At 60.2% G+C, this 110,695-nt stretch carries 113 protein-coding genes, 1 tRNA gene and 1 pseudogene (2 of these 115 only partly in view); 58 read left to right on the top strand and 57 right to left on the bottom strand.

From position 1 onward, the window contains the following. From murG to QMK33_RS07035, 10 genes are all read right to left on the bottom strand, one after another. Window positions 1-951, bottom strand: partial view of an undecaprenyldiphospho-muramoylpentapeptide beta-N-acetylglucosaminyltransferase gene (gene murG, locus QMK33_RS07080; protein ID WP_283563866.1) — the 5' portion only. Its footprint begins 138 nt before the window's first position; only the first 951 of its 1,089 coding nucleotides appear in the window; the start codon lies at window positions 949-951; the stop codon falls past the left edge of the window. Window positions 952-1,051: 100 nt separating this feature from the next. Continuing rightward, window positions 1,052-2,251, bottom strand: coding sequence for an FtsW/RodA/SpoVE family cell cycle protein (locus QMK33_RS07075; protein WP_283563865.1), 1,200 nt, complete (start codon window positions 2,249-2,251; stop codon window positions 1,052-1,054). 11 nt (window positions 2,252-2,262) lie between these two features. Further along, entirely contained in the window at window positions 2,263-3,651 is a 1,389-nt protein-coding gene (murD, locus tag QMK33_RS07070; protein ID WP_283563864.1) for a UDP-N-acetylmuramoyl-L-alanine--D-glutamate ligase, read from the bottom strand. A gap of 86 nt (window positions 3,652-3,737) precedes the next feature. Next, on the bottom strand, window positions 3,738-4,958 hold the full coding sequence (gene mraY / locus QMK33_RS07065) for a phospho-N-acetylmuramoyl-pentapeptide-transferase (protein ID WP_283563863.1): 1,221 nt from the start codon (window positions 4,956-4,958) through the stop codon (window positions 3,738-3,740). A 196-nt stretch (window positions 4,959-5,154) separates the two neighbouring features. Then, complete coding sequence (locus QMK33_RS07060; protein WP_283563862.1) at window positions 5,155-6,627, bottom strand: UDP-N-acetylmuramoyl-L-alanyl-D-glutamate--2,6-diaminopimelate ligase; 1,473 nt, start codon at window positions 6,625-6,627, stop codon at window positions 5,155-5,157. Next, complete coding sequence (locus QMK33_RS07055; RefSeq protein WP_349361698.1) at window positions 6,624-9,146, bottom strand: penicillin-binding transpeptidase domain-containing protein; 2,523 nt, start codon at window positions 9,144-9,146, stop codon at window positions 6,624-6,626. The genes QMK33_RS07060 and QMK33_RS07055 overlap by 4 nt, the downstream gene beginning before the upstream one ends. Further along, window positions 9,130-10,116 carry an FtsL-like putative cell division protein gene (locus tag QMK33_RS07050; RefSeq protein ID WP_283563861.1) on the bottom strand — a complete coding sequence of 329 codons (987 nt, stop codon included), beginning with the start codon at window positions 10,114-10,116 and terminating at the stop codon, window positions 9,130-9,132. The genes QMK33_RS07055 and QMK33_RS07050 overlap by 17 nt, the downstream gene beginning before the upstream one ends. A 4-nt stretch (window positions 10,117-10,120) precedes the next feature. Next, window positions 10,121-11,062 carry a 16S rRNA (cytosine(1402)-N(4))-methyltransferase RsmH gene (rsmH, locus tag QMK33_RS07045; protein ID WP_283563860.1) on the bottom strand — a complete coding sequence of 314 codons (942 nt, stop codon included), beginning with the start codon at window positions 11,060-11,062 and terminating at the stop codon, window positions 10,121-10,123. After that, entirely contained in the window at window positions 11,059-11,541 is a 483-nt protein-coding gene (gene mraZ / locus QMK33_RS07040; RefSeq protein WP_283563859.1) for a division/cell wall cluster transcriptional repressor MraZ, read from the bottom strand. Before mraZ ends, rsmH begins: the two co-directional genes overlap by 4 nt. 392 nt (window positions 11,542-11,933) lie before the next feature. Further along, window positions 11,934-12,947, bottom strand: a complete 1,014-nt coding sequence (locus QMK33_RS07035; protein ID WP_283563858.1) for a glycoside hydrolase family 43 protein — start codon at window positions 12,945-12,947, stop codon at window positions 11,934-11,936. 305 nt (window positions 12,948-13,252) lie between these two features. Here QMK33_RS07035 and QMK33_RS07030 point away from each other — a divergent pair, with 305 nt between their 5' ends. The 13 genes and pseudogenes from QMK33_RS07030 to QMK33_RS06980 all read left to right on the top strand — a co-directional run bounded on the left by QMK33_RS07030 (window position 13,253) and on the right by QMK33_RS06980 (window position 27,438). Beyond that, the gene (locus QMK33_RS07030; protein WP_283563857.1) at window positions 13,253-14,359 is read left to right on the top strand and encodes a glycoside hydrolase 5 family protein; all 1,107 of its coding nucleotides are present in this window, start codon (window positions 13,253-13,255) and stop codon (window positions 14,357-14,359) included. Window positions 14,360-14,523: 164 nt separating this feature from the next. Next, complete coding sequence (locus QMK33_RS23580; RefSeq protein ID WP_502867052.1) at window positions 14,524-14,739, top strand: glycoside hydrolase family 30 beta sandwich domain-containing protein; 216 nt, start codon at window positions 14,524-14,526, stop codon at window positions 14,737-14,739. A gap of 161 nt (window positions 14,740-14,900) precedes the next feature. Continuing rightward, window positions 14,901-16,196, top strand: a complete 1,296-nt coding sequence (locus QMK33_RS07025) for a glycoside hydrolase family 5 protein (protein WP_283563856.1) — start codon at window positions 14,901-14,903, stop codon at window positions 16,194-16,196. A gap of 127 nt (window positions 16,197-16,323) precedes the next feature. Further along, window positions 16,324-17,271 carry an SGNH/GDSL hydrolase family protein gene (locus QMK33_RS07020; RefSeq protein WP_283563855.1) on the top strand — a complete coding sequence of 316 codons (948 nt, stop codon included), beginning with the start codon at window positions 16,324-16,326 and terminating at the stop codon, window positions 17,269-17,271. A 165-nt stretch (window positions 17,272-17,436) separates the two neighbouring features. Next, window positions 17,437-18,687, top strand: coding sequence for an efflux RND transporter periplasmic adaptor subunit (locus QMK33_RS07015; RefSeq protein ID WP_283563854.1), 1,251 nt, complete (start codon window positions 17,437-17,439; stop codon window positions 18,685-18,687). A 105-nt stretch (window positions 18,688-18,792) separates the two neighbouring features. Further along, the gene (locus QMK33_RS07010) at window positions 18,793-20,325 is read left to right on the top strand and encodes a TolC family protein (RefSeq protein ID WP_283563853.1); all 1,533 of its coding nucleotides are present in this window, start codon (window positions 18,793-18,795) and stop codon (window positions 20,323-20,325) included. Window positions 20,326-20,460: 135 nt separating this feature from the next. Beyond that, window positions 20,461-21,147, top strand: coding sequence for an ABC transporter ATP-binding protein (locus tag QMK33_RS07005; protein ID WP_283563852.1), 687 nt, complete (start codon window positions 20,461-20,463; stop codon window positions 21,145-21,147). A 150-nt stretch (window positions 21,148-21,297) separates the two neighbouring features. Beyond that, complete coding sequence (locus tag QMK33_RS07000; RefSeq protein WP_283563851.1) at window positions 21,298-22,551, top strand: ABC transporter permease; 1,254 nt, start codon at window positions 21,298-21,300, stop codon at window positions 22,549-22,551. Further along, on the top strand, window positions 22,548-23,741 hold the full coding sequence (locus QMK33_RS06995) for an ABC transporter permease (protein WP_283563850.1): 1,194 nt from the start codon (window positions 22,548-22,550) through the stop codon (window positions 23,739-23,741). The genes QMK33_RS07000 and QMK33_RS06995 overlap by 4 nt, the downstream gene beginning before the upstream one ends. Window positions 23,742-23,896: 155 nt before the next feature. After that, window positions 23,897-24,598 (top strand): head GIN domain-containing protein, encoded by a 702-nt coding sequence (locus tag QMK33_RS06990; protein WP_283563849.1) that lies wholly within the window; start codon window positions 23,897-23,899, stop codon window positions 24,596-24,598. A gap of 157 nt (window positions 24,599-24,755) precedes the next feature. Then, window positions 24,756-26,126 (top strand): sigma-54-dependent transcriptional regulator, encoded by a 1,371-nt coding sequence (locus tag QMK33_RS06985; RefSeq protein ID WP_283563951.1) that lies wholly within the window; start codon window positions 24,756-24,758, stop codon window positions 26,124-26,126. 39 nt (window positions 26,127-26,165) lie between these two features. Further along, window positions 26,166-26,567: pseudogene (locus QMK33_RS23575) on the top strand (sensor histidine kinase); the annotation flags it as partial. Between the two features lies 1 nt (window position 26,568). After that, window positions 26,569-27,438, top strand: a complete 870-nt coding sequence (locus QMK33_RS06980; RefSeq protein WP_283563848.1) for a sensor histidine kinase — start codon at window positions 26,569-26,571, stop codon at window positions 27,436-27,438. A 206-nt stretch (window positions 27,439-27,644) separates the two neighbouring features. Here the strand turns inward: QMK33_RS06980 and QMK33_RS06975 are convergent, their stop codons facing one another. The 12 genes from QMK33_RS06975 to QMK33_RS06920 form a co-directional block, all read right to left on the bottom strand. Further along, on the bottom strand, window positions 27,645-28,298 hold the full coding sequence (locus QMK33_RS06975; RefSeq protein WP_283563950.1) for a fatty acid desaturase: 654 nt from the start codon (window positions 28,296-28,298) through the stop codon (window positions 27,645-27,647). Window positions 28,299-28,505: 207 nt separating this feature from the next. Then, a complete protein-coding gene (locus QMK33_RS06970; protein ID WP_283563847.1) occupies window positions 28,506-29,360 on the bottom strand; it encodes a 4-hydroxy-3-methylbut-2-enyl diphosphate reductase in 855 nt (284 codons plus the stop codon). 88 nt (window positions 29,361-29,448) lie between these two features. Further along, window positions 29,449-29,916, bottom strand: a complete 468-nt coding sequence (locus QMK33_RS06965; RefSeq protein WP_283563846.1) for a hypothetical protein — start codon at window positions 29,914-29,916, stop codon at window positions 29,449-29,451. Window positions 29,917-30,093: 177 nt separating this feature from the next. Beyond that, window positions 30,094-30,936 (bottom strand): phytoene/squalene synthase family protein, encoded by an 843-nt coding sequence (locus QMK33_RS06960; protein ID WP_283563845.1) that lies wholly within the window; start codon window positions 30,934-30,936, stop codon window positions 30,094-30,096. A gap of 82 nt (window positions 30,937-31,018) precedes the next feature. After that, window positions 31,019-32,491 carry a bifunctional phytoene desaturase/3,4-desaturase gene (gene crtID, locus QMK33_RS06955; protein WP_283563844.1) on the bottom strand — a complete coding sequence of 491 codons (1,473 nt, stop codon included), beginning with the start codon at window positions 32,489-32,491 and terminating at the stop codon, window positions 31,019-31,021. Window positions 32,492-32,556: 65 nt separating this feature from the next. After that, window positions 32,557-33,912 carry a DUF6138 family protein gene (locus QMK33_RS06950; protein ID WP_283563843.1) on the bottom strand — a complete coding sequence of 452 codons (1,356 nt, stop codon included), beginning with the start codon at window positions 33,910-33,912 and terminating at the stop codon, window positions 32,557-32,559. Between the two features lie 88 nt (window positions 33,913-34,000). Continuing rightward, the gene (locus tag QMK33_RS06945) at window positions 34,001-34,555 is read right to left on the bottom strand and encodes an RNA polymerase sigma factor (protein WP_283563842.1); all 555 of its coding nucleotides are present in this window, start codon (window positions 34,553-34,555) and stop codon (window positions 34,001-34,003) included. A 165-nt stretch (window positions 34,556-34,720) separates the two neighbouring features. Beyond that, on the bottom strand, window positions 34,721-35,641 hold the full coding sequence (locus QMK33_RS06940; protein WP_283563841.1) for a MerR family transcriptional regulator: 921 nt from the start codon (window positions 35,639-35,641) through the stop codon (window positions 34,721-34,723). A 171-nt stretch (window positions 35,642-35,812) separates the two neighbouring features. Continuing rightward, on the bottom strand, window positions 35,813-36,289 hold the full coding sequence (locus QMK33_RS06935; RefSeq protein ID WP_283563840.1) for a sterol desaturase family protein: 477 nt from the start codon (window positions 36,287-36,289) through the stop codon (window positions 35,813-35,815). Between the two features lie 158 nt (window positions 36,290-36,447). Then, window positions 36,448-37,254 carry an enoyl-CoA hydratase/isomerase family protein gene (locus QMK33_RS06930; RefSeq protein WP_283563839.1) on the bottom strand — a complete coding sequence of 269 codons (807 nt, stop codon included), beginning with the start codon at window positions 37,252-37,254 and terminating at the stop codon, window positions 36,448-36,450. A 131-nt stretch (window positions 37,255-37,385) separates the two neighbouring features. Beyond that, a complete protein-coding gene (locus QMK33_RS06925) occupies window positions 37,386-39,698 on the bottom strand; it encodes a ComEC/Rec2 family competence protein (RefSeq protein WP_283563838.1) in 2,313 nt (770 codons plus the stop codon). 152 nt (window positions 39,699-39,850) lie between these two features. Further along, window positions 39,851-40,285 (bottom strand): GNAT family N-acetyltransferase, encoded by a 435-nt coding sequence (locus tag QMK33_RS06920; RefSeq protein WP_283563837.1) that lies wholly within the window; start codon window positions 40,283-40,285, stop codon window positions 39,851-39,853. Window positions 40,286-40,426: 141 nt separating this feature from the next. Here QMK33_RS06920 and QMK33_RS06915 point away from each other — a divergent pair, with 141 nt between their 5' ends. Then, window positions 40,427-40,741 carry a DUF3817 domain-containing protein gene (locus tag QMK33_RS06915; RefSeq protein WP_283563836.1) on the top strand — a complete coding sequence of 105 codons (315 nt, stop codon included), beginning with the start codon at window positions 40,427-40,429 and terminating at the stop codon, window positions 40,739-40,741. A gap of 277 nt (window positions 40,742-41,018) precedes the next feature. On the opposite strand, the gene QMK33_RS06910 is transcribed toward QMK33_RS06915, so the two are convergent. Next, complete coding sequence (locus QMK33_RS06910) at window positions 41,019-42,104, bottom strand: PhoH family protein (protein WP_283563835.1); 1,086 nt, start codon at window positions 42,102-42,104, stop codon at window positions 41,019-41,021. 139 nt (window positions 42,105-42,243) lie between these two features. On the opposite strand from QMK33_RS06910, the gene QMK33_RS06905 reads away from it, so the two are divergent. Continuing rightward, entirely contained in the window at window positions 42,244-43,149 is a 906-nt protein-coding gene (locus QMK33_RS06905) for an SAM hydrolase/SAM-dependent halogenase family protein (RefSeq protein WP_283563834.1), read from the top strand. Window positions 43,150-43,223: 74 nt separating this feature from the next. Here the strand turns inward: QMK33_RS06905 and QMK33_RS06900 are convergent, their stop codons facing one another. Beyond that, window positions 43,224-43,412 carry a hypothetical protein gene (locus tag QMK33_RS06900; protein ID WP_283563833.1) on the bottom strand — a complete coding sequence of 63 codons (189 nt, stop codon included), beginning with the start codon at window positions 43,410-43,412 and terminating at the stop codon, window positions 43,224-43,226. Between the two features lie 129 nt (window positions 43,413-43,541). Between QMK33_RS06900 and QMK33_RS06895 the strand changes: the two genes are divergently transcribed. From QMK33_RS06895 to QMK33_RS06880, 4 genes are all read left to right on the top strand, one after another. Then, window positions 43,542-43,838: a putative quinol monooxygenase gene (locus QMK33_RS06895; protein WP_283563832.1), complete on the top strand. Its 297-nt coding sequence runs from the start codon at window positions 43,542-43,544 to the stop codon at window positions 43,836-43,838. A gap of 84 nt (window positions 43,839-43,922) precedes the next feature. After that, the gene (locus QMK33_RS06890) at window positions 43,923-44,471 is read left to right on the top strand and encodes an iron-sulfur cluster co-chaperone HscB C-terminal domain-containing protein (RefSeq protein WP_283563831.1); all 549 of its coding nucleotides are present in this window, start codon (window positions 43,923-43,925) and stop codon (window positions 44,469-44,471) included. 25 nt (window positions 44,472-44,496) lie between these two features. Further along, window positions 44,497-44,578: transfer RNA gene (locus QMK33_RS06885), tRNA-Leu, on the top strand. A 138-nt stretch (window positions 44,579-44,716) separates the two neighbouring features. Beyond that, entirely contained in the window at window positions 44,717-46,030 is a 1,314-nt protein-coding gene (locus tag QMK33_RS06880; protein ID WP_283563830.1) for a site-specific integrase, read from the top strand. 67 nt (window positions 46,031-46,097) lie between these two features. Here QMK33_RS06880 and QMK33_RS06875 read toward each other — a convergent pair whose 3' ends face one another. Together QMK33_RS06875 and QMK33_RS06870 are read right to left on the bottom strand one after the other, a co-directional pair. After that, window positions 46,098-46,409, bottom strand: coding sequence for an STAS-like domain-containing protein (locus tag QMK33_RS06875; protein WP_283563829.1), 312 nt, complete (start codon window positions 46,407-46,409; stop codon window positions 46,098-46,100). A gap of 128 nt (window positions 46,410-46,537) precedes the next feature. Further along, complete coding sequence (locus tag QMK33_RS06870) at window positions 46,538-46,744, bottom strand: hypothetical protein (RefSeq protein WP_283563828.1); 207 nt, start codon at window positions 46,742-46,744, stop codon at window positions 46,538-46,540. Between the two features lie 74 nt (window positions 46,745-46,818). Here QMK33_RS06870 and QMK33_RS06865 point away from each other — a divergent pair, with 74 nt between their 5' ends. The 4 genes from QMK33_RS06865 to QMK33_RS06850 all read left to right on the top strand — a co-directional run bounded on the left by QMK33_RS06865 (window position 46,819) and on the right by QMK33_RS06850 (window position 49,425). Beyond that, on the top strand, window positions 46,819-47,364 hold the full coding sequence (locus tag QMK33_RS06865; RefSeq protein WP_283563827.1) for a thermonuclease family protein: 546 nt from the start codon (window positions 46,819-46,821) through the stop codon (window positions 47,362-47,364). 58 nt (window positions 47,365-47,422) lie between these two features. Beyond that, window positions 47,423-48,460: a hypothetical protein gene (locus tag QMK33_RS06860; protein WP_283563826.1), complete on the top strand. Its 1,038-nt coding sequence runs from the start codon at window positions 47,423-47,425 to the stop codon at window positions 48,458-48,460. 96 nt (window positions 48,461-48,556) lie between these two features. After that, complete coding sequence (locus QMK33_RS06855) at window positions 48,557-48,847, top strand: hypothetical protein (RefSeq protein ID WP_283563825.1); 291 nt, start codon at window positions 48,557-48,559, stop codon at window positions 48,845-48,847. 32 nt (window positions 48,848-48,879) lie between these two features. Continuing rightward, window positions 48,880-49,425 carry a hypothetical protein gene (locus QMK33_RS06850; RefSeq protein WP_283563824.1) on the top strand — a complete coding sequence of 182 codons (546 nt, stop codon included), beginning with the start codon at window positions 48,880-48,882 and terminating at the stop codon, window positions 49,423-49,425. Between the two features lie 182 nt (window positions 49,426-49,607). Here QMK33_RS06850 and QMK33_RS06845 read toward each other — a convergent pair whose 3' ends face one another. The 11 genes from QMK33_RS06845 to QMK33_RS06795 all read right to left on the bottom strand — a co-directional run bounded on the left by QMK33_RS06845 (window position 49,608) and on the right by QMK33_RS06795 (window position 55,456). Beyond that, window positions 49,608-50,507: a nucleotidyl transferase AbiEii/AbiGii toxin family protein gene (locus QMK33_RS06845; protein ID WP_283563823.1), complete on the bottom strand. Its 900-nt coding sequence runs from the start codon at window positions 50,505-50,507 to the stop codon at window positions 49,608-49,610. Continuing rightward, window positions 50,479-51,114: a type IV toxin-antitoxin system AbiEi family antitoxin gene (locus tag QMK33_RS06840; protein ID WP_283563822.1), complete on the bottom strand. Its 636-nt coding sequence runs from the start codon at window positions 51,112-51,114 to the stop codon at window positions 50,479-50,481. The genes QMK33_RS06845 and QMK33_RS06840 overlap by 29 nt, the downstream gene beginning before the upstream one ends. Before the next feature lie 674 nt (window positions 51,115-51,788). After that, on the bottom strand, window positions 51,789-52,478 hold the full coding sequence (locus QMK33_RS06835; protein ID WP_283563821.1) for a PD-(D/E)XK nuclease-like domain-containing protein: 690 nt from the start codon (window positions 52,476-52,478) through the stop codon (window positions 51,789-51,791). A gap of 19 nt (window positions 52,479-52,497) precedes the next feature. After that, window positions 52,498-52,731, bottom strand: coding sequence for a hypothetical protein (locus QMK33_RS06830; RefSeq protein ID WP_283563820.1), 234 nt, complete (start codon window positions 52,729-52,731; stop codon window positions 52,498-52,500). 49 nt (window positions 52,732-52,780) lie between these two features. Further along, window positions 52,781-53,503, bottom strand: a complete 723-nt coding sequence (locus tag QMK33_RS06825; protein ID WP_283563819.1) for a hypothetical protein — start codon at window positions 53,501-53,503, stop codon at window positions 52,781-52,783. Window positions 53,504-53,571: 68 nt separating this feature from the next. Further along, entirely contained in the window at window positions 53,572-53,781 is a 210-nt protein-coding gene (locus QMK33_RS06820; protein ID WP_283563818.1) for a hypothetical protein, read from the bottom strand. Window positions 53,782-53,788: 7 nt separating this feature from the next. Beyond that, window positions 53,789-54,103, bottom strand: coding sequence for a DUF3846 domain-containing protein (locus QMK33_RS06815; protein WP_283563817.1), 315 nt, complete (start codon window positions 54,101-54,103; stop codon window positions 53,789-53,791). A 49-nt stretch (window positions 54,104-54,152) separates the two neighbouring features. Next, window positions 54,153-54,407 carry a hypothetical protein gene (locus QMK33_RS06810; protein WP_283563816.1) on the bottom strand — a complete coding sequence of 85 codons (255 nt, stop codon included), beginning with the start codon at window positions 54,405-54,407 and terminating at the stop codon, window positions 54,153-54,155. 48 nt (window positions 54,408-54,455) lie between these two features. Further along, complete coding sequence (locus QMK33_RS06805; RefSeq protein WP_283563815.1) at window positions 54,456-54,776, bottom strand: DUF7447 family protein; 321 nt, start codon at window positions 54,774-54,776, stop codon at window positions 54,456-54,458. Between the two features lie 55 nt (window positions 54,777-54,831). After that, window positions 54,832-55,077, bottom strand: a complete 246-nt coding sequence (locus QMK33_RS06800) for a hypothetical protein (RefSeq protein ID WP_283563814.1) — start codon at window positions 55,075-55,077, stop codon at window positions 54,832-54,834. Next, on the bottom strand, window positions 55,070-55,456 hold the full coding sequence (locus QMK33_RS06795) for a hypothetical protein (protein WP_283563813.1): 387 nt from the start codon (window positions 55,454-55,456) through the stop codon (window positions 55,070-55,072). The genes QMK33_RS06800 and QMK33_RS06795 overlap by 8 nt, the downstream gene beginning before the upstream one ends. A gap of 167 nt (window positions 55,457-55,623) precedes the next feature. Here QMK33_RS06795 and QMK33_RS06790 point away from each other — a divergent pair, with 167 nt between their 5' ends. From QMK33_RS06790 to QMK33_RS06780, 3 genes are all read left to right on the top strand, one after another. Then, a complete protein-coding gene (locus QMK33_RS06790) occupies window positions 55,624-55,980 on the top strand; it encodes an SLOG family protein (RefSeq protein WP_283563812.1) in 357 nt (118 codons plus the stop codon). 787 nt (window positions 55,981-56,767) lie between these two features. After that, window positions 56,768-57,034, top strand: a complete 267-nt coding sequence (locus tag QMK33_RS06785) for a hypothetical protein (protein WP_283563811.1) — start codon at window positions 56,768-56,770, stop codon at window positions 57,032-57,034. Continuing rightward, window positions 57,018-57,440 (top strand): M15 family metallopeptidase, encoded by a 423-nt coding sequence (locus tag QMK33_RS06780; RefSeq protein ID WP_283563810.1) that lies wholly within the window; start codon window positions 57,018-57,020, stop codon window positions 57,438-57,440. The genes QMK33_RS06785 and QMK33_RS06780 overlap by 17 nt, the downstream gene beginning before the upstream one ends. A 59-nt stretch (window positions 57,441-57,499) precedes the next feature. Here the strand turns inward: QMK33_RS06780 and QMK33_RS06775 are convergent, their stop codons facing one another. After that, complete coding sequence (locus tag QMK33_RS06775) at window positions 57,500-58,294, bottom strand: MBL fold metallo-hydrolase (protein ID WP_283563809.1); 795 nt, start codon at window positions 58,292-58,294, stop codon at window positions 57,500-57,502. A gap of 127 nt (window positions 58,295-58,421) precedes the next feature. After that, on the bottom strand, window positions 58,422-58,820 hold the full coding sequence (locus QMK33_RS06770) for an NUDIX hydrolase (RefSeq protein WP_283563808.1): 399 nt from the start codon (window positions 58,818-58,820) through the stop codon (window positions 58,422-58,424). A 593-nt stretch (window positions 58,821-59,413) separates the two neighbouring features. On the opposite strand from QMK33_RS06770, the gene QMK33_RS06765 reads away from it, so the two are divergent. The 4 genes from QMK33_RS06765 to QMK33_RS06750 all read left to right on the top strand — a co-directional run bounded on the left by QMK33_RS06765 (window position 59,414) and on the right by QMK33_RS06750 (window position 62,251). Next, entirely contained in the window at window positions 59,414-59,887 is a 474-nt protein-coding gene (locus tag QMK33_RS06765) for a LexA family protein (RefSeq protein ID WP_283563807.1), read from the top strand. Window positions 59,888-59,990: 103 nt separating this feature from the next. Further along, window positions 59,991-61,286 carry a Y-family DNA polymerase gene (locus QMK33_RS06760; protein WP_283563806.1) on the top strand — a complete coding sequence of 432 codons (1,296 nt, stop codon included), beginning with the start codon at window positions 59,991-59,993 and terminating at the stop codon, window positions 61,284-61,286. Window positions 61,287-61,332: 46 nt separating this feature from the next. After that, the gene (locus tag QMK33_RS06755; protein ID WP_283563805.1) at window positions 61,333-61,632 is read left to right on the top strand and encodes a hypothetical protein; all 300 of its coding nucleotides are present in this window, start codon (window positions 61,333-61,335) and stop codon (window positions 61,630-61,632) included. Next, on the top strand, window positions 61,586-62,251 hold the full coding sequence (locus QMK33_RS06750) for an HNH endonuclease (protein WP_349361694.1): 666 nt from the start codon (window positions 61,586-61,588) through the stop codon (window positions 62,249-62,251). Before QMK33_RS06755 ends, QMK33_RS06750 begins: the two co-directional genes overlap by 47 nt. Window positions 62,252-62,406: 155 nt before the next feature. Here QMK33_RS06750 and QMK33_RS06745 read toward each other — a convergent pair whose 3' ends face one another. Beyond that, a complete protein-coding gene (locus QMK33_RS06745; RefSeq protein ID WP_283563804.1) occupies window positions 62,407-66,384 on the bottom strand; it encodes a protein NO VEIN domain-containing protein in 3,978 nt (1,325 codons plus the stop codon). 259 nt (window positions 66,385-66,643) lie between these two features. After that, a complete protein-coding gene (locus QMK33_RS06740) occupies window positions 66,644-67,408 on the bottom strand; it encodes a DUF6577 family protein (protein ID WP_283563803.1) in 765 nt (254 codons plus the stop codon). 294 nt (window positions 67,409-67,702) lie between these two features. Between QMK33_RS06740 and QMK33_RS06735 the strand changes: the two genes are divergently transcribed. From QMK33_RS06735 to QMK33_RS06690, 10 genes are all read left to right on the top strand, one after another. After that, window positions 67,703-68,584: a DUF4007 family protein gene (locus QMK33_RS06735; protein WP_283563802.1), complete on the top strand. Its 882-nt coding sequence runs from the start codon at window positions 67,703-67,705 to the stop codon at window positions 68,582-68,584. After that, window positions 68,568-71,804 (top strand): hypothetical protein, encoded by a 3,237-nt coding sequence (locus QMK33_RS06730; RefSeq protein WP_283563801.1) that lies wholly within the window; start codon window positions 68,568-68,570, stop codon window positions 71,802-71,804. The genes QMK33_RS06735 and QMK33_RS06730 overlap by 17 nt, the downstream gene beginning before the upstream one ends. A gap of 5 nt (window positions 71,805-71,809) precedes the next feature. After that, a complete protein-coding gene (locus QMK33_RS06725) occupies window positions 71,810-72,913 on the top strand; it encodes a phosphoadenosine phosphosulfate reductase family protein (protein ID WP_283563800.1) in 1,104 nt (367 codons plus the stop codon). Window positions 72,914-72,937: 24 nt separating this feature from the next. After that, complete coding sequence (locus QMK33_RS06720) at window positions 72,938-73,468, top strand: hypothetical protein (protein ID WP_283563799.1); 531 nt, start codon at window positions 72,938-72,940, stop codon at window positions 73,466-73,468. Window positions 73,469-73,470: 2 nt separating this feature from the next. Then, window positions 73,471-74,748 carry a DNA sulfur modification protein DndB gene (locus tag QMK33_RS06715; protein WP_283563798.1) on the top strand — a complete coding sequence of 426 codons (1,278 nt, stop codon included), beginning with the start codon at window positions 73,471-73,473 and terminating at the stop codon, window positions 74,746-74,748. Window positions 74,749-74,767: 19 nt separating this feature from the next. Then, window positions 74,768-76,996, top strand: a complete 2,229-nt coding sequence (locus QMK33_RS06710) for a DEAD/DEAH box helicase family protein (protein WP_283563797.1) — start codon at window positions 74,768-74,770, stop codon at window positions 76,994-76,996. Further along, window positions 76,993-77,220, top strand: coding sequence for a hypothetical protein (locus QMK33_RS06705; protein ID WP_283563796.1), 228 nt, complete (start codon window positions 76,993-76,995; stop codon window positions 77,218-77,220). The genes QMK33_RS06710 and QMK33_RS06705 overlap by 4 nt, the downstream gene beginning before the upstream one ends. A 7-nt stretch (window positions 77,221-77,227) precedes the next feature. Then, window positions 77,228-79,459, top strand: a complete 2,232-nt coding sequence (locus tag QMK33_RS06700; protein WP_283563795.1) for an ATP-binding protein — start codon at window positions 77,228-77,230, stop codon at window positions 79,457-79,459. Further along, window positions 79,459-79,971, top strand: a complete 513-nt coding sequence (locus QMK33_RS06695; RefSeq protein WP_283563794.1) for a hypothetical protein — start codon at window positions 79,459-79,461, stop codon at window positions 79,969-79,971. Before QMK33_RS06700 ends, QMK33_RS06695 begins: the two co-directional genes overlap by 1 nt. Window positions 79,972-80,075: 104 nt before the next feature. After that, the gene (locus tag QMK33_RS06690) at window positions 80,076-80,768 is read left to right on the top strand and encodes a hypothetical protein (RefSeq protein ID WP_283563793.1); all 693 of its coding nucleotides are present in this window, start codon (window positions 80,076-80,078) and stop codon (window positions 80,766-80,768) included. A gap of 25 nt (window positions 80,769-80,793) precedes the next feature. Here the strand turns inward: QMK33_RS06690 and QMK33_RS06685 are convergent, their stop codons facing one another. The 8 genes from QMK33_RS06685 to QMK33_RS06650 all read right to left on the bottom strand — a co-directional run bounded on the left by QMK33_RS06685 (window position 80,794) and on the right by QMK33_RS06650 (window position 85,587). After that, on the bottom strand, window positions 80,794-81,231 hold the full coding sequence (locus tag QMK33_RS06685) for a hypothetical protein (protein WP_283563792.1): 438 nt from the start codon (window positions 81,229-81,231) through the stop codon (window positions 80,794-80,796). An 11-nt stretch (window positions 81,232-81,242) separates the two neighbouring features. After that, on the bottom strand, window positions 81,243-81,887 hold the full coding sequence (locus QMK33_RS06680) for a hypothetical protein (protein ID WP_283563791.1): 645 nt from the start codon (window positions 81,885-81,887) through the stop codon (window positions 81,243-81,245). Window positions 81,888-81,893: 6 nt separating this feature from the next. Next, complete coding sequence (locus QMK33_RS06675) at window positions 81,894-82,109, bottom strand: hypothetical protein (protein ID WP_283563790.1); 216 nt, start codon at window positions 82,107-82,109, stop codon at window positions 81,894-81,896. A 35-nt stretch (window positions 82,110-82,144) separates the two neighbouring features. Continuing rightward, a complete protein-coding gene (gene dnaB / locus QMK33_RS06670) occupies window positions 82,145-83,548 on the bottom strand; it encodes a replicative DNA helicase (protein ID WP_283563789.1) in 1,404 nt (467 codons plus the stop codon). A 6-nt stretch (window positions 83,549-83,554) separates the two neighbouring features. Further along, complete coding sequence (locus tag QMK33_RS06665) at window positions 83,555-84,361, bottom strand: hypothetical protein (protein WP_283563788.1); 807 nt, start codon at window positions 84,359-84,361, stop codon at window positions 83,555-83,557. After that, the gene (locus QMK33_RS06660) at window positions 84,358-84,942 is read right to left on the bottom strand and encodes a hypothetical protein (protein ID WP_283563787.1); all 585 of its coding nucleotides are present in this window, start codon (window positions 84,940-84,942) and stop codon (window positions 84,358-84,360) included. The genes QMK33_RS06665 and QMK33_RS06660 overlap by 4 nt, the downstream gene beginning before the upstream one ends. Before the next feature lie 76 nt (window positions 84,943-85,018). Then, entirely contained in the window at window positions 85,019-85,336 is a 318-nt protein-coding gene (locus QMK33_RS06655; RefSeq protein ID WP_283563786.1) for a helix-turn-helix domain-containing protein, read from the bottom strand. Window positions 85,337-85,338: 2 nt separating this feature from the next. Continuing rightward, on the bottom strand, window positions 85,339-85,587 hold the full coding sequence (locus tag QMK33_RS06650; protein WP_283563785.1) for a hypothetical protein: 249 nt from the start codon (window positions 85,585-85,587) through the stop codon (window positions 85,339-85,341). 257 nt (window positions 85,588-85,844) lie between these two features. On the opposite strand from QMK33_RS06650, the gene QMK33_RS06645 reads away from it, so the two are divergent. Both QMK33_RS06645 and QMK33_RS06640 read left to right on the top strand, forming a co-directional pair. Continuing rightward, a complete protein-coding gene (locus QMK33_RS06645) occupies window positions 85,845-86,540 on the top strand; it encodes a S24 family peptidase (RefSeq protein ID WP_283563784.1) in 696 nt (231 codons plus the stop codon). 291 nt (window positions 86,541-86,831) lie between these two features. After that, on the top strand, window positions 86,832-87,401 hold the full coding sequence (locus tag QMK33_RS06640) for an early set domain-containing protein (protein WP_283563783.1): 570 nt from the start codon (window positions 86,832-86,834) through the stop codon (window positions 87,399-87,401). Between the two features lie 31 nt (window positions 87,402-87,432). Here the strand turns inward: QMK33_RS06640 and QMK33_RS06635 are convergent, their stop codons facing one another. The 4 genes from QMK33_RS06635 to QMK33_RS06620 form a co-directional block, all read right to left on the bottom strand. Then, the gene (locus QMK33_RS06635) at window positions 87,433-88,380 is read right to left on the bottom strand and encodes an MBL fold metallo-hydrolase (protein WP_283563782.1); all 948 of its coding nucleotides are present in this window, start codon (window positions 88,378-88,380) and stop codon (window positions 87,433-87,435) included. 113 nt (window positions 88,381-88,493) lie between these two features. Beyond that, on the bottom strand, window positions 88,494-89,123 hold the full coding sequence (locus tag QMK33_RS06630) for a hypothetical protein (protein WP_283563781.1): 630 nt from the start codon (window positions 89,121-89,123) through the stop codon (window positions 88,494-88,496). Window positions 89,124-89,281: 158 nt separating this feature from the next. Next, complete coding sequence (locus QMK33_RS06625; protein WP_283563780.1) at window positions 89,282-89,758, bottom strand: YybH family protein; 477 nt, start codon at window positions 89,756-89,758, stop codon at window positions 89,282-89,284. A gap of 95 nt (window positions 89,759-89,853) precedes the next feature. Next, on the bottom strand, window positions 89,854-90,366 hold the full coding sequence (locus QMK33_RS06620; protein WP_283563779.1) for a YMGG-like glycine zipper-containing protein: 513 nt from the start codon (window positions 90,364-90,366) through the stop codon (window positions 89,854-89,856). A gap of 634 nt (window positions 90,367-91,000) precedes the next feature. Here QMK33_RS06620 and QMK33_RS06615 point away from each other — a divergent pair. After that, entirely contained in the window at window positions 91,001-93,487 is a 2,487-nt protein-coding gene (locus QMK33_RS06615) for a M4 family metallopeptidase (RefSeq protein ID WP_283563778.1), read from the top strand. Window positions 93,488-93,706: 219 nt separating this feature from the next. On the opposite strand, the gene QMK33_RS06610 is transcribed toward QMK33_RS06615, so the two are convergent. Beyond that, window positions 93,707-94,126, bottom strand: coding sequence for a hypothetical protein (locus QMK33_RS06610; RefSeq protein ID WP_283563777.1), 420 nt, complete (start codon window positions 94,124-94,126; stop codon window positions 93,707-93,709). 113 nt (window positions 94,127-94,239) lie between these two features. Between QMK33_RS06610 and QMK33_RS06605 the strand changes: the two genes are divergently transcribed. From QMK33_RS06605 to QMK33_RS06565, 9 genes are all read left to right on the top strand, one after another. Beyond that, on the top strand, window positions 94,240-94,629 hold the full coding sequence (locus QMK33_RS06605; protein WP_283563776.1) for an S-adenosylmethionine decarboxylase family protein: 390 nt from the start codon (window positions 94,240-94,242) through the stop codon (window positions 94,627-94,629). Beyond that, complete coding sequence (locus QMK33_RS06600) at window positions 94,626-96,095, top strand: hypothetical protein (protein WP_283563775.1); 1,470 nt, start codon at window positions 94,626-94,628, stop codon at window positions 96,093-96,095. The genes QMK33_RS06605 and QMK33_RS06600 overlap by 4 nt, the downstream gene beginning before the upstream one ends. A 15-nt stretch (window positions 96,096-96,110) precedes the next feature. Then, window positions 96,111-96,323 carry a hypothetical protein gene (locus QMK33_RS06595; RefSeq protein ID WP_283563774.1) on the top strand — a complete coding sequence of 71 codons (213 nt, stop codon included), beginning with the start codon at window positions 96,111-96,113 and terminating at the stop codon, window positions 96,321-96,323. Between the two features lie 197 nt (window positions 96,324-96,520). Further along, the gene (locus QMK33_RS06590; protein ID WP_283563773.1) at window positions 96,521-96,736 is read left to right on the top strand and encodes a DUF350 domain-containing protein; all 216 of its coding nucleotides are present in this window, start codon (window positions 96,521-96,523) and stop codon (window positions 96,734-96,736) included. Then, window positions 96,729-98,312 carry a polyamine aminopropyltransferase gene (locus QMK33_RS06585; RefSeq protein ID WP_283563772.1) on the top strand — a complete coding sequence of 528 codons (1,584 nt, stop codon included), beginning with the start codon at window positions 96,729-96,731 and terminating at the stop codon, window positions 98,310-98,312. Before QMK33_RS06590 ends, QMK33_RS06585 begins: the two co-directional genes overlap by 8 nt. 196 nt (window positions 98,313-98,508) lie before the next feature. Beyond that, window positions 98,509-100,161, top strand: coding sequence for an NAD(P)-binding protein (locus QMK33_RS06580; protein WP_283563771.1), 1,653 nt, complete (start codon window positions 98,509-98,511; stop codon window positions 100,159-100,161). Window positions 100,162-100,242: 81 nt separating this feature from the next. Beyond that, window positions 100,243-100,494, top strand: a complete 252-nt coding sequence (locus QMK33_RS06575) for a hypothetical protein (protein ID WP_283563770.1) — start codon at window positions 100,243-100,245, stop codon at window positions 100,492-100,494. Between the two features lie 35 nt (window positions 100,495-100,529). Next, on the top strand, window positions 100,530-101,579 hold the full coding sequence (locus QMK33_RS06570; protein ID WP_283563769.1) for a hypothetical protein: 1,050 nt from the start codon (window positions 100,530-100,532) through the stop codon (window positions 101,577-101,579). A 262-nt stretch (window positions 101,580-101,841) separates the two neighbouring features. Next, entirely contained in the window at window positions 101,842-102,222 is a 381-nt protein-coding gene (locus QMK33_RS06565) for a hypothetical protein (RefSeq protein WP_283563768.1), read from the top strand. A 32-nt stretch (window positions 102,223-102,254) separates the two neighbouring features. On the opposite strand, the gene QMK33_RS06560 is transcribed toward QMK33_RS06565, so the two are convergent. After that, complete coding sequence (locus tag QMK33_RS06560) at window positions 102,255-104,291, bottom strand: RICIN domain-containing protein (protein ID WP_283563767.1); 2,037 nt, start codon at window positions 104,289-104,291, stop codon at window positions 102,255-102,257. A gap of 135 nt (window positions 104,292-104,426) precedes the next feature. Between QMK33_RS06560 and QMK33_RS06555 the strand changes: the two genes are divergently transcribed. Together QMK33_RS06555 and QMK33_RS06550 are read left to right on the top strand one after the other, a co-directional pair. Next, complete coding sequence (locus tag QMK33_RS06555) at window positions 104,427-104,633, top strand: hypervirulence associated TUDOR domain-containing protein (RefSeq protein WP_283563766.1); 207 nt, start codon at window positions 104,427-104,429, stop codon at window positions 104,631-104,633. Further along, on the top strand, window positions 104,634-105,110 hold the full coding sequence (locus tag QMK33_RS06550; RefSeq protein ID WP_283563765.1) for a hypothetical protein: 477 nt from the start codon (window positions 104,634-104,636) through the stop codon (window positions 105,108-105,110). Between the two features lie 227 nt (window positions 105,111-105,337). Here the strand turns inward: QMK33_RS06550 and QMK33_RS06545 are convergent, their stop codons facing one another. Further along, window positions 105,338-106,903, bottom strand: a complete 1,566-nt coding sequence (locus tag QMK33_RS06545) for an amino acid permease (RefSeq protein ID WP_283563764.1) — start codon at window positions 106,901-106,903, stop codon at window positions 105,338-105,340. A gap of 261 nt (window positions 106,904-107,164) precedes the next feature. Between QMK33_RS06545 and QMK33_RS06540 the strand changes: the two genes are divergently transcribed. From QMK33_RS06540 to QMK33_RS06530, 3 genes are all read left to right on the top strand, one after another. Beyond that, on the top strand, window positions 107,165-107,533 hold the full coding sequence (locus QMK33_RS06540; protein ID WP_283563763.1) for a hypothetical protein: 369 nt from the start codon (window positions 107,165-107,167) through the stop codon (window positions 107,531-107,533). Window positions 107,534-107,874: 341 nt separating this feature from the next. Beyond that, window positions 107,875-108,309: a DUF4890 domain-containing protein gene (locus tag QMK33_RS06535; RefSeq protein WP_283563762.1), complete on the top strand. Its 435-nt coding sequence runs from the start codon at window positions 107,875-107,877 to the stop codon at window positions 108,307-108,309. A 187-nt stretch (window positions 108,310-108,496) separates the two neighbouring features. Continuing rightward, the gene (locus QMK33_RS06530; RefSeq protein ID WP_283563761.1) at window positions 108,497-109,870 is read left to right on the top strand and encodes an MBL fold metallo-hydrolase; all 1,374 of its coding nucleotides are present in this window, start codon (window positions 108,497-108,499) and stop codon (window positions 109,868-109,870) included. Window positions 109,871-110,082: 212 nt separating this feature from the next. Here the strand turns inward: QMK33_RS06530 and QMK33_RS06525 are convergent, their stop codons facing one another. Continuing rightward, entirely contained in the window at window positions 110,083-110,502 is a 420-nt protein-coding gene (locus tag QMK33_RS06525) for a DMP19 family protein (protein WP_283563760.1), read from the bottom strand. A 170-nt stretch (window positions 110,503-110,672) separates the two neighbouring features. On the opposite strand from QMK33_RS06525, the gene QMK33_RS06520 reads away from it, so the two are divergent. After that, window positions 110,673-110,695: the start of a chryseobasin-related MNIO class RiPP peptide gene (locus QMK33_RS06520; protein WP_283563759.1), read on the top strand. Its footprint extends 145 nt past the window's final position; the window shows 23 of its 168 coding nt (coding positions 1-23); its start codon is at window positions 110,673-110,675; its stop codon lies off the right edge, out of view.

Raw genomic sequence — 110,695 nt, 5'->3', positions numbered from 1 at the left:
TTCGGGGGCGTGGGCGTCGGTGATGAGCACGGCCGCACCTTTGCCCACCAGGGCCAGGGCGTTTTTGGTCTGGTGGTCCTCGGCCACGTTGGGCGAAGGCACCAGCACGCTGGCCTTGCCGGTGAGGCAAAGCTCTGATACCGAGAGGGCTCCGGCGCGGCTCACTACCACATCGGCGGCGGCGTAGGCCAGGTCCATGCGCTTAATAAACTCCAGGGCTTGCAGGTGGCTGGCGGCGTAGGGCGTGGCCTGCTGCTGGGCCTCGGGGAAGTAGAGCTTGCCGGTTTGCCAGAGCAGCTGCACGCCGGCCTCGCGCAAGCGGGGCAGGGCGGCGGCAGTGGCCAGGTTGAGGGTGCGCGCCCCGAGGCTGCCGCCAATGACGAGCAAGGTTTTTTTATTCGGGTCGAGGCCAAAAAATTGCATGGCTTCGGCGCGGTCGCCGTGGGCAATTTCGGCGCGCACGGGGTTGCCGGTAAGCACGACTTTATCGGCCGGAAAAAACTTGTCCATGCCCTCGTAGGCCACGCAGATTTTGCCCACGCGGCGGCCCAGCAATTTATTAACCAAGCCAGCGTATGAATTCTGCTCCTGAATAAGGCTCGGAATAGTCCGCGAGGTGGCGGCCAGCAGCACCGGGGCCGAGGCGTAGCCGCCCACGCCCACCACGGCATCGGGCCGAAATTGCTCAAGTAGTTTGCCGGCCCGGCGCACCGAGCGAAATACCCGCACCGGGAACAGAATATTCTGGGGCGTGAGGCGGCGCTGCAAGCCGGTAATATCCAGGCCCACAATCTGGTAGCCGGCTTCGGGCACACGCGTCATCTCCATGCGGCCATTAGCACCCACGAACAAGATATCGGCGTCGGGTTGCCGCCGCCGGATTTCGTTCGCAATTGCTACCGCCGGGAAAATATGCCCGCCCGTGCCGCCGCCGGAGATGATGAATTTCATAAGTGAGCTGTTAGCTATTAGCTGCTGGCTGATAGCTTTTTATGGATAGTTATTATGCTAGAAAGCTAGCAGCTAATGGCTATTAGCTAACAGCTTGAATTTATGCGTGCTGCGCGCGCTTGCTGGGGATACGGGGCGTGTCGGTGGCTTCGCCGGCCATGGGGCGGGTTTCGCGCTCGCCGCGGCTCACGGCCAATATAATACCCACGCTTAAACCAGTGAATATCAGCGAGGTGCCACCCATGCTGAGCATGGGTAATGGCAAGCCCGTTACGGGGCCCAGGCCCACGGCTACGCCCATATTTACCATGGCTTGCAGCACCAGGCTGAAGCACAAGCCGGCCGAGAGCAGGCCGCCGAACGCGCCTTGGCTATTCATCACGGTTTTGAGCCCTCGATAGAGAAAAGCGAGGTACAGGAAGAGCACGACCAGGCCGCCAATCATGCCGTATTCTTCGATAATAATGGCGTAGATAAAGTCGGAGTATGGGTGCGGCATGATGTTGCGCTCGGTGCTTTTGCCGGGGCCTTTGCCGGTGAGGCCACCCGTGGCAATGGCGATGTAGGCGTGCTCCGACTGGAAGGCCACTTTCTTGGTGTGGTCGGTGAAATTGGTGATGCGCGATACGACCGTGCCCAAGCGCTGCCCGGCGGCCAGGCCGGCCCCGCCCAGCACCACGCCAATGACCACCATCACCAGCATTTGGCGCATCGGCACGCGGCCGATGAACATAAGCAGCAGGCAGGTCAGAAATAGCAGCAGGGCCGTGGAGGCGTTGGACAATACAATTAGCCCACAAATGACTCCTACCCAGACCATTACCGGCAGCAGCGTACTTTTAAAATCGTGCAAATGCTGCTGGCGGCGGCTCAGCATACTGGCCAGGTGCGAGATAAGCGCCAGCTTGGCCAGGTCGGAGGGCTGAAACGTTTGGTTGATAACCGGGATGGTGAGCCAGCGCGAGGCCCCATTGGTTTCGCCGCCCATGAGGTAGGTGAAGAGCAGCAGCGGCACCGACAACAGCAGCGCGTAGAGCGACAGCCGCGAGTAGTGGCGGTAGTCGATGCGGTGCGCTAACCACATGAGACCCAGCCCGATAAATATCAAGCTGCTGTGCTTGAGCACAATCATCTCGACCGAGCCGTTGCGGCCGTGCAGCTCGTTGCGATACGCCAGCGTGCCGGTGGCCGAGTAGACCACGGCAATGCTGATGAGCGAGAACAAAATGACAATGGCCCACAGAATGGGGTCGCCCTTGAGGTTGCGCTGGAGCCAGGTGAGGCGGTGAGGAGCTTCCATAAATCGCAGATTTAGACAGATTGCGCGGATTTTGCTGATTCGGATGGCGCTAACGCTTGCACGGCGGCGGCAAATTGGCGGCCGCGGTCTTCGTAGTTTTTGAAGAGGTCGAAACTGGCGCAGCAGGGCGAGAGCAGCACCACGTCGCCGGGGGCGGCGAGGGCGGCGGCGCGGCGCACGGCATCGGCCATACTTTGGGTTTCTTCGAGGTGGGGCACGGTACTGCCGAAGGCGGCGCGCAGCTTGGCATTGTCCACGCCAAGGCAGATAAGAGCTTTCACTTTTTGCTGGGCCAGGGCCTGCAGGGATGCGTAGTCGTTGCCCTTGTCGGTGCCGCCGGCAATCCAGACGATGGGGCGTTTCACGCCGTCAAGGGCGTACCAGGCGGCCTCCACGTTAGTAGCTTTACTATCATTAATATACTCTACATCAGCCAGTTTACGCACCAACTGCAAGCGGTGGTCGGCGTTATGGAAGGTGGCCAGCGTGGCCTCAATCTGCGCAATGCTGATGCCGGCGATGCGGGCGACCAGCACGGCGGCCAGCACGTTCTGGCGGTTATGCTCGCCGATAAGCGGCGATTTAGCGGTGCTGATGTACTCAGTTTTGCTGTAGTAGCCGGGCAGCAGGTCTACGTGCAGGCGGGTTTCCTGGTCATAATAGCCAGCCAACTGGTAATCGGGGCGGTGGTGCAGGCTGAACGGCATCTGGCGCATGGGCCGCAGCGCCGCCTGGAAGAAGCGCTGAATATTCTCATCATCCGCATTGTAGATGAAGTAGCTGTCGCTGTCCTGGTTGCGCACGAGGCGCAGCTTAGCACGGGCATATTTTTCCAGGGAGTAGTCGTAGCGGTCGAGGTGGTCGGGGGTAATGTTGAGCAGCACCGCAATCCAGGGCCGGAAGTACGAGATGTCATCGAGCTGGAAGCTGCTCAGCTCCAGTACGTAATAGTCAAACTCATTGGTAATTACCTGCTCGGCCAGCGAGTAGCCGATGTTGCCGGCCAGGCCCACGCTGTAGCCGGCTTCCTTCAGCAGGTGGTAGGTGAGCAGCGTGGTGGTGGTTTTGCCATTGGTGCCGGTGATGGCGATAAAGCGCGCCTGAGTGTAACGGCTGGCAAACTCAATCTCGGAAATAATCGGCGTTTTTTGCTCGCGCAGGGCCTGGATAACTGTCGATTTCTCGGGGATGCCGGGACTTTTAATTACCTCCTCGGCTTGCAGAATGCGGGGCAGCGAGTGCTGGTTTTCTTCGAACTCGATGCCCGCCGTGGTGAGTTTTTGCTTGTACTCGGGCTGGATTTCGCCGCGGTCGGATACGAACACGGTGTGGCCTTTCGCTTGCGCGAGGAGGGCGGCACCAACGCCGCTTTCGGCGGCTCCGAGAATTACGATATTCATTGCAGCGTAGGGTAAGCTTTGGCTTACCCTTGTTAGGGAGAAATTATGTTGCGCTAGCGGTGGCAAGCTAAAGCTTACCCTACACGTTAGCGCAATTTTAGGGTAACCAACGTAATGATTGCCAGCATGATACTCACAATCCAGAACCTCGACACAATTTTAGATTCGTGGTAGCCGAGCTTTTGGTAATGGTGGTGCAGCGGCGACATGCGCAGCAGGCGGCGGCCCTCGCCATACTTGCGCTTGGTGTACTTAAACCAGCCTACCTGCACGACTACCGACAGGTTTTCAATGATAAACACGCCGCATAGAATGGGAATGAGGATTTCCTTGCGCACAATGAGGGCCAGCACCGTGATGATGCCGCCCAGCGCCAGCGAGCCGGTATCGCCCATAAATACCTGCGCCGGGTACGAGTTGTACCACAAAAAGCCCACGCAGGCCCCCACGAAGGCGGTGCAGAAAACAACCAGCTCCCCAGAATCGGGGATAAACATAACGTCCAGATAATCAGCCAATAGCGCATTACCGCTCACGAAGGCAAAAATGGCCAGCGTGACCCCGATAATGGCCGAGGTGCCGGCCGCCAGCCCGTCGAGGCCGTCGGTGAGGTTGGCCCCGTTGCTGATGGCGGTGACCAGAAAAATGACAATCGGGATGTAGAGAATGCTGTAGAGCCCGTTAAACATGTCGCCCGCCGAGGCGAATAGGTCGCCGTAATTCAGCTCGTTATTCTTCATGAAGGGCACGGTGGTAATCATCAGGTGCACATCGTGGTACACCTTGCTGGCGTCGATTTCCGAGAGCGTGCCGTTGGGCAGCACGTACTGCCGGATGGTGACTTCCTCGCTGAAAAACAGCACCCACCCTACCGTAATGCCCAGGCCCACCTGACCCAGAATTTTGAAGCGCCCGCTCAGGCCCTCCTTATTCTTGCGGAATACCTTAATATAGTCGTCTAGAAAGCCAATCAAACCCAGCCACACGGTGCTCAGCAACATCAAGATAATGTAGATGTTACGCAGGCGGGCAAACAGCAGCACCGGCACCAGAATGGCCAGCAAGATGATGAGGCCGCCCATGGTCGGCGTGCCTTTTTTGTCGAGCTGCCCCTGCAAGCCCAGGTCGCGGATGGTTTCGCCGACCTGCTTTTTTTGCAGCACTTTGATGAGCCGGCCGCCAAAAATCTGGGCAATGAGCAGCGACACAATCACCGACAGCCCGGCGCGGAAGGTCGTGTATTGGAACACGCCCGTGCCCGGGATGTGAAAGTGTTCGTGCAGGTAGCGAAAGAGGTAGTAGAGCATTTCGTTTTGAACTATGAGCCGTTCGTCATTGTGAGCGAAACATTCTGCGCATCAGACAGAGATGGAGCGCGGCAATCTTTCCTTGGTCGTTCGCTTCACTAGGTTGGTAACCCTAGCGTGAAGGAAAGATTGCCGCGCTCCATCTCTGCTTGATGCGCAGAATGTTGCGCTCGCAATGACAACTGGCACTTAATTTTTACTTCATAATTTCCAGCAGCGCGGCGCGCAGCTCTTCGCGGTCGTCGAAGGGTGATTTCACACCTTTAATTTCCTGGTAGGTTTCGTGGCCTTTGCCGGCCACCAGCACCATATCGCCGGGGCGGGCCAGGGCCACGGCGGCCCGAATGGCCTGGCGGCGGTCGGCAATAAGCTGGGCGTGCGCATCGGCGGGCGGCAGGATGCCGGCCTGCATCTGGGCCAGAATAGCGAGCGGGTCCTCGTCGCGCGGGTTGTCCGACGTAAGGATAACCTGGTCAGAAAGCTGGGCGGCGAGGCGCGCCATGACGGGGCGCTTGGCTGCGTCGCGGTTGCCGCCGCAGCCCACCACCGTGATGATGCGCTGCTCGGGACGGCGCGTCTGGTGCAGGGTTTGGAGCACGTTTTCGAGCGCGTCGGGCGTGTGGGCGTAGTCCACGAGGCCAGTAATAGCCTGGCCCGGTACCGTTACGGGCTCGAAGCGGCCGGGTGCGGTCGTCAGGCCCGAGAGGATGGTGAGCGCCTCGGTAGGGTCTTCGCCCAGCAGCACGGCCGCGCCGTACACGGCCAGCAGGTTGTAGGCGTTGAACACGCCGATGAGGCGGAAGTGGACTTCCTGGCCATCGAGCTCCAGCAGCAGGCCGTGCATCTCATTGGCTACCAGGCGGGCGCGGAAGGTGGCGGCCGTGCGCAGCGAGTAGGTGGCGCGGTGGGCGGCCGTGTTTTGCAGCATCACCGGGCCGCGCTTGTCATCGGCGTTGGTGAGGGCGAAGGCGGTTTTGGGCAGCGCGTCAAAGAAGGCTTTTTTAGCCTTCAGGTAGTTGTCGAACGTGCCGTGGTAGTCGAGGTGGTCGTGGGTGAGGTTGGTGAATACGCCACCCACAAAGCGCAGGCCGCCAATGCGATGCTGGGCCACGGCGTGGCTGCTCACCTCCATGCAGGCGTGGGTGCAGCCGGCGGCCACCATCTGGGCCAGCAGCTCGTTGAGCCGGATGGCGTCGGGCGTGGTGTGGGTGCTGGCAATGACGGTTTCGTCAATCTGGTTTTGCACCGTGCTTAGCAGGCCGGCGTGGTAGCCCAGCTCGCGCAACAGCTTGTGCAGCAGCGTGGCGCAGGTGGTTTTGCCGTTGGTGCCCGTGATGCCCACCAGCGTAAGCTGGCGCGACGGGTGCCCGTAGAACGCGCTGGCCACGGGCCCGAGCGCGGCGGCGCTGTCGGCCACCTGCACGTAGGTGGTGGCCGGGTTCAGCGCGGCGGGTAGCTCTTCGCAGAGGATAACGGCCGCACCCTGCTGCACCGCCTTCTCGATGAACTTGTGGCCGTCGGTGGCGGTGCCACGCAGGGCGCAGAACAGCATGCCCGGCCCCGCCTGCCGCGAGTCGAGGGTGAGGCCGGCCACGGGCGCGTCGGGGTTGCCGTGCTGGGTGAGCACGTCCAGGTCCGTTAGCAGGGCGAAGAGGGGCAGGGTACTCATGCGGATTTCTTGGGTTTGGTAGCCGACTTGGCGATTGACGTGCCTGGCTTAGCGGGGGAAGTTCCCGCAGAGAGCGCGGAGGAAGGCACTGAACTGCGCTGAGTCGTGCGGGTGTCGGGCTTTTTAGTCGGTTTTTTGGCTTTGCCGTCGGGCTTGGTAGCTGGCTTAGCCGAAGTGGCTTCGTTAGCAGCGGCGGGCTTGGTAGCCGGAGCAGCCGGTTTGGCAACTTTGGGCGTGGTGGGTTTGGCGGCTTTCGTCAGCGGCTTAGCAGTCAGCTTGGTGGTTTTGGTGCGCGTGCCGGCCTCAGCCGGAATCAGCAGCGTGTTCTCGGCAATTTCGGTGTGGTCGGGGGCGGGCAGCGCCATGGGTACGGCGGCCATAGTGGCGGTAGGCACAAGCACGAGGCCCACTACCAGGCCGCGCCGGGCGGGGCTGCCAGATGCTACCGACTGCTCGCGCACGCGGCCGGTGCCGCTGGCCTGCACCTTGAAGCCCCGGTTTTCGAGCAGAAACAGCGCGTCGCGCAGCGTCAGGCCGCGCACGTCGGGCATGCGGCCGGGGTGGGCTACGCTGGCATCGGGGCGCAGCGACACGGTGCGGGCCACGAAGGCCGTATCGGTGGCGCGGGTGGCGCGCACCCACTCCTCGCCGCCGGTGGCGCGCGTCTGGCCGGGCAGGCCAATGCGGTCGCACACCAGGGCAATTTCCTGCTGTAAGCCGGCTCGCACCAGCGGCACGGGCGTGCGCCGGGCGGGCACCCGCGCCAGCATGGGCCGCTGGCTGGCCTGGTCGCGGGCCATGCAGCGGTCGGCAATGTCGCGGAACACTGGGGCGGCGACGTCGCCGCCGTAAATGCGGCCCTTGCTCGGCGAGTCAATTACCACGATGCAGCTGTACTTGGGCTTGTCGGCCGGGAAAAACCCGCAGAAGCTGGTCGAGTACGTCTTCGTATACTGGCCGTTTTTGAATTTCCAGGCGGTGCCCGTTTTGCCGGCAATGCTGTAGTCTTTGGGCCGGATGGCCTTGGCCGTGCCTTGCAGCACCACGCCTTCGAGCATGGCGTGCAGCTTGCGCAGCGTGGCATCGGAGCAGATTTTGGGGTTCAGCACCTGCGTGTCGAAGTGCTCCACCACTTGGTCGGCCTGCTTGATTTCGCGCACAATGATGGGAGCCACCTTCACGCCGCCGTTGGCCACGGCGTTGTAGAAGGCCAGCGTTTGCAGGGGCGCCAGCTTCAGCTCGTAGCCGATGGCCATGGTCGAGAGCGAGGTGCGGCTCCAAGTACGGTCGCGCGGGTCCTTCACGTAGGGCAGCGCCTCGCCGTTCATCTGAAAGCCCAGGGGCTTGTCGAGGCCGAAGCGCTTGAGGTAGTCGGTGTAGCGGCTGGGGTTACCCGAAAAGTGCTCCTGCACCAGCCGCGATACCCCAATGTTGCTCGATTTTTCAAACACCTGCTGCACCGTGATGCGGCCGTTGGCGTGCGAGTCCGTTTTCACGGCCCCGCCGATGAGCATGCGGCCGGGGCCGGTATCCACCACGTCGTCGAGCTGCAAAGTGGGGTCGGCTTCCAGCACGGCCATCATCGAAGCCAGCTTGAAGGTCGAGCCCGGCTCGGTGCGGCCCTGGTCGGCAAAGGCGTAGTTGTAGTCCTCCTTGTAAGTGCCGTCGGCGGTTTTGCCAAGGTTGGCCACGGCCTTGATTTCGCCGGTCTTTACTTCCATCAAAATCACGCAGCCATACTTGGCATCGTTGGCAATCAGGGCTTTGTAGAGGGCATCCTCGGCGCCATCCTGCAAGTTGATGTCGAGCGTGGTCTTCACGTCGAAGCCCGGCTGGGGCTTGATTTCGGTGCCGTCGTACACGGGCTTGAGGCCGCCCGGCACGCGCTCAAACAGCGCCTCGCCGGCCCGGCCCGACAGCTTTTGCTGGAACGTGAATTCAAGGCCTGCGCCGTTGTTGTCCTCGTTCACGAAGCCCACCGTGCGCTGGGCCAGCCCCCCAAAGGGCCGGAAGCGCTTGTCTACCTTCTCAAAAATAACCCCGCCCTTGCGCTTGGCCCGGAAGATGGGCCAGCTCGCGAACTCCTTCTTTTCCTGGAAGTTAATCTGCCGCGAATTCAGGCGGATGTAGCGTACCTCGTGGCCGCGGTGAGCGTCGAGCAGCTTGCGGCGGTATTCCCCCACGCTACGGTCCTGGAAGAAGTGGGCCAGGTGCCAGGCCAGCGAATCGACGTTGGCCCGAAACAGGCCGTCCTCGACCACGCCGGGGTCCCAGGCCACCCGGTAGAAGGGCAGCGAAGTGGCCATAATGCTCTTGCCATCATCCGAAAAGATGTTGCCCCGCGTGGCTGGCACCGGCTGGTAGCTAATGCGGCGCTCCTGCTCCAGGGCGCGCCACTTGGCCCCCTCCTGGTACTGGATGCGCGAGATTTTCCAGGCCACGGCGCACGAGAACAGCGCCACCCCCAGAAACGCGAGCCGCACCCGCGTGACGATGGATTTTTTAACGCTGCCTTTCATGGTTTTTGGAATCTGCTTGCTGCTTGCGGTTCTGGGCTTTAGAATAGGAGGCTGGCTTCTTAAAAACAGCGCTCCGTGGAACTGATTGGGCCGTTTTAGACTTTTTTATACTCTTCTCTCCGTTAACGCGGGTGAGGGGTCTTTTATTTCTATCGGATATCTCATTGTTTTCCAAGTCATTATCATTATCAGTTGCGCCGGCTTCCTCGGGGGCTACGCCGGGCGGCGGCGCGCCCAGCTCAGGCGTATCATCGTTAGACAAGCCCAGTTCCTGGCGGCGGGCGCGGCCCTGGATGGAGTCGGCGCGCACGCTGGCTACTGAGTCGCGGGCGGCGCGGGCGGCCAGCGTGTCGGCCGTGAGCACGGGCATGGTTTCCAGCTCGGCCTGGTCGAGGCGGCCGGCCGGAATGGCAATGCGGAAAGGCGGCGATGAGCTCTCTACCAGCCCGATAGCGGCTACCTTGCGCGCCACCTCGCTCTGCTTGCTAGCCTCCATGTAGTCGGATGACAGCGTGGTATAATCGGCGCGCAGGTCCTCGGTTTCCAGCTTGAGGCGCTGGATGTTGCGGTTCATGCGGTTGCCGTAGTGCGTATTACCGATGTAGAGCAGCGTGAGCAGCATCACGAACAGCATTTTGGGCAGGAAGCGCACCGGCAGGCCCTCCCGAAACAGCCCGTCGAGGCCGGTGAAGCGGTCGAGTAGCGAAAACAAACTCCAGCCGGTGGCCGACACGCCCTCGTGCCGCTCCCAGGCGGGCGCGGTGAATTCGGCAGCCGGGGTCGGGGCTGGGGCGGGCTTGGCCGCCTTTTTGGGCGCGGCAGGCTGGGCCTGGGCGGCGGGCGCAGCGGCGGGCGGCGGCACGGCAGCGGCCGGCACCTCCTCGGGCGCAGGCTCGGGAGCGCGCGGGGGCCGCAGGGTGTTGGCACGGGGCGGGCCAGCCGTGTTAGGACGTATCGTATTACCAGCCATGTACTTACGCAGGAATAGAGGTGCGAACGCCGATGCGCAGCTTGGCACTGCGGGCGCGGCTGTTTTCAGCTACTTCCTCGGCCGAGGCCTCGGTGGGCTTGCGCGTGAGCGACTCAAAAGGCAGGCTCGTGCGCCCGTACAAATCCTTCTCGGCCTGGCCGAAAAACTTCCCCTGGCTGAGAAAATTCTTCACCAGCCGGTCTTCCAGCGAATGGTAGCTCATGACTACCAGCCGGCCGCCGGGGCGCAACACCTGGGCCGTTTGGGTCAGCATCTCCTGCAAGGCAGTCAGCTCATCGTTTACCTCAATGCGCAGGGCCTGAAATACTTGCGCCAGGTATTTATTTTCCTTGCCACGGGCTACCACCGGCTGAATGGCCTGCTTGAGCTCCTGGATGGTGCGCAGCGGGCGCTGGCGGCGGGCCTGCACCACGGTGGCGGCCAGCGTGCGGGCGTTGGTAACCTCGCCGTACATGCCAAAAATGCGGTGCAGCGCGGCCTCGTCGTAGTCGTTGAGCACGTCGGCAGCCGTGGCCACGCTGCCATCCTGCGGGTCCATGCGCATGTCGAGCGGGCCGTCGAAGCGGGTGCTGAAGCCGCGCGCGGCGGTGTCGAACTGGTGCGACGACACGCCCAAATCGGCTAGCAGGCCATCCACGGGCAGGGCATCGCGCTGGGTTAGCTCGGCGGTGAGGTGCCGGAAATTGGCCCGGATGAAGGTGAATTGCGGCCGGGCCAGGGCCGCCGACTGGCGCTCGGCGGCCTCGTCCTGGTCGAAGCTATATAAATGGCCCTCAGGCAATTGCTCCAGGATGCGAGCCGAGTGGCCGCCGCCGCCGAAGGTGACATCGACGTAGCGGCCGCCGGGCACGAGGTCGAGGCCGGCCAGGCATTCGGCTAGCATTACGGGGCGGTGGTAGGCAGTATCGTTGGGGTAGGTAATCATACGGCCAGGCCGGGCAGCGCCGGCGTTTCGGGGGTGTCCGACAAGAACTTCTGGGCCAGCTTGGAAAAGGCCTGCTGGTCCTTGATGAGGTAGTCGTCGTAGCGGGTGGGGTCCCACACTTCGCAGCGGTTGCCGAGGCCCACGATTACGGCATCTTTATCGAGGCCGGCGTAGCGGCGCATGGAGCCCGGCAGGCCAAAGCGGCCAATGCTGTCGAGCTCCACCTCCGTCATGCCCCGCAAAAAATTGCGCTGAAACTGGCGGTATTCTTCGTTAAACTCGTCGAGGGCAGTGACTTTGGCGTGAATCAGGTTCCAGGCCGCGCGGGGGTACAGCACCAGGCAGGGCTCGAAGCCGCGCACCAGCACCAGCTGGTTGGCGAAGGTATCGGGCAGGGCGCTTTTCACCTTGGCCGGCAGCACCAGCCGCCCCTTGGGGTCGAGCTTGCAGTCGTATTCGCCGGACAGGAGCTGTTGCATGGGAGAAAAGGCCAGGCTAGGCAGCAGCCGCGGCTAGATAACAAAAGTACGGAGCCTTTCAAAAAAGCCGCCACTTTCTACCACTTTCTACCACGGGCCCAAAAGAGCCTTAGAAATACACAGGGGCATTTTTTATTAATTATGAAACTTTGTTGCATTGTTAATATAGCCCTGATTTCGGCATTTTGCCAAGTTGCGGTGGTTCAAATTCCAAGCCGATTGACTTTTATTTTTAGCGAAACAATGTTGCATTAATTTTAAGGTGCTGACTCTAATTCCCTGTTTTACAGGCTTATGGTGGCTTACTGCCTGGTGGGCGGGCAGCGTGGACTCTGCGAGGCCGCGCGCGGGAATGCTAGGGTGCTCCCACGCACGGACTCGCAGAGTCCGCGCTACTGCGGCGCTGGCTGGGGCGTGTAGGTAGGGCCCAGGCAGCGGGGGCCCTTGGGGGTCCAGGCCAGGGGGTCGAGGCAGAGCTGGCGTTCGGTCATGGCGGCGTTCCAGGCGTGGTACACGAGGTACTCGGTGCGGCCGTCGGGGCTGCGGGTGTGGCAGTGGTGGCCGGGGCCGCGCACGTGGCCGGGCACCGCATGCAGCACCCGCGCCCCGGCATCGGAGCCCGAGTCGGCGTAGGGGCCCAAGGGGTGGTCGGCCACGCAATAATCGACGCCGTAGCGGTCGGTGAGGAAGTTGGCCCCGCTGAAAAAGCAGTAGTACTTGCCCGCGTGGCGGCGCACAAAAGGCCCTTCCAGCGTGTGCCACTGGGCAAAGGTACGGTTGCCGTAGAGGGGCATGAGGCGGTTGGCCTCGAAGAGCGTCCAGGCGTGGCGGGCGCGCAGCACGGTGCGGGGCTGGCCGGCCAGCTGGGTCATGCGCACCAGCTTATCCACCACCAGGCCGGTGCCGGGGTAGTAGCCCTCGTTGGTGTCGGTGAAGTCGCGGGCGTAGAACAGATACCACTGGCCATCAACGTCTTGAAAAGCGTGGGCGTCGATGGTAAACTGGCTGTCGGCCACGGGCAGGGCGGCTACTTCGGTGTAGGGGCCTTCGGGGCGCGGGCTGGTGGCCACGTGCAGCTGGTGGCCCACGGTGGCCCCAATGGCCCCGCCGCCCCGCGAGTAGTACATATAAAAGGTGCCCTCGTGCAGCACCACTTCGGGGGCCCAGAAGTCGGCCTGCTCGGTACCGGGCGGGGGCGTAAGCGCGCCGCCCGCCGGTTGCCAGTCCACCAGGTTATCGGAGGTGAGCAGGGCAAAAATGCGGCCGTCGGGCGTGCGGCCCCGGCCGGTGGTACCAAAAGCGTAGTAGCGCCCCGCGTGGCGCAGCACGAAGGGGTCGGGAAAATTGCGGGCTACGACCGGGTTGGTGTAGGTGCGGGCCGCGGCGGCAGCAGAAGGAACGCGCATAGCGAGCAAAGCCAGGCCGGTGGCCGAGCCCGTAAGAAAGTGACGACGAGTGGGCACGGGGGAGAAGGCAGTGAGGCCGGGGGGCCGTCCGTAAAGGTGCAGCAAATTGGCTACGTTGGTAGATTAGCGTGTTTTCACCGCAGAAGACTTCGCAGAAGGACGACCTCTGCAACTCTTCTGCGGTGAAAACACCTGTGCGGGCGGGCGCGGCGAGCGGAAATTTGCAACTACCCACCGTAACGCCAACCGGCAGTTGCGGCCGTAGCTTAGCCCTTTCGTTATACCCTACATTCCCACGCTGTTGTATGAAAAAGCTTAGTTTGCTGCTGCTGGCCCTGGCCCTACTCGGGGCCCCGGCCGCCGAGGCCCAAAAGGTTAAAGCCAAAACCAAGGGCGGCGCGCCCGCGCTGGCCACGGGCCAGGCCGCCCGCTGGCCCGCCGCCAAGGCCAATGCCTGGTACAACGCCCGCCCCTGGATGACGGGCGCCAATTTCATCCCCAGCACCGCCATCAACCAGCTCGAAATGTGGCAAGCCGCCACCTTCGACCCCACCACTATCGACCGGGAGCTGGGCTGGGCCGAGGGTATTGGCTTCAATACCATGCGGGTATTTTTGCACAGCCTGGCCTGGCAGCAAGACCCGGCGGGCTTCAAAAAGCGGGTGAATGACTACCTGGCGATTGCCGATAAACACCACATCCAGACCATTTTAGTGTTCTTCGATGACTGCTGGAACAAGGATGCCAAGGCCGGCCCGCAGCCCGCGCCCAAGCCGGGCATTCACAACTCGGGCTGGGTGCAGGACCCCGGCGACCCCGCCTCGCGCGACTCGGCCACCTTTGTGCAGCTACGGCCCTACGTAACCGACGTACTCACCAGCTTTGCCCACGATAAGCGCATCGCCCTCTGGGACTTATACAATGAGCCCGGCAATTCAACCAAGGGGGTGGCCTCGCTACCACTGCTGCGCAACGTGTTTACCTGGGCCGAGGCCGTGCGCCCCGACCAGCCCCTGAGCGCGGGCCTCTGGAACATGGGTTTTCAGGCCCTCAATACCTACCAGGCGCTGCATTCCGACGTGATTACCTACCACAACTACGGCGATGGCCCTGAGCAGCAGCGCCTTATCGAAGCCCTCCAAACCCACGGCCGGCCGCTCATCTGCACCGAGTACATGGCCCGGCCTCGCAACTCGCGCTTCGCCAACGTACTGCCCGTGCTCAAGAAGTACCACGTGGCGGCCATCAACTGGGGCCTCGTGGCGGGCAAAACCAACACCAAGTACGCCTGGGACACGCCCCTGACCGATGGCTCGGAGCCGGCCGAGTGGTTCCACGAGGTGTTTCGCACGGACGGCACTCCCTACCGCCAGGATGAAGTCGATTTTATTAAAAAGCTAAACACCAAGTAACTAAGCAATTATTTGGCGGTAGCGCCCTGGCTATTGCCCCTTACAAGAGCTTGCCAGCTCGCGGCCCGCTGGGGCGCGGCTGGGCAAGCTCTTTTTTGGTGGCGGCCGTGCCGGCTGGTGGCTCGGGCGGCTGGCCGGCAATAGGTTAGGCTGGCTATGCTGCAATACCTGCGGGCGGGCGCCCCGGGGCCGAGCGCATCGCCGCCGCCACCAATCGCGACTGGCTCTCCAGCACGGCCTTCCAGAACCCCGGCGGCAAAGTGGCCGTGGTGGTGATGAACAGCGGCTACAAGCCCCAGGATTTTCAGCGGCGGGTGAAGGGCCAGGCAGCCACTACTACCAGCCCGCCGCATTCTATTACTACCTATATAACTAACTGATAATCAATAATAATTTTGGGGAAAAACGTCATGCAGACCGAAAGGAAGCATCGCGCGCGCCGCTAGGGTCACTCACCTATCGATTCGAGCGAGATGCTTTCTTCGCCAGCATAACGTTCTTTTTTTGCGTCTATTCCAACCTGATTCCTTTTCTCATTCCCATGAAAACGCTCCTGCTTTGCCTGCTTACCCTGCCCGCCCTGGGCCAAACGCCCACCAGCCTCCCCCTCCGCGCCGAAGGCCCCAAAATAGTGGATGCCCAGCACCACGAAGTGCTCCTGCAAGGCATGAACCTGGGCGGCTGGCTACTCCAGGAAGGCTACATGATGAAGCCCAACTACGGCGGCACCCAGGGCTCGGTGAAAAAAGTGCTCTACCAGGCCGGCCTGAGCGACGCAGCGGTGGAGAAGTTCTACCAGCAGTACCGCGATAACTTCGTCACGCGAGCCGATATCGACTTCATTGCCCAGCAAGGCTTTAACTGCATTCGGCTGCCGCTGCACTACGACCTGTTTCTCACGCCCGCGCAGCGCGCCGTGCGCAACGGCGTGATTCGGGGCACCGTGCCCTACGCCAGCTACGTGGCCCAGCTCAAGCAGTGGCAGCAGCAGGGCGAGCTGTTTCAGGAGCCCGCCAAGCTTGAAGCTATCCGGCTGATTGACAAGACACTGGCCTGGTGCGCAGCCAACAAGCTCTACGTGGTGCTCGACCTGCACGCCGCGCCCGGCGCGCAGGGCACCGACTCGAATATCGCCGACGCCCTGCAACCCAACGACTTCTGGCAAGAGCCAGTCTTTCAGGATGTTACCAACGGCTTGTGGGCTACCCTGGCCCGGCGCTACCAGCGCGACGGCCGCATTGCGATGTACGACCTCGTGAACGAGCCCAACAACGTGCCCGGCGGCAACGCGGCCATTCATACCATGCTGGAGCGCCTCATCAACACGGTGCGCGCCACCGGCGACCAGCATTTGCTGCTGCTGGAGGGCAACGGCTACGGAAACAATTACAACGACTTGGAAAAGAAGACGTTCACGCACCAGGAGAACCTGGTGTACAACGCTCACCGCTACAGCATCCTGCCCAAATACCCGCTCAGCAACGCCTCCGACGCCCGCAACCCCGACGCCAACCAGCTCGGCACCATCGGCAACCTGCTGGCCTTTCGCACCGCCCAAAACGTGCCGGTGTGGGTGGGCGAAACCGGCGAAAACACCCCCCAGTGGATGGGTGAGGCCGCCCGCAACCTCAACCAAGCCGGCATTGGCTGGTGCAGTTGGACGTATAAGCGCTTCAACGACAAGCCCATAGCCGCCCTGCTGCGCATCAAGCCGCCCTACCTGGTCGATGTAAAAAGCGCCGCCGAGCTGCCGGTTATTCTGGAAAACATCAAGTTTAAGAACTGCGTGCCGAACCCGGAAACTATTGACGCCCTCAAAGCCGAGCTGAAGAAGTAGCAGGTCGGGTAAGCTTTAGCTTGCCAGTCGATTGCTTACAAGGGACTGCTTATTAGCTAGATAAGTCGTTCTGTTACCGGCAAGCTAAAGCTTACCCTACACACCACCTCTTTTTCGTTATTCCACCATGAAGTCTCTTGCTCTTTGCCTGGCGCTGGCTACCGCACTACCCAGCTTCGCCGCCGCCCCAGCCGCCAAAAAACCCCGGCCTACTAAGCCTGTCGTCATTCTCTTCATCGGCAACAGCTTCTTTCACGGCGCTTTTCAACCCGTACTAAGCTATAATAACCAGGCAGTTACCGACGAGAACTTCCAGCCCGACCGCACCGGGCAGCGCCGCCGTAAGTACGAGCACGAGCAGCGCCCGTGGGGCGGCATCCCCGGCATTTTCAAGAAGCTCACCGACGAGGCCGGGCTCCGCTACGAGGTGCACCTGGAAGCCATCAGCGGGCAAACGCTTAAGTTTCACTACGACAGCGCGTTGGCCATTATTCAGCAGCCGCGCTGGGACCAAGTGGTGATGCACGATTACAGCACCGGGCCGGTGCCTACGCGGCACAGCGGCCAGCCAGCGCGCTTTTTTACCTACGCCACCAAGCTGGAGCAGGCCGTGCACACGGCCAACCCCGCCGCCCAGGTGTACCTCTACCAAACCTGGGCCCGCGCCGACCTCACCTACCCCGCCGGCCAGCCCTACACCGGCCTGCCCCTCGACTCGATGACCGCCGACCTGCACCGCGCTTATTACCAGGAAGCCGCTCAGAACAAGCACTTTGCAGGCGTAGCCCCGGCCGGCGACGCCTGGCTGCGCGCCATGCGCCAGGGCGTGGCCGACCCCAACCCCTACGACGGCCTAGCGCCCGGCCAGGTGGACCTCTGGGGCCGCGACTACTACCACCCCAGCACCTACGGCGCCTACCTCAACGCCTGCGTGCTACTGGCCGAAATAACCGGCAAAGACCCCCGCAAGCTGGGCCGCCAGGAGCAAGCCGCCGCCGCCCTCGGCATCGCGCCCGAGGTAGCCGTGCGGCTCCAAAAAGTAGCCTACGAGCAAGTGCGCGCCGCCAAAAAATAGGACCTGTACCGGCTGCCCGCTACTGGACACCCTGCCCGAAAATGGACACATTTTCGGGCAGCTCTTTTTCAGGATACTCTTACAATTGATTGACTAATAATATTTTATGACCCTGGCACGGGGCTTGGCTTAGGTAAAGGGTACTACCTCACCGCTTGCCCACTCATGGACAGAGTCATTTCAACTACCACGCAACACCGCCGCCGGCTGCACCGCTGGCTGCTGGGCCTGGGGGCGCTGGCCGCGCTGCTAGCCGCCGGCCTGGGGCTGCGGGCCGTCCTTCAGCCCAGCCTGCGGCGGGTTGATATACTGACGGCCACGGTAGAAACCGGCGACGTGGACGCGGCCCTCACGGCCGCCGGCATCCTTATTCCGGGGCGCGAGGCGGTGATTGTCAGCCCCATCCAGAGCACCGTGCGGCGGGTGCTGCTGGCGGTGGGCGCGCGGGTGCAGCCCGGCCAGCCCATTCTGGAGCTCGATAAGGACCTGGCCGCCTCGGCCCTGGCCAAGCTCGACGACGAGCAGCTGCGCAACCAGAACAAGAACTCGCAATTGCAGCTCACCCTGGAGCGTAGCCTCACTGACCTGCAAGCCCAGCAGCAGGGCCAGGACCTGAAAGTCAATAGCTTGGAGTCGGCGCTACGCGACGAGCAGCACCTGCTCAGCATCGGGGGCGGCACCGCCGAGGCGGTGCGCCAGGCCGAGCTCAACCTGCGCACCGCCCGCCTCGAAGCCCAGCGCCTGCGCCAGCAGCTAGCCAACCAGCGCCGGGCCAGCGCCGCCGACCGCCGCGAGCTGGGCTTCACTGTGTCGATGCAGCAGCGCAGCATTGCCGAGCAGGCCAGCAAGCTGCGCCAGGCCGACATCAGCAGCCAGCTGCCCGGCGTGCTCACCTGGGTGAATGACAACCTCGGCAGCACCGTACAGGCCGGCGACGCCCTGGCCCGCGTGGCCGACCTCAGCCGCTTCCGGGTGCGCGCCACGCTATCCGATAGCTACGCCGACCAGCTGCACCCCGGCGACGCCGTGCTGGTGCGCCTCGGCCCCGGCACCGACCTGCGCGGCACCGTGGCTAGCATCAGCCCCGCCGTCGACAAGGGCGTGGTTACCTTCTACGCCACCCTCGAAAACGACCACGCCGCCGCGCTCCGCGCCAACCTGCGGGCCGACGTGTTCGTGATAACCCGCGCCCACCGCGGCGTGCTGCGCCTGCGCAACGGCCCCTTTTACCAGGGCGGCCAGGAGCAACCGGTGTTTGTGCTGGCCGGCGGCCGGGCCGTGCGCCGCGTGGTGCACTTCGGCGACAGCAACGCTGACTACGTGCAGGTAGTGAGCGGGTTAGCGAAAGGCGATGAGGTGATTATATCGGATACTAAGGCATTTGCGGACACGCCGGCGCTGCGGATTACGCCCTAACGTGCAGCCCCACCCCCCGGCCCTTCGCCGCTTTATGCGCGGAATCCTGCGGGGGAGGGGGAGCCTGATGACTCCTCACACCACAGAATCATTAAAAAATCAACCGTGATTTTCACTCGCACTAAATCGTCAAGTAGCCAAAAGTCGTCAGGCTCCCCCTCCCCCGCAGGGGAGGGGGCCGGGGGGTGGGGCGCTCCGTGGAGGGCGATTCTGCTTCTCCTAGCCCTAAAGTCTTCCGCCCAAACCCTCACCCTGCCCGCCCTCATCCAGCAAACCCTCACTACCGCCGCCCCCAGCCTGCAAGCCCGCGCCGCCCGCGAGGGCGGCTACTGGGCCTACCGCGCCTACCAGGCCAGCTACCGGCCGCAGCTGGCGCTGGCGGGCACGGTGCCCAATTTCAACCGCCTCATCACACCCGTGGTGCAGCCCGATGGCACCATCGCCTTCCAGTCGGTGCGCAACAACAACTCGCTGCTGGGCCTGGCCGTGACCCAGAACATCGGCCTCACGGGCGGGCAGGTGGTGGTGGGCTCGCAGGTGCAGCGCTTCGACAACTTTGTGGGCAATACCAAACAGTATAATACCCAGCCCTTTAACCTCAGCCTGAACCAGCCGCTGGGCTACTTCAACGGCCTGAAGTGGGACCGCCGCATCGAGCCGCTGCTGTACCAGGAAAGCCAGCGCCAGTACCTGGAGGACCGCGAGGCCATTGCCCAGCGCGTGACCGAGCTGTATTTCGACGTGCTCTTGCAGCAGGTAAACGCCACCGTGGCTGGCCAAAACGCCCAGGCCACCGCCGAGCTGCTGCGCGTGGGCCGCGAGAAATACAAGTTGGGCCGCCTCTCCCAGAGCGACTTACTCCAACTGGAGCTCAACCTGCTCGACGCCCAGCAGGCCCAAGCCCAGGCCCTGCTCGACGCCGACAACGCCGCCGTGGGCCTGCGCACCTACTGCGCCCTGCCCGCCGCCGAGGCCGATGCCGCCACCCCGCCGCTGGCCGTGCCCACCCCCGCGCCCACCCCGGCCGTGGTGCCCGCCGAGGCCCTGGCCCAGGCCCGGCAGCACCGGGTGGCGGTGTTGGCCTTTCAGCGGCGGCAGCTGCAAGCCGCCCGCACGGTAGCCCTGGCGCGCGGCACTACCGGCCTGCTGGCCACGCTCACAGCCAACCTGGGCTACGTGAACCAGGCGCCGTATCTGGCTGATAGCTACCTGTCTCTGCAAAACCAGCAGCAGGTGGCGCTGGCCTTTTCGCTGCCGCTCGTGGACTGGGGCCGCCGCCGCGCCACCATCCGCACCGCCGAGCTGGCCCGCGACCAAACCCAGGCCGCCGTGAGCCAGGACGAGCGCAGCTTCGCGCAAAACGTGCTCACCCAGGCCAGCCAGGTGCCTACCCTGGCCGGGCAAACCCGCCGCGCCGCCCGCGCCGACACCCTGGCCCAGCGCCGTTACGCCATCACCCGCGCCACCTACGAGGCCGGCCGCCTCAGCCTCACCGACCTCACGCTGGCCTCGGCCGCCAAAGACCTGGCCCGGCGCGGCTACATCCTGACCCTGCGCGCCGGCTGGGTGGGGTATTATCGGCTCAGAGGACTCACGTTATTTGACTTCGAAACCCAGCAGCCGCTGGCGGCGGAGTAGCCGTAGCGCGAAGTTTCCACTTCGTGCGTGAGCGCAGCGAGCACCGTCGTTCGCGCCGCCCGGCCCCGCCTGCTCGCTGCGCTCGCGCACGAAGTGGAAACTTCGCGCTACTTCCTTCCTTACCACCCCTTCCTTATGCAACCCATTCCCCCCGTCATCCGGCTTACCAACCTCGAAAAGGTGTACCAAACCAAAACCATTGAAACCGTGGCCCTTAGCCAGGTCAATATCAGCATCGCGCGCGGCGAATTTGTGTCGGTGATGGGGCCCAGCGGCTGCGGTAAATCTACGCTGCTCAGCCTCATGGGCTTGCTCGATGAGCCTAGCAGCGGCACCATTGAGATTGATGGCCGGCCGGTTACCTCCTACTCCGATAAAGAATTGGCGGGGCTGCGCAACCACAAAATCGGCTTCGTTTTCCAGAGCTACCACCTCATCAACGACCTCTCGGTAGTCGATAACGTGGAGCTGCCGCTGCTGTACCGGCCCGGCGTGAAGGGCAGCGAGCGCCGCCGCCGCGCCCTGGCCGCCCTCGATCAGGTAGGCCTCAATGCGCGCACCGGCCACTTTCCGGCGCAGCTCAGCGGGGGGCAGCGGCAGCGCGTGGCCATTGCCCGCGCCCTGGCCGGGCAGCCCGAAATCATTTTGGCCGACGAGCCCACCGGCAACCTAGACTCGGTGATGGGCGAGGAAATAATGGAGCTGCTGCTGGGCCTCAACCGCGACCAGGGCACCACCCTGGTGATGGTGACTCACGACGAGCAGCAGGCCCGCAAAACCCAGCGGCTCATCCGGTTTTTCGACGGCCGGCAGGTGGCCTGAGCAGGAATACGGCGCCCGTACCGCCTGTTATTGCGAGGAGGAACGACGAAGCAATCTTTCCTAACTATTTGATTACTAATTTTTTGTGAAGGAAAGATTGCTTCGCCGTTCCTCCTCGCAATGACAGCCGACTTTTAAAGCTCAAAAACAATGCTTCTCTCCTACCTCAAAATTGCCTGGAAAGTCCTGCTCCGGCGTAAGTTCTTCACGGCCATCAGCCTGTTTGGTATCAGCTTCACGCTGATGATTTTGCTGGTGGTGTACGCGCTGTTCGACTTCACCGTGGGGCCGCACCGGCCCGAGCTGCAGGCAGATAGGCTGCTGTACGTGAGCCGCATGCAGCTGCTGTACCGCGAGGGAGGGCAGAGCAACAACGCGGTGGGCTACGGCTTTCTTAATCAGCATATTCGCACCCTCAAAACGCCCGAAAAGGTATCGCTCAGCGAAGCTAATTTCAACGTGGCCACGGCCTACGTGGGGCAGCAGATTCTCAAGCTCGACCTCAAGCGCACCGATGGCGAGTTTTGGCAGGTGCTGGATTTTGACTTCGTGGCCGGCCGGCCCTACAACCCCACCGAGGTGCGCGACGCGGCCCACCTGGCGGTTATCAACGAGAGCACGGCCCGGCGCTACTTCGGCACGGCGGTGGGTGTGGTGGGCCGGCCGCTGGAGGCGGATGCCGTGCGCTACCAGGTGGTGGGCGTGGTGCGCGACGTGCCCGTGGCCCGCGCCAACTCCTACGCCGAGGTGTGGACGCCCGTGACCACCGGCCCCGACGACCTGCGCAAGCCCGACCTGCTGGGCAAGTACCAGGCCATTGTGCTGGCCCGCCAGGCCGCCGACGTGCCCGCCATCCAGGACGAAGTGCAGCAGCTGGTGCGGCACACTCCGCTCCCCGACCCCAAAATATTTAAAAAAATAAATATGCGCGCCCAAACCCTGCTGGCCTCCTACACGGCGCGCTTCGACGACAACGCCGGGGCCGACGGCGGGGTGGGACGCTTCACGGGCCTGCTGCTGGGGCTGGGGCTGCTGTTTATGCTGCTGCCGGCCCTCAACCTGGTGAATATCAACGTGAGCCGCACCCTGGAGCGCTCGGGTGAGATTGGGGTGCGCAAGGCGTTTGGCGCCACGGCGGGCCGGCTGGTTGGCCAGTTTTTGCTGGAAAATATCTTCCTGACCCTGCTGGGTGGCGTGCTGGGGCTGGGGCTGGCGGCGGGCGCGCTGGCGCTGCTCAATGGCAGCCACTTTTTTGCCTATTCCAACTACGCCCTCAACGGCCGGGTGTTTGGCGTGGCGCTGGGAGTGGTGCTGTTTTTCGGAATTCTGTCGGGGGCCTACCCGGCTTATAAAATGTCGAAGCTACAGGCCGTCAAGGCCCTTAAAGGAGATATCGCCGCATGATACGCCACCTGATTACCCTGATGTGGAACCGCAAGCGCGCCAACGGCTTGCTGATTCTGGAGATTTTGCTGGCCTTCGTGGTGCTCTTCGCCGTGAGCAGCGTGGGCGTGTACAGCTGGCTCAACTACCGCGCCCCGCTGGGCTTCACCTACGACAACGTGTGGAAAGTGCAGCTCAACCCCGGCACCCAGCCCGCCGCCGAGCAGTTTGCCAGCTTGCAGCGGGTGCTGGCGCGGCTGCGTAGCACGCCGGGCGTAGTCACGCTCTCGCGCAGCGTGGACAACACGCCCTTCGCCTTCACCACTAACACGGCGGAGTTCAAGGCGCGCGAGGGGAAGAATAGACCGGACGCTTACGGCGATATATACGATGCCGGGCCCGAATTGCGCGACGTGATGGGCCTGCGCATGGTAGCCGGCCGGTGGTTTGACCAGCGCGACGAAGTAAGCGCGCGCTACCCGCCCATCATCGTTACCGAGCTGACCCAGGCGGCGCTGTTTCCCGATGGCAAGTCGGCACTGGGCCAGCTCATTACCGACAACGACCGGGAAACTTACCGTATCGTCGGCGTGAGTGGGCCCTACCGCGCCGGGGGCGAGCTGAGCGAGCCCCAGCCGGGCTACTTTCTCTACATCAGCCCGCAGGATACGGCGCGGGCACTCTTCAACCTGCTGGTGCGGGTGCAGCCCGGCAGCGGCGCGGCCCTCGAAAAGCAGCTGAATGCGGAAATAAGGGCCGCGAGCGGCGGCTGGGCGAGTTCTATCGTGGCCCTGCCCGACGAGCGTGCAACGAAGCTCAAGTTCAGCCTCACGCCCCCCGCCATCCTAGGCGTGGTGTGCGTATTCTTGCTGGTCAACGTGGCGCTGGGTCTCTTTGGGGTATTGTGGCTGAACATCAACCAGCGCCGGGCCGAGCTGGGGGTGCGCCGGGCGCTGGGCGCTACCGGGGCGGCTATCAGCCGGCAGGTGCTGGGTGAGATTCTGGTGTTGACGACCTTTGGCCTGGGGCTGGGGCTGCTGGTGGCGGCGCAGTTTCCGCTGCTGGGCGTGCTGGATGTGAAAGCCGGCGTGTATGGCACGGCCATGGCGCTGGCGGCGAGCGGCCTCTACCTGCTGGCCACCGTCTGCGCGCTGTACCCCAGCCAGCTGGCGGCGGGCATTCAGCCCGCCGTGGCCCTGCGCGAGGAATAATAAAGCAGCGGGTGGGGCAACTACCGGGGCCGGCTCCTCATCTGACGAGGAAAGGAAACGAGCGTAAAAAAAGACTTTTCGCCCCCGTAACGAACGCCCGGCTGGCCCGGTACCCACCCCAAACCTCCTTTCAGTCAACTCCTTTCTTCATCACCATGAAAAACCTTCTGCTCGCCGCCGCCCTTTGGCTCGTCGCCCTCGCCCCCACCCTGGCCCAAACCGGCCGCGAAGTGCGCGCAGTCCCCACCTTCCACGCCCTCGAAGTGAGCAGCGGCATCGAGCTGCACCTAGTGGCCGGCCCCACCCAGCGCGTGGAAGTGAGCGGCGATACCCCCGAAAACCAGGCCCGCATCCAAACCACCGTGGAGGGTGGCGTGCTGCGCGTGAAGTTCGACATCCTCCAATCGAAGCCCTGGCGGCGCGACCACCGCGGCCGCCTCCAGGCCTACGTAACCGCCGCCCAGCTCACCGGCCTGCAAGCCAGCAGCGGCTCCGAGCTGGAAGTTGCCGGCCCCTACCCCACCACCGATTTACAGCTCGAAGTATCGTCGGGCGCTACCCTCAAGGGCGAGTTTGCCGCTACTTCCATTCAGGCGCGCCTCAGCAGCGGCGCCGAGGCCGTGGTGAGCGGCAGCACCCAGCGGCTCGACGTGCACACGTCGAGCGGTGCCTCCTTCACCGGCAAAAACCTGCAAGCCACCGATTGTCAGGCCTCGGCCAGCAGCGGAGCCAGCATCACGGTGGCCGTGCAAAAAACGCTGTCGGCCAAGGCCAGCAGCGGCGGCAGCGTGAGCTACGCCGGCTCGCCCACAGTGGCCAAGCACACCAGCAGCGGCGGCAGCGTAGGCGGCCAGTAGCCCCGGGGGGAATTAAAAATGAGGAATTAAAAATTTGGCTGTCAAGCTTTTAATTCTTTAGTTTTTGATTCCCTTCAAAGCATTCGTCAATTCTGATGCTTCGCCCACCCAGCACCTGCCCTTTGCCCGGCGCGCCCCATACCTTCGGCTGCCCTCCATGATTCTGATTATTGACGACGACGTAGCCATTCGCACCTCCCTGCGGCTGCTGCTCAAGCAGGCCGGCTACGCCACCACCGCCGTAGCCGGCCCCGCCGAGGCCCTGGCGGCCGTGCGCGCGGCCCCGCCCACGCTGGTGCTGCTGGATATGAATTTTACGGCTGCCACCAGCGGGGCCGACGGCCTGGCCCTGCTGGCCGAGCTAAAGGCGCTGGCTCCCGCCGTGCCCGTGGTGCTGCTCACGGGCTGGGGCAGCATTGCGCTGGCCGTGGCGGGCATGAAGGCTGGCGCGGCCGAATTCGTCACCAAGCCCTGGCAGAATGAGGCCCTGCTCCAAACCATTACCACCGTGCTGGCCATTCAGGCCCCCGCCGAGGCCGCGCCGCCCGCCGGCCGCAAGGCGCTCAATAAACAATTCGCCCTCAGCAACATAGTGGGCGACGATGCCCGCCTGCTGGCCGTGCTGCGCCAGGTGGGCCAGGTGGCCGCTACCGATGCCTCGGTGCTGATAGAAGGCGAAAGCGGCACCGGCAAGGAGCTGATTGCCGAGGCCCTGCACCACAACAGCCGCCGCCGCCAGCAGCCCTTCGTGAAGGTGAACCTCGGCGGCATTTCGTCGTCGCTGTTTGAGAGCGAGATGTTTGGCCACCGGCGTGGGGCCTTCACCGATGCCCGCGCCGACCGCGTGGGCCGCTTCGAGCTGGCCAACGGCGGCACCATCTTCCTCGACGAAATCGGCGAGCTGGAAATGGCCAGCCAAGTGAAGCTGCTGCGCGTGCTGCAAGACCGCACCTACGAGGTGCTCGGTGACAGCAAGCCCCGCCGACTCGACCTGCGCGTGGTAGCCGCCACCAACAAGAACCTGGCCGAGCTGGTGGGCCAGGGCCGCTTCCGCGAGGACTTGTTTTACCGCCTCAACCTCATCACGCTATACCTGCCTGCCCTGCGCGAGCGCCCCACCGACATTGCGCCCCTGGCCCGGCACTTCGTGGCCCAGCTGCGCGCCACCTACCAGCGGCCCGGCCTGCGCCTGGGTACCGCCGCCGCCCACTGGCTGCAAGCCCAACCACTGCCCGGCAACATCCGCGAGCTCAAAAACCTGGTGGAGCGCGCCGTGCTTACCACTCCCCACGACGAGCTCACGCCCGCCGATTTCCAAGCCAAAGCCGCGACTCCCGTTGCCCAAATCCTCGCCTCACCCCTACCCGCCCCCGGCTCGATGACCCTGGAAGCCCTTGAGGAACAAATGATTCGCCAAAGCGTGACCCATTACCAGGGCAACCTCAGCCAGGTGGCGCGGGCGCTGGGCCTCAGCCGCGGCGCATTGTACCGGCGCCTGGATAAATTTGGCATTCCGTACAGTGAATAGCGCGAACGGTTACCCCACCCCTGGCCCCTTCTCCGCTTAATGCCGCTTCGCCTCCAGCTTACCCTGTTTCTGCTACTACTCTATGGGCTGCTGGCGGCGCTACTAGTGCAGGTGCGCACGAGCAGCCCAGTGCTTTTTATCGCCGGCGAGGTGGCCCTACTAGTCAGCCTGGGCCTGGCCTGGACGCTCTACCGGGGCCTGCTGCGCCCCATTCGGCTAATTGAGGCGGGCACGGCGGCGCTGCAAGCCCAGGATTTCAGCCTGAAATTCCTGCCCGTGGGCCAGCCCGCCCTCGACCGCCTCGTGGCGGTGTACAACGACATGCTCGACGCCCTGCGCCAGGAGCGCCTGAGCCAGCACGAGCAGGGCGTGCTGCTGGAGCGGCTCATTCAGGCCTCGCCGGCGGGCGTGCTGCTGCTCGATTTTGACAACAACATTACCAATGCCAATGCCGCCGCCGCCCGCGCCCTGGGGCGCAGCGCTGGCCTCGCTAGCGGCCGGGCAGCTGCAAACCCTGCGCCTGCCCAATGGCCACACCTACCGCGCCGCCGCCGCGCACTTCTTCGACCGGGGCTTCCAGCGCCGCTTCGTAGTGCTGGAGGAGCTAACCCAGGAGCTGCAAGCGCAGGAAAAAATCACCTACGAGCGCCTCATCCGCCTCATGGCCCACGAGGTCAACAACTCTATTGGGGCCGTGAACTCGCTGCTGGGCAGCCTGCGGCACTATGCCCCACAGCTCGACCCCGCCGACCAGCCCGATTTTGAGCAGGCCCTGGAGGTGAGCATCACCCGCAATACCCAGCTGGCCGACTTCGTGGCCGGCTACGCGCGGCTGGTGCGCCTGCCCCCGCCCGCACCCCACCCGCTCGACCTGCACCAGCTATTGCGCGACCTCGGCCACCTGCTGGCCGCGCAAAGCGTTGCGCACAACATTCAGTGGCACTGGAACTTAGCCGATAACATGCAAGCTATAGCAGCCGATTCCCAACAGCTCACCCAAGCCCTGCTCAACGTGGCCAAAAATGCGCTCGAAGCCATCGGGCCCGGCGGCGGCCACGTGTGGGTGCGCACCACTGCCGAGCCGCCCGCGCTCACCATCGAAAACGATGGCCCTCCCCTCACGCCCGAAGTCAGCCAGCGGCTATTCACGCCCTTTTTCAGCACCAAGCCCAGCGGCCAGGGCATCGGCCTATTGCTGGTGCGCGACATTCTGCGGGCCCACGGCTTCGCCTTCCGCCTCGAAACCGGGGCCAATGGCCGCACCGCCTTCACTTGTGCGCTGACTACGGAACAAATCGGTTTTTGGCCGTAGCAATTGACGTTAAGTAGCCCCGGAGAGGCGATATGCCAATAGTAACCAGTTGCCCAGCAGGCCTGAAGCTCCGGAGGAGCGACACTCAACTTCCGCAGACGCTGGGTGTCGCTCCCCCGGAGCTTTGGTTTTTTTCCAATTCCCTAATCTGTTGCCTTGTCGACCCTTTGGGGCGGCCGGTGGGTGACCATAGCCAGCGAAAAGCGCTATTGGCTGGTTTCCTTGGTGCGCCACAGGCGCCACCAAGGCAGGTAGGGCTGGTCGTGGTGCTCGTAGTGGTAGCCAAAGAAGTAGCAGCTCACAAAAGCCCACACGTGGTGCCGCAATTGACTGCGCGATTTATGGTGGTTATCAGCCTCATGCTCACCGCGATGCGGCAAATAAGTACCGAAGAAAAATAGTTGCAACGTGGCCAGCACGGCCGGTATCATCCAAAAGGCAATGACGTTGGCCTGCGGAAAATATAGCTTCAACACGTTGTAAGTCAAGGCCATCGCTAGTACCTGCCACCAGGTTACGTAGTTCCAGGCGAAGCGCAGCAGCCAGGGTAAGAAGCCAGTGTAGTGCTCGGGGTGAAAATCGGGGTCTTCCTGGGTGCCCACGTGGCGGTGGTGGTCGTGGTGCTTGGGCAGCTGCCGCGGAAACCAGTTGTAGGCAAAAAGCAGCGCGCACACCGTGCCAAGGGCGTTGTTCAGCCGCTTATTGGGGCTCACCACGCCGTGCATGGCATCGTGGGCCGTGATGAAGAGCCCGGTGTACAAGTGCGTTTGCAGCAGCAGCAGCAGGTAGGGCGCGGGTGAGCGCCAGTCGGGCCGATACCAGCCCAGCAAGAACGCCAGCAGCCCGCCCCAGGCCGCCATAATCACCAGCGCCGCCAGCACACCCCGCCCCCGCAAAGGAGCCGGGGCCACCCGCACCCCCTCCACAACAGCAGGAACCGCCCGAACGGAATGCACAGCCTCTACCAAAATGCAAAAAAACTAAATTAAACCAAAGCCCCCAAAACCAAACCAAAGGATAGCCAAGGAGCGAAGCGACGTATCTGCGAAATCCGTTAAATCTGCGGTCTAGAAGCGCTCCAACGCGTCGCGCACCTGCTCCATCAGCCACATAGGCGTGCTGGTGGCTCCACAAATACCCACCGACTGCCCGGGCGCAAACCAGCTGGCACATAGCTGCTCAGTATTCGATACAAAGTGCGTTTGAGGATTAGTTTCCTTGCACACCTGATAAAGCACCTTGCCATTCGAGCTTTTAGTACCCGACACAAACACCACTTGGTCGAACTGCGCCGCGAAGCGTCTCAAAGCTTCGTCGCGGTTGCTCACCTGCCGGCAGATGGTGTCGTTGGCGTTAATATTGTAGCCGCGACTAATGAGCTCATTCTTAATAGTATAGAACGAAGCCGTACTTTTTGTGGTCTGGCTGTAAAGCGTAATATTGGTGGGTAGCTCGTGGCGCAGCAGCTCGTCGAGGCTCTCAAACACCACGGCCTCACCGCTGGTCTGGCCCAGCAGGCCCAGCACTTCGGCGTGGCCGTGCTTGCCGTAGATGAATATTTTTTCGCGTCGGTCGAAGCTGGTTTTGATGCGATTCTGGAGCTTGAGCACCACCGGGCAGCTAGCGTCGATGAGTGTCAGGTTATTTTCCATGGCCCGCTGGTAGGTGCTGGGCGGCTCGCCATGCGCCCGAATGAGTACCGCCTCGTCGCGCAGCCCCTCAAACTGTTCGTGGCCAATGATACGCAGGCCCTTTTGCTCCAGGCGGTGCACTTCCTCATCATTGTGCACGATGTCGCCTAGGCAATATAAATAGCCTTGTTCCTCCAAGATATCTTCGGCCATTTGGATGGCGTAAATCACGCCAAAGCAAAAGCCGGAGTTGGGGTCGATGCGAACGCTGAGATATAAACCAGATGGCATAGCGCGAAGCTAACTACCAACGGGCCCACAAGGTTACCATTCGGGTTCAAATTTCGAATGATAACGTGCTGTTTTTAGTGGTTTTCGCCTACCCTTTCACGCGGGCCAAGCGCTGGGCGTCGTCGTCGCTCACGTGCTTGCGGTCTACCAAAAAGCCCCGCACCGTCTGAAATGCCTCGGCATCCATGCCCGAGCCGGGGTGCTGCAAAGCAGCATCGAGCAAGAAAGCCTTATCCTCGTCTACGTGCTTGCTCAGGCCCAGGAAGGACGGCAGGTTGCTTTCTATCGAGAAGCGCAGAAAGCGGATTTCGGCGTTGTCACCGTCCAGGGCCACGGCTTGGTCAAACGTTTTGGCGGCCTGCTGCACGTAGGTGAGCTTACTGAGCATGGAGGCATCACGGGCCTTAATAGCCTCAGAAGCAGCCTTATAGCCTAGTACTAGCGCATCCTGGCCAGTGTAGCCGTGCAGCAGCTGGTAGAATTTGTCGCCGGCCTGCTTGTCGGCGGCGGCTTGCTCGTAGTGGTAGCGCAGGGTGGCGGGCTGGTAGGGCGACATGGGCAAAATTCGGAGTAAAGGGCGACCCGCTGCCGCGCCGGAAGCTGCTGGCAGCGCGCTCAGCAACACAAGAACAAGCAGTCGTTTCATGGGCACAAAGCTAGGGCGGAGGCAATTATGGGGCCACTACCGAGCTTAGCCAACGCCGCTACCGCGCGCAAAGTGCTTCGCGCCGGCCTACACCGCCCGCAGGCGGTAGCGCAGCCACGAGCCGGCCAGCAGCAGCAGCTTGGTATTGTCGGGCAGGCGCACGCGCTCGGCCAGCACCTGGGTGGCCGGGGCCCGCCGCAGCTTGTGAAATAGCTTGAGGTAGTAGATGTAGGCCAGATATACGCCCATGCGGGCCGGCCGCGGCAACTGCTGAATACCCACGTAGGCGGCCTCAAAATCGGTGCAGATATCGTCTTCCACCGCCTGCTTGGCGGCGTCGTCAAACTGCTCGTAGCGTAGACCAGGGAAGTACACGCGGCCCCGCTCCTCATAGTCGGAGCGGATATCGCGCAAAAAATTCACCTTCTGAAACGCCGCGCCCAGCCGCCGCGCCGGGGCCTTCAGCTGCTCAAACAGCGCCGGCTGGCCCTGGCAAAACACGCGCAGGCACATCAGCCCCACCACTTCGGCCGAGCCGTAGATGTATTGCTCGTATAGCTCCTGGCGGTAGTTACGGTCCTCCAGGTCCATTTCCATACTTCGCAAAAAAGCATCAATGAACTCGTGATCAATCTGATACGCATTCACCGCCCACTGAAAGGCGTGCAGCACCGGATTGAGGCTGAAGCCCGCCGCGATGGCCGCGTAGGTATCGCGCTCAAACTCGGCCAGCAGCGCCGCCTTGTCCTGGGTATGGAAGGTGTCCACGATTTCGTCGGCCCAGCGCACAAACCCATACACCGCGTAAATGGCCCGGTGCAGCGTCTTATCCAGGGTGCGGATGCCCAGCGAAAACGACGTGCTGTAGCGCCGCGTAATGAGCTGCGCGCACGCCAGGCTGGTATCGGTAAAGAGTTGCTGTTGGTCCATGTGACTATCAAAAATCGGCTGTCCTTGCGAGCGCAACATTCTGCGCATCAAGCAGAGATGGAGCGCTCGCAAGGACGTTTTTTTACTTCTTAATTTCCTTCATGACCTCGCCCGCCACCACCTGGCCCGAAATGAGCGAAGGCGGCACGCCCGGCCCCGGCACCGTAAGCTGGCCCGTAAAGTACAAGTTACTGACCTTGCTACTCTTCAGCGAAGGCTTGAGGATAGCGGTCTGTTTCAACGTGTTAGCCAAGCCGTAGGCGTTGCCTTTGAAGGAGTGGTAGTCGGCCACGAAGTCGCGGTGGGCGTAGCTGCGCTTGTATACTACGTGCTCGCGGATGGTATGGCCGCAGTGCTTTTCGAGCCGGTCCATTATCAGGTTATAATACTTCTCGCGGGTGGCCTCGGGGTCATCGAGGTCGGGGGCCACGGGCACGAGTAAAAACAGGTTTTCCTGGCCGTCGGGCGCCACCGTGGGGTCGGTTATGCTGGGCACCGAGGCGTAGAACAGCGGCCGGCTGGGCCACTGCGGCACCTCGTAAATCTCGTGGGCGTGCTGGCTGAAATCTTCGTCAAAAAACAGGTTGTGGTGCCGCAGCCGGTCCAGCCGGCGGTTCACGCCCAGGTAAAACAGCAACGACGACGGCGCCATGGTGCGCGAGTCCCAATAGGCGGGCGAATAATGCCGATACTCAGGCGCAAGCACTTGCTGCTCAATATGATGGTAGTCGGCCCCGGCCACCACCGCATCGGCGGGCCAGAAGCCGCTGGCGGTGCGCACGCCGGTGCTGCGGCCTTTTTCCACTACTATCTCGCGCACCTCCTGGTCGTATTCTATTTTAACGCCCAGCTCCTGGGCCAGGCTCACCATGCCACGCACTATCTGATGCATGCCGCCCTTGGGATACCAGGTGCCCAGCGCCAGGTCGGCGTAATTCATGAGTGAGTAGAGCGCGGGCGTGTTCTCGGGCGTGGCCCCCAGAAACAGCACCGGAAACTCGATGAGCTTCAGTAACTTGGGGTGGCTGAAATACTTGCGCGCGTGCTTGGCCATGCTTTGCAGCAGGTCGAGGCGCACCGCGCCTTTCACAATTTCCCAGTCCACAAACTCCAGCACCGAGCGGCTGGGCAGCTGCACAAATTTGTTGATGCCTACCTCGTACTTGTACTTGGCCTGGGCCAGAAAGGCGTCGAGCCGCGCCGCGCTGCCCGGCTCCAGGCTTTCAAATAGCTGCCGCAGCTCGGGCATGCCGGCCGGGATATCCACAGCATCGTCGCCCTCAAACATGACCTGGTACGACGGGTCGAGCCGCACCAACTCGTAGTAGTCGGCCACCTTTTTGCCAAACCGGGCGAAGTATTGCTCAAACACGCCTGGCATCCAGTACCAGCTCGGGCCCATGTCGAAGGTAAAACCCTGGGCCTCAAACACGCGCGCCCGGCCGCCGGGGCCGCTGTTCTTTTCGAGCAGCGTTACCTGCCAGCCGGCCTGGGCTAAGCTACTGGCGGCCGATAAGCCGGCAAAGCCGGCTCCGATTACTACTGCGTGGGGCATTCTAGAGTAACTATAAGTTTAATCAATACTTTCATAAAGTACTGAGCAACAATTATTTATCTTCTTTAAAACAGCTCGGTGTACAACGGTCGCAACTCCTCACTGGCGGCTTTCAACAGCTTGGGGGTTAGCGTAGGGGAGCCAAAAATAGCGTTCAGTACGTCCTCCCAGAGGTAGGCAATCAAGCTTTGCTGCTCAGTATCTACGTCATCATCTAAAAACTCCGGGTCGATTGGTTCTTGGGATTCTTCGGGCAGGTACGGTACGAAATTGTGCTTGCAGGCCAGCAGTAGCGCCAGGTTTTCGCGGGTGCCGAACTGCTCCGCAAACAGCTTGTAGTGCTTGTGCGACTGCGTGGAGAGCAGACAATGCATAAACACGGGCAGCGTCGTCTTGTTAATGCCAAATCGCGCCACGAAGGCCAGCGTAAACTTCTCCTGGATGGACTGGTGCTCCTCATCCACCGTGCGCATATACTTGGTTATCAGACTAAAGTACGTATCGCTCACCAGTCCCAAGGCAAACACGGCAAACGTCGAAGGCATGGCGCAATCTTCCGCGCTCAAGTTATTATACCACTCGTGGGGCTTCATCGCCAGGTTGGCGTATTCTACTAACAAGGGGTACAGGATTTCGTAGCGCACCGCATTGCCAAACAGCGCGTTAACCCCTTTTTTGGGCAGGCCTTTGATGGGCAGCCAGTGCTTTTTATGCGCCGAAAACTCGATGGTGTAGCTGCGCGGAAAGTCGGTTTGCAGCAGCTTATTGAGGAAGCCCAGCGCCAACCGGTAGCTTTCGGGCCCTTCCTGCTTCACCGCGATTTTTATAGTGGCAAAGGCGTCGTTGGCTACGCAGCTCACGCTTGCGTCCTTGTAATCAGTCACTTCGAGGGGCAGCGTACCGCTCCCGAACTTCTTGAGTTTGGCTACTTCATCCGAGCCAAGCGCGGTGACCATATCAAAATACCGGTTGGCCGTAACGCTGGCGTAGCTGGGGCCAAATTTGAGGTGGCAAACCGCCACGTAGCACATAAATTTCAGGTAATCGGGGTTGATATTGGTCAAGTCAACCCCAGGATTCAGCACGTATTGCACGTTCCACTTATCCCCGGTATTCGTAAAAAACGGGTCGCGGACGGTAGCTTCCAGCCACTTATCTATGGGGTAGTGAATGCCGTTGAACCCCTTGGAATCAATTTTGCGCAGCTTCTCTACAAACTCAGTGGCCTCAGCCAACACAAACGGCTGTTGCTGAAGGTAATACGCTATCAGCGGGCTATCGAGGCAGTCTCGGTAGCCCGGCAGCCGGTATGGGTTGGGATAGGCCTTCGTGGCCCGGCACGTACCGGCAAAAACGGCTTCCACGTACTTCGCCAGCACCGTTTCGTTGCCCTCGATGGTGGCGATATAGTTTCGATTCATAAGAAGCAAGCGGGCCTTTGAGGTACACAAAAAAACCGCGCCTACCGAATAAACGGTAGGCGCGGCTTTCGGTTTGGGAAGCAACTGGCTAATCCTCTACTTCTTCTAATACGCTACCGGCGCGGTCGGCGCCAGCGGGGGCATATACTTTGAGGGCAGTTTTGAGGTCCTTGCGGGCAATGTGAATGCGGTTTTTCACGGTGCCAATCGGGATTTGCAGCTTCTCGGCAATCTCCAGGTACTTGTAGCCGATGTAGTACATCATGAAGGGCGTGCGGTAGTCGGTGCCCAGGCTGGCAATGGCCTCGTTGATGTCGCGCACCACAAAATCGGTGGTAGCGCCGTTGTGCGTGATGTAGTTCTCATCGGTGTTGAAGTACTGGAAGTACTCCGTCGAGTCGATGTTGGAGCTACGCTTGGTTATCTTATTATAATTGTTGATGAAGGTGTTGCGCATGATGGTGTACAACCATGCCTTCAAGTTGGTACCCGCTTTAAACTTGTCCTTGTTGAGCAGTGCTTTCAGCAACGTTTCCTGCACTAGGTCCTTGGCATCATCCGCGTCGCGGGTGAGGTTCATGGCCACGGGCCGAAGCGAAGAAGAAATTTTCTGCACTTGGGAGGTGAATTCCAGAGAAGTCATATTGTAGAAGGGTTCGTAGCAGAATCTTAAACAAAGATAACGCATGGGCCGGTAATACGGCTCACCAACCGATAGTTTTCTCAGCTTTTGTTCGCCTCCTTCCAGTCGGCTGGCCGAGGCGGACCTGTGTACGTACAAGATTGCCCGGCAGATGGTATACGCGCGTTACTTTTCCGCTAACTCTAACTTAACTCCTTGATTTACAAAGGGAATTAAATCGCGGAATTCGTGCAGGCAAGCCAGCGGCATACAGCCTTCGGGCAAGCCAGCGGTTTGCACAGCCAGCGAACCAAACAGCATAACGGTGGCTTCGGGGCACTGCGCGCGCAGCGCAGCAGCAAAACTTTGCACCTGGCCGCGGGCCGGCGCGGTGGTGAGCACCGTAGCCAGCACTGTAGGCCGGAAAGCCTGCGCAGCGGCCACTACATCGGCAAGCGGCAGGTTGGGGCCCAGGTAAAGCACCTGCCGGCCGCGGGCCCGCAGGGCGTAGTTCATAAAGAGCAGCGCCAATTCCTGCCACTCGCCCTCGGGCAGAAAAAGCAGCCAGCGAGGCGCATCGGCCTGCGAAAGCGGAATGAGGGGCAAGGCATCGGCCGAGGCCATGAGCTCTTGGCGCAGCAACTGGGCCACGAGGCGCTCCTGGGCCAGGCTCAGCGAGCCGGCCTTCCACGACACGGCCAGGCGCTGAAGCAGCGGGTAGCCCAGGCGCAGCAGCGTGTCCTCGGTGCCCAGCTCGCCAATGGCCTCGTCGAAAAGGCGGTGCAGGCGAGGCTCATCAAGGTCGAGCGAGGCACTCATGAGGGCATTGAGGCGCGGGCCATCGGCGGGCTGCACCTCGTTGCAGAGGGCCAGGGCGGCCATCTGGCATTCTTCTTCGCTCAGGCGCACCACCTGCGAGATGCGCTGGCCGCGCCCGCACAGCGTAGCTACGTTGAGCAGGCGGCGCAGGTCCGCTTCCCCGTAGGTGCGGATGTTGGTAGCGGTGCGGCTGGGTTTGAGCAAGTTGTAGCGCTGCTCCCAGATGCGAATGGTGTGCGCCTTCACACCGGAAAGCTGCTCCAAATCGCTGATAGAGTAATGGGCCACTAGTTTGTTTTTTAGAGAAGAATAAATAAGAATCCCGCCCTCGGCCGGGTAGCCAAGCAGCGGGAAACGCCTACCTGAATAAGTTATAATCTACCGAATATCCTCATCACGTTTCCTTAATTACTAATTCACAAACCCCGCAAATAGTTTGCCAGCCGCCCACGGCCCAGCTTAGTTTGCGCGCTTAGCGGCCTGCTGGCGGGCCAGGCGCAGGTACTTGGGCGACACCCACAGCAGGCCAAATTCCTGCGAATGGTCGCGGCCCTGGGTTTTGTGGTGCATTTTGTGGGCCATATTGAGGGCGCGCAGGTACACGCTGTCGGTCTTTTTCCAGAACGGCAAGCGGCCGTGAATCAGGCCGTCGTGCACAAAGAAATACACCGTGCCATAGGCCGCAATGCCCACGCCCACCCAAAACCACCACCGCTGCCCATTATCGCCGGTGATAAATAGTGCGGTCGAAATAGCCCCGTAAATCACAAAAAACCAGTCGTTTCGCTCAAACGGGCGCGGACTGGGCCGCACGTGGTGCGAGCGGTGCAACACCCACAGCGGCCCGTGTTGCACATACTTATGCATGAACCACGCCCAGAATTCCATGAAGGCGAAGGTGGCCAGGGTAATTAGGATACTACTAAAAATAGACATAGCAGAAGTAATTTGTCATTGCGAGCGCAACATTCTGCGCATCAAGCAGAGATGGAGCGCGGCAATCTTTCCTTTTACGTTGGGTTAGTAACCCTCTCGGCCAAGGAAAGATTGCCGCGCTCCACTTCATTGCGCTCGCAATGACAGGATTGAAAGGATTACCAATCAATCTTTTCTTTGTTTAGAAACGCGGCAATACCGCGGCGGCAATCGTCGGAGGCGCGGGTGGCGGCGTTGCGCTCGGCGGCGTAGCGCAGGCCATCTTCGAGGGCCAGCTCGGGCAGGCGGGCCAAGATTTCCTTGGTGATTTCGATGCTGTGGCCCGAGTTTTCGCGGGCCAGGCGCAGGGCGTAGGTACGCACGGTTTCGGCCAGTTGGTCGCGCTCCGCAATAAACGTAATGAGCCCATAATCAAGGGCTTGCTGAGCCGTAATGATGTCGCCGCTCAGCAGTAATTGCTTGGTGCGGGCCTCGCCGATGCGACGCAGCAAAAACACGCTCACCACGGCGGGCAGGAAGCCAATTTTAACTTCGGTGTAGCCAAACTTGGCCTCGGGCACGGCAAACGTGATATCGCAGAGGGCCGCCAAGCCGCAGCCGCCGGCCAGGGCGTGGCCCTGCACCTGCCCGATAACCAGCTTCTTAAGCGTATAAATCTGGTGGAACAGCTGCATCAGGTGCGTGCTGTCGGCCAGGTTTTCCTGGTAGGTATTGTCTTGGAGCTCTTGCAGATACTTGAGGTCGGCCCCGGCGCAAAACACGTCGCCGGCCGCCCGCAGGATGATGACCTTTACTTTATCGTCGGCTTCGGCCTGCTCGAAGGCTTGCTTCAACTCGGTTACTACGTTGGCGCTGAGTGCATTGCGCTTAGCCGGGCGATTGAGGGTGATGTACGCCAGGCGGTCCTGCACCTCGTATTGCAGAAAGCGGAGGGTGTCGAGTTCTGGGGAGATATAGTCGGTCATAGTGCGGTAAAATACGGTAAAAGCGGGCGGGTAGATTAAACGGGGCGCGCGGGCGGGAAGTATACCGGCGGCGGCGCGGGAAGTTACCGCTGAGGTGCGCTGAGGGAAGGCGCTGAGGTACGCTGAGTTGTTCAGCGGCCGGGCGGTAGCTGGTAGGTGAAGGCACCGCGCTCGTTCACATCCCAGGTGCGGAAGCCGGCGGCGCGCAGGGCCGAATCCTGGCGGGCGATGTACCAGCGCTTGCACGACGAGTCGAACACGACTTGCGCGCCGGTGCCGAAGTGGGCGGCCAGGGCCTCGGGGTAGAGGTAGGGGTTGCGGCGCAGCACGATTACGTGGGTAGGCTGGGTGGGGGCCGCACCGGCCAGCCGGCGCAGACTGCCGCTCACGAAGGCCACGCGCAGGCCGCGCCACTGGGCTAGCACCAGCGGCGCGGGTGGGTAGCGGCGGGTGGCCTCGGCGCTGTCGGGCGGGGCAATCTGGCGGGCGGGCACGGCCGAGCCTGCCCAGCCCACGCAGTAGCGCGGGGCGCGCACGCGGCGCAGTATCAGGCTGGGCTTGAGGCGGTAGGTGCGCTCGGTTTCGGAGAGCGGCAGCGAATCGACGGTGGTAAACTCGACGGCCGCGCCCTGCCAAAAGCCCACCACCGAGCGGCGCGGAATGCTGTACACCACAAATTCGCGCACTGGCGCCACGGCCCGCGCCTCGGCCACCCGGCTGCCGCCGTAGAGGGCCAGCAGGGCCACGCACCACCCCGCCCAGGCCAGCCGCCGCGAGGCCGCAAACACGCACAGCGCCCCAATGAGCAGAAACACCAGCACCGTTTGCCCCTGGCTGAGGTGCACGCCGCCCACCACGGCCCCCGGCAATACCCTGCCAATGAGGAAGATATACTCGTTGAACAGCCAGATGAGCCCCTGAAACAGGTAGCCAATTAGCCGCGGCAGCCAGTCGAGCCCCGCCGCGGCGGCCGCGGGCAGCGCCAGGCCTACCAGCGCCACCAGCCCCTTAGCCAGCAGCAGCACCACGCCCACGTACACGGCCAGGCTCGAAATGGGTACCGCTATCAAGTTGGACAGCAGAAAGTTGAACGGAAATTGATGGAAATAGTACAGTCCCAGCGGAAACGTGGCCACCTGCGCCGCCAGCGACAGCGCCGTGAGCTGCCAGCTGGCTTCGGCGAGCCAGGCGGCGGCGCGGGTGGCTTTTTGCACGGCCGGCGCGTGCCAGCTGCGGCGGCGGTCGAGGAAGAAATTGCGCACATCGAGCCAGCGCACAATGCGCGGCTGCAAGTACACGATGCTCAGCACCGCCAAAAACGAGAGCTGAAAACCCACGTCGCACAGCAGATAGGGGTTCCAGAGCAGCAGGCCGAACGCGGCCGCGCTCAACGTATTAAACAAGCTGCTCTGCCGCTCCCAGGCCTGCCCCACAATCACGAGCGTGAACATGACGGTGGCCCGCAGCACTGACGCCGAGAGGCCCGTCAAAAATGCGTAGCTCCAGATGAGGGCCAGCCCCAGCCCGGCCGTGACCAGCCGCCGCCGCCACACCGCGCCGCCTGAACTGCTCAAGGGCACCCGCGCCAGCAGCCACTGCAACGCCGCAAACAGCAGCCCCACCTGCAAGCCGCTCACGGCCATAATGTGCGTGGTGCCCGTATTGGCGTAGGCCTGCTTAGTTTCCTGGTCAATATCATCCTTAAAACCCAGCACCAGCGCCGTGCCCAGCGCATACTCGCGCAAGCTGGGCACGTAACGGCGCAGCACGCCATCGAGCACGGCGGCCGTGCGCTGGCTAATGGCCACCGGCAGGCTCAACGGCGCGTAGCCCAGCACTTTATATTGCCCCTGGTGCACGTACTGCGCGTGGTACACCTGGTGCGTTTCCAGGTACCGGCGGTAGTCGAATTCGCCCGGGTTGGCGGGGCCTTTGCTGAGCTCGGGCGCGCCCTGCACCAGCCACACCTCACCGTAGCGCGGGGCCGGCACCGAGTCGGCCGTTTCATGGCGCGGCAAGCTAATGCGGATGCCGCCCGTGGCCGCCCGCCAACGCCCAGCCACCCGCACCGCCTGCACCCGCACGGTAGTGGCAAAGGTACTGGCCCGCACTACGGGGGCCTCGTCCACGGTGGCGCGGTAGTACTCAATGCGCGGGGCCAGGTGCCCGATGTGGTCGGGCCGCCGGCTTTCGGTGGCGGCCTGACTGCGGGCAAAGCCCAGCGCCGCCACGGCTAAAAGGCCCACCATGCCCGCCGCATCGGTAGCGGCTGGGCCGGGCCGGCGTTGGCTTACGAACCAGCCAATTATATAAACCAACACCAACGCCGCCGCCCAAGGCGCGGCACTACCCGGCCAGCTCTGCCCCAGGCAGAGGTAGCCCGCAATACCCGCGATAAAAGCCAGCGCCACGCGCAGAAAAGGGGCCGAGGACCAAGTGAGCATGGCGCAAAGATTGGCAGCGCCGAGCAATAGCCTACCGAAATAAGTTAAACTCTCGCTATTCTGCTCTCAAGCATGAAGATTTAAATTCAAAGAGCCCACCGCTAGCGAGGCGGCCGGCTCCTCATTTTGGCATTCGTGCTTTTGAACATCCCCTACCCCAGCACCATCTTATAGTGCTGAATATCACACTCTTCAAACAGCTCTCCTTCCTTGTGGAAGCCCGTGCGCTCGTAGAGTGGAATGGCGCGCAGTTGCGCGTGCAGGTACACCTGGGCCGCGTCGGGGGCTTCGGCGCGCACGTCGGCCAGTACCTGGCGCACAAGCGCGTCGCCCACGCCTTTGTTGCGGAAATCGGCCAGCACGGCGAAGCGCTCCAGCTTGACGCCGCCCGGGGTGGGGCGCCAGCGGGCGGCCCCGGCGGGCTGGCCATCGACGGTAGCTAGGTAGTGGCGGGTGGTAGCGGCGCGGTCATGGGCGTCATATTCGGCCTCGGCGGGCACGTTTTGCTCGCCCACAAATACTTTTTCGCGGATGGTGAAAGCCGCATCGAGGTCGCGCAGGTCGGTGATTTTATGAACGGTAAGCATAGCGGGCGAGGGTCGGCAGTGGTGGTGGCACGCAAATATCCGGCGCGGGCCGCGCCCGGCCAATGGCTACGCAACGGCGCACGCCCCGCGCCCGGGCCGATATTTGCCCCACGTTCATCAACCTATTTTTAGTAACTACTTATGTTTCAGTTCTTAGCTAATTCATTGGCCCGGCTGCGGGCAATCAGCATCCTGGAGGGCGCGTCGCTGTTGTTGCTGCTGGGCGTGGCCATGCCGCTCAAGTACCTGGCGCACGAGCCGGCGGCGGTGCGCGTGGTGGGGCTCATCCACGGGGTGCTGTTTGTGAGCTATGTGCTGCTGCTGCTGCAAAACACCATCGAGCGGCGCTGGTCGGCGGGCAAGTTTTTGCTGGGCCTTGTGCTGTCGGTGATTCCCTTCGGGGCGTTTTACGCCGAGCGGCGGCTGTTTCAGCCCGGTGCGGGCGATGTGATTTAGGCGTTGCGCATTAAGACAAATAGGACTTACGCGCACCGTTTGTCTTTGCGAGCGCAACATTCTGCGCATCAAGCAGAGATGGAGCGTGGCAATCTTTCCTGGTCGTTCGCTTCATAGGTTTACCAACCCAGGTGTGAAGGAAAGATTGCCGCGCTCCATCTCTGCTTGATGCGCAGAATGTTGCGCTCGCAAGGACAAACGGTGCGCGTAAGTCTTAACAAAAAAAGAACGTCCTGCTAAGCAGGACGTTCTTTTTAACTAGCTTACCAGCTGGCTTTTACAGCGCCTGCTCGTGGTTCACGGGCAGCTCCGTGTCGGAGGTGTCGAGGGACGGGCGGCGGTCGCGGGCATCGTAGCTGCGGTCGTTGCCCTCGCGGCGGCGCTGCTTGTACTCGATTTCGCGGCGCTGCTCGGCCACGTCGTGCTTGTCGTAGGCCAGCACGATGTCTTTTACCAGGCGATGGCGCACCACGTCGTCGGCCGTCATTTCGACGTAGCCAATGCCTTGGATATCCTTCAGAATATCAAGCGCTTGCATGAGGCCCGATTTCTGGCGGGTGGGCAGGTCAATCTGGCTGCGGTCGCCGTTAACCATCACCTTGGCCGAGGGGCCCATGCGGGTGAGGAACATCTTAATCTGGCTCGGCGTGGTGTTCTGAGCCTCGTCGAGCAGCACGAAGGCGTTGTTGAGCGTGCGGCCGCGCATGTAGGCCAGCGGGGCGATTTCGATAATCTTGTTTTCCTGGTAGAACTTCAGCTTTTCGGCCGGAATCATATCCTCCAGGGCATCGTAAATGGGGCGCAGGTAGGGGTCTACCTTCTCCTTCATATCGCCGGGCAGGAAGCCCAGGCTTTCGCCAGCCTCCACCACGGGCCGCGAAATGATGATTTTCTTAACCTCCTTATTCTTAAGGGCTCGCACGGCCAGCGCCACCGAAATATAGGTTTTGCCGGTGCCGGCGGGCCCGAGCGTGAAGGTGAGGTCGTGCTTCATCACGGTGTCCACCAGCTTCTGCTGGTTGGGCGTTTTGGCCTTGATGATGCCGCCTTTAGCGCCGAAGAGAATAACGTCGGGCGAGGCGGCCAGCACCCGGCCCTCGGCCTCCTCGGAGGTGGCGGAAAGGTACTGATTCACGTCGCGGTCGGTGATGACACCGTACTGGTGGTAGTGCTCCAGCAGGGAGCTAAGAATATCGTTGACCCGCGAAATGACCTCGGCGGGGCCTTGAATCTTGATTTCGTTGCCCCGGGACACTATTTTACTGCCCGGAAAAGCAGCCGAAATACGACGGATATTCTGGTTATCGGCCCCCAGGAAGTCAACCAGGGACACATTTTCGAGGGTGATGACTTTTTCGACCAAGCTAAAAAGGCAGAGGAAAAGAGGGAGAAAAGAAACAGAAACATAACAGCCAGTCGGTCTCAAGGGCAACTGGCCTCACTTTACCTAACAGTCGGGCGGGCCAAAAGCTTCCCGCCCACTACCAGAAACTAGGCTACTTTTGCAGCCGCGCCAGCTAGCTGGCCGGCTACTCAACAATACTACGAAGAACCTGGCAACTGCGGGCATGGGGGTACTAACACTGCTTACGGATTTTGGCTACCGCGACCACTACGTGGCCGCGCTCAGAGCCCGTTTGCTACGGCTGGCCCCGGCCCTGCCGGTGATGGATATCACCCACGGCGTCGAGCCCTATAACATCGCGCACGCCGTGCACGTTTTGCGGGCCGTGTTTCGCGACTTTCCGGCGGGCACCACGCACCTCATTACGGTGAGCGACTACGGGGCCAGCGCGGCCGGCGCGGTGGCCGCGCCCGCCTGGTACGCCGCCCAGTACGAGGGCCACTTCTTCGTGGCCGCCGACAATGGCCTGCTGCCCCTGCTCTGCGATGGCGTGCCCGCCCAGGTAGTGCGCCTGGAGGCGAGCGCGCCGGTTGCGCCCGCCGCGGCTATCCTAGTGGCCGGCAATTTGCAGCCCACAGCCCTCAACCCCACCCGCGACGTGCTGGCCCCGGCCGCCGTGCGCCTGGCGCTGGGCCACCCGCTCAGCACCCTGGGGCCGCCCGCCACCGACCTCTACCTGCTCACCAACCGCCAGCTGCGCTTGCAGGACAACCGCATTACCGGCCACGTGGCGCACGTAGACCACTACGGCAACCTCGTTACCAACATTTCGCGCGAGGCCGTGGAGGTGGTGGGCCGGGGCCGGCCAGTAGCCGTGCACTTTGGCCGTGAGGTGGTGCGCGAGCTGCGGCCCCACTTCGCCGCCGCGCCCCCCGGCGAAATCGTGTGCACCTTCAACCCCCAGGGCTGCCTGTGCGTGGCCATCAACCAGGGCCATGCCAGCGAGCTGCTGGGTTTGTATTTTGACTCGCAGGTAGACGTACGCTTTGCGGAAGCTCAGTAGTACCCACCAGGCGCACGAACGCCCTGACTGCGTGACAGCCAGGGCGTTCAGATTCAATTTAGCTTATTGACAACCTACTCGGGAGCCATAGTCGAGTTGGCTACTACGGCCGCGCTGTCGGAGGCAGCTGTGGCTTCGGCGGGCACGACTACGGCCGTTTTTTCGGTGGTAGTAGCTTCGGGATTGCTGCTGCACGAGGTAAGCAGCGAGCCGGCCAGCAGGGCTGGGACAGCCAGCCAAAGGGCGCGGGGAGCGTAACGCATAAAATATGAGGTAGTTAAAAGAAGGAAAATAAGTGGGGTTGTACGCCGGGCAGGCGGCGAGGTTAAGCCCGAGCTTACTTTTGCGGCTGCTCCCTAGCTGATTTAAGCCACTTCCCCCGCTCGCTTTTCGTGCTCATCCGCATTGTTCGCCTGCCGCTGCGCCCCGAGGGCGTGGCCGATTTCCTGGCCCTGTTTCGCCAATCTGAAAGCCGCATCCGGCAGCAGCCCGGCTGCCAGCACCTGGAGCTGTGGCAGGATGCCGACCAGCCCCATATCTACTGCACCCACAGCCACTGGGAGAGCGCGGCCGCGCTCAATGCTTACCGGCACTCGGCGCTGTTTGGGGAGGTGTGGCCGGCTACCAAGCGCCTGCTGGCCGCCCCGCCCCTGGCCTTTTCGGTGGTGCAGGCTCCCGAAAACGCGTAGTTTTCGGCTATTTCTCAACCATCGCCCGCCGCTGGCTGTACTAACCAGTACCCGCGCGGCATGGCGCCGCGCTGGTCCTCCCTTATGGCTACTACCCCCACCTACTTTGCTTTCTACGGCTTGCCCGAAGCTTTTTTGCTCGACGAAGCCGCCCTCAAAACTAAATACTACCAGCTCAGCCGCGAGCTGCACCCCGATTTCCACGCCCAGGATACCCCCGCCGCCCAGGCCGAAGCCCTGCGCCTGAGCACCCTCAACACCGACGCCTACCGCACCCTCGCCAACCCCGACACCCGCATGGCCTACCTGCTCAGCCAGCACGGCTTGCTGGAAGAAGGCAGCGCCCAAAACCAGCTCCCCAGCGATTTTCTGATGGAGGTAATGGACCTCAACGAGCAGCTCATGGAGCTGGAGTTTGAGCCCGATTCCGCCGCCACTACCGCGCTCGAAACGGAGGTAACAGCGCTGGCCGACACCCTTGATGCTGGCATTCAGCCGGTTCTGGCTGGCTACGCGGGCCTGCCCGCCGACCACCGCCCGGCCGCCCTGGCCCAGGTAAAAACCTATTACCTAAAAAAGCGCTACCTCTTGCGGCTTCGCCAGCAATTGGCTACCTTTGCGGCCCGCCCGTGACTACCGGCCGAGCGGAATAGTTCTTGCCCGGATGGCGGAACCGGTAGACGCGATGGTCTCAAACACCATTACCGCAAGGTGTGCCGGTTCGACTCCGGCTCCGGGTACTAGGAATTACAGACGAAAGGCCCTAAAGACTGCTTAGTTGTGCACTAAAGCAGTTTTTAGGGCCTTTTTGCGTCCGTCCCTTTTTGCATTTACTCCCATTTGCGGCCGCATTTGTTCTACCAAATTCGCTACCAAAAATGACAGTAAAATTTGTCCTGCGGGAAGACAAGACCGATAAGCACGGATTGGCCCCAGTGTTCCTAATCGCCCATTTCGAGGGGCTGCGGCTCCAGGGCTTCACCCGCGAGAAGTGCCTGCCCAAAGAGTGGAACGCCGACAAGCAGCGGTTTCGGAAGGCGAAGGAAGGCTACGAGGAAGCCAACAACGTGCTGGACGCGATTGCGGAGCGTGTGCAGAAGCGCTACCGGGAGATGCGCACGGCGGGCACCCCGCCGACGCTGGCGCTGATACGGGAAGTAATTAACCCGACCGCCGTCGTGCCGGAGCTGGGGTTCGTGGAGGCGATGACGGCCTTTATTGAGGTGCTGCGCGGGCGGGGCTACGCCTTCCATACGCTACGGCACTATGGCACGGCCCGCAACCACCTCGCTACTTTTCTGACCACGGGGCGGCGCAAGAAAATAACTGTGGTTGACTACGACGGGGCTACCCACGACGACTTTGTGAAGTACCTGCGCACTACGTGTGGGCTAGGGGCCAACGGCATCTACTCGGTGGTGAAGGACTTGAAAACGTTCCTGCGGCACGCGCAAGACGAGCGGCAGCAGACGCTGGGGCTGGAGCTGAAACGGGTGGAGGTGCGCTACGTCGACCAGGCCAAAACGTATTTGAGCGGGGCGGACCTGACCGCGCTGGCGGCGGTGAAACTCTCAGCGACTTTAGAGCCGGCGCGGGACGTGTTCTTGTTCTGCTGCTACACCGGGCTGCGGTATTCCGACGTGGCATCCCTCCACGGCGGCAACCTGCATGCCCTGGGCGCGAATGGCGACGGCGACCGGGTGCTGCGGCTGGTGCAAACCAAGACGCGGGCCACGGTGAGTATTTACCTGAGCCGGCTGGCGGCGGATATTCTGGACCGCTACGCCGCGCCCGAACGCTCGGGCGAGGGGGCCAGGCTGCTGCCGGTGCTGGCCAACCAACCCATGAACCGCTATTTGAAGAAGATTACGAAGCAGGCGGGTTTGATGCGCCTGGTGGAAGTGGTGAGCACGGCCGGCGGCCGGGTGGTGAAGGAGGCCGTGCCGCTGCACGAGTTGGTGACCATGCACACGGCGCGCCACACGTTTGCCGTGCAAAGCCTGCTGCGTGGGATGCCGGTAGCGGTGCTGCAACGGGTGATGGGCCACGCCAAGATTCAGAACACCATGCGCTATGCCCAGGTGGTGGAGGAGTTGCAGCACCAGGCGATGCGGGCGGCCTGGGACGGGCCGGCTACTCCGGCCGCTGCGGTGCCGGACAATGCGGTATGCGCCGTGATGGCCGTGGCGTAGGCAGCAACTAGTAACAAAAAAGCCCCGCCAGCGCGGGGCTTTTTTGTTACTAGTTGGTTGGCCTTAGCTAAGCAGCTGGCTGGGCGACGGTGGCCAAATAGTCCTTCAACTGCTTGAGGTGGGCTGGCTTGTAGTTGCGTAGGCGTAGGCGCTGGTAGCTGGCAGTGCCTAGGTCGTCGGCCAGCGGGCTGAGTGAGGAGTTGAGGAAGGAACTGGAGAAGCTGATTACGTCGGTCAGGTCGAGCGTGACGGGTCCGGCTTGCTCAGTCAGGGCCGCTCGCAGGGCCTCGAACAGCTTATTGCCATCGGCGTTGGTGAAGGTGCCAGCCGTAAGGCGGGCCACCGGCAGAACTGGATGGGTGGGGGTAGCAATGCTCATAAACCAAAGGTTCGAGGCGACGAAAGTAGGCAGCCGTGCAACTAGGCGTTGATACGGGCGAGCCTGGAGTGAAGGTGGGGCGAGCTGCGGGGGAAGCCCGTGGCTCGCCTTTCTTTTTGGGGCCTCCCCTAGCGGTTAATGAGGGGCTGGGCGAGGGCGGCGGCCACCTCGCGCTCGGGCAGGCCAGTGTAGGCGCAGAACTCACCGACCGAGACATAGGAATCGGTGGCCTTGCCGAAATGGGCACGCACGCGCTGGAGCAGTCGCTTGGCCGCGTCGTAGCCGTTGCCGGTGATGGTGGCGGCGTCTTTGGGGTAGATGACGACCTGGGGCATGAAAGCGGGGTAGTTTGGGGTATAGTTGGGTAGGCGAATATACAACCGAAGCAGGGGCGAAATAGGTTTGCGCCATGAAATTCTTACCCGCTATTCATTTGGGGGCCCGGCTCGGGTTGGTGCTTGCGCTGGCCGGCAGCTCGCCCGCTGCATCGGGGCCGGTGGCCTGGGAAATGGCGCGGGTGACGCGAGTAGTCGACGGCGATACCTACGAGGTGCTGGCCGGGGGCCAGGTGCTGCGGGTGCGGCTGCTGGGCGTGGATGCGCCGGAGCACGACCAGGCATTTGGGCCGCAGGCCACCGACTCGGCGACGGCGCTGCTGCGCGGGCGACTGGTACGGCTGCAACGCCACGGGACGGACTTGTACGGCCGCACGCTGGGCAAGCTGCGGCTAGCCGAAAGCGCGGGGGCCGTTGATTCGCTGCTGGTGGTGCGGGGGTGGGCCTGGGCTTTTGACCCGAGTCACGTGGCGGCGGCGCGGCTGCCGCAGCAAGCGGCGGCGCAGCGGGCCGGGCGCGGGCTGTGGAAGTGCGGCGTCGATGGGACGCTGCCGCCGAAGGTATGGCGCGGGTTTACCGCCCAGATTAAACGGCGCTACGGGGTGGGCTGCACCTGGTAGCAAGGCCGTTAACGCAAGCAGCAAGACGTATTTTCTTACCTTTTTATCCTTATCAGTTATGGCCCAGCAAACGGGTATTTTGGGCATCAAGGGCACCGTGGGTGGCCTGGTGTTCGCCAAGGACGGGAGCGTGCGGCAGAAGCCGGCCTCCAACAAATCAACCTTCACGAGTAAGGCCAGCATGGTGCGCGTGCGCGAAAACGCTTCGGAGTTCGGCGCGGCCGGCTCGGCGGGCAAGCTGGTACGCGATGCCTTGCGCACCCAGATTCAGGCGGCCAGCGACCGGTACATGGTCTCGCGCTTGTCGAAGGCGATGAAGAGCATCATCAACCTCGACGCCACCAGCGACCGGGGCATGCGCCAGGTGGTAGCGGCCAACGCGGCTTCGCTGCTCGGCTTCAACTTCAACCTGGGCGCGGGCCTGGGGCAGTCGCTGTTCTCGCCCTACACCGTAACGCCGAACGGCGCGACGGTGACGCTGGCCATTCCGAGCCTGAACCCCACCGTGGACATTGCGGCCCCGACGGGCGCCACGCACTACGAAATTCTGTTCGGGGTGGCCGCGGTGAACTTCGTGGCCAAGACGTACTCGGCGGCCACGGTGGCCGCGCCGCTGGGCATCTTGCCCCTGACGGGCGCGGCGCGCACGAACGTGAGCCAGGTGGCCACGCTGCCGGCGGCCCCCACGGCGGACGAGCTGGTAATTGGCGTGCTGGGCATGAACTACTACCAGCAGATTAACGGCAAGTTCTACCCGCTCAACAACAACGCCAGCAATCCGCTGGCGGTGGAGTACACCAGCGCGGTGCCGGTGACGGGCGGCGGCGGCGGCACGGGCAACGTGGTGTATAACACGAACCTGAACGGCCCGAACGACAACGCCCAGGGCGTGACCCTGGCAGCCTCGGCGGGCGACGCCTTCGGCTTCGATGCGCTGACCACGGGCGGCTCGGCCCCGTCGAGCATGGACATCAACGTAGGTGGCGCGCAGGTGGCCTCGGTGGCCTATCTCGACCGCTACGCAGGCAAGGCGTTCAGCTTTACGCACGCCGGCGTGCCCCACACGGGCGCATTTGCGGCTACGGTGAACTTCTAGGCCGCGCGGCTTAGGAACTAAGGGGCCGGCCCTGGTAGCGATGCCGGGGCCGGCCTTTTTTCTTCCCTACCCCCCTACTTTCTCAATACGATGACGATGCTTTTCAAAGCTCCCGCCGGTGCCTCAGCTGGCGCGGTGGAACCTACTGACGCTGGCCGGGGCCAGCTGTACATCGCAGCTGTGGAGCCGGTGGTAGGGCTCGGGACGGTGCGGGCGCAAGTGGCGCTTTCGCACTGGCTGGTGGCCGTGGTGCAGGCCCCAACGGGCCGAAGCTACACCGACCTAGAGGCAGCTTTTCCGGTGGGAGCCGGATGGCCGCTGGCGGCTTTCCCGGCCGGCTACGTGCTGCTGGGCTACCTCGACCCGCGTGACTTGACGGTCAACTAATCTCTTTTTCAACTCTTTACTTCTTCTTACCAATGAGTACGATAAGCAAAAAACTGGTGGGCTTCCTCTACGGCGGGGCGGCTCAAACCCTGACCTCAGCGGCCTGGAAGGGCAACGTGAATGCCGTGTACGGCTTCAACAGCGGGGGCACGGGCTACCAGGTGTTCAAGCCGGGCAATACGTTCAACTCGCTCACCCAGCTTGTACCCGATGGCATGTACATTCTGGACGCCGACAAGCTGGGCTTCGACCTGCCGGGGGCCGTGCTGACGGCGAGCACCGCGACGGGGCCGGCCGCTGGGGCGCTGGCACTGAACAGCTTCATCCACAGCTTCTCGGGCGGCTACGACAACATCACCATCCAAGTCTCCTCGCCGGTGGCGACGGACACCGAGTACCTGCTCGTGTTCGACTCGCCGGGGGCCTATTCCTACAAGCTGGCGCTCAATGATTCGATTAGCTTGTCGGTGCCAAATGTGGCGGCTGGGCAGGTGGTGACGCTTTCGGCGGTGGCTCCTTCGGGGGCGCGGCTGACGCACACGTTTACCGTGGGCGAGCAAGCCGCTGCCGCGCTGTAAGCTGCTTTAGACGTAATCAAAAGGTCGGCTCCCTGGTAGGGAGACGACCTTTTTTTGTTAGGCGAGTAGGCTAAACTCGATTCTCTGGCTAGCCTACTCACTATTCTTGCGACAGTGTCGCAAGAATTATACTTGCTTGAAAATCAACCGTTACTTCTGCTAGGCATAAGAAATAACCACGGCTACTCTGAGGAAGCGGGAGGAGGCCAAGCGTCCTCCAGGCCAGCGCGCAGCGCATTCAGGGCAGCCAGGCAGGTGGCTATTTCGGGGCCCTGGCGGCTCATCGCTCTGGCTAGTGGGCTTACCTCGCCTAGGGTCAACTGGTCGGCTAGAAGTGCGAGCAAGCGGCCCTGCACCGGGCGGTCGGCCAGGAGCTGGTGAATTTGGCGGCCTAGGACCCGTGCGCCTACCAATAGGGTTAGGTTGGTGGTGTCAGGGGTTTCCTCTTCCGCAAAGAGGTCGAGGTGGTTGGCGTACACGTCGTCCGTTATCAGGTCGAAATAGACGGCCAACAAGTTCCAGATATCAATGGCGTCTTTGCCGCGCTCCGGGCGGTCTTGCCAGGCTACGAGCTTGAGCACCACGATGCCGGGCAGCGTCACGATGCGCCACTGCTCGCCGGTGGGGATGGTAACGGTGGCCGCGTCGGCCAGCACTTCGGTGAAGCCTACGGTGGAGATACGCTCCATGCCGCGGCCCGAGAAGTACACGTCGCCCGCTTCGTCGGCGATGGCCCCGAAGGGCATCAGGTCGACCGTTACGTTGCCGGGGCCATCGGCTGAGTGGTAGAGAAGGCAAAAGGCGCTGCTCTGCGCCAGCACGAATCCTTCCTGCTCTACCAGCCACGCTTGCAGGGCCTCGTACTCGGCCGTGTCGTGAATAAAGATGGCCAGGTCCAGGTCCTTGGTGGTGCGGCGGTCGGGCTCGTCGTATATCTGGGTCAGCCAGATGTCGCGGGCTACGGCACCGACGATATAGAAGTCGATACCGAAGTAAGCAAACCCGCGCTGCAAGGCCGCCATCGCCAGGCCCAGGCCGGCAGGCTGCAGGCGCTCAGGTGAGATGGGATAGATAGTGCTCATGCAGGAGGTGGGCCACTTCGCGGTTGCGCGGGTCGGCGGTTAGCAACAAGTCGGCGTAGGCTAGCAGTGGGTGAACGGCCTGCGGCTGGGGCCGCCCTGGGCCTAGGGTGGTATCCATCGGCCGTAGTACCTCCACCTTGCCCGCGGCATCGGGCACCAGCCGGAGCTGGCGGATTACTTCGCCCCGCGCCGCCGTGGTGTACAGCGTGAAGTATTCGGGCAGCAAGTAGCCATCGAGTAGCAGATGCGCGGCCGGCTCGCCCCCCCAAGCCATGTCAGGCCCCAATTCCAAATTCTGCCAGCCCTGGCGGGCCACGGCGGGGTCGAGCCAGCGGTAGCGCTGGGCGGCCAGCTTGGGGCGCACAACCTCGCCGTAGGCATCCACCCAGCGGCGCAGTACCTGGGCCGGGTCCGTCCAGCGGCGCTTGCCAGACTCGTCGCGCAGCAATTCCAACTGCTGCAAGCCGCGTAACAAAATGCTGACCGAGCCCAAGGCTACCTGGGCCTGCTCGGCCATTGCCCGGTAGCTGGCCTGAAGCAGCGCGGGCTCGCTCAGCAGGTGGTAGAGCAGTTGCACGCCGGCGGGCTGGAAGGCGCGGTGCTGCACTTGTTTTCCAATTGCCGGTTGGCGCTGACCTCCTACCAAGATAAAAAGGCCAGCGTCAGCCGCGTTCAAATACGCATTACCTGCCGTGTCTAGGTATTGGATATTCTCGCGCTGCAATACCCTGCCCAGGCTATCCGGTATGTAAGGAGCAGCTAGTACTACTGGATATTGGGCGTGGTCGTTGATATACCGCAATTGCATCATGGTATCCTCACGCAGTCTGGGTTTCGCTTCTACTAGCAAACGATATTTATTAGCTCCAACTAGTAAATACCCGGCTGCGTGGTAGCCCATACCTACTGCTTTCGCCGCATCAATATCGTTTAGGGCCGCTACCTGAACGGGCTGCCCTATTCGGCTCTCAAGCGCCTGACTAGCTAGAAGCAGCACATTTTCTTCGGGTACGTTCACTATTTACAGGCGTTCACTAATAATGAACACTCAAAAATAATGAACAATGAGCAATAAACAAGCTTTTGAACAGTCAGAATTGACCGGAGAGTAGCTACTAAATTCCGATACCCATTCCGTATTGCAAACCTTTTGCATTCAATATGTTATCAAGAAATTTTGCCACATAATTCCGATACCTACTTTCACTGCGTGAGCCTACCGTAATTCAAAAGAAACCGGGGGAAATAAAGCGGCCTGCTCTTTTGGAGCGGGCCAAATGGCTAAGCTGCTAGCATCATTGCCGGAGCGGCTAAGTCCTGCGCAGAGGCCGGTAAAAGTTGGCGGGCGTGATGGCGCAGCAAGGCGGTGTACTTCTTGCGGCCCTGCTCGATGAGGCCGGGCATGGCGGTCAACTCGACGCGCCACACCTGGTAGGGGGCCTTTTTTTGCACCCCGATGATGAGGAAGCGCGTGGCACCGAGCACGTCGAGGTATAAGGCGGCCTGGCGGTCATAGTCATATTTCTCGATGGTGGCCAAGAAGTGCGCGAGGTCGGGGGCACTGCTGGTTTTGAAGTCGATGAGGGTGAGCTGGCGGCCGGCGCGGCTGCGCACGAGCAGGTCAGGGCGCAGCTTCACCCCTACCCCCGTGGCGGTGTGCATGGCGGTGTAGGACTGCTCGGCCTGGCCGCGGTAGAGCAGGTCGCGGCAGTAGCGTTGGCGGCGCAGCTGGCGGGCTAGGGCTTCGAGGTCGGGCCATTTGATGCCGCGCTCGTCGGTGCGCTGGTACTGGCCGGGCTCCAGCACGGCCGTGTGGAAGTGGGAGCCGAAGGCTAGGGCCACAGGATTGGGCCGGCGCAATTGGCCCAGGATGCTGGCCTTGAGGTTGGAGAGGTCAGTATTGGAGACGTGCGGCAAGGCGCGGTGCTGGGCCTGGGTCAGGCCGGGGTGATGGGTCAGGGCGTAAAACATAATGAGGAAGAAAACAGGGTTAGCGGATGAGGGCCAGGCGGGTCGCGTCGGCGGTGCGATGCAGCCAGATATGAGCACTGCCGCAGCCCACACGGTAGGCGGGCTCGGGGAAGAGCTGGCGCACGGCGGGCGCGAAGTCGCGCAGGTCGGGTAGCGGGTCGGTGTTGGCTAGCAGCTCGCGGAGCTGGGCTAGCTGCGCGGCCTCGGCTTCGTCGTGGGGCGGCTGCTCGATAAGTAGGCGGGGCGTTTCCATTGCAAGGGGTAGTGAGGGCCCCACGGCGGATACCGTGCGGCCGGTGACACTAGGCAGCTTGGGGCAACTCGACGGCGGCGGGCAACTCGACGGCGGCGGGCAGCTCGGCGGCGGGGGTGTGGGGGTCGCCGTCTTCGGGCACGGTGTAGGCGTGCTGGATGCGGATATCGGCCGCGCCGGTGTATGTTTCGGCCCGCCAGATGGGCAGGTCGCGGGCGTAGTCGCGGCGGGCAGCGACCTCCTCGGCGGGGGCCGGCTCGTAGCTGAACTGGGCGATGTAGTAGGTGGCCGTTTTGCCCTCCTTAGTGGTTTGCTTTTTCTCGGCGGTCACTTTCACCACCACGTCGGCCAGGGTCAGGTCGTCGTAAAACAGCGGCTCGATGAGGCGGTAGAGGTTTTCGACCGAGTAGCCGTGAAAGAGCACCGCGCAGATAGCGCCCTTGTCGTCTGCAAAAAATAGCTCGGCCCAAAGCTTACGGCCCATGTTGAGAATATCGTCCTGAAAAATGCGCCAGGCCAGCGGGATGAAGCGGAGCGAATTGCCCAACGGCACCGTGCCGCCGATGTTGAACTGGCCGGCCTTGGCATCGAAGCGCACCTGGCGGGGGTGGCCGGGCAGGTAGCGGAAGCGCGACACCTGCGCGACTTCGCCGCTAGCCTCGTCCACTTTGCCGATGAGGTAGGCGCGCTGGGGGGTAGGGATGGTGGCGGGCAACGTGGCGGCGGGCGCTTCGGCGAGGGGACTACGCTGGGCTTTTACTTTGGTAGACATCTGATAATGGGGTTGGAATGAGAGAAAAAAGTGGGGCTCGTTGGCGGCCGGCCCCGTCGCCGGTGAAGCTATTTTTTGCTTTTGCGGGCATCGTACTCGGCTCGGTTGGCCGCTACCTCAATGGCGGCCCGCAGGCACTCCGTGCGGTCACCTAGCATCAGGTCGGTGTAGTCGCAGCCGGGGCGCTGCATGAATGTCAAGTAGGTGCCGGGGCCTAGAGGGCTACCCGGCACGGGGCGCTGCACGATGCGGCAGATGGGGGCGAGTCGCTTGCTCATCGGGGGCCTAGCGAAACTGCTTGTCGTGGCACAGGATGGCGCGGCCCACGATGGCATCGAAGCCGCGGGCGGCGGGATGGTGCTGGTGCCAGAGATAGGTAGCCAGCAGGTTGAGGTAGGCGGGTTCGCGAAACTTGCCTTCGTCGTCGATTATCAAAATCAGCTCATCGCTGAGGCGTACCACGTCGACTAGCCGGCAATCGAGCAGGCGGTACAGCTCGGGCAGTTTGAAGCTCTTGCCATCGGCCGGGCTGACGGGTTGCGGCTCGGCGGCGTGCGGGTCGAGCAGATGGGGCTGGTAAGTGACGGTAGTTTTAGGCACGGTAGTAGGGAAAGCGGGGCCAGTATGTGGCCGGCCCCTAGGTGGGTAGTTAGGACTGGTGGGCAGCCAGGGCCGGGTAGGCATGGGCGCTTTCGAGGAAGAGCTGCACGGCGGCGGCTAGCGCTTCGTAGCAGGTGGCCCCGGTGCCGTGGTAGTGGCCGGGGCAGCCAGTGCCGACCGGGGTGCTGACGGTGAGCGAGTAGCGCGAGCCTTTGGCGCTGGAGTAGCCGCTGACGGTGCAACCGGCCAAGGGAAAGCAGGCGGCGGCCACCTGCGAAAAGCTGGGACTGAGGCGGGCAATCATAAAAGGGGAGCTAGGGGCCCGCGCCGACGGTGGGCGCGGGCCGGGTGGCTAGCAGCTGGCGGGGGTTGAAACCTGGGCCGCCAGGCGGGCGGCCTCGGCGTGGGCTTGGTAGGCCGTGGGGTGCTCCTGGAACTCGCCCACCGTATCGATGCCGGCGCTGGCCGGGTTGAAGCAGCGCACGGTATAGAGCCGGGGGCTGCGCTCATCAAACTGCTCGGACGTGACGAAATAGATGCCGCCCGGCCCCTGGTGCACGCGGGCACTGATGCGGGAGCGGAAAAAGCGCAGCGTGTCGCGGCTGAAGAAATACAGCCCGCGGACGCGGTTGGCCGTTTTAATGTCGGAAAGGGTGTAGGTCTTGGGGTGCATGGTGGGGCGTGAGGCTGGGGGCCCGCGCCGCCAGAAGTGGGCGCGGGCCGGGTGGCTAGAGGAAGCCTTGCCAGCGGCAAGGGTCAGTGGCGGGGTCATCGAGCGGGTCGACGGGGCGGCCCTCACTGCGGGAGGGGCTGCGGCGGCGCAAGGGGCCGGCGGCCAGCGCCGCATCGTGAGCGGCTAGGCGGGCGGCCAGCTCGGGGTACTGGCGGGCAATGGCGGCCAGCTGCGCAGCCCGCGCGGGGGCCGCGCCCGGCTGGGGCGCGGCCGGGGTGGCGGCCAGCGGCGGGCTAGGCACGGAGCAAGCGGAGGCAACGGTGGCGACGGGCGCGGCAGGCGAAGCCAGCGCCGCGGAGCGGCCGGCCGGCCAGCTGCCCGCCCAAGGTGGCCAGCACCCGGCGGGCGAAGCGGCGGGCCACTTGCGCGCTGGCCAACTGGCGGGCTGCCTCGGCCTCGATACCAGCTGTGTAGTGCTGCACGGCAGCGGCCACGGCGGCAAGCGGGCACTCGGCGCGGCCCATGTGACACACGCCGCCCACGTGGTAGGACGCGCTATAAGTGGTACTAGCGTGGTCGCCAGCAGCCGCGGCGTAGTGCTCGATGCTGGCAATAATAGCGGCGGCGGGGCCCGACCAGGCGGCGGCGGCCAACTGGGAAAACTGAACGGAAGTGAGCATGGCTGTATGGGTGAGCCGTGGGGTGCCCCGTGCCGTAGGCCTCCGGTGGAGCGGTAGCCGGGCCCTTCCCGACTACCTTACAAATATACAACTAAAGTATACATAAACAAACTAAAGTAGCACATAAAAACACTTTGACAGCAACTATTTTTTACTTACCTTTAGGTATGGAAAAATACAAAAAGCAAGTGGTGGCGGTAGTAGGCAGCCGAGGCGTGAAAAGCTGCGCCGCCCTGGTGCAGCGGCTGGCCGAACTAGAGCCGGCGCAAGTGGTTAGCGGCGGAGCCACGGGGGTAGACACCCTGGCGGCCACCTGGGCACGGGCCCACGGGGTACCGCTGCTGGAACTGCGCCCCGACTACGCCACCCATGGCACCGGCGCCCCCCACGTGCGCAACGCCGAGATAGTGCGCCGCGCCGGGCTGGTGCTGCTGGTGTGGGACGGCCGCAGCAAGGGCACGCTGAGCGCCTACAAGGCCGCGCGGCGGCTGGGGCGGCCCTGCGAGCTGCTGCCCCTGGACTGAGCCCCCAGGCGGGCCGCCGGCACCGGGCGCGGGCGACCTGACCGAACGGCTGAATGCCTTGCCCTGGGGGTGTGGGGGACGGGCTGAGGCCCCCACTAGACACTGCCCGAAGGGCTCCTTATGAGGGCGGTGCGGGAGGTTTAGGGGAGGGCCCGAGGAAGATGACCGGGCGTTAGCCAGGGCATGGTGACAGGGGGTGTGGGGGGCCGCCCCCACTGGACACTCCGCGAAGCGGGCCTTATTGGTGCTGGGGGCAGAGGCCGGGGCCCGTAGCAGCGCGGAGGGGCTGGGCCGGTGTGGCTGGTTTTGGGGGGCTGGACGCGCGGCCTGCCTTTTGGGGCAGGTGGCGCGGGAGGCGACGCGGGGGCCGGGCGTCTGGGGCGTAGGGTGAGGCTGGCCGACCTACGGGAGGCGGGCCGGGTGGGGTAGGTGAGCGTCTGGGGTGGTAACTGGGGGGGGCGGGGGCGGGCGGCTCGTCCCGGAGGGCGAGGGGCCCGGCTGGTAGCGGCTAGTAGCAGCAGGTTGCGGCAAGGATAGTAGCCAAGCCGACCGAAGGGAGGCTGCCCGCAGGGCCGCAGCGAAGCGGAGTGGCGGATAGCCTGGCCCCGGCCCGCAGCAGCGCGGAGGGCCGGGGAGCCGCCCGAATGAACAGTGACGCACTACCTTAAAGTACAATTTATGGCTCAGGTCGCCTATTGCCTGAATCAGGCTATTATGCAACTATAATTCACTAATGGGCGTATGTTTGTGATGCAACTATTATTGAACAATTTTTCCCTAACCCATTATGTTTTTCAGCAGCACGAAGACCGGACACTTGGCCCATATCGTGGCCACGGCATTTTTGGGGCAGGTGGCTAGCCAGGAGCTGGTACCGCCCGACCCCAGCAAGATTGAGAACTACGGGCACTTGATTATTCAGGGCCTGGTGGCGATTGTGACGATTTGGGCGACGGTGCGCAAGGCGATGCAAAAGCCGGAAGCGGTGGTGAAGATGCCGGCCGAGTCGTTGCCTAACCTTAAAATGGACGAGAGCAATGGTGGCGCTCAGTAAGACCCAGGCGGCGCGGCAGGTAGCGCGGCTGGCCTCGGTGCGGCCGGAGCTGGCGGAGGCTTACGCAGTGGCGTTGCGGCGCTGGCTGGGCGACCCGCTGCTGGTGGTGCTGGGGCGGCCGTTTGTGAGCGAGGGGTACCGGTCGGGGCAAGAGCAGGACGAGCTGTACACGCACGGGCGGTCGGCACCGGGGCCCATCGTGACGTACAAGCGCGGGGGCGAGTCGAAGCACAACGAGCTGCCGAGCAAGGCGTTGGACGTGGCGTTTTTGCTGTCGGATGGCACGGCCAGTTGGTCGCCGGACTTGCTGGGCAAGTTTGCGCGGCTGATGAAGGCGGCGGACGTGCGGGTGCGCTGGGGCGGCGACTGGCCGGGGTTTAAGGACCGGCCGCATTTTGAGGTGTAGGTGCAAACGAAAAGAGCGAGCCAGTTGGCTCGCTCTTTTTTTATTTACTCTGTGCGGCTTTATTGGGGCGCTGGGTACCAGTTGCGCAGCCGCACGTCGATTTTCTTATTGCCCGCGTTCACCTGCTTCTGGAAGCTGGCCACGTCGCTCAGACCGTTTTGGCCCCGGTAGTGGTAGGGGTACACGATGCCCGGCTTGAACGCTAGCACGCCCTGCGCGGCCTGGTTCACGTCCATAGTGTAGGGCAGGTTCATGCACACAAAGGCCACGTCGATGTTTTTCAAGGCCCGCATTTCGGGAATGTCTTCGGTGTCGCCGGACAGGTACACATTTTTACCGCCTAGGTTCAGTACGTAGCCATTGCCGCGGCCTTTGGTATGCGGCGCGTCAGCAGCTTCGGGTAAGTTGTACATCGGGATGGCCGACACGCTCATACCCAGCGTGTCGAGGTGCTGGCCGTTGCGCAGGATGCGCACCTGGGCTTTGTACTCTGCGGGCAGCTTTTCGGCCACCGCTGGGGGTACTATCATTAGGGCCTTGCCCACGGAGAGGCCGGCCAGCGTTTTGGGGTCGAGGTGGTCGCCGTGGATGTCGGTGATGAGGATGACATCGGGCGCGGCCAGGCCGGTGTAGCCCGCGGCCCCGCCGTAGGGGTCTACGTAGATGGTCTTGCCGTTCCAGGTGAACACCACGCTGCCGTGGGTGATGGGCTGCACCGTGAGGGGGCCCTTGTTGGTGGCAATCTGGTCGGGGGCTGCGCGCTGCGTGGTGGTAGCTGCGGCGGGGGTAGTTTGGGCCGGGGCCTGACTGGCAAAAGCCGCCAGCGCGGCAGTAAGGAGGAGCGTGAGTTTCATGGTTTTGCTGCTGGGTGAGTCGGAGTTGTGAGCGAATTATTTCAGGTATAGAAGCCCCTATAGCAGGAGCCGCTCCCGAGATAACCTAGTCGCCGCGCGCAAGTTCAGACGTTAGGGTGCGCTGCTTTTACTCAGCCAGGAGGTGCTGGTGGTGGAGCCAGTCGAAGATGAGCTGGTCGACGGCCGATACCTGGGGACGGTGGCGGTAGGTGAGCCAGACCACCTCCGCGATTTCGGCGGCGGGCTGGATGATGCCAGTGTAGCGCGGGGCCCAGTAGCAGCTCATACGCACGAGCACGCCGGCGGGGTGGCCGTGGGCGGGCGCTTCGAAGGTGCCGGCGTAGGTGAGGCTAGCGGGGTCGAGGGCGACGGTTAGCTCTTCCCGGATTTCGCGCAGCAGGGTTTGGGCGTCGGTTTCGCCGGACTCGCGCTTGCCGCCGGGCAGGTAGTAGCGGTCTTTGCCGCGGCTGCGGGTGCTGAGCAGCTGGCCGTTGTGCAGGTGCAACCAGGCGATTTTATCAATCATGGGACAGTAGGTGCTGGCGGGAAAGACCTAGCGCAACTCGTGGCTAGAAATGATACCTTGGGCAGCAAAACGGGAGCGGACGGCGAGGCAGTTCATTTCTAAAAGTTGTGGAAAATAACATCTTTTAGAAATGAAGTGCGAAAACTAGCAGGTAGTTTTTAGTGGCTAAGGCTGGCGCACGGGTGAGGATTCTCTCGACAGTGTCGAGAGAATGTGCAAGCCCCAATTCTCCAGACACTGTCTGGAGAATTGGGGGCGTCAATTTTGCAGACGCTGTCTGCAAAATCTATTGGAGTAGCCTATTCAGGTAGGACACTAATTATTGGTGACCTCGTGTGGGATGCGGCTACCGAAGAAAGCCACGTCTTACTGTCATACACAGTGCTTTTGGGGTAGTGCATCAATCTTCTGTCAAATTTTAGAATTCAGTTAACCAACAAATTAGGTTTATAACTAGCAACTTGGTTAGCATAGCATCAACTAAAATTGTTAGCAGCACCGTATAATTGCAACCGCTAAGCAAAATTAATTGCTTAATCGCATAAAGTTGCTTGAGCTTACGCCCACCCTCCTACTTTAGTCGCATCTTCTTTATGAGCCACGTTACTATCCTCGGGCCGGCCGTCCCGCTGCTGTCGGCGCAGCTGCTGCCGCTGGTTGAGATGCGCCTATCGTGCGGGTTCCCGTCGCCGGCCGCTGACTACGAATCGGAGCGGGTGGACTTGAACCGGCTGATGCTGCGGCACCCAGATGCCTCGTTTCTGGCGCGGGCGATGGGCGACAGCATGGAGGGTGCCGGCATCCACGACGGGGACGTGCTGGCCGTGGACCGGAGCATGCGGGCGCAGGACGGCGACATTGTGGTGGCCTGCGTGGAGGGCGAGTACACGGTGAAGCGCCTGCGGAAGCGGGCCGACTCGGCGGCGTTGGTAGCGGAGAACCCCGCCTACGCCCCCATCGTGGTGCACAATGCCGAGGACCTGCGCATCTGGGGCGTGGTGGTGCTGGTGCTGCACCCGCTGGTGGGCGAGAGCCGGCGCGGCCTGAGCTACGTGCGGTCGGCGTGAACCTCACCCCCGGCCCCTCTCCCTAGGAGAGGGGAGCCTGACGATTAACAATTCTCATCTCTCGACTCCTTTCGCAAGAGGGAGCCTCCCACCCTACTGCCTTATGTTTGGCCTGGTTGACTGCAACAATTTCTACGCTTCGTGCGAGCGGGTTTTTCGGCCCGAGCTGGAGGGGCGGCCCGTGGTGGTGCTGAGCAACAACGACGGGTGCGTGATAGCACGGTCGCAGGAGGCTAAAGCGCTGGGGCTACGGATGGGCGAGCCCTACTTCAAAGTGCGGGAGCTAGTGGAGCGGCACCGGATGGCGGTCTGCTCCTCGAACTACGAGCTGTATGGTGACATGAGCCGGCGCGTGATGTGGTACTTGAGCCACGTGGCCCCCACGGTAGAAGTGTACTCGATTGACGAGGCTTTTCTGGACCTGGCCGGCATGGACCGCTGGCACGACTTAGCGGGCTGGGCCGGCGAGGTGCGCGGGGCCGTGCGGCAGCGCACGGGCATTCCGGTGTGCGTGGGCGTGGCCCCCACCAAGACCCTAGCCAAGCTGGCCAACCGGTTGGCCAAGCAGGGGGCGCACACCAGCGGCGGGCCGGGCGTGCTGGTGCTGAGCGACGAAACGGAGCGGCGGGAAGCGCTGGCGCGGGTAGCGGTGGAGGACGTGTGGGGCGTGGGCTACCGGTCGGCGGCCAAGCTGCACGAGGTGGGCGTGCGCACGGCGGCGCAGCTGGCGGGGGTAGGCGATGCCTGGGCGCGCAAGCACCTGGGCGGCGTGGTGGGGGCGCGGCTGCTGCACGAGCTGCGGGGCTTTTCGTGCGCGGGCGTGGTGGTGGAGGACGAGGCGCGGAAGTCGTTGGCCTGCACCCGCTCGTTTGGGCAGCCGCTGACGGAGCTGGCCGACCTGGCGGGGGCCGTGGCCACGCACGTGACGCGGGCCGGCGAGAAGCTGCGGCGGCAAGGGCTGTCGGCGCGCCTACTGACGGTATTTGTCGAAACCAGCAAGTACGCGGGGCCGCCCCCACCCTACTCGTTTTCGGCCCAGCTGACGCTGCCGGTGGCGACCGACGACACGCTGACACTGGGGCAAGCGGCCCAGCGCGGGCTGGAGCGGATTTGGCGGCCGGGCCGGCGCTACGTGAAGGCTGGGGTGGTGCTCGACGGGCTGGAGCGGGCCGGGGCGGGGCCGCAGGCCACCTTGTTTGGTGACCTAGGGCCGCCCCCGGAGCGGGCGGGGCTGATGCGGGCGCTCGACGCGCTGAACGGCCGCTACGGTACCGGCACGGTGCAGGTGGCGGCGGCAATGCCGCCGCCGGGGCAGCCCCCGGCCTGGGTGATGCGGCGCGGGGCGAAGAGCCCGGCGTTTACAACGAGTTGGGGGGAGCTGTGGGAGGTGAAGTGCTGAGTTGGCACGCTATACAGAATTACGGAACACTTATCGAGCAACGGCGATGGCTAATTCATTTTTTATCATGGGGGCCCACGTGCAGAAGAGGCCGGGTAGCGAGCGGGAAATCGTGGTATCGAAACCCGGGGCCGCCGCGTGGCGGGCGGGCCTGCCTCCACTGCTGGACCAGCCGCCAGCCACGGCCGCGCTGGTGGACTACGTGGTGAAGCTCTACTTCCGGCAGATGCCCTTCGAGGCGGAACTGACGGGGTGGGCCACGCTGGCCTCGGTGGTGGGCGCAGCGCTGGCCCACGCCAATGGGCAGCCGGGGGAAGAGTGGGAATGCGGAGAGACAGTGGATTAATAACCAAGCTACTCCCGCCATCATGTCGAATAAAGCAAACTGGCTCGTGGGCCGCATGGGGCCCCGGCAGAAGGCCAAAGCCAGGGCCCGCCTCCCCCAGGCGTGCGCGCACTGCGGCGCAGCGCAGCACCTGACTTTGGACCACAAGCTGGCGCGGGCGCACGGCGGCACGAACCACATCAGCAACCTGCAGATGCTGTGCAGTTCGTGCAACAATGCCAAAGGGGTCGTGGAGCAGCAGCTAACGGCGGCTCTACGAGCGATAAACAGCAATAAAACCGAGGGCTTTCAGGCCCTGGCAGCACACATTCACACCCATTTACTTTTCACTTTTTTAGTACACCACACGATGCGACAGTTTGTGCCGGATGCAGAATCTATCACCGAGTTTTTTGGGGAATATGAAGCGCGGGGCTATCGGGTAGAGCTGATAAGCGCCCCCCGGCTGGGCGGCTACGCACTGCGGATGCCGCTGGGGCCGGGCGATGAAGTAACGCCGTTGTTTCCGCTACCGGCGGACAAGATGCAGACACCGGAAGATGCCCAGCGCTGGATGGAGCACCTGCGGGACCATCAAATCAGTCAGTTTGCGTTCTTGCTGGAGCGGCGGGCAGCTTGATTTCTTGAATTGTGCAAGTGGCACTTGCACAATTCAAGTTGACTGTTGTTACAGTCTTTTTATTACACTGAAATCCGTGTAATATGCAGTGTAACAACGAAAAAGCCCTTCCTAATAAGTAGGAAGGGCTTTTTCAAAACATAATGCTAACCAGATTAAATGACCATCTCAATCTTAGCAGGTAATAGCTGACCTTTTTCAACTTGGCTGCTCGGATAGTCGGTAACTATAACCTTCGGGTCAGGATTTCCAGCACCGAGTACTCGATAGATAGAATATTGTGGCCCATGTTCAAACATTATACTCCATTCGGCTGGGGAAAGGTAGATGCTGTCCTTGTCGCGGGAAGGAGTGCCTTTAACCTCTAAAAGACGTTGTTGCCCTTTTTGAACCACTTTAAAATCGTAAGGCAGACTACTTTCACCGTGCTGATTCATCCACTGCACCTGAGTAAACTCAGTTGCATCGGCGCACAGCAGCTTGTAAACCAACTCCTCGCACCAGCGACCAATGTCGAGCCGTACTTCCAGGCTAGCAATTGTATCATAATTGCCTTGTTGAATAGCGGCGGCTTGTATAACAGACGCATGCTTACTCACTAGAATAGAGGTGGGGTCGATTGCATCAGCAGCAACCATCGGCTCAAAAGTTTCATCTGCCCAATTAGAAGACTCGTCGGGCGATTCATCAAAGCCGTTAGCATCGACATAAGGAGTTGACAGCACTGAGGCAGGCTCACTGGGAACTGACTCTGTAGTATCCAACGCTGGGGCTACCGTGGGCAGCCAACTTTGAGCCGCCGCTAAATCGGCGGGAGCAATCCCCATATCATCTAGCAGCCACTGGGCAATTTCAGCGGCTGGAAGCTCTAGTAGTAGACGCAATTCATTGTCAATACGCTTTACCTCCAATAGCGTACTTAACTCACGGAGCATGTGATAGGCAGTAAGAGGACTACGCCAATTTCCCTTAAGATAAAAGCTGTGGTCGGCACCACGAAAGATGGGGAGAGGCTGGCCACGGAAGGTTTCTCCTCGATAAATAAAGGAAAGGCAAATAGAGGATGCTGAATAAAAGCTAGTTGCTTCTACCAGCTTATGCATACGAGTGAATTCGGCCTCGGCTGATTTATACTGCCGTTTGTGGATGATAAGCGCCAAATACGGCAGAATTTGCAATAGCTTATTTTTAAGTGCCGTGTTAGGGCTACGGCCTTCAATCTGAGGCGTAAACTCTCGGATACACTGCACCTGTAGTAGCTCTAGCAACTGAGCGAATTCGGGAATATCAGTTTGGCAGTTTTTAGGGATGTATAGGGCTTTGAGATTACTGCCAGACAGAGAGCTGAAGCCTTCCTCTGTTATCCATTTCAACTCAGTGGCTGGCTCAAAGCTGCCGTTGACAGCTAGCAATCGATTAGTACCTGACCAAGTAAATAAAGCGGCTTTTTCAGTTGTCGAAAAATGTGCCAATCGTTTAGCTAGCTGATTATATACCAGACCAATACGACCACGCTCGGCATCGCTCACTGCCCCGTTGCGTTCAATGGCAGTTTGAGCGATACTCGTCAAAATTTTCAAATAGTCTTCAACCTCTAATTGCTGTCGAAACTTTAGCAGTGGCTTCCACCCTTCTGGAATTGGCTCATCGTAGTCAAAGACAGGCAGGTGTGCACCGGCCACCTCAGCTATATCCTTGTGATTAGCAAATACTTCTACTGCTTTGCGGCAAGATTTCTGGCTGGTTGGGAAGACAGGTTGGTTATCCAGATACCAGTGAAAATAGTTGGTTACCCGCTCAACACTACCGTAATAACCCCACGGTATGCGAGCACACTCCTTGACCTCAGCAACAGTGATACAAGTAAAAGCTTGCTCCCAAAACAGCTTGGAGAACAGGTAATTATTAGCAAACTGCGAGTATCTTATTTTATCAAGAATGACCCGACTACCAGGGCCTATCAGATGGGGATAAGAATGGCCTTTCTTTGCCTCTTCTATCACAAAGTCAAAGTATTCTGGCTCAATGACTTTATCTACATTCTTGCTGCACGTGAAGTTTGCTAACGCTATATTCTCACTGACTCCTATTTTGATAAAGAACGGTTTCCATTCGCTAGTTAAATCTGCCTGCTGCTTGTATTCAGCATCAACAAAATCACCTAATTTATTGCGCTCCTGAAGCTTAAGAACAGGCTCGTACATATCAGATAGGTAGCACTCTTTGGCCGCAATCAGTTTGCCATTGGTACAGAGCAAGTGTAAATCCTGCAGCTTCTCCAAATGCATGGGCGTTAGCTTACCTTTCTTAAACTGGCTGAATAGGTAGCGGGTAACCTGCTGATAATTATCGAGAGTAATGCACTTTTCAATGTCACCCAGAATCTCATTTTCAAGGTATGCTTCATCAGATGGCTCTTTCACGCCTAATGACTCTAGCCAGCTTTTCAGGTCTGCGTGCTGGTTAAGCTTGGCATAGACGGTGGGGTGAATGACGGTAACTGTCTGACCATTTTCAGCTTTGTATACTAGAGAGGGAAAGCAAATAGTAGCCGGCGCTTTCAGTTGCAGGTCAGAGCTATAGATAAACGGAATGAGCTTAAGTTTATGTTTCCACTCGCCAGTAGCATCAAACTTGGTGGCTTTGCGGAAGAAGTATTCGAGCAGCGCATAGTTATGGTCAAGCTGATGGCTAGCTGCGAACACTTCAGAGAGGAAAAAGCCTTCTAGATTACTGGCTTCAAACAAGGTAGCTCCTAGGGGCTGCAGCTTTTGAGGGCGTTGCAGGTCGGCGTGGGAGAAGGATGAAGGAGTAAAGTGGCTGCCAGTTTTGGCATTAATAAAGGCCGCTAGTGCTTCTTTCGAAATAAATGGTTGGCTAGCCAGACCAGTATCATCAATGACTACTTCGCTGATGCGGGATATACCCTGGCTTTGAGTTGGGACAAATGCGCACGTCGCAAGTGCCTGCTTTGCTTTTTCAGTAAAGGCGTTCTTCAACTCATTACCTGAGTTAGCAAATAGGGTCGGCAGCAAGTGTAACACCTCGAAACGGTGTTCTGTCTGCGCGAGCTGCGCTAGCCATTCAAAGAGCTTACTGGCGACCAAGCCCAGAAGCCACTGATTCCATACTCGGTCTTCATGTAAAGCTTCGCGGGCGGCGCTGGTAAGAAAGCTGCCGTTAACCAGAAACGGAAAACCGAAGTCGGCCACCTTGGTAGGAAGGTAGGTGAACAACAAACTCTCCTCGGCTGTGAGCGCCCGAATGCGACCGCTGTCTACGCGGGCCGCAAAGGCTAGTTCGGTATGACTACCATCGCGGAGCTTGGCTGGGGTTTTCTCGTCGGCTCGCAAGGCCTTTTGCGTATCGGCGTCAACCGGTAAGTGGTCGAAGCGCTGCACAAGCCAATGGCTAGTGAGTTTTTGGTCTTTCCATAGCGTCGTGGGCTGGTAAGCGGTGGTCGCCAGCTCTACGGTTTTGGAAATAGTGTATTGCACTTGCCCCTGTCGGGCAACGGTGATAGCACTGATATGGCGCAGAAACAGTAAAATCTGGCCACTCTGCAGCAACTCGGCTAGCTCCTGCTCCAGAGCTTGGGCAGCAGGTAGATGAATGACTGTGGTAACGTGATAGCCGCTGACTTCGACAAAGTGGCGAACCTTGTCGGGCAGGCTATTAGCTTCAGTCCAAATAGGAATTACCTGCCAGGGCAAGCGCGTACCGTGATGTTCCTTATCGAATCGCAGGTGGTAACCGTCAGAGAAAATACCGACCCAATTAGACTTGCCAAATACGGATTTAAAACCAATGCCTTTGTAGCCAGTCTTGGTTGGGTCGTTTTTCTTACGACTGAATCCAGCTCCGGTAATAGCCTCGATATCCTCGGGTGTAAAAGCACTACCATTGTGCGAAACCAGCAGATGGTGTTCGAAGAAATCAAAACGCACCTCATTCGAGTCGCCGCGCGCCGCATCGTCAGCATTCTGAATCAACTCAAAGACAAAGCGCTGACTTTCAGAATAGATATCACTGGAAACCGTATCAAGCAGGTTAGCAGTCATCTCGGCCTGCTCGGGGTCATTGTAAGTAGCTCGCTTTATAAAGAGACTGTCAATAAATTCCTTTTTGCTCATAGAACGAAGAGATTTACCTCTGCAGAATAGGGTGACTAGCTAATATTAGCGTGGCAAGATGCATAGCAATGCACTAGCCATCAAAGCAAGTGTCTCGCTCACAACCTATTTAAGATGCCAGCGACGGCCTCGCTGGCGAACATGCATGGAAGATAGTCGACCTTGTAGAACGAGCTAACAACTAGGAAACGCCATTCACAATGGCATTAGTAGCATTGGCACAAGCAAATGACCAAGTGAAAGGTCTAGCGTCTTGAGGTTAGCCAGGCAGTTTACACAGAAACTCGCGTAGGTCGTCGGCGTGGTGGCGGCGCTGGGCATAGCAAAGTAGGGTGCGCTCGTCGAGGCGGTAGAGGCGGCGGGCGTTGGTGAAAATGGTTTGCAGCTCGTGGCCTTGGTAAGCGGGAAAAAGGTCGGGGCGGCTGAAGAGGTCGACCAGCAGCTTTTCGAGGCGGGGCACGGGCACGCCGTCCACGAGCTGCACGGGTGCCCGGCTGACGAGCGGCAGCACCACGATGGGGTGGTCGGCCTCGGCGATGTAGTAGGTCAGCATATCGGGCTGGGGGCGCAGAAAGACGCGGTGCGGATAACGGTCTTTGAGGGCGTAGAAAACGGCCTGCACGTAGTCGCGGGGCACTTCGACCAGCAGTAGAGAGCGAAACGCTTGGTGGCCGCTGAATTCATTGGCCCAGGCGGTGGACCATAGGCAACCCTTGGGTAGGTGCAACTCCTTGACCAGCGTGCGCCAGAGGGTGCGTTCGGAACGGCCCAGGGTGGGCTGGAAAGCGGGCCGAATGCTGGCGGCGGCCGCTAAGGTGTAGCGACCTCGGCTCACGGCCAGCAGCAAGCGCCGCTGGAGCAGCTGGCGGATGCGAGAATCGAGCGTGTTCGGGTTAAGGGAGGCGTCGGCGTGGTGGTAGAAGGCCAGCACCTCGGCGCGGGTAAAATCGGTGCGGTCAGCAAACGCCGCCTGGAGCGCGGGCCAATTGAGGCTGGCGGGGGCGGATTGGCTGAGCGTCGACACGAAGCAAAGAAACGCCACTATCTGAAGGAAGTGGCGTTTCGTGTATTCTTCTGAAGAGGCAAGGAATGAGCAAAAGCCCATTTAAGTCTATGGCAAGCAGAGGCAGCGTTAGAATAGGCGATACTATTGCCCTCAGTAGGACATTCCTTGCTTATGACACCTATTAAAGTTGTAGCTGATAGTGAGGCCATAAGTAAATTTTAGTTGCACAATTAGGAACTTTTTGCTACTTTTCTTAGCCGTGAGACAAACTAGATTTGCCGTATCGACTAACTTAGCATTAAAAACACTCCTATGTTACTCGACCGGTTAATATTCCAAGGGCACGATACTTTCCTGTGCCGCAACAACTGGCTAAAAAAAGGCTACGACTTCATTCAGGCTGGGGGTAACTTCAACGATGCCGATGCAGTGGTGCAATTAGGCGTAGGTAAAAACATGGTCACTGCTATCCGTTATTGGATGAAGGCTTTTGGGCTGACTGATGAAGCAGATACATTGCAGCCGGTAGCGCACGAACTACTGCACAGCGAGGGATTTGACCCCTATATCGAGGACAACGCTACTCTTTGGTATCTGCACTACCTACTGGTACGCACAGGACGCGCTTCACTTTACCACTACGTTTTCAACGAGTTGCGCAAGGACGGCTTTTCTTTTAGCCGGGCGCAGCTACAACATTTCATTAATCGGAAATCTGCGGAAAGAGGCAATCCGGTCAACGAAAACACGCTAGAATCCGACATCACGGTGTTTGTGCGGAGTTACGCACCCTCGGGTAAAGAGAACGGCAAAGTGGATATCGAGGAAGAATCGACAGGCCTTTTGCAGGACCTTGGCCTGCTTACGGTGAATAAAAACGAAGGTATCCGCTACCACATTGAGAATCTGGAGCGGCCAGAACTCCCGTGGCAAGTAGTGCTGCGCGTGATATTGGAAAACGAGGCCTATGGGGAGTCTATTAGCTTTACCGACCTCGAAGTTGCTCCTGACTCGCCGGGGCTGGTGTTCGCCTTGAACGAGAAAGGATTATTTTACAAAATAGAGGAGATGATGGCTGAGTACCCGGCAGCCATTGTTTATTCGAGCACGGCGGGTAACCGAGTGCTAACCATCAAGAAAGACCAAATTGACCTCACTGAGGTACTGCGTGAATACTATGGCCAGACCGTTTAGCCCTTCCGTCAACATTACCCGCGATGCTGAGCAGGAATTATCGTATCTGCCTACTCCGAATGCCCAAACTGTGTTTGGGCAGGTGGTCAACAACTATCTATCGGGCATCCACTGCTTCAACATCGTGGGGGCCTATGGAACTGGAAAGTCGGCGTTTCTATGGGCGTTCCAGCAAACACTAAATAAGCAGCATACCTATTTCCACACGGAGGTCGGATTTAAAGATGTGAAAGGCTTCCGCTTCGAGCATTTTGTGGGGCAGTATGCTTCGCTGAAGCAGACCTTAGCGCAGCACTTTGTTGACGCTGGGGCGACAGCTGACACACCGACAGCTACCATTATTGCGGCACTCGACGAGGAGTACCGGACCCTAGCCAAGAAGAAGTTTGCGCTGGTGCTCGTGGTGGATGAGTTCGGTAAATTCCTGGAATATGCGGCGAAAGAGAATCCTGAGGAAGAACTGTACTTTATCCAGGAGCTGGCGGAGTACATCAACGACTCGCGCAAGGATATTTTGCTGTTGACGACCGTTCACCAAGACGTGAGCGCCTACTCGGTAGGGCTGACACGTGCTCAGCGCCAAGAATGGGAGAAAGTGAAGGGCCGGCTGAAGGAGTTGACCTTTAACGAACCCGTAGAGCAACTGCTGTTCCTGGCAGCGCAGCAGCTGGGCACTACGCATCAGCCCACGGCTCCTGACGAGGCCACAAATCGCAGCCTGTTTGACGCTATTGCGAAGGCTCAAGTCTTTCCGCTGCGCGACTACTTCACCCCGGAAATGCAGCAGCAGCTGTGGCCGATGGATTTGCTATCGGCGGCCGTATTGGTGCAGGCCCTACAGCGATATGGCCAAAACGAACGGTCCCTCTTTACTTTTCTGCGCTCGAATGACTACTTAGGGTTGCAGCAGCATGTTGGCAGTGGCACCTATTATTCTATTAGCCAAGTGTACGACTACTTGAGCTTTCATTTTTATTCGCTGCTAACCTCACGCTACAATCCACATTATGCTCAGTGGTCTATTATTCGGGCTTCACTCGAACAAATGGAAAAGTATGTCAGCGACCCAGACGAGCTTGATACAGCTAATCAGTTAGTAAAAACTATTGGTCTGTTGTCTATTTTCGCGCCGGCGGGGGCTGAAATCAGTGCTAATTTCTTAGAGGCTTACACAGGCATCAATACCGCTGTACCTAGTGTATTACCGGTACTGAATGTGCTGCGGCAGCAACAGCTTGTCCGCTTTGTGCCTCACAAAAACAGTTATATCTTGTTTGAGGGTAGCGACTTAGATATTGAGTTGGCGATAGATGCGGCGGGTAGCTTAGTAGAGCAGGTTACCGATGTAGCGTCGAGATTACAGGAGTTTTTCACGTTTCCTTACATAGCAGCCAAACAGCTCTCTTTTGAGAAAGGCACTCCGCGCATTTTTGAAGTGAAGATGACGGATAACGTATTATTGGAAGAGCCAAAAGGAGAGGTAGATGGCTTTGTCAACCTGATTTTTTCGGATAGTCTTACGCTTGAAAAGCTACGCCAGACGGTGGGCACTAGGCAAGACGCTATACTGTACGGCATCTATGAGCGGTCTGGCGAGATTAAGAAGCTCATCCGCGAGATTGATAAGGTGCGTAAGGTGCGTGACGAGAACTTAAATGATAAGATAGCTCGGCGCGAACTAAATAGCATCTTAGACCACCAAGAGGCACTGCTCCGACACTACGTAATTGATAGTCTGTACGCGCAGGATGGAGCCATCGTATGGTTTACTAATGGGCCAACTCAACTCGATTTTGTAGGCCGGCGAGGCTTCAACCGCTGCTTGTCAGCTATTGCTAGTCACGTTTACCCAGCCACGCCGACTTACCGAAGTGAACTAGTTAATAAAACCAAGTTATCAACTCCAATTCTGACAGCTCGCAAAAACTTTATGCGGGCGCTGTTTGAGAACTGGCAGCAGCAGGACTTAGGATTTCCAGCCAACAACTTTCCGCCAGAAAAGACTATCTATCTCTCGCTGTTGAAAAAAACAGGAATTCACCAAGTGGTGAATGGGGAATATGCGCTCGTGGCTCCGGCAGAGAACTCATTCCAAACTCTGTGGCAGGTTGGCGAAGAGTTTTTGCAACGCTCACAGGAAGCTCCTCTGAAGATTTCAGAATTGATGCAGGTACTACTGCGCAAGCCACTGAAACTAAAACAAGGCTTCGTAGACTTTTGGGTACCGCTCTTTTTGTTCATGAAGCGCCACGAGTTCGCACTTTATGGTGAGCAAAACAAATACATTCCTGAGCTACGGCTGGAAGTAGTGGACTTGTTCACGAAAAGCCCAACGCAATACTCAGTTAAGGCATTTGCGCTTCTGCCGGAAAAGCTGGCTCTGTTCAACGACTATCGGGAGTTATTGCAGCTACGCACGACAGACCGGGTATCAAATGAGGCCTTTATTGAGTCTATTAAGCCATTTTTGACGTTTTACAAGCAGCTCCCCCCCTATGCTCAACGTACCCGCAGCTTACCTGCGACTACGCTACGCCTACGTGAGAGCATTGTGACAGCGAAAGACCCAGAAGCAGCTTTCTTCGAGAAGTTTCCAGGAGCGCTAGGGTTCAACTTACCTGAGCTGCAGCGCGACGCGGCCACTCGAGAACGGTACGTAAAAACGCTGCAAGAAAATATCGCCCGGCTACGCCAAGCTTACCCAGCCTTATTGTCGCGGCTAGATGCTTTTATTGGCAGTCAGGTAGCAGGCAAGGCAGTTGATTTTGACCTATATAAGAAACGGCTACAAGAGCGGTTTAAGAGCTTAGACAAGCATCGGGTACCGGCAGAACTGCGCGTGTTTCAGGACCGGATAACGTCTAAGCTAGACGACCGGGAATCATGGCTTAACTCGATAGCGAACTGCTTACTGAGTAAGAGCCTGACCAATTTTGACGATACGGATGAGCGCGCTTTTCAAGACAAGTTTCAGCAGCAACTTCACGAGTTGGACAACTTGGGTGAGTTGGTAAAGGCTAATCCAGATGCTGAGACGGAAGACGTTTTCCGGTTGGGTATCGCAACGTTTGGTCAGAAAGAGCAGACTCGCATTATCCGCCGGCCAAAACAACTTAGTGCGGCTGATGTAGCAATAGAGAATGAAATCCGAGCGCTGCTAGGAACTGACAAAGCTCGCAGCCTTGCTATCCTGGCCCGTCTGTTACAGGAACAACTATAATCGTTATGACTAAGCCCACACGGCATTTACTCGGCATTTCTGGTGGTAAGGACAGCGCGGCGCTGGCTATCTACCTGCGCCACAAACATCCAGAGTTACAGCTTGAATATTACTTCTGCGACACGGGTAAGGAGCTACCGGAAACGTACACCCTGATTAGCAACCTGGAAAACTACCTAGGGCAGAAAGTAACGCGCCTAGAGGCCGCAGAGGAAAGCCCAGAGGATTCGTTTGACCATTTCGTGAAGGTATATGGCGGCTACTTGCCTTCATCAAGTGCCCGTTGGTGTACTAAAAAGCTAAAACTGGAGCCATTTGAGAAGTTTGTCGGTAACGACCCGGTAGTATCCTATGTGGGCATTCGAGGGGACGAAGACCGAGAGGGCTACATCTCGCGCAAACCTAACATTCAGTCCATTTTTCCATTCCGGCGCAATATCTGGAGCGAAGACGTGGTGCAGAAAGTGCTGCAGAACGACGCGACAACGCGGTTGCGCGGGCTTTACGAGGAACTGAGTGAACCCGCACAGCTGGCGCGAGTGGTGGCACTAGCTGAAACTCCGATATCACGGAGCTTCACCCAGTCGCAGAAGCTCAATGCCCTACTCGATGCTGACACCCGCTTGTTCAACAAAGTGGTGTTTCAGATGCTGCGGGATACAGCCTACCCACTAGCCCAGGCTCAGGACTTTGCCCTACTAGACAATGAGGATAATCTCATTCGGGCCGATATCTTCCAGCTGCTACGGGAAAGCGGGGTGGGCGTACCAGCCTACTATGAAAAAATAACTTTCGAGGTGGATGGTCAGAAAGGCGAATATGCCCGCAGTCGTTCTGGCTGCTTCTTCTGCTTCTTTCAGCAGAAGATTGAATGGGTATGGCTTTATGAGCAACACCCTGACCTGTTTGAGCGGGCCCTTGCCTATGAGCGGGACGGTTACACTTGGATGGAAGAGTCGCTAACAGACCTTATTAAGCCTGCGCGACTACGTCAAATTAAGCTGGATACCATTAACAAACAGCGCAAAGTGAAGGCTCCTTCTAGTCTATTTCTGCTAGATATTCTAGATGATGAGGAAGAAGTCGGTTGCGCTTCATGTTTTATCTAGATTTTTATACGGGTACGCCCTCATATGGCAAAAAAATCTACTCCAGTAAAGAAAGCTCCTTACGATATTGATTTTGGTGAAAGGAGCTTGCTAAAAGACCATAGAAAAGCTTTTTTTCTTTACCCTGTCTTTTGGGAAGAAACCACAAATCCCTTACCTGCACACATCAAATGGAAACGAGTAAAGTTCTCTAAGAGCAATCACAAGCTTATTCCATTAACACGAGGTATTTATTGTTTTGTTGTCCGTCCAAGAGTTGATTTATTCTTCAATACTGAATACCTATTCTACGTAGGCAAAACGGATAGGACACTCAGTGTAAGATTCAAAGAGTATCTTGATGACCAAGATGGAAAAGGCAAACCAAGAATCAAGGTTTTCGAAATGCTTAAGCAGTATGATGGGTATCTATACTTTTATTTTACTGAACTACGGTCAGCTGCTGAAGTCAGTAGGGTTGAAGAAAAATTAATTAATACTTTCGTACCAAGAGTAAACACGCAAATTCCAAGAACCAAAGTAAAGGAAGAGCTTAAATATCTGTACGAAATATAAATATGAAATCATTGAAAAAGGTTAACAACATCTCTACTCAAACATCAAAAAAAGCTAAAGCGGATGTTGGACAGCTTGTTCTACCTTGTTTGAGGGGAAGAATAGGCGACTGGATGTATTATTCGACGCTCCTACCATTTAAAGAAATTGCCAATCGTATTTCAATGGCTGATGAAATACACAAAAACAAGAAATTAAGCCACTGGATTCAGCGTGAAATCGGTGATAGAATACCAGAAATTGTTCGTTATATACAAGAGCAAGAGCAAAGGTTCTTTAACTCAATTATTGTTGGAATATATGGTGGAAAACCTGCTTGGCAAGGTTTAGCTATTGATATGAAAGCGCTAAAATTATCCGAGGAAGAAAGCGACTATTTAGACAAAACGTTTGGCATTCTTCGTCTTACCGGCAAAGAAGAAATGTTTGCGATTGATGGTCAGCACAGAACAGCAGCAATAAAAGAGGCAGTCATTTCCAATCCAGAGTTATTATCCGAAGAAGTACCAGTAATATTCGTAGCACATCGAACTGATTCTGAAGGAGAAATTCGTACGCGCAGGCTTTTCTCGACGCTAAATCGTTACGCAAAACCGGTTTCAACGAGCGAAATAATTGCATTAGATGAGGAAGATAATGCGGCTATATTAACGAGAAGATTAATTGAGCAATATCCAACCTTTACAAATAAGATTGCCTTTAATAAGAATAAAAGCTTGAGCTTAAGCAATAAAAATGATTTTACTAATATTATCCTTTTGTACGAAATAATTACCACACTTTTAACAGACAAAATTTTCATAAAGTCTATTTCAATTGATGGTTTTAAATTTGATAATTTTGTAAGCAGAAGATTGCAAGAGGATTTATTATTGTCAACTTACGACAAGCTTACACACGAATTTGAGAAGATAATTAGTGGACTACCATTTCTTCGCACTTTCTTTGACGATGGAACAGTAGATAGAAAGGCAAGTAGCTCTAATTTATTATTCAGACCAATCGGGCAAATAGTATTCTTCAATGCTTACCGCATTGCTAAGTTTCATAAGAAGGAAAAACTCTTGCTCAATTATTTTTCCGATGACGATTTTAATTTAGACCATCCTGTCTGGAATAAATTATTTATAGACCCTGGCACAAAAAATACAGTTGTCACTCAGCAAGTTCAAAAGGCGGCTATACTGCTGATTCTGGAAAAACTTGATATTCCATTCACCTCCACAGCAAAAGATAAAGCGCTGCTTGTGAACTTAGCAATTGATGTTAACAGCATTTAGCTAGAGTACTCTGTCGGTCATGTTGAAGAACATTGTATTTCCGAAAGGAGAAGAATACCGTTCTGGCACTAACAATGAGCCGTTCGCTTTCTATCTCGAAAGCTTAGTTGAGAGTAAACGACTAGATTTACTATTGGGCTATTTCAGCTCATCAGCGATTAATGTGCTTGCATTAGGATTCGCAAAGTTTATTAGTAACGGTGGGCGTGTCAGGTTAATTATTAATCATATTCTGTCGCCGCAGGACAAAGCAGCAGTACTCAAAGGATTGGCTACTGCCGAAGATGATAATCAGTTTTCAGTAGAAGATTTCCACGGGTTACGCAATGCTTTAGATAAGTACGGCCAGCATTTTTTCGACTGTATCGCTTGGCTCATTGCACAAAAACGAATCGAAATCAGAGCTATCCGCCCCGTTGACCGGCGCGGTATTGCGCATTATAAGTCTGGCATATTTTACGACGGCATCGATAAAGTCAAGTTCAAAGGCTCCTGTAATTTCACAGCTTCGGGCCTACTGGAAAACCTAGAGGAACTCGACTTAAAACTATCGTGGAAGTCTGACCCTGACGCATTTGCAGAATACGAGCAGGATTACGACCAAATTTTTGATGGCCAAGTTGATTACGCGATGCTCATTCCTTTTGAGCAAATAAAGGAAGCAATAGTTCAGGAGCATGGTGGTAAAGACCTAGATGAACTACTGGTAAACGAACACTACCTACTGGCGCAGAAGGCTAAGCAAAAGCACACCGAAGCGACACGGCGAGTAATGGAAACTATTATGCAAAAGATAGAAACGTACCGGAGCTCACCCAGATTTCCATTCGATAGCGGGCCACGTCAATACCAGAAGGACGCTTACCAAAACTGGGTTAGCAATGGATACCACGGCATTTTTGCAATGGCCACGGGTACCGGCAAGACTATCACAGCACTTAACTGCTGCCTAAACCAGTATACTGAAAGCAAACGATATCAAATAATTATCTTAGTGCCTACCACTATATTGGTAGAACAATGGGAAAAAGAAGCGAAGAAATTCAATTTCAAAAAAATTATCAAAGCATCGTCTCGCAACCCTGGTTGGCGAGATGCGCTGCATGAAATACGGAATCGACAGTTAGTAGGAGTAGCCTCGTCTTACGTCATTATTTCGACTTACCGCACTTTTACTAATGACAACTTTCAGGCCTTTCTGGAGCAAGCTGGAGCAGAGGCCATTCTCGTAGCCGATGAGGCGCACAATGTAGGCGCGCCGGCTATTGCAGCCAAGTTTGAAAAATTGCCTATTCAGAAACTTATTGGATTATCAGCAACGCCAAAGCGCGTGTATGATGAGGAAGGCTCAGGCAAAATGGAAGCATTTTTTCATGATGCCCCTCCTTATGCTTACAGCTTTTCAATGGAGCGAGCAATTACCGAAGGCATTCTGTGTCAATATTATTACTACCCACACGTGGTAGAGTTGACCCCTAATGAGATGGTAGTCTACACGGAAATTTCAGCCAAGCTTGCTTCGCTTCATAATCGAGCAGCGAAGGATGCAATGGCTCAAAAAAGCTACGAGATGCTGCTAATGGAACGGAAGCGCATCATTCACAAAGCAACGGGTAAATTAGTAGCCTTTGAGCGCATTTTGAAGGATGTAGCAGCGTCACCCTCAGGCTTAAAATATATGCTTGTGTACGCGCCGGAAGGCTACTACGAGGAGGACGAAAATGCAGCAGAATCTTACCCCGACGTGCCAGATGCTAGCCGCATTATCGAGTACTACGCCAACGCTGTAAGGCAAGTATCTCCAACTACGCACGTGGCGAAGTACATTAGCGAATCGGCCGATAAAGACCATGTGCTAAGTAGTTTTGAAGAAGGTAAGATTGATGTGCTTCTTTCAATGAAATGCTTGGATGAGGGGGTTGATATTCCGCGTACTGAGCAAGCAATATTCTGCTCGAGTACTGGTAATCCACGCCAGTTTATTCAGCGTCGGGGCCGCATTTTACGGCAGCATCCAGACAAAGACTTTGCTAGGATTCATGACTTGGTGGTAGTCCCAAGCAGCATGCCAACTGGGGCAACTTTTGACCTGGAGAGAAACCTGGTGAAGAAGGAGTTGGAACGGGTAGTAGATTTCGCCTATATGGCCATCAATAAGTACGAAGCAATTGCAGCGGTACAGTCTGTCTGCGACCGCTATGACATCAATCCCGATACCTTAGACCCTTATTCTTCTCCCACCACATGACTAATCCAAGCTTAGAAACATTCAAAGCCTTTTTACAAGATGAGGCTATTCAACAGAAATATGACCTCAGCGAGGCTATAGTAGCAGAAGCCGGCCTGTTTGGCAAACCGACTGATAAGATGATAGTGGTATTGATTCGGGAAATGGTGAATAAATACTTCGAGAGCAAATCCCCTAACATTACCGCCAAACATCTGAGCGTTGTGCTTAGCAACCGCCTGTAGCAAATTTATGCGCATTCTCAACATTACTCTCTCTAACTTCCTGTGCTACTATGGGGAGAACAATCGGCTTGATTTTGCCGATGGGCTTAACTTGATACTTGGGGCAAACGGTTACGGAAAAAGCAAGCTGTACGATGCTTTCCAGTGGGTTTTTAGAGATGGCATCACGGATGATAAACCCCGACTTGGGGCAGCACCAAATGCTATTCGCCCAACCTCAGCACTAAAAGAAGCGCTTGTAAATGAACGAGCACTAGCAGAAGCCGAGGTAGGGGAAACTATCAAGTGTGAAGTCTGCATTGAAGTTACTGGTAGTCAGAATAGTACCTACCAACTCGTTCGACGTCTATACGTCAAAAAAATAAGCGATACTGAAGTTAAGCCTGCTAGTGGAAGCTCCTTAACTGTGTTCTATAAAGATGTTATCGTCTTTAAACCGCTTAGCGAGGCAGAAGGTGAAAAAGTAGTGGCCCAATTATTACCTCACGATATCATGCCTTATCTGTGGTTTCAAGGGGAACGAGGGATTAACAACCTTATTGATACATCGAGCCGCGAATCATTAAAGCAGGTGGTTAATAAAATGTCCGACATTGAGAAGTGGGACGAATTTATTAAGACCGCACAAGCAGCCTATGATGCAGCTGATAAAGAGCTAAAACATGCACTTAGCGGCGACACAACCAGGAAGCAGAAAGCTGCTATTTATCAAGAGCAGCAAAAGACTGCTCAAAGCAAACTAGATTCGGTCGAGGTCAAAATTTCGGAGGCAGAGAAAAACTTTGATGCTGCGTCAGCAAAGCTTGATAACATTGCTGGTCAGTTTGATGCTGCGTCTAAAGTGAGTAGCCTAGAAAAAGACTTATCGCAGCAGGAGAAGGAATTGAAGCAAGTAGTAGGCCGCCTTGACAATCTAAAACTCGGCTTCACGAAGCGCTTGTTCACCGATTCGTGGCTGCTAATGGGCACAGAAGATATTGTAGATAAGTTTGAGCAGAAGTATCGAGATTATTACACCATAGTCACAACCCGACAAGCTGAAAAGAAATTTGAGCAGAAGTCGACGGAGGAAGTTCACAAGCGCTTGTCTTTACCGAAGGGCATTCCAGACCGAGTTCATGTCATGGATATGCTTGAGCATGAACAATGCATAGTATGTAATCGACAAGCTCTCAAAGGCTCGGCAGAATATGAGGCAATCAAGCGACTGCTACCTGAAGAGAAACCTAAGCTGGCACCACAAAAGGCGATTATACCTGATATTGAGCCGGAGCTTCGCATATTGAATCGAGCTGCGTTCAGTATGCGGGACAAGTATGTTAAAGCAGACCAAGAAATTGCGGGCACTTACCAAGAGCAAGAAGACCTAGAAGACGAGCGAAAAGAACTGGAAGAGCAAATTGCGTCGCTAAAGGGTGCTGTCGCTACTGAGATTTTGAATAGTGGCTTGAGTGGCAACGGCAATGCCGGAAGCATTCTAATTTCAATTGAATCCGCAAAACGTGATATAGCCAATTACTCTGGGACACTAGAGAAACTGCGGGGTATGCGTGATACTTACCTAGCGGATTTGAAAGCGTTAGAAAACGAGTTTAGCAAACTTTCGCAAGGTGGTGGAATAAACCCTAAACTTGAGGAGAAGCGGAGACTACTAGCTGATTTGCGCGACCTCACGGTGCGGACGAAAGAAACTCAGTATGCAAAACTGATTCAGCAGCTAGAAGATACTGCCAACCAGCACTTCAATAGCATGAATAAGCAAAGCCAGGCAGGATATGGCAAAATCCGCTTCGTAGTAGAAGGCAATGGCTATGTACCAGAAATTCAAGGTGAGGATGGCAAACGGATGGATAATCTTAATACCTCACAAAATAGTTCGTTCAAGCTAGCAATTATAATGGCAATCGTTACTGCCAATCAGAACCGGGGACTTGCGAGAAACTATCCATTGATTTCTGATGCGCCTATGTCGGACTTTGACGCAGTGAAAGCGCGGGATTTCTTGGCAGAAACGGCCCGCACATTCCGTCAAAGCATCGTTATTGCTAAGGAGTTTTTAGATGCTGACCCTGCTCATCCTGGCCGTTATATAGTCGACCCGACTAAACTTGCACAGGTGAAAGAGGATACTGAAGCTGCAGGCAAAACCCTAAACGTCTATCAATTAGTGGTCCCACCTGGACAATCAGCGCAAAGCCGTAAGAGTCTGTCTGTCCAAATCACCCGCGTTACCGTCTGATGAAGTTATTAAAAGAGAAATTCTTGAATAAGGATGCTTTATATCCCACAAGCTATAAAGAGTTTATACTTCGTTTGACTCGTGTAGCCGACGTAAGTAAGAGTTCAGGTAGTGATGAGGAGAAAGCGGAACGCGGCAAGGCATTTGGTAGTGTTTACGAATGTTTTATGTACGCCACTATGCTTGGCATCAAAGCTCAATATCCACTTCCTTTTGAGCGTGGGGCAGCAGGCACTAAATTCCTTCAAACCAAATTTTGGAAACCTGACAATTTAGTTGAATACATTTTTATAAGCTTATTAGCACTAGCTGATTTTCCATTTTCTGAAATTGAAAATCTTACGGAAGAAGAGGCTGACACGAAAGCGCTTGACTTAACTAAGTCAATGGAGTTTTACGCGAAAGGTGGTTTTGAGCTTATGGCTACTAAAAGCAAAGAATCTCCTCATTATTTTGAAAATGCTGGTAATATTGTCTCGTTCCTACAAACAATGAAACCTTTGGCTAGCTAAGAACAATAAGCATGGTAAGCGGAAGTTAGTCAGGTCAATTTATGCAAGTAGCATCTGCACAAATTGACCTGACACAAATGGCTGGTATAACGTAATGCCGGTTTATGAAATACTCGTACAATTTCCACGAGGCGCCGATTCCGAGCCGTGACCTGGTATACAGTCTGAGTTTGATGCAACCGGCATTGATTCGGCTACGGTTGGCGGCAAAGGCATACAGGCCGCTGCTCGACATACTGGCGGAAATGCCCGACGTGTGGCCGCGGCCGACTGGCAAGAGCATCCAGGAGAAGTTGGGTATCAGTTCATCCGTGTTTCGGCGCTGGCTGGATGAGATTTACGCCGATGCGTGGGAGCTGGTCGGGTCGGATGCGTCGGTACTGGATTTTACGAATGCGGAGTACGAGATAGAAGTACCCGACAAAAAAGACTTTCTGCGCTTCAAATGCCGGTTATCCGTACCGCCCCGTGTGGGGGAAGCCTTCGATGTGAAATTTCTAGGGCGAATAGCGGGCCGATTTGGCTTGTATGTAGATAAAATTCTGTACGAATTAGAAGGCAGCAAAACGATTATTACCGTGACGCTTCGGGAAGGCTCTTTCAACCCCTATCTGCATCATCTTCGCTACCGGGCCCGTTTCGAGCATCGCCTTACCTTCGAACAGGAGTACAGTATGAACGACGGGGCATTAGCTGAATACTTACGTCAGTTCTACGAAGCGCCTCCTAAGCCAGCCCCGGCCCCAATTCAGGCAGCACCGGCAAGACACAAAGGCCGCTACGGTCAATGGCGCTGATTTCAGCCTGGTATGAAAGAGGCAACTAGGGCTTTCTGGAGCGCTCCAGGTGGTTGATTCGGCGGCGCAGCTCGGTTTGCAGGTTGTGCAGGCGCTTGTGTGAGAAGCGAATGACGTTTTCGGAGGCGGCCAGCCAATTGCGCAAGCGAGCTACTTCAGTAGTGCACGCTTGTTCGGCCTGGGCGCGGAGCTGGCGCTTGGGGGTAGGGCCGGGCTGTTGGTCGAGTTGACGGCCGAGCGTGAGGGTCGCGGTGCGCTCGGCCACCAGGTCCGCTTCAAGGTGGCGGATGCGGGCGCGGAGCTCATCGAGTTGCAGCTGATGATTGTAGGCGGGCGTTTGAGCGTAGGCCTCGGCGACCAGGGCTAGGACCTCCTCGCCGGCCTGGCGGTGGGCAGGGGTAGCGGCGGGTGCCTGGGTCAGCCAGTGGCGGTGGGCCGTGACCAGGAAAGGCGGCAGTTTCATGGTAGGGCCAATTAGCTGGTGGGTACTTGGGTAGCCACGTAATTGGCTTCAAATACGGCGCGGGCGAAGCCGGCGGGCGTGGCTGAACGCAGGTTGGCGCGGTTCTTTGAGTCGGGCAGGTTGTGCATTTTGGAGCCCAGAATGAGCACCACGGCTTTGGGCTCGGGCAGATGGAAGCCACCGCCCGTCCAGAGGCAGGTACGCTTGGTGTAGGCTTCGCTGAGCTGCTGCGCGGGGGGTAGGTAGCCGGCGTAGTCGCAGGGGTCGAAGCGGAAATCGGGCTGCCGCCAGTAGGTGCTGACGGTGCTCACCGGGTTCTCGATAAAGTAGGGGCACTGGCACCACTCGGCTAGGCGGGTGGACCACTCGAACAGCTGCAGGGCCTTGATGACGCTGCTGAGGCCCTTACGGCGGAAGTGGGCGCGTCCGGAAATGGCGGTGTCGGTGCAGGGCGGAAAGAAGGCGGCGAAGGCAACGGGGCCGTAGGGCGGCAGCCACTCGCGCACGTCGACACCCACGCGGATGATGTTGCCCTGGCGGGTTTCGCCGGGCGGATGCTGGAGGTCGACACAGTAACAGAGGTAGCCAGCGTCGGCCCACGGCTGCACGAGCGTGGTGGTGAGGTCGAAGCAGCTGATGACAATAGGGGTAGGCATAACGGGCTAGCGGGGAGAAATAGCGGGAGTAGTGAAAACGAAGTGGGCCCAGTCGGCCAGCGTGAAGCAGATGAGGTATGTCTCTGGCCTGGCATCGAGGCAGCCGACCGTCAGCGTCTCGACTGTCAGTTCCAGAACGGAATAGCAGGTGCCGGGCAGGAGCTGGGTGAGGTAGGGCTCGTCGGTGAGCGGGTAGGCGACGGCCTCGACGGGACAACGCACGGTGAAGCAAGGCAAACCGCTGGCTTCCATAGGAATCAGAAAGTGGTAGCCGCATCTTGAAACAGACCGCGGCGCAGATTACAGCTGGTAATCACCTCGTCGGTGGCCCCGTTGCGGTGCTTGGCCACGTCGAAGAGGATGGTATCAGCGGTGGGGGTACCGTCCTCGTACTGAGGAATTTTGTAGTACTCGCCGCGCCAGAGGAAGATGATGCAGTCGGCGTCTTGCTCAATGCTACCGGACTCGCGGAGGTCGGAAAGCAGTGGGCGCTTATCCCCTCCCCTCTTCTCCACGTCGCGGGAGAGCTGGCTGAGGGCGATAACGGGGGCGTTGAGCTCTTTGGCCAGCTCCTTGAGGCCGCGGCTGATGCTAGCAATCTCCTGCTCGCGGTTGCCTTTGGTGTCGCCGCGCATGAGCTGGATATAGTCGACCAGGACCAGCCCCAGGGGGTGTTGGGCGTGGAGGCGGGCGCACTTGGCGCGCAGCTGCTGGATGCTCAGGCCGGGGGTGTCGTCAATGTGGAGGCGGTGGCCGTGGGTGAGCAGGCGCTGGGCCTGCTCGCGGATGTGGGCCACCTGCTCGGGGCCGCCGGGGAGGTTGCCGCGGCGCAAGTCGGAATTGGAATAGCCGGGCACTTCGCTGGCCACCAGGCGCTGCATGAGTTGCAGGGTGGGCATTTCGAGGCTAAAAATGGCCGCGTGCTGGCCGTGGTCGAGGGCGGCGGTGCGGGCGAAATGCAGCAGGGCAGCGGTTTTGCCCATCGCGGGGCGGGCGGCCAGGATGATGAGGTCGGCGGGTTGCCAGCCGCCGGTGAGGCCATCGAGCTGGGTGAGGCCGGTGGGGATGCCCGTGAGGCCTTTTTGCTGCACGGCCTGGGTGAGGCGGTCGAAGGTGGCGGCGAAAGCGGCCGAAGCGGTTTGGCTGGGCTTGGTTTCGAAGGCCCGGTGCAGGCCGGTCAGGTGGGTTTGGGCGTCGGCCAGCAGGGCTAGCGGGTCGCGGGTATCGTCGTACCCGTGGGCGGCTAGCTCGGTGCCGGCGCGGATGATGACGCGGCGGGCGTGCTGCTCTTGCAGAATCCGGCAGTGCGTTTCGAGGTGGGCAGCGGAATTGATTTTGTTGGTCAGGCCCGCCACGAAGGCGGGGCCGCCGACGCGCTGCAAGGTGCCGCGGTGGCGCAATTGCGCTACGACGGTGAGCATATCGGCGTGCTGGCCAGCCTGCACCAGGTCGCGAATGGCTAGGTACACCTGCTGGTGCGCGACCAGGTAGAAGGCCTGCTCATCGGGCAGCGTGGCCAGCAGCGTGCGCTGGGCATCGGCTTCGAGCAGGGCCGCGCCGAGAACGGCGGCTTCGAGGTCGGGAGCCTGCGGAGGTAGGTGGCTGGGCTGGGGCGGCGTAGGCAGGGCCCCGCGGCGTGTAGAGGGGATAGCGGATAGCATGATGAATTAACTCCAGCGGTTGGGGTCAGTGGGTTTGGGGGCAGTGCGGGCACGGGCCGGGGGTGCGGCGGGCTGGTGGGGGTTGGCGGCCTGGAACTGCGGGCGGCGGCGCAGCCAGCCGCGAAAAGCGGCCTGCCAGTTGACCATCGGGGTTTTGCCGCCGACCCGCCAGCCGTTGCTCTCGAAGTGGTCGAAAAAGGCGGCAGCCTCGGCCTGGGTGTCGGCGCTGCCGGCTGGCAGGGTGGCGGCGTAGGTCTGGACTTCAGCCAGCGTGGGCGGCGCGGGGCCTTTCGGCCGGTCGGTGGCGGGCTTTTTTGCCGGCGCAGCCAAAGCTGGGGCGAGCGGGGCGGCGGGAGCCGCCTCTCCCTCTCCTATTGAAGTTGTAATTGAAGATGAAAATGAAGGGGTTGCAATTTGCTTATCCCCGGTGGTTGAGGTTTGCTTGGTAGTTTGGTTAAGCAACTGGGGATTTCCACCCTTTTTGCCCGCCTCGGTGCGCACTTGGCGGAGTTTTTCATCCTTGACCATGCGGCGGCAGAAGAGCGCGCCATCGACCTCGCGGCGGCTGGCTACCCCGTAGGTTAGCAGGGTGGTTAGGATTTGGTTGGCGGCTTGGTTATCCAAACCCAGGCGGCGGGCAATGACGGCATCGGGCATGGGCTGACCGTTGACGAGCAGCACGCCGCGCTCCTCGCTGTCGTGCATCATCAGCAGCAGTTCGAACCAGGCCCCGCGCTGCGCCAGGTCAAGGGCCTGCACGCCCTGGTCCTTGTGCCAGTCGCCGGGGTAAAATTGGATAGCAGGCAGCTTCATGCCTGCGGGGGCGTGGGCACCAGTAAGAGGTGGGCGGTTGCGGGCTGCTCGAACAGGTCGAGCTGGCGGTACTCGGTGCACTTGCCGCGTAGGGCGGCTTCGACCTCGGCTAAGGCAGTGGCTAGGGTGGCTTCGAGCAGGCCGGCGTAGGCGTAGCTGCTTTGCTCCTCATCGAAGGATTGGTAGGGCGTGGTCAGGTTGAGCACCCGGCCGCCGGCTAGCTCGCGCTGACCGATGAGCGTGACGCCGCCCTGGTTCTTGCCCATTGAAAAGCCGGTGACGGTGAACGACTCAAATTTGGCGGGTAGGTCCTCGTCGTCGCTGGGCCAGTAGTTGGGCGTTTCGGCCAGCTGCTCGGTGAGCAGGCAGAGGTGCGGCACCAGGCGGCTGAAGGCGTGGGGCAAGTCGGGATGCACCTGCTCGGCGCACGTGAGAGCGAAGCTGCGCGGGGGCACTTCCTCGCTGCGCTGCTCGGTGAACTCGCAGGTCAGGTGCTGGTCCTTGAGCTTGGCCTTTTGGATGGTGAGGATGGAATGGACCTCGGGGTTGTCGGGGCCGACAATGGGCAGTAGGGAAGACATAACGGGGTAGACTAGGGCCGGGCTCGGGCAGGGTAATGCGGGCTGCTAGGGCCGGCGGGTGACAAGAAAAAGCGGACTAGGCAGCAGCGGCCAGCAGCGCGGGCACGGCGGCCCCGGCCGCGGGCTGGCGGTTGTAGCGCGTGAGGTAGCGGGCTAGCTCCGACTGCCGGAAGCCCCACTCCTTCTCGTTGATGCGCACCCCGAAAAGTCGGCCCTGGCGGCGGGCCTTGCGCAGGCCTTCGGGCGTGACTTGCAAGTAGGCGGCGGCCTCGCGCACCTTCAGGATGCGGTCGGGCGCGGACGGCGGGGTAGCGGGGCGAGAGGCTTTTAGGGCTTGCACATCGGCCAACAGCTGCTGCCACTCGTGTTCGGAAACCAGGATGGCGTGCTGCATGGCTAGGCGGCGGCGGCTTTGGTGGCGCGGGCCCCGAGGGCGGCAATGCGCTTGCGCTCGGTTTCGACTACGCTGATGAAGGCCTCAGCCACGTCGGTGTTGAGGTAGCGGCCGCTGAGCACGTTGTAGACCTGCTGCTTAGAGAAGTTTTTACCCTCCGCAGCTAGCAGCTCGACCGTGCGGCGGGCGTAGTCATTGCGCTTGGGGAGGGTAGCCCGCAAGTCGGAAATAATCTTTGCCAGGTGTTCCATTTTGTTTGCTGAGTAGTATCTTTGTTTAGACTTATGTCGTACAAACCTGGCGATTAAAGTCGAAATAAGCAAAAAAAGTTTACACGCTAACAGCAAAAATAGTGGAACAAAAAACACTCGTTGGCGACCGGATAAGCTCTTTGATGCAGCATTACGGCTTGTCAGCTTACCAGTTAGCTAAGAATCTAGGGTACGAGGGTCCACAAAAGTTGTATAAACTGGTTCAGAATAAATCGAAGCCAGGATACGAAACTTTAATGGACATTCTGGATAAGTACCCGGAGCTGCGGGCCGAATGGCTGATGCGCGGGCTGGAGCCCATGCTCCGTGCTGACGAGGCCCCTACCCCCGCGCCCAAGCCCCGCGAAGAGTACACGGGCATGCCCTACGCCGTGACCGTGGACGAGAACGGCGACGAGCGCATCAGCATCGTGTCGACCAAAGCCCAGGCCGGCTACCTGCTGGCGCGCGACGTGGACGCGACGATGCAGGATTTGGAAACGATAAGCGTGCCGGGCTACCGCGGCAAGACGGTGCGTGGCTTCGAAGTGGCTGGCGACAGCATGCAGCCCACCATCAGCCAGGGCGACCTGGTGATTGCCACCTTCACCGAGCGGATGGATTTGATTCAGCCCAAGCACGTGTACGTGGTGGTGACTGAGGACCGGATTATGGTCAAGCGCCTGCGCGGGCCGGTGAAGCGCAACGAGCCCATCGAGCTGCTGTCGGACAACCGCTACTACGACCCGTTTATCCTGCCCCAAAAAGACCTCAAGGAGCTGTGGCAGGTGAATGCGCTGCTGACCGGCAGCATCCCAGCCAACACCAACGAGACGTTTGACCGCATGCTGGTGCTGCTGGAAATGCTGGCGCATGACTCGCAGCAGTTGCGCAATATTCTACTCGACGTGGCCGCCCGCTACGACGTGAAATTGGTAGGTGAAGCAGGCTAATCGAGCTGGCGCTACCAATGCCGCTACCAAAACCAAATTGACCACTTTTAAAATGGTCGTAATTGGGTAGTAAATCAAAGAGTTAGGGCCGTAAATCTGATGGTTCGCAGTACCCCGGCTCCGGGTACCAGGAGGCACTGCTTGTAGCTTCCAACTACGAAAGACCCCCTTTTCAGCATTGCTGAGAAGGGGGTCTTTTCAATTTCGAACCAAATTGAACCTGTGTAAAATATGCTGCCGCGTAGGTTATGAAACCTGTTTCTACCCTACTTTTATCCAAATAAATAAGTAATGAAAATCGTCCTCTCGCTCTTACTTGTGTTAATTTTTTGGCAGGGTAGCGCGGCCCAGCAGCTGCTGGCTCCCTTACCCGTTAACACTGCTACTGGCCTCATTACTTATGCCGGCGTAGTGCCTACGCCAGGGGTAATCCAGACTAGTTTGCTGGCACGGGCTAAGGTGTGGGCAAATCGGGTGGGGGTGGTCAACAAGCCTCCCCTTGCCGTTACTGAATTGGGTACCGATATACTGGTGGTGGCCGGAACGCAGCCAATGGAACAAGTTAATGGCAGTTCTCCTAGTGCACTCTATTTTTTAGTGCAGGTGTCCTTGCGTGAGGGTCGCTACCAATACAAGTTCGAGGAGTTGACCCTGGAAACGTACAACACCACTGGCTACCCTAGTTACCAAACGGCAGAATCGCTCTTTATTCAGAATCCGCCTCCCAAGGCTACTGGCAACTCCTACGCCACGCGCTTACGCAAGGCTTTCGATGAAGCTGTTGCGCAGGCAGCAACTAAACTGCACAGCGCGCTCGTGACTCCGCTCACCATTCCCAACTCAAATGGCACTGAATGGTAAGTTGCTGATTATATACTAGTTACTTCATTCGTTAAAATACCAGCTTAACGCCCTGCTCAGGAAATATAAACCTGGCCTGCAATGCATTGCCCGCGGCTAGCTCCTGCTTGATAATGGCCTCGTTGCCGGGCGAGGGCTTGAGGTGGGTGACTACTACCGGCAGCCCGCGCAGGGCCGCGCTGCCCGTGAGCTGCGCCAGCGCCCCCAGCTCGCGCAGCAGCAGTACTGGCGTGAGGTGACCGAAAAGCTGGGCCGGTGGCTGGCTGTTGGGGTACGAGGCTTCGATAAAAATCGCCTTTACCTGGTGGGCCTGCACCAAGGGCGCGATGGCCCGCCAGAGGGCGCGCAGGTAGTGCGATTTTTCTTGCTCATCGGCGCCTGTGTCGCCCAAGTAAAGCAGGTAGCTCTCGCGGCTGCGTACCAAAAAGGCGGTGCTTTGCATGCCCGGGCCGTGGCTGAGCTCGAAAGCCTGCACGCTGAGCGGCGTGTTTTCGAGCGGGGTTTCCTGGCCCGGTACCAAGGCCCGCAACTGGTATTTGCCCAGGGCCGGCGGGGGGCCGCCGTTGCCAAAATTGGGCCAGGCGCGCCAGTTGAAGTAGTCCTGCTGCACGGTAGCCAGGCAGGCGGGCAGGCCATAAATAGGCTTCGGCGCATCGTCGGGAGCGTTGAGGAGCAGGCCGGCTACGTGGTCGAGGTGCGGGTGCGAGAGGCAGTAGCCCTTGATTTGCTGCCGCAGCACCTCCTCCACCGGGGCCGTGAATACGTGGTTGGCCACCGCCTTTTCTACGCCGGGGCGCAGGCTGCCCGCATCTAGCGCGATGTAGCCGGGGCTACCGGCCGCCGCCACCAGGTAGGCCGAGAGGTTGCCCTCGGCCAGGCCGCCCTTCACGCCCAGCGGCACCACCGTGAAGGCGGGCGCGGGCTGCGCCCAGCCAGGTGGTACCCAGCCCAGGAGTAGTAAGAGGAGGAGCTGCCGCATGGGTTACAAAGTTGCAGTAGCGCGAAGTCTCCGCTTCGTGCACGAGCGCAGCGAGTAGCTTAAGCGTTGGTGCTCGCTGCGCTCGTGCACGAAGTGGAAACTTCGCGCTACGTTTAGAACGCGTAGGGATAACCAATTATTTCCAGCTCGGCGGCCAGGGCGGGCCAATCGGTCAGCTCGTTGTTGAGGGCCAGGGCGTGGGCTCTGGTCAGGGTTTCGTGCAGGTACAGCGGGGTCACGGCGGCGGCCGTGATAGGCACGCGGTCGGTCTCGTCGGTGTAGTACTCGGTGGCCCACTCGGCGTAGGTGGCGGGGTTGCCGTCGAAGATGTCGAGCAGTTCCTCCGAGCCATTGTCTTCATCTTCGACCGTGCCAATTTGCCAGGCGCCCTGGGCCGAGTGCCACAGGCAAAACGTGGTGCCAATGGAAGCCACCGGTTCGCCCAGCATAAACTCCTGAAAGGCAATGGGTAACCCTCGAATAAGGTCGGTTTTAATCGGCTCGTCGTAGCCCAGCAGGTAGCCGTTGATGACGCAGCCCTCGGGCCGGAACAGCACCAGCAGCTGGTCGCCCTCGCCGTCGCTCATCTCAAACACGGCCTCGTGGTCGCTCCACTCGGGGGTGTAGGTGTAGTAGCGGTACTCGGCATCGGGCGAGTTGATGGCATCGAGGGCGGCCAGCGCCTGGCACAGGCGCTGCAAATCGGCCGGAGCGGGCAGGTTGGGGTGGTGAGTCGAAATCATGGGTTTACCCTACGCACAAAACTGGCGAGGGGGTGAGTTGGGTTGGGTTTGCGCCCGCTTGTTGCAGCGGGCGGGGCATGCAAAAGCCGCTGGGTGGGGGCCAGCGGCTTTTGAAATGGTACTACTAGCGGCAAGCTGAAGCTTACCCTACGTGGGGGTTAGCGGCGCTGCACGGGCAGGTCTTCGAGCTGGGCGTAACTGAGCTTCCAGGTGCCGTCGGCGGCGGGCTTCCACAGCAGCAGGAAGTTGCCCTCGCCAAAGCCGGCGGGCTGGCCGGGGCCAGCGGGCTGCACATCGACCGAGAACGTGCCGGCCTCGTAGGCCAGCTTATCGGTAGAAGTGGCGCTTACCGTGCTGATTTTCAGATTATTGGTACCCGACTGGGTGGCGCGCACCCATTTATCGCTCACCTCCGACTTACCGCTGAAATGGGCGCTGCCTTGCAAAAACTGCACATCATCGGCCAGGAAGCCGAGGGTTTTTTCGAGGTCCTTGTTGTTCCAGGCCGTGAGGAAGGCCCGGTCGAGGTCGGCGGCGCTGGTGGCGCTGGCCGCGCCAGAGTCGGCCGACTTGCTGCACGCCGCCAGCAGGGGCAACGCACCCAGCAAAACGAGTTGGGCCAGGGAAATACGCATGCTATTCAGGTAGTTAGAAAGGTGAAGGAGGCAAACCAAAAACCCAGGCCGCTTGGCCTGGGTTTCGGCAAAACAACGGATGAAAGCCGCAGTGACTACCAGCTGCGCTGGCGGTAGGCGGTGCTGCCGTAGGGGTTGGCAGGGTCGCCGGGAGCCTGGTTGGGCAGGTAGCCGGCTTCGGTGGCTGGGGCGCTGGCGCTAACGGCGGCGGCCGAGGCTACCAGGGCCGTGGTGCCCACGGCGGCGGGGCTGGAGCTGCGCACAATGGTTTCGCGGGTGGTGGTGCGGCGAGCCAGGGCCTGGCGCTCGGCGGCGGCGCGGTTGGCGGCGGCCCGCTGGGCGGCGTAGGCCGCGGCGGCGCGCTTCTTATTGCGGTTATCCACGTGCTTGCCCACGGCGTAGCCCGCGCCGGCCCCCACCACGCCCCCGACCACGCCGCCCACGGCCCGGTTGCGCTTGTTGATAACGGCCCCGAGGATGGCCCCGCTGCCGCCACCGATAACGGCCCCCTTGGCCTGCGGGCTAAAGCGCTGAGCCTGGGCATTAAACGTGCTGGCCATCAGGGTAGCTAACACTAAAAAGCTGAGGAAAAAACGACGGTTTTTCATGATGCGAAGAAAGCTGGGTTTGGAAGCTTGCGAAGTTCGGTAAACAAGCACCGTGCCGCAACGAATGGGTACCGGGGCTCAAAGTACGGCGCCGCGCTCGCTTCCGGATTGAACAGGCTGCCGGGCGCAGGCCCCGCCAACCTGCAATTTTCCGAAAGCACGGAGGCCTCGACGCGCTCGCGGCCCGTGGCGCACACCAGATGCCTGGCAGGCGCATCGTTGCGGGTGTTTTGGCTTTTTGAGCGCGTTAGCGCTCTTGCGCACTGGCTCACAACCGAATATCCACCCAAAAAATTGTATAAGATTTCGGCTTTTTCACTGAATTAACGCCCTTGTCATTATCCTATTTTTACTCCGTCAATTTTTGGACCAAAGCAGCCGCTTCAGACCCGTTGCTGGCCGTAGCTGAACTAGCCGGGCACCCAAAACCTCGTCTGCTTCGTGCAAAAGGCTTTTAGCTGAAAACTGGCGCGTAAGTGCTTTGGGTTTCAGGCAGATTAAGCTTCTCGCAATCTTCATCTAGCGTTCATAAATAGGATATTTGGCAGTGTTCGGGATTTTCCTACCTTGCGCCGATTCCGGTGAAAGCCGGAGTTTTTACCCACACATTCTTCTTTTCCCAAACCAACAATCTATGTTCCATAAGTACCATACAGCGGCTTGGCTTGCCCTAGCTGCCGCCACCCTCCCCACCCTGGCCCACGCCCAGGATGCCCTCGTGCAGCAGAAGACCCTGGCCCAGGACGGCCAGCCCACCCTCATCGAGTTTTCGCCGGCCGGCAAGCTTACCGCCCGCGCCGCCGAAGGCGAGCAGGTTATCCGCCGGCAGCTGGCGCTGGGCACCAACGACCAGCTACGGCCCGCCCGCACCGAAACCGACCAGCTCGGCTTCAGCCACCAGAAATTTGACCAGTACTACAAGGGCGTGAAGGTGGAGCACGCCACGTACACGGCCCACGCCCGCGGCGGCCAGATTGAGAGCCTGAGCGGCGACTTTGAGAAAGTGGGCGAGCTGAGCGTGACGCCCGCGCTGAGCGCCGACGCTGCCCTGGCCCGTGCCCTGGCCGCCGTAGGAGCCAAAAAATACATGTGGCAGGATGCCCGCGAAGAGGCCGGCCTCAAAACCCTGGCCCAGGATGCCGATGCCAGCTACAAGCCTACTGGGGAGCTGGTACTGGTGCGCGACAGCCGCCAGAGCGCCGAAAACGGCCCGCTGGTGCTGGCCTGGAAATTCAACATCTACGCCCAGCTGCCGGTGAGCCGCGCCTACGTGTATGTGGATGCCCACACCGGCGAGGTGGTGCTGCGCGATGCCATTATCAAGCACGCTACGGGCGCTACCGCCACTTTTGCCACCGCGTATAGCGGCAGCCGCGCGTTGGCCACCGAAACCGCCACTGGCGGCTACCACCTGCGCGAGTACACCCGCGGCCTGGGCATCGAAACGTACAATTGCAAGAAGGGCAACAGCTACACCGCCGCCACCGACTTTACCGACGCCGACAACAACTGGACGGCCGCCGAGTACAACAACGCCAACTACGATAACGTGGCCGGCGATGCCCACTTTGGCGCGCAGGCCACCTACGACTACTGGAAGGCCGTGCACGCCCGCAGCAGCTACGATAACGCGGGCGCCAAAATCAAAAGCTACGTGCACTTCGACGACGTGCCCGGCGGCGCGGGCTACGAAAATGCCTACTGGAACGGCTCGGTGATGACCTACGGCGACGGGGCCAGCACCTTCAAGCCCCTCACGGCGCTCGACGTGTGCGGCCACGAAATCGGCCACGCGGTGTGCGAAAAGACGGCCAACCTGACCTACGCCAACGAGTCGGGCGCCATGAACGAGGGCCTGTCGGACATCTGGGGGGCCAGCATCGAAAAGTACACTTCCGACAACCTGGGCCTGACCAAATCGACCTGGGACATTGGCGAGGATATTATGAAGGCCGGGGGCGCGCTGCGCTCCATGAGCAACCCCAACCAGTACGGCCAGCCGGCCTTGTATAAGGGCAGGTACTGGTCGGCTACCACGTCGTCGCCCTCCGACGCCAACGACCAGGGCGGCGTGCACACCAATTCGGGCGTGCTCAACTACTGGTACTACCTCATCAGCGTGGGCAAGAGCGGCACCAACGAGGTGGGTAGTTCCTACTCGGTAGCTGCGCTGGGCTTGTCGGCCGCCGCCAAAATCACCTTCCGCATGGAGAGCGTGTACATGACGGCCTCCTCTACCTACGCCCAGGCCCGCACCTACTCCATTCAGGCGGCCACCGATTTGTACGGAGCCACCTCGACGCAGACGCAGGCTGTCACCAACGCCTGGTACGCCGTGGGCGTGGGTGCGGCCTACGGCGGCACCACCACTACGCCGCCCGCTACCTCCAACTACTGCACCAGCAAGGGCACCAGCCAGGCGTATGAGTACATCGACTACGTGAAGCTGGGCACCGGCATTGCCCGCACCAGCGGCGCCAACGGCGGCTACTACGACGGCACCGCCAGCACGGCCAGCGTGGCCGCCGGCAGCAGCCAGACGGTGAGCTTCTCGGCCGGCTTCACGGGCTCGGCCTACACCGAAAACTGGAAAGTATATATCGACTACAACCAGAACGGCGTATTCACCGACGCCGGCGAGCTGGTGGTGAGCGGCAGCAGCAGCAGCGCAGCCACCCTCAGCAGCACCTTCACGGTGCCCGCCACGGCCAAAACCGGCAAAACCCGCCTGCGCATTATCATGAGCGATGCCAGCACCACCACCAGTTGCGGCACCTACAGCTACGGCGAAACCGAAGACTACAGCGTGAGCATCACGGGCGGCGCAGCCATTGCGGCGGCCTCGGCTACGCCCAACGGCCTCACCGCCGGCACTGTGCTCAGCGGCGATGCTGTGCTAAGCCTCTACCCCAACCCGGCCGCCTCGGTACTCACGCTTTCGCTCAGCTCGAATGAGGAACTAACTAAGGTAGAAGTACTTGACGCCCTGGGCAAAACGGTGAACGCCGCCCGCTACCAGGGAAACGGCCAGCTCGACGTGTCGGGCCTGGCCGGCGGCCTCTACCTGCTGCGCGCCAGCAGCGGCTCGCAAACCTTCGTGCAGCGCTTCGTGAAGCAATAAGCGAGCGCGGCTTTTGCCTGATAACTGAAGAAGCCCGGCCAATTGGCCGGGCTTTTTTGTTTTTTAGATAATGCATTGTATAACAAGTATTTATAAAATAAATCGTTCGTCATTGCGAGCATGTTGCGCATTAAGCAAGGGCGCAACATGCTCGCAATGACGAACGATTTTACATAAGCCCTACTTATGCAAGTAGTTGCTGTTCATAGTTTTACGCCTCTAAACTCCGAGGCCAACCAGCCAGGTTTCGGCAGCCTGCATACTATCGAAGCGCTTGTAGACAAACTCGGTCGGCGAGGCGCTCACCACCGACTGCGTGGAGAGGCGGTGCATGGGGTTGGCGCCTTCCACAATGGCGCAGTGCCGGGTGTTGGCCAGGGCAATGGCGCGGGGTATCCAGTTGCCGGTGAGCCAGGTTTGGGCCTCGCCGGGCAGGGGCGCGCGCTGCCCGTGCTCGGACAAGATGCGGTGGCTGCCCGTGCTGCGCAGCAAGGCCAAGGCCTGCTCGTAATAGGCCTGGATGGGGGCCAGCGGCAGGCGCTCGCTGCCCCAGGCCAGGTGCACGTAGCCAGCGGAGCGATAGTACAAGCGGCCGGCCTGGTTTTCAAAAAAAAGGGTTTCCTGAGCGCGGGGCTGCATACTGCTGCTTGAAATAAAAGCTCCTAAAGTTAGGCCCTTATGCCCCCATTCCGGAACAAAATCAACCATTGGGCGGCATTCAGATTGGTAATCTGGGCCGTAGTATTGCAGCCGTGACTACTGTTTCCCTGCCTCCGCCGGCCGCGCCCGCGGCCTACTCGCCCGGCCTGCACGTGCTGGCCACCTTTGAGGCCCCCGCCGCCCGGCTGCGCGATGCGGCCGGTAGCCAGCAGTTTTTTGCGGCGCTGGTGGCCCGGCTGGGCCTCAGCGGCGTGGGCGAGGTGTACCACGTGTTTGCCGAAAACGCGGGCTTCACGGCGGTGCTGGCCCTCACCGAGTCGCACCTCAGCATTCATACCTGGCCCGAGCATGGGCTGGCCACGTTCGACGTGTTTCTGTCGAATTTCCGGCGCGACAACCACGCCACCGTGCGCCAGGTGTACCAGGAAACGCTGGCGTTTTTTGAAGGCGCCCCCCGCGCTTACGCCGAAGTACTGCGATGAGTGAAACCCCGCTGACCACGGCCCCCGCCACCGTGCCCTGCCCCAAGTGCGGCACCCAGCTACCCTGCTACGACCCCACCGCCAGCCGCTACTTCGGCTGCTTCAAGTGCCGGGCGTATTTCTACGCCGACGCGGCCTCCCCGGCGGCCTCCACGCGCTACGTAACCGGGTTTAAGAAGACGCTGGTGCCCGGCCCCAGCCTGCCGCTGGGCACGGTGGGCCTGGTGGGCGGCCACCGCTGCCGCATAACCGGCTACCAGGTGCGCACCGAAAAAAACGACAAGTCGGCCACCTGGCGCGAGTACCAGCTGAGCCCCCCCGAGCCCGGGCCCACCCAGCAAGTGCCGGCCGATTTTCCATTGCAGCTGGCCGAGTACCACGGGCACTGGCTGCTCATCAGGCGCGCCCCCAGCCACCCCGCCAACAACGGCAAAAAGGGCTACAAGGAAACCACCTGGCTCGACGACACCACCGACCGCCTCTACAAGCTGTGGCACCGCTACCAGCCCGACGTGCTCGATGCCGAGGGCGAGTTTGACTGGGATATTCTGGAGGATGAAAAACTCTTCGTCACGGAGTTTATCTGCCCGCCCTATATTCTTGTTAGCGAGCACCTTACCAGCGGTCCGCCCACCTGGTACCTGGCCGAGCACCTGGAGCCCGAGGTAGTAGCAACGGCCTTTTACGTGCCGGTGAACCAGCTGCCCAACCGCTACGACGTGGGCGCGGCGCAACCCAACCCCGTGGCCGGCCCGGCCATGCTGCGCGTAGCCGTGCTGCTGCTGCTGGCGCTGCTGGGCCTGCGCTCGCTGGTGGGGCAGTGGCGGCCCTCCACCACCACCACGCAGCAGCTGGAGCTACCCGCCACGCCGCTCGCGCAGCCCACTGCTTTCGTGATACCCCCCGATAACCGGCCGCCCATTATCCCCTACGATTCGCTGCCCGCCGCCGGCACGCCGGCCACCCCAGAGCCCACCCAGCAGTCGGCCACTGCGGTCGCGGCGCCGCCGCCCGCCAGCACCATGTTGGTAACCAACTCTTTCACGCTGGCCGAGCCCACGGCGCTGCAAATCGAGCTCGCCATCCCGAGCCTATCCAACCGCTGGGTCGAAATCACGGCCAGCCTCGTGAACGAGGAAAATGGCCGGGGCTACGAGTTCACGCGCTCCCTGGAGTACTACTCGGGCGTGGAAGGCGGCGAGAGCTGGTCGGAGGGCAGCACCTCGGCCAGCGCCGTGTTCAGCAGCGTGCCCGCCGGGCGCTACCACCTCAACCTCTACCCCAGCGCCGAGCCCACTACCGAAACCGCCACGCTGCAAGTAACCATCGAGCAGAACACGGAGCTCACGTCTAATTTATTGCTGGCGATACTATCGCTGCTGGCCATTCCGGCCTTGCAGTGGTGGCGCTACTCCTCGTTTGAAACCAGCCGCTGGGAAAACAGCAACTTTGGTCCCCAATCGTAGCTTCAACCCCTTCCTATGTTTGATTTTTTCACGAAGCTGGGCCCCTCGGTGCGCCAGATGCCCCTCTACACGGTGCTAGGCGTGCTGATACTCACGGCGTTTACCCTGATGGGCCTGAACGGCTACCGCCTCCTCGGCGACGACAACGAAAGCACCGAGAGCACCCAGACCGGCCCGCACCGCTCGGGGGGCCGCGCCGGCTTCGTGCACGGCTTCAACCACAAGTGAGGTACCGCTGAGTGAGTTGCGAACAGGCAAGCTTACCACAACTCACTTGCTTATAACTTATTCATTTACAATTTACTAGCAATAGTATGCGGCTGATACGGGGCAGAGTCCCGCGCCAGCCGCCAGCCGCGGCAACCCGCTCACTTACAACTTACTCGTTTGCTCCATTACTCATTTACTCCCTGATACCCCCGCTCATGGAATACCTTACTCCCAAGGCGCTCACCGCCTCCGTTGTGTACGCGCTGCTGGGCATCCTCATTCTGGTAATCAGCTTTTATATCTTTAACAAGCTGACGCCCGGCACGTTGCGCCGCGAAATACTGGAAGAGCACAACTCGGCCCTGGCCATTATCGCGGCGGCGTTTATGCTGGCGGTGGCCCTCATCATTAGCGCCGCCATTCATGGCTGAGGGTTCTGTACTAACGCGCCGGCGGCGGGCACGGGCCGCCGCCGGCGCCAACGCCGAGGGCGCACCCCGGCCGGCGCTGCTGCTGGGCTCGGTGGCCGTGATTGCCACCTGCGGCCTGCTCTATGAGCTGATTGCGGGCACGCTGGCCTCGTACTTGCTCGGCGATTCGGTGACGCAGTTTTCGACCGTTATCGGGGTGTATCTGTTCAGCATGGGCGTGGGCTCGTGGCTGTCGCGCTACCTCAATGGGCAGCTGCTGCGCTGGTTTATCCGGCTCGAAATACTGGTGGGGCTGGTGGGCGGGGCCTCGGCCCCGCTGCTGTTTGGGCTGTTTGCACACGTCAGCTCGTTTCGGGTGCTGCTGTATGGGCTGGTGGGGCTGCTGGGCGCGCTGGTGGGGCTCGAAATTCCGCTGCTGCTGCGCATTTTGCAGGGCCGGCTAGCTTTTAAGGAGCTGGTAGCCAGGGTTTTTACCTTTGATTACGTGGGGTCGCTGCTGGCGGCGGTTATTTTTCCGCTGGTGCTGGTGCCCCGGCTGGGGCTGGTGCGCACGGCCCTGCTGTTTGGGGCGCTCAACGTGGTGGTGGCGGGCGTGAGCCTGCTCTCGTTTGAAGAAACGCGGCCCTACCGGCGGCGCTACCTGGCGGCCATTGTGGTGGCGCTGCTGGCGCTGGGGGTAGGCGTGGTGGGGGCCGAGCGCATTCAGCGCTACGCCGAGGGCGAGGTCTTTCAGGATACCGTTATCTACGCCCTTAGCACGCCCTACCAGCGGCTGGTGCTCACGGGCAACCACCGCGGCGAGCTGCGCCTATTTCTCAATGGTAATCTGCAATTTAGCTCGGCCGATGAGTACCGCTACCACGAGGCGCTGGTGCACCCGGCCATGCAAGACCGGCCCCACGCCCGCCAGATATTAGTGCTGGGCGGCGGCGACGGCCTGGCCGTGCGCGAGCTGCTGAAATACCCCCAGGTAGCGCACATCCGCCTCATCGACCTTGACCCGGCCATGACGCGCCTCTTCCGCAGCAACCAGCTGCTACGTGAGCTCAACCACAACTCGTTGCACTCGCCCAAGGTCGAGATTCACAACGCCGATGCTTACGCCTGGCTGCGCCAGGACACCGCCCGCTACGACGTGGTGCTGGTCGATTTCCCCGACCCCGGCAACTACTCCATCGGCAAGCTCTACAGCACGGCTTTTTACCAAACGCTGCGCCAGCGCCTGCGGCCGGGCGGGCTGGTGGTGGTGCAGGCCACCTCGCCCTACGTGGCGCGCCACGCCTACTGGTGCGTGGTGCACACGCTGGCGGCCAGCGGCTTTAGCCCGGTGCCCTACCACGCCTACGTGCCGTCGTTTGGCGAGTGGGGCTACGTGCTGGCCCAGGCCCAGCCCGGCTCGTGGCGGCCCCACGGCAGCCCGCTCCCCGCGGGCTTGCGCTACGTGACGCCCCAGGTTATCGGCCTCATGCGCAGCTTCCCCCCCGACATGGCCGAGGTGCCTACCGAGGTAAATCAGCTCAACAACCAGGCACTGGTGCGGTATTTTGAGGAGGAATGGGGGCCGTATGGGCAGTGAGGGGCTGGTTCCTGGCCCCTCGCCCTCCGCGGCACCTCACCCCCTAGCCCCCTCTCCAAAAAAGAGGGGGAACTAGTTTTTAGCAATAATTTCTAAAAGCTAAAACTAGAGCTAATCCCCCCTCTTTTTTGGAGAGGGGGCTAGGGGGTGAGGTGCCCCCGCGCCAAAAAAAGCAATTCATAATCAGTAAGTTAATATGCTCCTCCCCCGTCGCCAGTTCATTACCCAGGCCAGCGCGGGCGTGGCGGGCACGCTGCTGGCGGGGCTGGTGGGCAGCGTGCCCGGCTGCACACCCGCGCAGTCGGCCGTGCAGGGCAAGCTGCGCGGGGCCGGGCACGCACTGGGCCACCGCCTGCGCACGCCCGGCGGCCTGCCCGCGCCCGCGCATACCCAAGCGGTTGATATCCTGATTATTGGCGGCGGCGTGAGCGGCCTGGCCGCCCGGCGCGCCCTGCACCAGCTGGCCCCCGGCCGCACTACGCTACTACTGGAAATGGAAGCCGACACGGGCGGCAACGCCGCCGCCGGCCACAACGCCCGCACCGCCTACCCTTGGGGCGCGCACTACCTGCCCCTGCCCGATGCGCGCGATACCGAACTACTGGCCTTTTTGCAAGAGACTGGTATTTTGACAGGTTACGGGCCTACCGGCCTGCCCATCTACGACGAAACGGCTCTCTGCCACGACCCCGCCGAGCGCTTGCTGCTGCACGGCCACTGGCAGGCCGGCCTGCTACCCGAGGCGGGCGTGCCCGCCGCCGACCGTGCCGAAATAGCCCGCTTCCTGGCCGAGATAGAGCGTCTGCGCCGCGCCACCGGCCCCGACGGCCGCGACCTGTTCCGGCTGCCGCTCGACTGGTCGGTGGCCGATGCCGATGCCCGGCAACTCGATACCGAGTCGATGGCCGACTGGCTGGCCCGCCACGGCTACCACTCAGAGTACCTGCGCTGGTACCTCGACTACTCGTACCGCGACGACTTTGGGGTGCCGGCCGCGCAGGTATCGGCCTGGGCGGGGCTGCACTACTTCGCCGCCCGCAAGGGCCGCGCCCACAATGCCCCGCCCGATGCCGTGCTCACCTGGCCCCAGGGCAACCACTACCTCGCTGAGGCATTGCGCCGCCAGGGCGACGGGCGCGTGCAGGCCAATACACTGGTATTCAGCATAAAAGAAATTAATAATGGCCAAGTCGAAGTACTGGCTTTCGACAATGCCACTCAGCAAACTACGCGCCTGCTGGCCCGGCAGGTGGTGCTGGCCACGCCCTGGCACGTAACCAAGCACCTGCTGGCCGCCCCGGTTACCCTGCCGCCCCTGGCCCCGCTGCACGCGCCCTGGCTGGTTGCCAACCTCACGGTAGCCGGCTACCCCGGCGGCCCCGGCCAGCCCCTGAGTTGGGATAATGTGCGCTACGGCAGCCCGGCCCTGGGCTATATCGACGCCGAGCACCAGGCCCTGCGTGGCTTCGAGGGCGACGAGCCGCGCAGCCTCACCTTCTATTGGGCCCTGCCCACCAACCCGCTCGATGCCGTGGCCGCCCGCCGCCACGCCCTGGCCAGCAACTACGCCGACTGGCGCACCCTGGTACTCACCGAATTAGACCTCATGCACCCCGGCCTGGCCGCCCAGGTACAGGCGGCCGAGCTTTGGGTGTGGGGCCACGGCATGGTGGCCCCCACGCCCGGCTACGTGTGGGGCGCGGCGCGGCAGCAGGCCCAGCAGCCGCTGCTGGGCGGGCGCGTGCACCTGGCTCACACCGACCTCAGCGGCATCTCCGTTTTTGAGGAAGCCTTTCACCAGGGCCTGCGGGCGGCGCGGGCGGTACTGGCCAGGCCCGCCAACAGCTGACAGGTTGAAAACCTGCGACTTCTGCGCACCGCTACCGGGCCGCGGGCCGTATAAGCAGGCGTCATCAACAACTTTTCTTTTATGAAACAAGCATTTTTTGGCCGCACCCTGGCGGCCCTGCTGCTGGGCGGCCTGCTACTGGGGGCCTGCGGCGGCAGCGGCAGCCCCACTACCAGCACGCCCACCAGCACCCTGGGTACCGACTCGGCCGCTACCGAGGTGGGGGGCACCCCTGCCACCGATGCCGATACCGCCGCCACTACCACCACCCTGGGTGTGCCGGCCGGCCGCACCACCACCACGCCCGCCAACACCATGGGCACCGGGCAGTAGGCAGGCGCGGCGGCTTCGCTATTTTGCGGGCCGCCATGCCCCTTACCTCCTCTACTACCCAGCCCTGGCTGCGCTCGCCGCGCTACGACGGCTGGTTTATACTCGCCCCGCCGTTCGTGGCGCTGGCCGTGGTGGCGCTGCTGCCCGCGGCCTACCGGCAGTCGGCGGCGTTTCCGCTGCTGGCCTGGGTGGGCGTGGTGCTGCTCATTGATGTGGCGCACGTGTACGGCACGCTGTTTCAGACGTATTTCGACCCGGCGCAGCGGCGGCGGCGGCGCGGCCTGCTGCTGCTGGTGCCGCTGGCCTGCTACGCGGGCGGCGTGGCCCTGCACGCGGCGGGCGGGCTGGTGTTTTGGCGGGCGCTGGCCTACCTGGCGGTGTTTCACTTTGTGCGGCAGCAATATGGGTTTTTGCGGCTGTATGCGCGGCGCGAGCCGGCGCTGCCCGGCGCGTGGCTGCCGCCGGTGCTCATCTACGCCGCCACGCTTTACCCTTTGTTATACTGGCACTTATCGCCCCCGCGCCACTTCAACTGGTTTGTGGAGGGCGATTTTGTGCAGGCTGACTGGCCGCTGGGGCGGCACCTGGCCACGGGCCTCTACGCGGCGCTGCTACTGGCCTACGCGGGCCGCGAGCTATGGCTTTTTCGCCGCACCGGCGCTTTTAACCTGCCCCGCAACCTGCTGCTGGCGGGCACGGCCAGCTCGTGGCTGGTGGGCATTGTGCTCTGCAACGGCGACCTCATTTTTACGCTGCTCAATGTGGTGGCGCACGGCGTGCCCTATCTGGCGCTGGTGTGGAGCCGCCGGCCGGCCGGGGCCACCGGGCGCGGCTGGTGGGCCGGCCGCTACGGGCTGGCGCTGTTTATCGTAGTGCTCGGGCTATTCGCGTTCCTGGAAGAAGGCCTGTGGGACGGCCTGGTGTGGCGCGAGCACACCGCCGTTTTTGGCTGGTTTCAGCGCCTGCCCGTGGTAGCCGAGCCCGGCCTACTGATGTGGCTGGTGCCGCTGCTGGCCCTGCCCCAAAGCACTCATTACGTGCTCGATGGCTTCATCTGGCGGCGCAGCTACCAGGTGGCTTCCTGAAAGTTAAGACGCTTAGCGGCTATCCGAATTGGCCTTGGGCGGGCTGCCGGGGTTGGGTCGACTGTCCGCTCGTTATTTGTGCCGATTGCCTTCCAGCGGCGAGCGGCCAGCCGACTCAACCCCGGCAGCCCGCCCAACGGCACCGACTTGCCCAATACCTAATCGGGTAGGTCCTAACCCGTAAAATATTCAACAATAAAGCGGTAAATCAGTTAGCCACTAATTACACTCCAGGTTCGAATTTTTTCATTACATTTAGCACATGCAAACTGCTTACCCAACCACCAGCGACCTGTGCACCGCGGCTTGGCTCAAGCAGTTTGCGGCGCAGCTACCCGGGTACGCCGCCAAGTACCAGATTGCCGAGGCCGAAGCCACCGCCCTGCAAGGGGCCACCACGGCCTACCTCGACGGCCTGGGCGAGCAGATTTACCGCGTGACACAGGCCATTTTGCAGTTGGCCGCCGCGCCCTACGCGGGCGGCTGGCCGCCCGCCGCCGTGCCCCGGCGGCCCAGTATGCGGGCCCTGCCGCAGCAGGCGGCCGCGCTGGGCCAGCGCATTCTTACCCACACCACCTACGACCCGGCCGATGGCTACGCGCTGGGCCTGGTGTGCCGCCTATCGGGCTACTGGCCCGCCTAAGCCCGCCAGTAGCCCACTGCGCAACTTATTGTTTATTTTGTAATTACCAGCTCCACCCGGCGATTAAGCTTGCGGGTTTCCTCGCGGTTGTTGCTGAACTTGGGGCGCGAGCCGCCGTAGCCCACGGTGGTGATGCGGCCGGCGGCCACCCCGCGGCCCACGAGGTAGCGCTTCACGGTAGTCACGCGCTCTTCGCTGAGCACCTGGTTTTTATCGGCCGGCGGCTCGTTGGAGGTGTGGCCTTCGAGGCGGATTTCCAGCTGCGGATTGTCTTTCAATGACTCGGCCAGCTTGTTGAGCGTGGGGTACGACGAGCCCAGCAGTTGGGCCTTGCTTTGCACGAAGAGCAGGTCGGCCAGGTCGAGGCGCGAGCCTACAGTGGCGGGCGTGAGGCGCGGCTCGTAGCGGCGCGACTCGCCCGATTTTACCGTGAGGGTATCGACGCGGGTGAGCAGGCCGGCGGTGGTGGTCAGGCGGTAGCGGCCGGGGGCCAGCGACATCTGAAAGCCCACGGCATCGGCGCGGGCCGTGCTGCGGAAGTCGATGGGGCCGCCTATCATCAGGGCCTGTACCTCGGCCCCGCCCGCCAGGGGCTGGCTGGTGCGGCCGTCGAGCACGCGGCCCGTGAGCAGGGCGCGGGGCTGGCTCAGGGGGTCGGCGGCGGCCGCGATAATGGCCGTGGAGTCAATTACCGGCGGCGGGCCGGGCGGGGTGCGAAACAGCTTTTTGGGCGACGTGTCCTTGGCCCCGGTGCTGGCATAATAGGCCGTGCCGTCGGGCCCAAGGGCAAAAAAAGCGTCGTAGCCGGGGCCGTTGAAGCGCGGCCCCAGGTTTTGGGGCGCGCTCCACTTGGTCCAGTCCTCGTCGAGGCGCTGACTCACAAAAATATCGGCCGAGCCGTAGCCCTGGTGGCCATACGAGCTGAAATACAGTGTTTTGCCATCGGCGGCCAGCCAGGGGGCAAACTCGTAGCCCGGCGAATTCACGACCGCGCCCAGGCTCTGGGGCGCGGTATAGCCGCCCGCCCCATCGGCCCGGCTGATGTACAGGTCGTTGGCCCCCTGCGAGTCGTCGCGCTCCAGGCTCAATAGCAGCACTTTCTCATCGGGCGTCATAAAGAAGTTGGTGGCCGGGCTGGTCGAGCCGAAGCCCGCCACGCGCACCGGCGTGGGCCGGCTGCTGCCCCCCACGGCCACCCGCGACACGCTTTCGTCACGAAAGCCGCCCGCGTCGTAGGTGCCGCGCAGCAGCAGCGCGGGGCTGCCGGCCGGGCCCACCACGGCCTGCACGGCGTTATTTTGGGCCGTGTTGAGGCCGGCCGGGCCGTCGAGATGGGTGGGCGCGCCCCAGGTGCGGCCCTGGTCGGTGCTCTGGCTCAGCCAGATATCGGCGCTTTCGGCCACGCCCTCCACGTTGCCGGCAAAGCGCGTGCGGCTGAAATACAGGCGCTGGCCGTCGGGCGCGGGCACGGGTTGCAGCTCGTTGCCGGCCGGCGAGCTGAGGGCCGGCAGCGGCTCGGGCGCGGCAAAGTAGGGCGGCCCCGTGGCCAGCCGCAGCTGCAGCTGAAACAAGCGCCACTGCTGGCTGAGGCGCCCCACGCTGCGCGCCGCCACAATGGCCGTACTGTTAAACTTGTCGTTGGTGGCCAGCGTGGCCACCCGGCCATCGAGCCGGTTTTCGAGTTGAAAAGAGCCCACGATGCCCGTGGGCACCAGCCGCCACTGCTGGCCCAGCCCGCCCGTGAAGGGCCGCTGCACCAGCGGCGTGTTGGCCCCGGCGGGGGCCGTGGGGTTCACTTCCAGGGTTAGGCACAGGTCGCTGTGCTTGGCTTCGAGGCGGTAATACTCGCCGCCCTCCCGAATGAGCACCAGATGCCACTGCTGGCTGAGCGCGTGGGTGAATTCCCACTGCACGGCGGCCGCGCCGCTGGTGGTGGCGGCCCGCGCCACGTCGAGGCTGCGCCCGCTGGCGCGGTTAATTACGCCGTAGAGCGCCTTGCCATCGGGGGTCAGCGACGTTTGGGCGGCGGCCGATAATGCTAGTAAACACAGGAAAAATACTCTAAGCATGGGGTAAAGGTCGGGCCGCCGCCCGAAATGGCCGGGTTATTGGTTTATTGGCTAGCTCCACCCACGAATCTTCTGGCTTTAATGTACGTTCAGGCGGTACCCTCTACTAGCCACTCAACTAGCCATTTCCCATCCATGCGCAAAGGCACCCAGGTAAGCTGGAAATACGGTACCGGCACGGCCACCGGTAAAATAGAATCCGTTCATAAAGAGCCAATTACCCGCAAGCTCAAGGGCAGCGACATCACCCGCAACGGCTCGGCCGACGACCCTGCCCTGCTTATCGTGCAGGGCAATGGCGACCGCGTGCTCAAGCTCAAAAGTGAAGTTAAAGCCCTTTAAATGAGAAACTTATATAAAGTAGGTACTCCGCGTTCTGATACCATCGCCGACGGCCGGCTGCGCTACTACTCGGTGCATTACCAGGCCACGCCGCCCCTCATCCGGGGCACTGTGCGGCACCCACTATCGGCCACCGAAATGACGGAGGCGTGCGAAATGATATTGGAGCATGCCCAACGCCACAATTGCCCCTACTGGCTGCTCGATGGCCGGGCCGATGCCTCCGGCCGCCCCACCGACGTGTACGAGTGGCTGGCCGAAGAATTTTTGCCCCGTGTGCACCGCACCCTGGGCCGCGTGCCCTGCCTGGCCTTCATTGCGCAGGCCGAGTTTTGGCAGGAGTTGCGAGCCCATCACTACGCGCCGCCCACGGCCGCCCTACAATTGGCCACGTACCGCGCAGGTTGGTTTGTAGACGAGACCACCGCCCAGGCTTGGTTGAATCAGTTTCGACCTGCGTTGGGCTATAAGCGATAACTTATTGATTGAAAGATACTTACTTAATACAGATAAAAATAATGTCGTGCTGAGCGCCGTGAAGCATCTCTACTGTTCACTAAATCAATCGTTTACCAATGAGATTGAGCTGCTTCACGGCGTTCAGCATGACGCTATTTGATATAAGCAATTCCACCGAATTACTTACAGCTAAAAAGACCCCGCCGGCAGCTTGCCAGCGGGGTCTTTTTTTAACTCAAACCAACCTACCGGTTATTGGGGTCGGGCTTGATGAAGGCTTCTTTTTCCATTTCTTCAGGGATAACCACGATGCCTTTTTGCAGCATCGAATTGCGCTTGCCGTAGAGGAAATACACGATGAAGCCGAGGAACATCCAGCCAAAGGCCACTTTCAGGGTGAACGAGTCGAGGGCGCCGATGAGCAGCAGGCAGACGAGCGCGCCCATTACGGGCACCAGCGGTAAGCTGGGCGACGAGAGCGGCGCGCGGAACGGCCGCGGCTGGTCGGGGTTCGACTTGCGCATAATCCACACGCCCAGGCTCACCAGCACGAAGGCCAGCAGCGTACCGAACGAGGTGAGGTCGCCGGCCAGCGAGCCGGGCACAAAGGCCGCAAACAGGCCCACGAATACCATCAGCATGAGGTTGGATTTGTAGGGCGTGTTGAACTTGGGGTGCAACTCGGAAAATGCCTTGGGCATGAGCCCGTCCTTGGCCATGGAGAAGAACACGCGGCTCTGGCCCATCAGCATTACCAGGATAACCGAGGTGAAGCCCAGCAGGATACCCACCGTAACGGCGGTAGCCAGCCAGCCGTAGCCGGGCATGTGCGCCTGAATGGCGTAGGCCACCGACGCCTCGCCGCCCACGGCGGGGTCGGCAAATTCGCGCCAGCTGGCCACGCCCGTCAGCACGTGCCCAAACAGGATGTAGAGCACCGTGCAAATAGCCAGCGAGCCCAGAATGCCGATGGGCATGTCGCGCTTAGGATTCTTGGCTTCCTGCGCGGCCGTGCTCACGGCATCGAACCCGATAAAGGCGAAGAATACGATGGCCGCGCCCCCCAAAATACCGCCAAAGCCGTGCTTGTTCCAGTCGGAGTACGAGTGCGGGCCAATGGGCGGCTGGTCGGCCGGAATGAAGTAAGGCGTGTGGTTGGCGGGGTTGATAAACTGCCAGCCCACTGCAATGAATACCAATACGATAGCCACTTTCAGCACCACCACTACGGCGTTGAAGGTAGCCGATTCCTGGGTGCCTTTTACCAGCAGCAGGCTCAGGGCCACAATCACGAACAGCGCCGGCAGGTTGATGAGGCCGTGCACCTGCACGCCGTTTACCACGGCGTGCTCGAAGGGCGAGTGGCTGAGGTGGTAGGGTATACTGGTGTGGAAGACTTCCAGCAACTTATTGAGGTACTCGCTCCAGGCGATAGACACGGTGGCCGCGCCCAGCGCATACTCCATAATGAGGGCCCAGCCAATAACCCAGGCCACAAACTCGCCCATGGTGGTATAGGCGTAGGTGTAGGCCGAGCCGGCAATCGGAATCATGGCCGCAAACTCGGCGTAGCACAGCCCGGCAAACACGCAGCCAATGGCCGCCACAATGAAGGCCAGCGTAACGCCCGGCCCCGCGGCCTGGGCCGCGGCGGCGGCGGTGCGCACAAACAGGCCCGCCCCGATGATGGCGCCCACGCCCAGCGCCACGAGGTTGCCCGCGCCCAGCGTGCGTTGGAGGGTGCCGTGCCCGGTAGAGTTTGCTTCGCCCAGAAGCTGAGCAAGCGGTTTTTTGGCAAAAATACTAGCCATGCAAGAGAGAGGAAAAGAACGAGTGGGGGGAAGTACTAGTAGCGGCTTTTTCGCGTTGAATTAACACCGAGGAACAGTTCGGCTGGGCCGAAAATACGCTAAACTTCGCGACTGGCGCGCTCGCTGGTTTGGCCGGGCCTTTGCGCTGGGCGGCCCGGCGCGGCCCAACCCTCTCCCCCACTCCTTTTTACCCCGCCAACTGCGGCGGCGCGAACCTACTTTTGTCCTATTACTTTTCCCCACTTTATTCTATCAGTTGCTGTGAGCAAGACGCTTCTATTTGTAGCCTTACTGGGCCTGGCGGCCGGCACCGCCCGGGCCCAAGCCACCCCGGCCGTGCAAAAGGCCGTGGCCGCCCAGGCCCAGCGCATGACCCAGGAGCTGGGCCTTTCGGCCGACCAGAACACCCGCCTGCGCCAAGTGCTGCTGCTAACCCGCCAGCACATGGACGCCGACCGCACCGCCCACCAGGACGACCCCGCCGCCCTGCGCGTAGCCATGGCCTTTGACCGCGCCAAGTCGGACGAGCTGATTCGCGGGGTTCTCACGCCCACCCAATACGCCAGGTACCAGCAGCTTAAGGCCGCCCGCATCAGCCAGCTGCACACCACGGCCGGGGTGGGAAATTAGCAGGAAGTGATTGGTAATGAGTAAGGAGCTGTTTCCTCAAACGCTATGCTGACGAAGGAAGCATCTCTGCTGCGTAACCAGCACCGGCCAACGAGGCGAGCGCGATACTTCACTGCATTCAGTATGACGTTCTATCGACGTCCTTTCGCAGCACGACGAGCGGGATAAATCGTTTTCTTCATCTATAAAAAAGCCCTCTTCATCGGTGTGAAGCGGGCTTTTTGCTGCCCGGGCCGCCTTTGGCCTGCTCCTTGCAATTGCCCTTGTACCCGGAGCCAGCGCGGCCGCGCTTCCTGCTTTCTCGCCTTTTTTCTGCTTAAAAACTTCTCTGCCTCTCTCTTATGAAAAATTCCCTGCTTCTGCTGGCCGCCCTGGCCTTTGCCACCGCCAGCTTCGCCCAAACTGCCCCCGCCACTACCACCACCCAACTGCCCACCCACCGCGTGCACCGCATGGGCCACAATAAAACGCCCGAGCAACGCGCTGACACCCGCACCACCGTGCTCACCAAAAAGCTGAGCCTCACGGCGGCCCAGCAGCCCCAGGTGCACCAAATTCTGCTGGCCCAGGCCCAGGAGGGCCAGGCCCTCAAGGCCAAGTACCCTGCCAAAGAGCAGCGCAAAGCCCGCCACGAAGAAATGAAAGCCGGCCGCGCCAAGTACCAGCAGCAGCTACAAGGCGTGCTCAACGCCGACCAGTATGGCAGGCTGACCGCCATGCAAAAAGAGCACCACCACAAAGGCGAGCACGGCGGCAAAATAAAAGCCAAAGGCTAGCCCCTGGGCCTAGCCCCTCGTTGCAAAAAGCGCCGGCCCGTGGGTCGGCGCTTTTTTTGGGCCCGGCCGCCGCCAGCAGGGCCAAAGCCTGGCCGTAGTATTGGGCCGGCTCATTATATTTGACCTTATCACCTACCCCGGCAGCCCGATTCTCAGGCCTTTAGCCCATCCGCTGCCAACAACCCCCATGCCGCTTCCCAGTAGTAGCACCCCCGCGGTGCAGATTCAGCAATTTTATGACAAGGGCCTCGCCCACGCCTCCTACGCCGTGCGGGCGGGCCGGCAGGTGGCCGTTATCGACCCCGGCCGCGACCCCCAGCCCTACTACGACTTTGCCGACGAGCACGACGCCGAGATAGTGGCCGTGCTAGAGACGCATCCCCACGCCGACTTCGTGAGCAGCCACCTGGAAATAGCCCAGGAAACCAACGCCCCCATCTATTGCAGCAAGCTCACGGGCGCCCGCTACCCACACCGCGATTTTGACGACGGCGACCGCATCAAGCTGGGCACCATTGAATTACACGCTATTAACACCCCCGGCCACTCGCCCGACAGCATCAGCATTTTGCTGCTGGACGAGCTGGCCCAAACCCGCGCCGTATTCACCGGCGACACGCTTTTTGTGGGCGACGTGGGCCGGCCCGACCTGCGCGAGGCCGCCGCCACCAGCGGCCACACCCGCGAGGACCTCGCCGCCCAGCTCTACGCCAGCCTGCGCCAAAAGCTGATGGCCCTACCCCCCACCACCAAGGTGTACCCCGCCCACGGCCCCGGCTCGCTGTGCGGCAAAACCACCAGCTCCGACCTCGACAGTACCATTGGCAAAGAGCTGGCTACCAACTACGCCCTGCAACCCATGTCGGAGCCCGAGTTTATTCGGGTGCTACTGGAAGACCAGCCATTTATACCCAAGTACTTTGGCCACGATGTGCTGCTGAACAAGCAGGGCGCGCCCAACTTTGAGGACAGCATCAGGGCGGTGCCGCGCCTGCACGCCGCCACGCCCCTGGAGGCCGGCGTGCTGCTGGTTGACACCCGCCCGGCCGCCCAGTTTCGCGCCGGCCACCTGCCCGGGGCCATCAATCTCCAGGACGGTGGCAAGTTCGAAACCTGGCTGGGCTCCATCGTGGGCCCGCAGGAGAAGTTCTACCTGCTCGCCGACACCCAGATTCAGCTCGACGCCGTGCTGCGCAAAACCGCCAAAATCGGCTACGAGGGCAACGTGAAAGGGGCGTTGCTGGCCCCCACCGCGCAGCTCGCCACCAGCCCCACCGTGGATGTGGACGCCGTGCGCCAGCACCCCGAGCAGTTCACCATCGTGGATATTCGCAACCATAACGAAGCCTACAACCTCTTGTTCAGCAAGGCTTTACTCATCCCACTGCCCGAGCTGCGCGAGCGCCTGGGCGAGATTCCGGCCGATAAGCCCGTGCTGGTGCACTGCGCCGGCGGCTACCGCTCGGCGGCCGGGGCCAGCATCATCGAGGCCGCGCTACCGGGCGTGCAAGTACTGGATTTGAGTGAAGCCGTGGCGGAGTTTTTACCGGCATCGGCTTAGCCTGACTGGCCTCAAAGCCAACCGGCACAGGTAGCGTGCCCGCTACAACACGTAAAAGCCCTTCCTCCAACTGCGTCCTGCACAAGGCGCAGCCGGAGGAAGGGCTTTTAAGAACCTTTTGCATAATAACTTACAGCATTTTCCAGATTAGTGTGCCCGGTCCCACGCCGGAGGCGTCCGACCGGAGCGGGTGTCCTAACCTGAGAAACGCCTTAATCCGCACCAAGGAGAAGGCCCCCTGGGTACTGGCGCAGATAAGCAGTTAACTGGTCGCCCACATTCCCGTCTTCATTCGTCGGATAGGCGGCGTGTAACTCGTCGTTCAACCCGCCCAGCGCAGCAGCACTGTTGGTACTTTCTAATTGCAAGGCCGCTGCTTCCTGAAGTAGCGAAGCAAGCTTGGGAGCCCCTATTCTGGCGAAGCTGTCCGCTGTTTCCCCGGCAAATCGCCCCGCGCTATTAGTGAGAAACTGCTGAATTCCACCATTATAAAATTCTGCTTCAAAGTTTGAGATGAAGTAGACCGTTTGCACCGGCCAACTCAATTCGACTAAATGCGCCTCGTGCTGAAAGGCATACTCGACTACTTGGCTGAGCAGTTCATCATCCGTTAAGCCTTGTAAATCAAGCATATTACACTTAATACCAGTGGATAATCTCCGTAAAATCAACTCACTCTTAGAAGCTTTTACGTCATTTTAAAGGTAAGCTATGCCGCTGTATGCAACCCTGGCAGTAGGTATCGAATCTTGTCTTTAGAAGGAAACTTCATCAAAATCTCACCCCATTTCTTCCTCTTTTTATGAAATTACCGAAAGCTTTACT

The sequence above is a fragment of the Hymenobacter sp. H14-R3 genome, from assembly GCF_030063445.1.
Lineage (GTDB): Bacteria > Bacteroidota > Bacteroidia > Cytophagales > Hymenobacteraceae > Hymenobacter.
This window is presented reverse-complemented; position numbering and strand designations above follow the sequence as displayed.

What these genes read in the sequence shown, in the direction of transcription:
- QMK33_RS06690 (WP_283563793.1), top strand. Translation starts at nt 80,076, where the DNA reads ATGAAATACTCGTACAATTTCCACGAGGCGCCGATTCCGAGCCGTGAC.
- QMK33_RS07060 (WP_283563862.1), bottom strand. Translation starts at nt 6,627, where the DNA reads ATGAGTACCCTGCCCCTCTTCGCCCTGCTAACGGACCTGGACGTGCTC.
- QMK33_RS06925 (WP_283563838.1), bottom strand. Translation starts at nt 39,698, where the DNA reads ATGCTCACTTGGTCCTCGGCCCCTTTTCTGCGCGTGGCGCTGGCTTTT.
- QMK33_RS06635 (WP_283563782.1), bottom strand. Translation starts at nt 88,380, where the DNA reads ATGCGGCAGCTCCTCCTCTTACTACTCCTGGGCTGGGTACCACCTGGC.
- QMK33_RS06655 (WP_283563786.1), bottom strand. Translation starts at nt 85,336, where the DNA reads ATGCAGCACGCCATCCTGGTTTCCGAACACGAGTGGCAGCAGCTGTTG.
- QMK33_RS06695 (WP_283563794.1), top strand. Translation starts at nt 79,459, where the DNA reads ATGAAGTTATTAAAAGAGAAATTCTTGAATAAGGATGCTTTATATCCC.
- QMK33_RS06525 (WP_283563760.1), bottom strand. Translation starts at nt 110,502, where the DNA reads ATGCTTGATTTACAAGGCTTAACGGATGATGAACTGCTCAGCCAAGTA.
- QMK33_RS06985 (WP_283563951.1), top strand. Translation starts at nt 24,756, where the DNA reads ATGATTCTGATTATTGACGACGACGTAGCCATTCGCACCTCCCTGCGG.
- QMK33_RS06825 (WP_283563819.1), bottom strand. Translation starts at nt 53,503, where the DNA reads ATGTCTACCAAAGTAAAAGCCCAGCGTAGTCCCCTCGCCGAAGCGCCC.
- QMK33_RS07030 (WP_283563857.1), top strand. Translation starts at nt 13,253, where the DNA reads ATGAAAAAGCTTAGTTTGCTGCTGCTGGCCCTGGCCCTACTCGGGGCC.
- QMK33_RS06860 (WP_283563826.1), top strand. Translation starts at nt 47,423, where the DNA reads ATGGCCCAGCAAACGGGTATTTTGGGCATCAAGGGCACCGTGGGTGGC.
- QMK33_RS06995 (WP_283563850.1), top strand. Translation starts at nt 22,548, where the DNA reads ATGATACGCCACCTGATTACCCTGATGTGGAACCGCAAGCGCGCCAAC.
- QMK33_RS06980 (WP_283563848.1), top strand. Translation starts at nt 26,569, where the DNA reads ATGCCAATGCCGCCGCCGCCCGCGCCCTGGGGCGCAGCGCTGGCCTCG.
- QMK33_RS06830 (WP_283563820.1), bottom strand. Translation starts at nt 52,731, where the DNA reads ATGGAAACGCCCCGCCTACTTATCGAGCAGCCGCCCCACGACGAAGCC.
- QMK33_RS07015 (WP_283563854.1), top strand. Translation starts at nt 17,437, where the DNA reads ATGGACAGAGTCATTTCAACTACCACGCAACACCGCCGCCGGCTGCAC.
- QMK33_RS07075 (WP_283563865.1), bottom strand. Translation starts at nt 2,251, where the DNA reads ATGGAAGCTCCTCACCGCCTCACCTGGCTCCAGCGCAACCTCAAGGGC.
- QMK33_RS06760 (WP_283563806.1), top strand. Translation starts at nt 59,991, where the DNA reads ATGTTTGGCCTGGTTGACTGCAACAATTTCTACGCTTCGTGCGAGCGG.
- QMK33_RS06750 (WP_349361694.1), top strand. Translation starts at nt 61,586, where the DNA reads ATGGGCAGCCGGGGGAAGAGTGGGAATGCGGAGAGACAGTGGATTAAT.
- QMK33_RS06965 (WP_283563846.1), bottom strand. Translation starts at nt 29,916, where the DNA reads ATGTCGCCCTACCAGCCCGCCACCCTGCGCTACCACTACGAGCAAGCC.
- QMK33_RS06835 (WP_283563821.1), bottom strand. Translation starts at nt 52,478, where the DNA reads ATGTTTTACGCCCTGACCCATCACCCCGGCCTGACCCAGGCCCAGCAC.
- QMK33_RS07055 (WP_349361698.1), bottom strand. Translation starts at nt 9,146, where the DNA reads ATGAAAGGCAGCGTTAAAAAATCCATCGTCACGCGGGTGCGGCTCGCG.
- QMK33_RS06590 (WP_283563773.1), top strand. Translation starts at nt 96,521, where the DNA reads ATGGAATACCTTACTCCCAAGGCGCTCACCGCCTCCGTTGTGTACGCG.
- QMK33_RS06710 (WP_283563797.1), top strand. Translation starts at nt 74,768, where the DNA reads ATGTTGAAGAACATTGTATTTCCGAAAGGAGAAGAATACCGTTCTGGC.
- QMK33_RS06805 (WP_283563815.1), bottom strand. Translation starts at nt 54,776, where the DNA reads ATGCACCCCAAGACCTACACCCTTTCCGACATTAAAACGGCCAACCGC.
- QMK33_RS07035 (WP_283563858.1), bottom strand. Translation starts at nt 12,947, where the DNA reads ATGCGCGTTCCTTCTGCTGCCGCCGCGGCCCGCACCTACACCAACCCG.
- QMK33_RS06765 (WP_283563807.1), top strand. Translation starts at nt 59,414, where the DNA reads ATGAGCCACGTTACTATCCTCGGGCCGGCCGTCCCGCTGCTGTCGGCG.
- QMK33_RS06535 (WP_283563762.1), top strand. Translation starts at nt 107,875, where the DNA reads ATGAAAAATTCCCTGCTTCTGCTGGCCGCCCTGGCCTTTGCCACCGCC.
- QMK33_RS06820 (WP_283563818.1), bottom strand. Translation starts at nt 53,781, where the DNA reads ATGAGCAAGCGACTCGCCCCCATCTGCCGCATCGTGCAGCGCCCCGTG.
- QMK33_RS06970 (WP_283563847.1), bottom strand. Translation starts at nt 29,360, where the DNA reads ATGCCATCTGGTTTATATCTCAGCGTTCGCATCGACCCCAACTCCGGC.
- QMK33_RS07005 (WP_283563852.1), top strand. Translation starts at nt 20,461, where the DNA reads ATGCAACCCATTCCCCCCGTCATCCGGCTTACCAACCTCGAAAAGGTG.
- QMK33_RS06565 (WP_283563768.1), top strand. Translation starts at nt 101,842, where the DNA reads ATGCAAACTGCTTACCCAACCACCAGCGACCTGTGCACCGCGGCTTGG.
- QMK33_RS06770 (WP_283563808.1), bottom strand. Translation starts at nt 58,820, where the DNA reads ATGATTGATAAAATCGCCTGGTTGCACCTGCACAACGGCCAGCTGCTC.
- QMK33_RS06975 (WP_283563950.1), bottom strand. Translation starts at nt 28,298, where the DNA reads ATGGCGGCCTGGGGCGGGCTGCTGGCGTTCTTGCTGGGCTGGTATCGG.
- QMK33_RS06790 (WP_283563812.1), top strand. Translation starts at nt 55,624, where the DNA reads ATGGAAAAATACAAAAAGCAAGTGGTGGCGGTAGTAGGCAGCCGAGGC.
- QMK33_RS06730 (WP_283563801.1), top strand. Translation starts at nt 68,568, where the DNA reads ATGGCCAGACCGTTTAGCCCTTCCGTCAACATTACCCGCGATGCTGAG.
- QMK33_RS06780 (WP_283563810.1), top strand. Translation starts at nt 57,018, where the DNA reads ATGGTGGCGCTCAGTAAGACCCAGGCGGCGCGGCAGGTAGCGCGGCTG.
- QMK33_RS06945 (WP_283563842.1), bottom strand. Translation starts at nt 34,555, where the DNA reads ATGACTTCTCTGGAATTCACCTCCCAAGTGCAGAAAATTTCTTCTTCG.
- QMK33_RS06595 (WP_283563774.1), top strand. Translation starts at nt 96,111, where the DNA reads ATGTTTGATTTTTTCACGAAGCTGGGCCCCTCGGTGCGCCAGATGCCC.
- QMK33_RS06855 (WP_283563825.1), top strand. Translation starts at nt 48,557, where the DNA reads ATGCTTTTCAAAGCTCCCGCCGGTGCCTCAGCTGGCGCGGTGGAACCT.
- QMK33_RS06630 (WP_283563781.1), bottom strand. Translation starts at nt 89,123, where the DNA reads ATGATTTCGACTCACCACCCCAACCTGCCCGCTCCGGCCGATTTGCAG.
- QMK33_RS06545 (WP_283563764.1), bottom strand. Translation starts at nt 106,903, where the DNA reads ATGGCTAGTATTTTTGCCAAAAAACCGCTTGCTCAGCTTCTGGGCGAA.
- QMK33_RS06875 (WP_283563829.1), bottom strand. Translation starts at nt 46,409, where the DNA reads ATGAGCATTGCTACCCCCACCCATCCAGTTCTGCCGGTGGCCCGCCTT.
- mraY (WP_283563863.1), bottom strand. Translation starts at nt 4,958, where the DNA reads ATGCTCTACTACCTCTTTCGCTACCTGCACGAACACTTTCACATCCCG.
- QMK33_RS07025 (WP_283563856.1), top strand. Translation starts at nt 14,901, where the DNA reads ATGAAAACGCTCCTGCTTTGCCTGCTTACCCTGCCCGCCCTGGGCCAA.
- QMK33_RS06950 (WP_283563843.1), bottom strand. Translation starts at nt 33,912, where the DNA reads ATGAATCGAAACTATATCGCCACCATCGAGGGCAACGAAACGGTGCTG.
- QMK33_RS06560 (WP_283563767.1), bottom strand. Translation starts at nt 104,291, where the DNA reads ATGCTTAGAGTATTTTTCCTGTGTTTACTAGCATTATCGGCCGCCGCC.
- crtID (WP_283563844.1), bottom strand. Translation starts at nt 32,491, where the DNA reads ATGCCCCACGCAGTAGTAATCGGAGCCGGCTTTGCCGGCTTATCGGCC.
- QMK33_RS06935 (WP_283563840.1), bottom strand. Translation starts at nt 36,289, where the DNA reads ATGTCTATTTTTAGTAGTATCCTAATTACCCTGGCCACCTTCGCCTTC.
- QMK33_RS06585 (WP_283563772.1), top strand. Translation starts at nt 96,729, where the DNA reads ATGGCTGAGGGTTCTGTACTAACGCGCCGGCGGCGGGCACGGGCCGCC.
- dnaB (WP_283563789.1), bottom strand. Translation starts at nt 83,548, where the DNA reads ATGCTATCCGCTATCCCCTCTACACGCCGCGGGGCCCTGCCTACGCCG.
- QMK33_RS06850 (WP_283563824.1), top strand. Translation starts at nt 48,880, where the DNA reads ATGAGTACGATAAGCAAAAAACTGGTGGGCTTCCTCTACGGCGGGGCG.
- QMK33_RS06645 (WP_283563784.1), top strand. Translation starts at nt 85,845, where the DNA reads ATGGACATTCTGGATAAGTACCCGGAGCTGCGGGCCGAATGGCTGATG.
- QMK33_RS07050 (WP_283563861.1), bottom strand. Translation starts at nt 10,116, where the DNA reads ATGGCTGGTAATACGATACGTCCTAACACGGCTGGCCCGCCCCGTGCC.
- QMK33_RS06810 (WP_283563816.1), bottom strand. Translation starts at nt 54,407, where the DNA reads ATGATTGCCCGCCTCAGTCCCAGCTTTTCGCAGGTGGCCGCCGCCTGC.
- QMK33_RS07000 (WP_283563851.1), top strand. Translation starts at nt 21,298, where the DNA reads ATGCTTCTCTCCTACCTCAAAATTGCCTGGAAAGTCCTGCTCCGGCGT.
- murD (WP_283563864.1), bottom strand. Translation starts at nt 3,651, where the DNA reads ATGAATATCGTAATTCTCGGAGCCGCCGAAAGCGGCGTTGGTGCCGCC.
- QMK33_RS06555 (WP_283563766.1), top strand. Translation starts at nt 104,427, where the DNA reads ATGCGCAAAGGCACCCAGGTAAGCTGGAAATACGGTACCGGCACGGCC.
- QMK33_RS06705 (WP_283563796.1), top strand. Translation starts at nt 76,993, where the DNA reads ATGACTAATCCAAGCTTAGAAACATTCAAAGCCTTTTTACAAGATGAG.
- QMK33_RS06865 (WP_283563827.1), top strand. Translation starts at nt 46,819, where the DNA reads ATGAAATTCTTACCCGCTATTCATTTGGGGGCCCGGCTCGGGTTGGTG.
- QMK33_RS06575 (WP_283563770.1), top strand. Translation starts at nt 100,243, where the DNA reads ATGAAACAAGCATTTTTTGGCCGCACCCTGGCGGCCCTGCTGCTGGGC.
- QMK33_RS06755 (WP_283563805.1), top strand. Translation starts at nt 61,333, where the DNA reads ATGGCTAATTCATTTTTTATCATGGGGGCCCACGTGCAGAAGAGGCCG.
- QMK33_RS06745 (WP_283563804.1), bottom strand. Translation starts at nt 66,384, where the DNA reads ATGAGCAAAAAGGAATTTATTGACAGTCTCTTTATAAAGCGAGCTACT.
- QMK33_RS06550 (WP_283563765.1), top strand. Translation starts at nt 104,634, where the DNA reads ATGAGAAACTTATATAAAGTAGGTACTCCGCGTTCTGATACCATCGCC.
- QMK33_RS06620 (WP_283563779.1), bottom strand. Translation starts at nt 90,366, where the DNA reads ATGAAAAACCGTCGTTTTTTCCTCAGCTTTTTAGTGTTAGCTACCCTG.
- QMK33_RS06610 (WP_283563777.1), bottom strand. Translation starts at nt 94,126, where the DNA reads ATGCAGCCCCGCGCTCAGGAAACCCTTTTTTTTGAAAACCAGGCCGGC.
- QMK33_RS06700 (WP_283563795.1), top strand. Translation starts at nt 77,228, where the DNA reads ATGCGCATTCTCAACATTACTCTCTCTAACTTCCTGTGCTACTATGGG.
- QMK33_RS06720 (WP_283563799.1), top strand. Translation starts at nt 72,938, where the DNA reads ATGGCAAAAAAATCTACTCCAGTAAAGAAAGCTCCTTACGATATTGAT.
- rsmH (WP_283563860.1), bottom strand. Translation starts at nt 11,062, where the DNA reads ATGATTACCTACCCCAACGATACTGCCTACCACCGCCCCGTAATGCTA.
- QMK33_RS06990 (WP_283563849.1), top strand. Translation starts at nt 23,897, where the DNA reads ATGAAAAACCTTCTGCTCGCCGCCGCCCTTTGGCTCGTCGCCCTCGCC.
- QMK33_RS06890 (WP_283563831.1), top strand. Translation starts at nt 43,923, where the DNA reads ATGGCTACTACCCCCACCTACTTTGCTTTCTACGGCTTGCCCGAAGCT.
- QMK33_RS06785 (WP_283563811.1), top strand. Translation starts at nt 56,768, where the DNA reads ATGTTTTTCAGCAGCACGAAGACCGGACACTTGGCCCATATCGTGGCC.
- QMK33_RS06795 (WP_283563813.1), bottom strand. Translation starts at nt 55,456, where the DNA reads ATGCTCACTTCCGTTCAGTTTTCCCAGTTGGCCGCCGCCGCCTGGTCG.
- QMK33_RS06615 (WP_283563778.1), top strand. Translation starts at nt 91,001, where the DNA reads ATGTTCCATAAGTACCATACAGCGGCTTGGCTTGCCCTAGCTGCCGCC.
- QMK33_RS06715 (WP_283563798.1), top strand. Translation starts at nt 73,471, where the DNA reads ATGAAATCATTGAAAAAGGTTAACAACATCTCTACTCAAACATCAAAA.
- QMK33_RS06580 (WP_283563771.1), top strand. Translation starts at nt 98,509, where the DNA reads ATGCTCCTCCCCCGTCGCCAGTTCATTACCCAGGCCAGCGCGGGCGTG.
- QMK33_RS06685 (WP_283563792.1), bottom strand. Translation starts at nt 81,231, where the DNA reads ATGAAACTGCCGCCTTTCCTGGTCACGGCCCACCGCCACTGGCTGACC.
- QMK33_RS06680 (WP_283563791.1), bottom strand. Translation starts at nt 81,887, where the DNA reads ATGCCTACCCCTATTGTCATCAGCTGCTTCGACCTCACCACCACGCTC.
- QMK33_RS06920 (WP_283563837.1), bottom strand. Translation starts at nt 40,285, where the DNA reads ATGCTTACCGTTCATAAAATCACCGACCTGCGCGACCTCGATGCGGCT.
- QMK33_RS06915 (WP_283563836.1), top strand. Translation starts at nt 40,427, where the DNA reads ATGTTTCAGTTCTTAGCTAATTCATTGGCCCGGCTGCGGGCAATCAGC.
- QMK33_RS06880 (WP_283563830.1), top strand. Translation starts at nt 44,717, where the DNA reads ATGACAGTAAAATTTGTCCTGCGGGAAGACAAGACCGATAAGCACGGA.
- QMK33_RS06640 (WP_283563783.1), top strand. Translation starts at nt 86,832, where the DNA reads ATGAAAATCGTCCTCTCGCTCTTACTTGTGTTAATTTTTTGGCAGGGT.
- QMK33_RS06960 (WP_283563845.1), bottom strand. Translation starts at nt 30,936, where the DNA reads ATGGACCAACAGCAACTCTTTACCGATACCAGCCTGGCGTGCGCGCAG.
- QMK33_RS06735 (WP_283563802.1), top strand. Translation starts at nt 67,703, where the DNA reads ATGTTACTCGACCGGTTAATATTCCAAGGGCACGATACTTTCCTGTGC.
- QMK33_RS06775 (WP_283563809.1), bottom strand. Translation starts at nt 58,294, where the DNA reads ATGAAACTCACGCTCCTCCTTACTGCCGCGCTGGCGGCTTTTGCCAGT.
- QMK33_RS06900 (WP_283563833.1), bottom strand. Translation starts at nt 43,412, where the DNA reads ATGCGTTACGCTCCCCGCGCCCTTTGGCTGGCTGTCCCAGCCCTGCTG.
- mraZ (WP_283563859.1), bottom strand. Translation starts at nt 11,541, where the DNA reads ATGCAACAGCTCCTGTCCGGCGAATACGACTGCAAGCTCGACCCCAAG.
- QMK33_RS06530 (WP_283563761.1), top strand. Translation starts at nt 108,497, where the DNA reads ATGCCGCTTCCCAGTAGTAGCACCCCCGCGGTGCAGATTCAGCAATTT.
- QMK33_RS06845 (WP_283563823.1), bottom strand. Translation starts at nt 50,507, where the DNA reads ATGAGCACTATCTATCCCATCTCACCTGAGCGCCTGCAGCCTGCCGGC.
- QMK33_RS06650 (WP_283563785.1), bottom strand. Translation starts at nt 85,587, where the DNA reads ATGGAACACCTGGCAAAGATTATTTCCGACTTGCGGGCTACCCTCCCC.
- QMK33_RS06665 (WP_283563788.1), bottom strand. Translation starts at nt 84,361, where the DNA reads ATGAAGCTGCCTGCTATCCAATTTTACCCCGGCGACTGGCACAAGGAC.
- QMK33_RS06870 (WP_283563828.1), bottom strand. Translation starts at nt 46,744, where the DNA reads ATGCCCCAGGTCGTCATCTACCCCAAAGACGCCGCCACCATCACCGGC.
- QMK33_RS06600 (WP_283563775.1), top strand. Translation starts at nt 94,626, where the DNA reads ATGAGTGAAACCCCGCTGACCACGGCCCCCGCCACCGTGCCCTGCCCC.
- QMK33_RS06725 (WP_283563800.1), top strand. Translation starts at nt 71,810, where the DNA reads ATGACTAAGCCCACACGGCATTTACTCGGCATTTCTGGTGGTAAGGAC.
- QMK33_RS07020 (WP_283563855.1), top strand. Translation starts at nt 16,324, where the DNA reads ATGAAGTCTCTTGCTCTTTGCCTGGCGCTGGCTACCGCACTACCCAGC.
- QMK33_RS06570 (WP_283563769.1), top strand. Translation starts at nt 100,530, where the DNA reads ATGCCCCTTACCTCCTCTACTACCCAGCCCTGGCTGCGCTCGCCGCGC.
- QMK33_RS06625 (WP_283563780.1), bottom strand. Translation starts at nt 89,758, where the DNA reads ATGCGTATTTCCCTGGCCCAACTCGTTTTGCTGGGTGCGTTGCCCCTG.
- QMK33_RS06930 (WP_283563839.1), bottom strand. Translation starts at nt 37,254, where the DNA reads ATGACCGACTATATCTCCCCAGAACTCGACACCCTCCGCTTTCTGCAA.
- QMK33_RS06660 (WP_283563787.1), bottom strand. Translation starts at nt 84,942, where the DNA reads ATGTCTTCCCTACTGCCCATTGTCGGCCCCGACAACCCCGAGGTCCAT.